Raw genomic sequence first — 115,343 nt, 5'->3', positions numbered from 1 at the left:
CCGGTTATCTCGGAGTGCGGTTCATGCCGTTGTTGCTTGAACGGGGCCATCATGTCACTGCCCTGGCTCGGATGGCATCCGTCCGCAAGGTTCCGACCGGATGCCAGATTGTCGGCGATCCGTGCCGCACGTGAAGCATGCAGGACTACATTGCTGTGCGCCATGAATGCGAAGCGGCGATTGCGGCGGCGGGGTTGGTCGCGACGATTCTCCGGCCCTGGTATAGTCTCAGTCCGGGCCATTGGTGGCCGTTGGCGCTGCAGCCGGTCTATCGCCTGATGGAGCAGGTCCCCGCAACGAGAGATGCCGCTCGGAGGCTTGGTTTGGTTACCATTCAGGAGATGCTCGTCACAATGTTGTGGGTGATTGAACGACCACCGTCCGGTCGTCGAGTGATTGAAGTGCCGGAGATCCGTCGCCTCGGCCGGAGTCCCGCATGACAGCCACCGTCTTGATTACCGGAGCCGGCGGTCTGATTGGTGGATACCTCGTCAGGACTGCCGCTCGGTGGGCCCCGCAATGGAACGTGCACGGAGTCACCAGGGCCGAGGCAGATCTGACTGACCCGGCGCAAGTGCAGGAACTCTGGCGTCGTCACCGGCCCCGTCTCCTGATTCACTGCGCGGCCTTGAGCCGAACCGGCGCCTGTGAGCAGGATCCAGTGCTCGCCAGGCGCATCAATGTCGAGGCGACTCGCGCCCTGGCTGCCGCCGCCCGGGACATTCCCTTTATCTTTCTGTCCACCGATCAGGTCTTCGACGGCTCGAAGGGCTGGTATGTCGAAACGGATGCCGTGCATCCCTTGAATGTGTACGGACAGACGAAGGGAGAGGCCGAGCAGGTCGTCCTCGAAAACCCGGCCCATTCGGTCGTTCGTCTCGCTCTGACAGCCGGCACCTCGCCGACGCACGACCGAAGTTTCGTCGAAGACATGGTGCGGACTGCGGCCAAGGGGAGGAAACTGACGCTTTTTACGGACGAGTTTCGCTGCCCCATTCCGGCGGGACCATTGGTACGCGCCCTGTGGGAGTTTGCCGCCCGGCCGCAGCCGGGTCTCTTTCACCTGGGTGGGAGCGAACGGTTGTCTCGATGGGAAATCGGTGAGTTGCTGGCGAGACGGTATCCGGAACTCCGGCCTTGGATTGAGCCTGGTTCAGTCGCCGACTATCATGGCCCGCCTCGTCCTCCGGACCTCTCGATGCGAAGCGACAAGATGCAGGCGCTGCTGTCGTTCCCCCTGCCAGGTTTTGGCCAGTGGCTCAGCCATGATGCTTCGATCAGCGACGATCCCTGGGACACAGGTCAGTGAGGCAAGGTTCGAATGTAGGCTAGCACGTTTTGGATGTCGCGTTCGGAGAGAAGACCTTTCCAGGACGGCATATTCGGTTTGCCCTCGTGGATGGTTGTCAGCAGGGCACTGTCGGATTTCTTTCTGGTCGCCGGGGCCGTGAGATTGGCCGGATCGGGCCCAAGTAGTTTGTATCCATCCCCTTTGCCCTGAGTTCCGTGACATCCGGCGCAGTGTTTGATGAAGAGTGTCTTCCCCTTTGCCGGGTCAGCAGCTTTCTGCACAGCATTCTCACTGGCCCCGGATTGGGCCGGTGCCGCAGCCACCATAGTTATCGCGACGATCAGCGCTCCGATGAACCCCACGTTCATAACAGTCCCTCCGACGTGATGCGACGGTACTTGCCACAGTCCTCTTGGTGAATCTTACCTGTCTCTGCAGTCGAATGCCATTCGACTGGGCGGCGCTGTCCTGAGGCAGGCCGTCATAGTACAATTGCGCGAATCTGTGCGGTGAGTCTGGTTCGTATGCGGTTCATGTCCGGTAGCTGATCGCATGACAGCGAGAGATCCCCTATCCCTCCTCATCACCGTCTGGGCCGCTTCCGCAGCCTTGATGGTCCTGCTCTGGTTGATCGAGCGCCGCATACGTAACGCGTCCATCGCCGATGTGGGTTGGTGTTATGGGCTGGCACTGGTGGGGTGGTGGTACGCAGGCTCCGTCGCGGGAGAACCGGCCCGGCGCTTGCTGGTGGCGTTGATGATCTTCCTCTATGCCGTCCGCCTCGGCACCCATGTACTCATCGACCGGGTATGGCGCAAGCAAGAGGACGGCCGATACCGCGCGCTACGCCGTCGATGGGGCGTGCACGAGTCCTCGCGCCTGTTCTGGTATTTCCAGCTCCAGGCCGCCGCCATCGCGATGTTTTCGCTTCCTCCCCTCATCGTCATGCAGAATCCCCATCCACCGTTTCATTTTTGGGACCTGATCGGATTTCTCTGGTGGGCTGTAGCCGTCACGGGCGAAGCGGTGGCCGATTGGCAGCTGGCTGCGTTTCGCAGCAAGCTGTGGAATGCAGATCGTGTGTGCCGGATCGGTCTATGGCGCTATTCGCGCCATCCCAACTACTTCTTCGAATGGCTGCACTGGTGGAGTTATGTGTGGATGGCGCTGGCGCTTCCTACGGGAGGCTGGGGCGTAACCCTGATTGGCCCGATAGCCATGGGCGTGGCTTTGCTGAAGGTGACCGGCATTCCCTGGACGGAAGCGCAGAGCATGACGAGCCGTGGGGAGGACTATGCCGAGTACCGGCGCACGACCAACGCCTTCTTCCCCTGGTTTCCGCGCCGGCATTCATGAATAGTCCGGATTAACAGAACGCGGACACACAAGGGGATACATGGCTGTCGTTATGGTTTGGGGTCGAGTTCAGCCAGACGTGTCCGGGCGATCTTGGCGGCGGGGCTGTCGGGGTAGTGACGGAGAATTTCTTCGTAGAGTTCCCTGGCGTGGGTTTTGTTGGTTTGGCGCTCTTCGAACTGGGCCGTCTCCAGCAGCTGCGCAGCCTGGTCGGGACCACAGGCGTACAGGGTCAGGAGTAGAGTCGGAATGATCCACGCAGGTGCTCTGTTCATGCGGTTACCCTCCGGGATGACTTGTCGCAGAACGGTGTCGTGAGCTGAGGCATGTGCGTAGTCTGGCTCAAGGCATCGGCAGTTGCAAGCCGGCGGTCTGGCTCGGACTATGTGGGATTGTGCTCGCGGATACCGTATCGCGGGGAGGTAATGGCTTCACTACGGCAGCGCGGGCAGCGGCTGGGACGAGTGAGTCTGGTCCGTTCGCGGAAGGCGTATGTGCAATCCTGGCATTCCGACGGTTCGAGCAGGAATGTCCGCGCGGGATCGCGAGACAGGGTTTTCACGATATGCGTTAAATGGTCTTCCACCTGGCGCTCCGGCATGCCGAGCAGTTGCGCCAGTTGGTGAGAAGACAACAGGGTACCGGTCAGCAGCTCAATGATCCGCCGTCGTGGTGTCAGTCCGGGTGACAACATCAGCGGGTATCTTAGGGAAACAGCCTGCTGATGAAAAGGCAGGAATCGGCCTCCTCGATCTTGGTATACTACGCAAGACTTCCTGAGCCTCCTTCCGCAACGGGAGATGCTGCGATGAGTGGACCGCTGTGGGACGAGTTGGCCGAGCTGGCGTTGTCCCGTGTCCGCGCGGCCGGGGTCGAGTATGCGGACATCCGTCTGCTCGATACGACGACGCGAACGATCAGCGGTGAAGACCGGCGCATCGCCCACATTCGCGAGAGCACCGATCGCGGGTTCGGCATTCGGGTGTTGCATCGCGGTGCCTGGGGATTTGCGGCCAGCTCCATCATTTCCCTCGAAGAAATCCCACGTGTGGCGGACCTCGCCATAGAAATCGCCAAAGGATCGGCCTCGCTCGCTATCACGAAGGTGCATCTGGCACCTGAGCCTGTGCATCGCGATCGTATCGTCACTCCCTGTCGGCTGGATCCATTCGCAGTTCCCCTGGAAGAACAAACGTCGTTGCTGTTGAACACGATGGATGTGATTCAGCGACATCCGGGCATCGCCAGAAGCCATGCCAGTTTCTGGGCACAACGTGACCGCAAACTGTTCGCCTCCACGGAAGGCTCTCATCTCGAGTTTACTCTGCTGGCGGTGCAGGGCGAGTGCAGCGCCACGGCGGTTCAGGACGGACGTTTTGCGACACGGTCGTTCAATACTCCGCATTTGCGCATGGGGTATGAGTTGATCCGCGATACCGACTTTGCCCGTGAAGGGGCGCGTCTCGCTGAACAGGCGGTGGAGAAGGTGCAGGCGCCGGTGATTGAGGCTGGGCGATACGATCTGGTGCTCGATCCGGAGCATCTGTCCTTGACCATGCATGAGTCCTGTGGACATCCCAGTGAGTTGGATCGCGCGCTCGGCTACGAGGCGAATTATGCCGGCACGAGTTTCCTGACACCGGATAAACGCGGTACCTACCGCTATGGTTCGTCTCACGTGAATCTAGTGGCCGACAACACCGAACCGCAGACGCTGGCGGCGACGGGATATGACGACGATGGAGTGAGTTGCCAGAAGTGGGACATCGTGCGGGAGGGGCTCTTCGTCGGGTACTGCACGAACCGCGAGGTCGCGCCGCGTATCCACGAGGAGCGTTCACGCGGATCGAACCGGGCCGATAGTTGGGGGAGCGTGCCGATGGTGCGTATCGCGAACATCGGGTTGGAGCCGGGCACCGCGACGCTTGATGAACTCTTGGCCGATGTGAAGCGAGGCATCTACATCGAGGGCCACGGGTCCTACAGCATCGATCAACGACGGTACAATTTTCAGTTCGGGGGCGATGCGTTCTGGCTGATTGAAAACGGTCGCCGCACGCACATGGTGCGGGACGTGATCTATCACGGCATTACTCCAGAGTTTTGGGGGCGGTGCGACGGTGTGGCCGATCGCAGCCATCGACGACGATATGGATTTATTACGTGCGGCAAGGGCCAGCCGGGTCAATCCGGCTGGATGACTCATGCCGCGTCCCATGCCCGGTTCAGGCGCGTGGATGTCATTGCCGGAGAAGCGAAGGTCAACGCATGACGGCGTCGATCACTCCATCGTGGCCGAAGTTGACGGGCCGGCAGGAATTCGAGTTCCTGGCTGAGCTGGTGATGAGTCACTCGACGGGTGACCACACCTTTCTGTCGTTGCGCGATGTGCATGGCGGCACGACTCGTTTCGCGAACAATCAGGTCATTCAGAATGTGAACCAGCGGCGCGGAACGTTGTCGATTACGGTGGCCTTCGGGCGACAACATGGCACGGCCAGCACGACGGATTTTACCGCCGGCGCGGTGCGTGAAACCCTCAAGCAGGCCGAGTGTATTGCCCGCATCTCTCCCGAAGATCCCGAATATCTGCCTCCCGTCGGGCCACAGACCTATCTGTCGCTGCCGACCTCGCGTCCCGAAACGTGTGCAGCCGGACCGGCGCGGCGGCTCGACTATGCGCGTGAGGCCATCGGCCAATGCAAGATGGAGAATCTGAACGCGGCCGGAACGGTGTCGTCCGGCACGACGATCGTGGGGCTGGCGGCTGACACGGGATTGCGGGCCTACGAGGAACGCACCGAGGCTCGCTTCAGTCTGACGGTGCAGGCGGGCGAAGCCACCGGCTGGTCGGCGGCGGCCCATCGATCCATCGATCGTTTGCATGTGCAGGAGCGCACGCTGGCGGCCATCATCAAAGCCAAACGAGGAGCGGACGAACCGCAGGAATTGCCGCCGGGTCGGTACACGGTCATTCTGGAGCCGGCGGCCGTCGCCGGGTTGCTGAGCTGGATGATCTGGATGTTGGACGCGAAATCGTTCTTCAAGGGGACGAGCCCGTTCAGCAGAAAACTGCACAGCCGGATCATCGACCGCCGGTTGTCCCTGTGGAACCAGCCCGCCCATGCCGACCTGCTCGGCCATGGATTTACGAGTGAAGGGCTCCCGGTCATCGAATCCGGCTGGATCGAGTCGGGGGTGTTGAACCAGTTATTGCACGACCGGTATACCGCGCAGGAGCATGGGATCGATCCACTGACGACGCTGGAGTCTCCCTACTTATCCGGTGAACGTCCCGTCGGCACAAGGGTGGACGACCTCATCCGTACGACGCAGCGAGGCATTCTAGTCACGAATTTCTGGTACATCCGTCCGGTCAATCCGTCCGATCTGACACTCACCGGCATGACGAGGGACGGCACCTTCCTGATTGAAAACGGCGAGATCACCTCGGCGATTCGCAACTTCCGATTTCATGAGAGTCCCTTGCGCGCATTCAACCAGGTGGATGTCTACACCGCTCCGGTCGAAGCAGTCACGTCAGAAACGGGGAAGGCCTTGGTCCCTGCCATGCGGATCCACGACTTTAATTTTTCAAGCGTCACTCGATTCTAGCCGGACTTTTCCCTGGAAGTCGGGTCGATTCTGCTCGGGTCGGGGCTGCGGGATTCCGGGCGCCGGACGGCAAAAAACCTGTCTCGGCCATTGACTCGGCCTGGTGGAAAGAGTAATGAATGAACGAGGCCTGACTGATACGATGCCGGTGTCATTATGAAGCGTAAACAACAGCGATTGGCTGACAAACCGATTCATCTCCTCACCTTTGCCCCGGACAAGTCCGAGAAGGGCGGTGTGAATCCGTTTGCGCCTTCGCCGTTACGCGCGGGCATTAGTAAAGTCTTTGTGAAATTGGAAGATATGACCGAACGGTTCGAGGATTGGTGCCAGTACGGCCGGTCCGAAGAACGGGCGGTACAACCACTGGGGCAGCGTGTGTCCAAGTGGTTGGGGGCTCCCGTCGCCAGGCATGCCGAGCAGGAAGCCGAAGCTGAAACCGGGTTAGTTCCGGCTCGACGGTGGGATGGTTCGGTCGGCGACGTGATCTTCCGGCTTCGTGACCGGGCGGGCTTTGTGCAACGCGCATTGACCGCACAGGCTCGGGAGCTCAAGGAGTGGGTGATTGAACATACCCGGTCCACCCAGGCGGAAGTCGATCAATTGCGGGAACAGGTGTCGACCCAACAGGCTCAGGTCGAGGAGCTATCGGCGCAACTCCAAGACTTGCGGGCCCTGGTGACCTCCCAGCAGCAAGTGTTGATGTATATGGGCAAGGACATGGAGCTGGCGCAACCTGCCGAGCTGCAACTCTCCCTCATGCCGTCACGCGCGATTTCGTATCGTGAACGCGATCAATCATCTTCGAGAGACCGGCGGGAGGCTTCTGCCGAAGCGTCCCAGTCACCCTACCTCAACGCCTGATTCTTGCCGATCCAGCAGGACGCTGAAAACGACCGCCAGCTTTGTTCTCGCATCGTTCAGAACCTCAACGTACCAAATTGGGAAAAGGTCTGTCCTGGACGGTGCGGTCGGATACGCACATAACGCCGCAGCTATGACACGGCCGGCTCACCGTCTCGCCGGCGTCCACAAACGTGGCGATCATTATTCTTCGCGCCGTGGACCTCGCTGCGGCCTCGCTGGACGACCGTTTTGAGCGTCATGCAGTCGAGCTATTTCAACCGATCTTCTCCCGTCGACGCGTTCCGGCTGGCAACTTCTCGGCGAGGCTGCTAGTTTGTGCTGTTTTGTGCGGTGATGTCGTTCTTGGACGGCGGCATCGTCCATCTCACATACGAAGATACGAGCAGGAGCGGGGGTGATGGTACAGAGGCGATATGCGAGGGCGGTATGTCGCGGCTTGGTGATTGCGGGCCTGGCACTGCCTGTGTGGGGTGGAGTTGCTCGGGCGGAGGTGACGCTGTTCGAGAATCTCGGCACCTGGCATCATGAGATCACGACGACCTCCGACCTTGCGCAAAAATTTTTCGATCAAGGCCTCCGGTTGGTCTACGCCTTCAATCACGAAGAAGCCATCGCAGCCTTTATGGAGGCTTCCCGCCTCGATCCCGATGCCCCCATGCCCTATTGGGGTGTGGCGTTGAGCTTGGGGCCGAACATTAACGCAGCCATGGATCCCAAACTGGAAGCCCGTGCCGTGGAGGCGATTCAGAAGGCGTCCGCGCGTGTGTCGCAGGCCACCGCCAGGGAACGAGCCTACGTGGACGCCCTCGCGTTACGGTACTCGACCAAGAAGTCTGTCGCCCGGAAAGCGAAGGATGAGGCCTATGCCAAAGCCATGCGTCACATCGCACGGGAGGCTCCCGATGATGTTGATGCCGCGACTCTGGCGGCTGAGGCGATGATGGTGCTAAGACCGTGGGACTATTGGCGCGCGGATGGACGGCCTCAACCGGGGACGGAAGAGATCGTCGCCATGTTGGACGCAGCGGTGCGGCAACGGCCGGAGCACCCCGGCGCGTGCCACTATTACATTCATGCGGTCGAGGCATCGCCCGAGCCTCAACGCGCGCTGGACTGTGCGAAGCGGCTGCCGTCGCTCATGCCGGGTGCCGGACATCTGGTGCATATGCCGGCGCATATCTACATGCGGCTGGGACGTTATCGGGAGGCATCGGAACGGAATGCGAACGCCGCGATGGTGGATCACGAGTATTTGTCTCACCACCCCCTTGAGGGCAATTACGCATCAGGCTACTATGCGCACAATCTCCATTTCCTGAATGCCTCTTTGATGATGGAAGGGCGGAGCGCGGAAGCGGTGCAAGTTGCGCGGGAACTCCTAACGAAGGTTCCGGCTGACGCGATCGTCAGGGAGCCGTCGCTGGAATGGTATGCGCCGACCCTGCTGCTGACCATGGCTCGATTCGGCCAATGGGGCGACTTGATCAGGCACCCGCCGCCGTCCAAGAGTTTACGGCTCACCACGGGCCTCTGGCACTTTGCCCGCGGGTTGGCCTTCGCCGCCACCACGCGATTCGGGAGTGCCGAGGGAGAATTGTCGAATCTTCGGAAAGCGATGAAGCCATTTGCCAGAACGAAGACCCCGGAAGGCAAGATCAGTCGCACGTTGTTGAAGGTGGCTGAACGGGTGCTGGTCGGCGAAATGGCGGCGCGGCGCGGGCAGTACGATGTCGGGATTCAGGCGCTCCGGGAGGCGGTGCAATTGGAGGCGTCCTTGCCGTACAGCGAACCGCCTTTCTGGCTGCAGCCGGTTCGTCACAACTTGGGGGCCGTCCTACTGCTGGCAGGGCGTCCGGCCGAGGCGGAAGCGGTGTATCTGGAGGATTTGCGCATCAACCCCGAAAACGGATGGGCCTTACACGGACTGACGCAAAGTCTGCGGTCTCAAAACAAGGGCGCGACTCAGGAAGAAACCAGGTTTCGGGCTGCATGGGCGCAGGCCGATGTGACATTGACGGGATCGCGATTTTAGCCTGTCGTGCCGGGATCGGTTCCGAACGCTCACAGGGGTGTCAGGTAAAGGACAACAGATGATCAAGACAGACTACGTGTTTCATGCCAGTGAAGAGGCTCGTGAATTGGAACGGTTGCAGATGCTGGAACGAATCTTCGATCCGGGCACGCACCGCCGGATGCTGGCGACCGGTCTGACCACCGGGTGGCATTGCCTGGAAGTGGGAGCGGGAGCCGGCTCCATCGTACGATGGTTGGAACAGCGGGTCGGGCCATCGGGCAAGGTCGTGGCCATCGACACGAACCCGCGTTTCTTGCGGGGAAGCGGGAGCTCGACCATCGAAATCCTGCAGGGCGATATCTGCGACATGGAGCTTCCGCCTGCCACCTTCGATCTGGTGCATGCGCGGTATGTGATGATTCATGTCGCGGGCTATCAGGCGGCGTTTGAGCGGATGCTGCGATGCGTCAAACCGGGCGGCTGGGTCATGATCGAAGAGCCTGATTTTCAAGCGGCTCGTGCCGTAGCCGGATCGGAAGCGGCCCGGGCGGCATTCGGGCGAGTGACGGATGCGATCGAACGGATGTTTACGGCGCGCGGTATGGACTATGCCCTTGGGGCGAAGTTGCCCGTCTTGTTCCAGCGCCATCATCTGGACCAAGTGACCGTGGAGCACGAGGGGCATTTGTCCGCGGGGGGCGGGATGATTCCGCAGTTGATGAAATTGTCGGCCGAGCAGCTTCGTGCGAAGTACGTGGCGACCGGGATGGTCACGGAGGCCGACATCGAGGAGTATGGACGGTTGGCCGACGATCCCGACTCCTGGGCCGTCTATTATGCGACGGTGGCGGTGACCGGCTGGTGGCAGCCGCAATGCGGCGGGCGAACCTAAGGATAGGGTATGCGATACATCGTAGGAGTTATGGGTCCGGCGAAGGCCAGGAAGAAGGACGTCGACAATGCTCGTGTGCTGGGCGAATTGATCGCGCGCCGCGAGTGGGTGGTGCTGACCGGCGGTCGTGACGTCGGGGTGATGGATGCGGCCTGCCAGGGAGCCAAGAAGGTTCCCGGCAGTTTGACGATCGGGGTCTTGCCCTCGAGTCGCGAACGTGTGTCCAAGTATGTCGATCTGGCGATCATCACCGAAATGGGCAACGCCCGAAACAATGTGAACGTCATGTCTAGCAACGTCGTGGTGGTTTGCGGACTGATGGGAGCCGGTACCGTGTCGGAGGTGGCCCTTGCCCTCAAGGCGGGGAAACCGGTGATTCTGGTCGGGGCCACGCCGGCCGAAGAAAAATTCTTCAAGAAGCTGGGCGGGCGACTCATCGCGGCGGTGGAAAACCCCGAAGAAGCCATTGGGCTCATGATGAAGCAGTTCGAACAGCAACAGCCGGATTTGGTGCAGGGGGCGCGCTCCTGGGGCGGAGTCTAGCCCGGACTCTACATGCAGACCTGCTGCGTCGTCCGATCCTCTCGCCCGCCGGGGCCGTTCTCGCTCGGCCTCCTCGACGGACTACAAGTACGCCTGCGTCGTCCTCACTTGCGAGCAGCCCCATCGGGCTTCGATCTCGAACGCCTCGCGACGGTCTGCATGAAGCGTCCGGGCTAGCAAGCGGCTGAAAAAGCCTGCCAGCTTTGTTCGCGATGTCCGTGAAACGTGAATCGTGAAGCGTATCTCGTTGGGGGGGGAGGAAGGGCTTAGGGCTATTAGCTATACACCATAGGCTCTTTTTTTTCGGACGAGAGACGAACGACGCTTCACGAACCACGACGGAAGCGGCGACCTTTTAGGGGGCGGCGGGGGAGCCGGAGAGCGCGCCTTTTTCCAGCAGCACGCCGGAGTTGTCGAAGGGGAGGCGGCCCTCCTTCGTATGCAGCACGCCTGTGACATGGTAGGCAAGGGGCTGATCGCCGGAGAAAGACAGGAGTTGACGGACGACTTGTAAGGTGGACGTACTAGTTTCCACCGATGTGACGGAGTCGCTCAGTCGCGGGATAACCAGTTCCTTGTTGCCGAGGCCGCGCGCCAGCCGATTTCCATTCAGATCGAGCTTGAAGTCGATTCCGGTGACGGCGAGCTCGAAATCGTTGGGGTTGCGAATACGCAGGTCCACCTGCAGCCGCTGCTCGAAGGCAGTCGTTTCCAGCGGCGTGACGTTGGTGACCAAGACTTCGGGGGCTTCCCCGTTCATGAACCAGGAGGCGCATCCGAAACACGTCAGCGCCGCCATCAATCCCGCAAACGAAATCAGCCGTTTCATCCCGCCCATCATACAGAAACATCTGTTCGATTACGATGCTCGTAGATACCAGCAGGAGATCGGGCAGGTCCGCCGCCGGCGTTCACAGAAGAGCTGTTTTGCAGCGTCACGGGAGACGAGTCCGAAGCCTCGATCGCGGTGCGTCGAGTGCTTTGGTAAGATAACCAGCGAAGGGTAGACTCAGGCGTAGGGAGGACTGATCCAATGAACAGCATGACACGCAAGATAAGGTGTGCGTTGCTGGTTGTGGCGATGGTGCTGGCAGGGTCTCTGGGATCGGCCGGGCAGGCTGCCGGGCTATCCGATCCGGCGAAAGCGTATTTCGCCGGAGGGTGCTTCTGGTGCATGGAGGAAGTATTCGAGAAGGTTCCCGGCGTCACAGCAGTGACCAGTGGCTACATGGGCGGGCGGGGTGAAAACCCCAGTTACGAACAAGTCTCCGCCGGTGGGACGGGTCATGCCGAGTCGATTGAAGTGGTCTACGATCAGGCTCAAGTGAGTTACGCCGCATTGCTCGAAACCTTCTGGCGTAACGTGGATCCGGTCACACCGAATGCACAGTTCTGCGACCATGGCAGCCAATACCGTGCCGTGATTTTCTATCAGACTGAGGAACAGAACCGTCTGGCCGAGGAGTCGAAACGCAAGATCGAACAGTCCGGGCGAATTCATGGGCCGATTGTCACGGAACTCACCCTGGCATCGCCGTTTTATCCGGCCGAGGACTCTCACCAGGATTATTATAAGAAAAATCCGGTGCGGTATAAATTTTACAAATATAGCTGCGGGCGGGCGCAGCGGTTGGAAGATCTCTGGGGGACTCCATGACCGGTTCAGGCTCGCAGGAGTGGTTGGCGCGGCTTATCCAGGATTGCCGAATCATTGCCGTGGTGGGGTTGTCGTCGAATCCGTCGCGCCCCTCCTACCGGGTGGCAGCCTACATGCAACAGCAGGGGAAGGTGGTGGTGCCGGTGAATCCACGAGAGACCGAGGTGTTAGGGGAGCCGGCCTATCCTGAACTCTCGTCTCTGCCCGGTCCGATCGATCTGGTGACGATTTTTCGACGATCGGAAGAGGCGGGTGTGGTCGTCGACGAAGCGATCCGGATCAAGGCCAAGGCTGTCTGGCTGCAGGAGGGCGTGATTGATGAGGCGGCGGCTGAGCGTGCGCGCCGGGCCGGATTGCAGGTGGTGATGGATCGGTGTTGGCTGAAAGAGCATCTGCGTTGTTTGGGCGAGCATTGACCGCGTATTCTACTTATCGCTGATAGTACCAGCGATAAGTCATCGCCCCAGACCTGGTTTCTCGATAGTCGCGTTTCAAGACCTCCCATCCACTCTCCGCTCCCGCCGATTTGTTTCATTTTCTTGAGCATTCCGTATCTCCATGGAATAGTGATGCGACGGGGCTCCGCGCCTCTCTTGCACCGATGTTCCTACCATTTATCTCTGGAGGTTACAGCCATGATGCCTTCGCTCACGGTATGCGCTCGTGCGTTGCTCATTCTTCCCATGGGACTCTTTGCAATGGGTTGTTCGCAGTCGGCCCTGCAGGGCCCCTCGCCACAGGAAAGTCTGGGCGTGGGGATCGTCACCGGTACGCTGGGGGCGCAAAGTCGGGCTACGGTGAGAGCCGGTGACCAGGCGGGCGGATCGCTGGTCGGCCAAGTGCAAGCGGTAGAGGGTGGAGCGTATCTGGTTCGGGATGGCGGCGGGCAGGAACATCGTATTCCCCACGATGAGAACACGAGGATCGATCGACCGGCCCACGTGGGTGATCGCATCCAATCCTGGTTCGATCGACAGGGCCGGGCCGTGCTCATCAGAAGCCTCGATGAGGATGTCCGGTAGGACGGGGCCGGGCTGCGCCGTTCGAGTCCCTGCACCATCATGCAACAGCCGGAATGGAATTCTCGCTGGGAGCGTCTGGCCCGCGTGCTCTGCCCCTTCGTGGTGGCCGGGTGCCTGATGGCGATGATGCCCCCGGCGAGCCGGGTCGCACTTGATCCGGGCATGAAAGACGTCCAGTTTCCTCGCGCTCCCGAGTCAATCATCGCACTCATTGCTGCCTCTGCCGCACAATATGGGCTCGACCCGGCTCTTTTGCAGGCGGTGATCAAGGTGGAGTCGAACTTCAATTCGGACGCCGTGTCATCGAAGGGTGCTATCGGGTTGATGCAGCTCATGCCCCTGACCGCTACGGCGCTCCATGTGCTGGACCCGTTTGATCCGAAGGACAACATTCGGGCAGGCGCGGCGCTGCTTCGACGACTTCTGAACCGGTTCGACGGGGATCTTACGTTAGCGCTGGCGGCGTACCACGTCGGTGAGGCACGAGTCAGGCAGGCGATCGGTGTTCCGGCGCTCCCTGCGACCCAACTCTATGTCGAACGTGTGCTGGGTCATTACAATCGATTCCGCGCGGAGGCTCACGGGGCGGCCACGGAATCGGGATCGCGAGACCCGGCTGGCCGGCCCTTCTTCTTCTCCCCTTCGCACAGATGAATGAAGCCGGCCCATGAATCGGTCCGCATCTGGGCGTAGGTATGGGGTGCCGCCCGCTCGCCGGTTGCATTTTTCTCCAGAACCGGGTACGGAATTCTGGCTCGCGCGACGGAGGCGAAACAGCAGCCGGCCGGCGGAGACCTGGTTATATTGTCGAGGATGGTGATGAAGAAAAGCGATCGCACTGCTCGGTTGGCCCAATCGGATATTCGTGCCATGACCCTCGCCTGTGCAAAGGTGAACGGGATCAATATGTCCCAAGGCGTCTGCGACACCCCTGTTCCTCCGGTCGTGGTGCAAGGCGCACAACAGGCGATGGCTCAAGGCCACAATATCTATTCACGTTTTGACGGCATTGTGGAACTGCGGCAGGCGATTGCCGACAAGCTGGCTGCATACAATCGAATCGCGGCCGACCCGGACGTCAACGTGACCGTCAGTGCCGGCGCCACAGGGTCTTTTCAGGCCACCTGCATGGCGTTGCTCAATCCAGGCGACGAAGTGATTCTCTTTGAACCGTTCTACGCGTACCACATCCAGGCGATCCACGCCGTGGAGGCGGTTCCTCGTTATGTGGCCATGCGGCCTCCGGAATGGTCGGTCGATTTTCAGGGGCTGGAGCAGGCCATCACGCCCAAGACCAAAGCGATCGTCGTGAATACTCCGGGAAACCCGTCTGGAAAGGTCTTCGCACGATGGGAGTTGGAACAGATTGCGGAGATCGCCTGTCGCCATGACGTGATGGTGATCACGGACGAGATCTATGAATATTTCGTGTTCGACGGGCGGGAGCATGTCAGCATGGCATCCCTTCCCGGGATGGCCGACCGGACCATTACCATCGGAGGATACTCCAAAACGTTCAGTATCACCGGGTGGCGCATCGGCTACAGTGTGGCTGAGGCCACGTGGGCCAAGGCCATCGGTGCGATGAGCGATGTCTTGTATGTCTGTGCGCCCACGCCGCTGCAGTATGGTGTCGCCGCCGGGATTCGCGCGCTCGGCTCCTCGTTTTACAGTGACCTGACGAAGGAGCATCAGCAGAAGCGGGATCGATTCTGCGGGGCCTTGGCTAAAGCGGGATTGCCCCCTGCCGTACCGCAGGGGGCCTATTACGTGCTGGCGGATGTGTCCCGACTACCGGGAAAGACAAGTCGCGAACGTGCGATGTATTTGTTGGACAAGACCGGCGTGGCGGGCGTGCCGGGCGAAGCGTTCTTCGAAGGGCAAGAGGGGCGTCGTTTCATGCGGTTTTGTATGGCCAAGACCGACAAGGATCTGGAGCAGGCCAGTCAGGCCATCGAACGATTCACGGCATGATCTCGTGGAGATATGCTCCCCGCTATCGTGTCTGCCAGGACGCGGTTCTCGTCATGGTGCCCCAGGTGGCCTTCTTGCCGCGCACCCATCGATACAAGCCGATCAGCTTCCACACGGTGTTTAGTTGGCGATACCCGAGATTTTCCAGTACGGCGGCCAGGAGCAGTTTGAATATGTCGCGCTGATCGGGGTAGACGTGGAACGACATCTCTTCCAGCAACAGGGCGCTTACCGAGAGTAGGACGCCCATTCCGATGCCCGCAGTGAGCAGAATCAACCACGTCTGGAACGAGACGACGCCCAGGACGAATCCGAGCGCCAGGAAACAGTAGCTGAACACTTCGACTACCGGGCCGACCCATTCAAAGATCGCCATGAATGGAAACGCCAGCCATCCGATCGTGCCGCTTTTGCGGTGGCAGAGCAGATCGAGATTCTTGGTCAGGCTCTCGCACAATCCGCGCTGCCAGCGAATCCGTTGATTCTTGAGCGTTCCCAAATCCTCAGGGGCTTCGGTCCAACACACCGAGTCGGGCACGAAGGTAATGCGATAGGGCTTGTCGTTGAAGCGCAGATACCGGTGCAGGCGGACGACGAGTTCCATATCTTCACCGATGGTGTCCGACCGGTACCCGCCTACGGTGACCACCGCTTCCTTGCGAAAGATGCCGAACGCGCCGGAAATAATCAGCATGGCATTCATCGGGGACCAGCCCAATCGCCCAAAGAGAAACGCACGAAGGTATTCGACGATTTGGAACAATGCCAGGAGATTCGTGGGGAGTCCGATCTTCGTCAGAAACCCGTTCTCCACGCGACAGCCGTTGGCGATACGGACGGTGCCGCCGCTGGCGACCGTGCGATGATCGTCGAGGAACGGCTGCACGGCACGACGCAGGCTGTCTGGTTGGAGAATCGAATCCGCGTCGATACAGCAGAACAGTGGGTAGACCGACAGGTTGATCCCGGCATTTAAGGAGTCGGCTTTCCCGCCGTTTTCTTTGTCGATCACGCGCAGGTTGGCGTGCAGAGAAGAATGGTAGATGGTCCGAATTTCTGCGGTCGGGAGTTGCGTATTGTAGGCCTCCGGAAACGGAAACAGGTCGAACTCCTTTCGCAGCACGTCGATGGTCTCGTCTTTCGAGCCATCGTTGACCACGACAATTTCGTACTCGGAGTAACTGAGCTGCAGTAACGAGCGGATCGACCCGGCGATCGTGGCGGCTTCGTTATAGGCGGGGACCAGTACGCTGATCTGCGGCTCGAAGCCCGTATAACTTTGCGGCAAACTTTCCAGCACCCGTTCCTGCAGGTATTGCCGTAGGTGAAAGATCGCGATGATGTCCAGCATCAAGTATCCGGCGGTCAGGCCGAGAAGGTACAGCAAGAACAGCCATTCGGAGATTGACATGAATGTTGTGAGCGACATCGATCAGGGCCTCTCCACCCGAGGAGCTGTCGTTGCGAACCGGAGTGAACACAAGTCGGTGAGGTGGGCAGTACAGGGTCGGGTGCTGCAGGTCGCCGCCTGCTTGGTCGGGGTACTCGGATGTCTCACCATGCCGTCCGTGGCCTCTTCTGCTGATGTGCCCGTCATGGGGCTCTTCCCGGCGACGATCTATGAGATTGACCTCACCTATGTCGGTGAGCAGACCACTCCAACCGTGGCCCTCCAGGGCCCACCGCGAGATGCCGCCCCTCTTCCTTATCGACCGTTTCAGCCCATTCTTGAACTCCAATCGGTGTTGGGGGAGTCCACGTCGTTCGGACCCTGCCAGGGGCAGGTTCACAAAGAGGAGCAGGGGATCGACCTGCAGTGGAGCGCGGAAGGCCAGGGGCGCTGTGGACAACGTATTGCGATACATCAAGCCGGAGCGCCGGTTGATCTCATGTCCTACCATTGGTTGCGGCTACGTGGCTTTGCGACCGGCTCTGTAGTGGTGGCGCTGGATGATCAGGCCGGTCACCGGCGAGAGGACAACGTACCGCTGGCGACGGTGACCGGCTCGTTCGATATCACCATTGCTTTAAAGGAGGCCGGTCGCCGGTTGGACCTTCGGTATGTGACGGCGATCGTGGTTTCCACTGAGGCGGAGAGTGCACATATTCACTTCGACCGGATGGAGGTGATCCGGGCGCCGTCAGGGAGCAAGCAGCCTCTCGGAATTGGTTTCTGGGTATGGAATTATCGTTCGGCGATGGAGAATCCGGAAGGCATATTGGCGACGTGCCGGATCCAAGCCTGCTCCCGTCTTCTGATCCAGATGCCGTCTCAATCCGACGACGAGGCCATTTGGCGCGGCTATGTCCGTTTGATGGCGCAAGTGCAGCACAGTGGCCTCGAAGCGTTGGCATTGGATGGATATCCTGAAGCCATTCAGGAACCTCATATGTTGGCCGATAAGATACGGAGGGTCCTTCAACTCGCGGAGCCAGGTGTGTTGTCCGGGGTGCAGCTCGATCTCGAGCCCTATCTCCTACCCGGGTTTCTTGAGGATGAGGTCCAACTTCGTCGGTATGTCGATACCATCGAGATCTTGAAGCGTGCGATCGACGGACGTACCAGGCTGTCGATCGTGCTGCCTTTTTGGTTGGCCGGTCCGACGATCGGCGGGCGACCCCTCGCCTATGCAGTGATGGACCGAGCCGACGAAGTCGCGGTGATGAGTTATCGCACCAATCTCGATGACGTGCAGGACATCGCTGATGACATCCTTCGATATGGCGCCGTGATGGAGATACCAGTGTGGTTGGCCGTTGAGACGACGACGCTACCGGTAGAACGGCATGTCGTCTTACGGCGTGAAACGGACCCTGCTCGGATAGAGGCGGTTTTGGACCGTGACCGGCGACTCCTTCAGTGGGTGCCGAAGCCTGCGCAGCAGAGTGTGGCGACTCAGCAGGAGGGCTTTCGCATTCACCATCGATACACGGTCAACTCGGAGCGGCTGAGTTTTGCGGGTCGATCGCGGGCCGACGTGTCTCTGGTCGTACAAGGCATGCTGGATACCACCTCGTCTCGCAGTTTTGCAGGAGTCCTTATTCACGATCTCGACGGATTCAGAGCCCTCCCTCAATAGGGTTGAGCAGATCGGTCAGCAGGGTCGACACGGATGCGGGACATCAGAAAACAAATCAGTCGGCGCCGTTCCGTCGGGAACGTTTTCCTGGTGAGCCTGCTCGCCACGGCGTCCTTGTGGGCGTGGTCTTCCACGCTCTCCGCACAGCCTGCGGACTCGTCTCCGCGACAGGTGTTGGAGAGGGCCACGGCCTTGGAGGTCCAGCAGCAGTATGGGGAGGCTGTTGCGGCCTACCGTCAGTATCTCGTTGCACGACCGGAGAACGACGAGGTGCGCGCGAAGGTGGCCAGATTGCTTTCTTGGCAGGGACACTGGGATGAGGCTGCGGCCTTGTACCGCGACGTCTTGACCCGCCATCCCCTCGACCACGAGAGTCGGGTTGGCCTCGCTCGTGTGCTCTCTTGGCATAAGCACCTTGATGAGGCTCGCCAAGAGTATGAACGAATCCTCCAAGAAGAGCCGAACCATCCGGAGGCGTTGACCGGACTCGGCGATGTCTTGTTGTGGGGCGGCCATCCGGATCAGGCCATGTCGTATTATGAGCGCGTGGTGGCGGCAACCGGCGATGCAGAGGTGGCGGCGCGGCTGCGTACGTTGAAAGCGGACTCTATGGCACCGACTGTCGCAGGACCCACTACGCCGTCGTCTGTGTCCTCGTCGGATCAGGTCGCGGCGATGGAGCGGGGGCGGCGATTAGAATTGATGCGGCAGTACACGGAGGCCGCAGTGGTGTATCGCGAGGAGTTGCAACGGGCTCCGGAGAACGACGAGCTCCGCGCCTCCCTGGCGAGGACGTTGTCCAGGCAAGGCGCACATGCGGAAGCCACGGGGCTGTACCGAGAGGTGCTGGTTCGTCATCCGGACGATCAGGATGTTCGGATCGCCTTGGCGCAAATACTTGCTTGGCAACAGGAGTTTGCGGAAGCCCGGGTGTTGTATGGCCAGGTATTGCAGGCGGACCCGACGCAGATGGAGGCCCGGCGAGGGCTGGCGGAGGTGGCTCATTGGCAGGGTCATCGCTCGGAGGCGGTGGAACGTTACGAGGCACTCTTCGCCGAGACTCACGATCCCGAGATTGAAGCGCAGCTGAAAGCCCTGAAGATCGAATTACTGGCCGACGCGAAGCCGGCTCATCCGGCTGAAGCGGAGGCGACCGTTGCTGCGCGGGACACCGACGCGCACGCCATCAGCAGCGCAATGGAGCGGGCAACAAGGTTTGAGATCGCCAAACAGTATCGAGAGGCCGAGACGGTCTATCGCGAAGTGCTCCAGCAGCATCCAGACAACGACGAAGTGCGTAGCGCCTTGGCGCGAGTGCTCTCGTGGCAGGGATCCCATGCTGAAGCGGCGACGTTGTACAGGGACGTCTTGGCGGATCATCCTGAGGATCAGGATATTCGTCTCGCACTTGCGCAAGTGCTCTCCTGGCAGAAACAGTTCGACGAGGCTCATGGGCTGTATGAGGAGGTGCTGCAGGCTGACGCGACGCGTGTGGAGGCCCGGCGAGGGTTGGCGGAGGTGGCCCATTGGCGGGGACATCGTTCGGAAGCCCTGAACCGCTACGAGGCCTTACTTGCGGAGACCCACGATCCGGCCATTGAGCAACAACTGCGCGCCGTGAAGTCCGAACTGCTGGTGTCGCCCCGGGCGGCAGTGGGGCAAGGTCTGACCGGGTTGCGCCTTCCATATCGGGACTACGCCAAGATCGGGTACAGCCACTATTCCTATACGAAGAATCAACCGGACGAGCGTGATGTTCTGTTTGAGATCGCCAAACCCTGGGGCAACCAGACCGTGGTGCTTCGAGTGGAACCGATGAACCGGTTCGGGTTCCACGACACGCCGGTGTCTGCGGAGCTGTACAGTCCGCTGTGGCAGAGAGCCTGGGGCTACATTGCGGCGCAAGGGACGATCAATCCGAACTTCTCGCCCAACTATTCAGTGGTCGGCGAGGTGGCGCAAGGGCTGGGGGGATTGCATGCGTCGCTCGCGCCGATCGAACTGTCCTTCGGATATCGCCGCCTCAATTACAAACAGGATGATATCGATCTGTTGATGCCGGGCCTGACGATTTTCCTGCCGTTCAATCTATGGTTGACCGAGAAGGTCTATTTTATTCCGAACACCGGCGCCATCACCCTCGCTTCACAGCTCACCTGGCGACCGACTGATCGCGTGCAGTTGTTCGCGTCCGGCTCGTTTGGGACATCCGGGGAACGAATTGTGGCCGCACAAGATTTTACTCGAGTGGGGAGCCGCACCATTCAGGCCGGCGCGACGTTTCCTCTCACGGAACGCTTCTCGGCGGAAGTCTCCGGCTATTACGAGGACCGGGGATTCCTCTATGTCCGTCGCGGAGGCAGTCTCAATCTGATCTATCACTGGTAATCGATGGAACCGTCGGCACGTGCCTGCCTCACAGCCGTCGCCGTGGTGATTGTTCTGCTCGTGATCCGGAGCTGAGTCCTGCCGAGATCGAACCCTGATCAACGCATCGAGATCTCAGCGCAGGGCTCTTCACGCGTTCCAGGACTCACCGGCCCCCACGATACCAGTGGTCGACAGCGAGCAGATCGGTGTGCGGCGGACTCGCCGGAGAACCAAGGGATCGTGTAGGTGGACTTAGGCGGCTCGGGGTTCTTGGGAAGAGGGGGGGATCGGGCGGGTTTTTCCCACGTTCGTTTGGGCCATGAAGGGAAGCATATGTTCGTGTGACTCAACCGTCGAGAGGCCGCTACACAATTCCGTCAGTTTCTCCGGCGTCATCCAGGGCAGTTTGGAGAGGGCTTCAGCCGCCCGATAGCGTACCCACCAGTGTTCGTCATCCAGCAGTTTGATCAGAAGCGCTTCATCTTCCTCGACACCGACCTTGCCGAGCGCCGAGGCCGCTTGAAGACGCACATACCAGGTTGGATGAAAGATGTGCGCACGAATGGTCGCGACATCCCGCGGGTCACTACATTCTCCGAAGAGAAACAGGCACGCGGCCAGTATATCGTCCGGTGGCGTGCCTCGTTGTAGGAGTGCCCGGAGGGGGGGCAGTCCCTGTGGACTCTGAGTCGCGGCGAGGTGGCGTATCAAGCGGGCGGCGATTTGCGGATGGGCCTGACTTGCGGCTATGGCAATGGTTTCCGCGGCAAGACCCGGGTCTACGGCGTCGAACATGGCAACGACTTTGAGTGGGGACCAGTCGTGCCGTCGGCTGATCACAGGAATCAGCAGGGGGATGGCCGCTTGCGCATCGATATTGAGTAGGGCCTTGGCCGTGACGAGAGAGAGAAACGCGTTGTCAGACTCCAAGATGACGGCCAGCTCGTCCCAGGCGGATCGTTCTTGTAGATGGCCCAGGGTGACGATCGCCAGCAGCCGCCGGCGCAGTCGCCTGTTGTGCAGGAGCTGCTTGGCGACCTGGTCGGTGTCCATCCGCCGGGCCAGCTCAATCAATTGCGCGCGTGCCTCACCTTGAATGGATTCATAACAGTGATTCCACAGATAGAGAAAGACAATATGGTCGCGAGGTTTCAGCGGCGGCACCGTCTCAGGTACTTCGACAACGCATTGAGCAAGCAGTGGCCTCCAGGTCTCGGTGACGGCCTGGCGGCGCCGTTCTTTGGCGAGACGAAGCACGCGTAGCAGCAGGATGCTCAGCAAGAGGAGGATGACGGCGGAATAGATGCCGAGCGCGGTCAGGGTACCCACTTTGAGTGCTGCATCAGCATGGTCGAGGGCAAGCACGCGGGCGTCCTCTTCGAAATGGCCTACGCCGATGGGCCCAGGAAACGCTTCAGCCGACTGGTGAGCTCACGAGGGTTAAACGGCTTGAGCATATAATCGTTGGCCCCGCTCTCAAGTGCTCGTTTGATGTCGTGTTCACTGCCGTCGGCGGTCAACATCACGATCGGCACCTTTTCCCATGCGGCCTTGCTGCGGATGTACGTGAGGACTTGCAGTCCGCTCAGAAACGGAAGCATCACGTCCAGCAAGATGATGTCCGGCTGCTCCATCGTGTCGACCAATTCCTGGGCGCTGCGTCCGTCCTTCGCGTGGACGACGCGGTAACTTGCCCGCTCCAGTAGAAACTTCAGCAAGCTCGCCGTATCTTCTTCGTCTTCGACCATCAGGACCATAGGCTTATGGGGCGTGGTGGTTTCCATGGGAGGACTCCTCAGTTGCGGGATCGCGGGGCATGCCCTATGCGACCCGGTTCTGTCTTGTGTGTGAACCCCTCAGTAGTCGGTTGAGTCGCGTGGCCAACTGGGTTGGGCTGACAGGTTTGATAATATAATCGTTCGCACCGAGAAGGGCAGCCCGTCGCATATCAAGGCTATCAGTATCGGCGGTCAACATGGCCACCGGGATGTTTTTCCACTGCTCCTGTTCGCGCAGGTGCACAAGTAGATCGAGTCCGCTTATATCGGGTAGGTGGACATCCAGTAAGACCGCATCCGGTGGTGCCATCGTGGTGATCAGACGTCTGGCATGTTCGCCGGTGTTGGAGTGAATGACCCGGTACCCATTCTTTTGTAGCACGAATTCGAGCAAACAGGCGGTATCTTCTTGATCTTCGACCAGCAGAATGATCCGTCCAGAGGCGTTGGTACGCCCGGTCATGCGGTTCGTCCGTTCCGTTTCGTTGCGGACGGACGCCGCGCGCGCGGTTCTCCGTCGCGGACGTGTCGGCATTGGGCGCACCGGCGCCTCAGTGACCGCAGGGGGAGCGTCCACGACGACGGAGGACAGCGCGCGCCGGACCTTGCGCATCACTTCCTCTATGCCGGCCGTTTTCACCACATAGTCGGTGGCCCCGTGAGCCAATGCGCGCTCGATGTCCGCCGCGCAGGAATCGGCACTGACCATGATGATCGGCACATGCTTCCAATCGGGATTCAACCGAAGTGCGATCAAGAGCTCGAATCCGTTCACATAGGGAAGAATGACATCGAGCAGAATCAGGGCCGGAGGAAGCATGGTCTCGATCAGGCAAATCGCCTGCCGGCCGTCCGCGGCGTGAACGACGTGATAGCCGTCGCGCTCCAGCACGCTTTTCAGCAGTGCCGAGGTGTCCTGCTCATCTTCGATACTGAGGATTGTAGGAGTCATGTGCTCTTCCTCTCGATGTCCGCTCGGAGCCGTCCCATCAGGCTCGTCAACCGGTCGTTATTCTTCGTACACGATTTCGACACGTTCCAAGTATGACCCCAAGACCGGGAGGTCGGTACGAATGGATTGTTCGTCCGTGGTCTTGGCGGCTTGTTCAAGTCGAGTGGCGATGACGGTCATGGCCTGAAAGCCATAACTGCCGCTGACCCCCTTCATGCCGTGGGCCACCTTTCGGACCGTTTCGAAATCGCCTTGGTCCACGGCCGCCGTCATCGTTGTGAGCTCTTTCTTCCGGTTGGCCATGAATTTGGGGATCAATGGTTCAAAGGATGCATCCACATGAACGATAATCGGTCCGGACCCGAGGTCCGAAGATGCAGGCGTGCTGTCACTCATCAGGCTGCGTCCTTTCGTGATCTGAGGATTCCATACCGGTGAATGGCTTCGAGCAAGGTACGCTTCTTGATCGGTTTGGTCAGATGTGCGGTACAGCCGGCAGCCAAGCTCTTTTCGAGCTCCTCCTGAAAGGCATTGGCCGTAAGAGCGACGATCGGTGTCGGCACTCGATGCGCATCGGTTTCCCACTGCCGAATCGCGGTGGTGGCCTCATATCCGTCCATCTCCGGCATTTGAATATCCATCAGGATCAAATCGTAGTGGCTCAGCTTGAATTTCTCTACGGCTTGCAGGCCATTTTCTGCCGTCTCGAGAATGTAGGGCAGATCTTTGAGGAACAACGCCATCAGGTTACGGTTATCTTCGAGGTCCTCTACGAGCAGGATGCGTAAGGGGCTGGCCAGTGAGGTGTCCGGCGCATCCGGTGCTGGGAGCTTCATCGGAAGATCAGTGACGCCCTCCTGCTCGATGGTACGCAGGGCTACTTTGAGAAGCGGGGTGCGTCGGATTGGTTTCGCTATAAAAGCTCGGACCCCGACGGTGTTCAACTGGAGTGTGTCGGGAAGTCGCACCTCGGAGGTGAGCAAAATGACCGGTATGGACCTGAGTTGGGCGTCGGTTTGGAGCGCCGCCGCGAGCTGGAGGCCGGTGAGGCCGGGCATATGGCTATCGAGCAGCACGAGGTCGTACTGTCCCCCCTGCGTGGCGGCCTGCCGAAGCCTGTCCAATGCCGAGGTGCCGTCGGATGCTTCATCCACCTCGGCCCCGAACTCCGACAAATGCTCTCGCACGACCAGACGGTTGATCTCGTGGTCGTCCGCGATGAGAATACGCCGTCCGGCCAATGCGAAACTTGGGAGAGGCGAACTGTCTGGACAGGACTCCTGTGGCAGACAGGTAGGCAGTTGTGCCGTAAAGTGGAATGTGCTGCCGGCTCCGAGTGCACTGTCGACCCAGATGGTGCCACCCATCATGCCGACAAGTCGTTTGCTGATGCCAAGCCCCAAGCCGGTTCCCCCATACTTGCGTGTGGTCGACGAGTCGACTTGAGTAAAGTTTTCGAAGATCGCCTGGATCTTGTCTTCGGGGATGCCGATGCCGGTATCCGTCACGGTGAAGTGAAGGCTGCCGGAATCAACTAGGGTGGGAAATGACTGCACCGTCACCGTGATGCTACCAGACTCGGTGAACTTGATGGCGTTGCCGAGGAGATTGATCAGGATCTGTCGGAGCCGTGTGGGGTCTCCCGAAACCCAGGGTGGCACATTCGGGCCAATGTAGGCGATCAGCTCCAATCCCTTGGCATGTGCGCGTCCGGCGAGGAGTTCAGCGGTACTCTCGATGACGTCGCGGAGGTCAAGCGGGATCGTCTCCAGATTCAGGTGGCCGGCCTCAATCTTGGAGAGATCGAGGATATCGTTGATGAGTTCCAGCAAGGCATCGGCGGCGTGAGAAAACCGGTCAACATAGTGGCGTTGATCGACGGTCAGCGTGGTTTCTTTCAACAAGTCTGCCATCCCGATGATCGCATTCATCGGCGTGCGGATTTCATGACTCATGGAGGCGAGAAATTCGCTCTTTGCTTTCGTGGCGGCCCAGGCCTGGTCGCGGGCGTCCAACAGCTCTGCGTTCCGCTCCTTCAGAATGGCGGCTGCGGTCGCGAGTGCCAGTTCCGTGTGTTTCCGTTCAGAAATATCGGTAAAGGCGATGACGGCGCCCGACAGGAGGCCGGCCTCATACACCGGGCGGGCGTCGATTTCCGCCGAGAACAGAGACCGATCCTTGCGCCATAACCCGTCATCGTCCAATCGGCAGCCTTTTCCGGTCCGGTAGACTTGGGTCAATGCACAGCGCTCTTCAGGACAGGGTGAACCATCCGTATGGGAATGGTGGATGAGAGCATGCAGAGGCTGACCTAGCAGTTCGTCCGGGGTGTGACCCAACAATTCTGCTCCTGCCGGATTCACAAAGGTGCAGCGACCGTGAAGGTCCATGCCGCAGAGGCCTTCAGCCGTGGAGTCGAGCAGCAGTCTGATGTTACGACCCAGCCGTTCGCGCTCTTCTTGCGCCTGCTTCAACAGGGAGATATCACGGATCGCCGACAGCGCGTAGCAACCGTCTTCCATGTCAACGGAGCTGAGGCTGATTAAGATGGGGAATTCGTGCCCATCCTTGTGTTGCCCGATCAGGTCGTCGTTGTCACTCGTGGGTCGGGTGTAGGGGGCCGCTGTGTCCTGGCGGGGTTGAGTCGGATGGGCGCGCTGATATCGTTCCGGCATCAGGGTCTCCACCGGCCAGCCGACCAGTTCGTCGGGCCGGTAGCCGAAGGTGGATTCGACGACGCGATTGACGTAGACGATGCGTCCGGCATCATCCGCCATGACAAACGCGTCCGGAGACGCGTCGAGTACTTTGAGGAATCGCGCTTCGGCCGCCAAGGTCCGGCGGTGTTCGTGTTGAGTTTGAAGCCAGGCGCGTTTCAGGCTGATGGTGCTCCAGAGGAGTACGGCGATCAGCGAGGCAATGACGAGAGCACCGGCGAGCCCAATAATGAGAATGCTGGTGAGGATCGGTGCGAGGATGTCGTGACGGTCCGCTCGTACCAGAATGCTCCAGTACAGCCGCCCTTCGTCATCGTACCCCTGCGTGCGAGCATAACCGGTAATCACCTGCGTCTTGCGGCGAGGATACCACTCCTCGACAAAGCCGGAGGAGCTGATATCGGTCAGTTGTGCTGAAGGGACCCCCATCTGTCTCAGGTTATGCTGCCCCTCCTCGCGCAGGAACGAATCCGCGATCAGGTCGCCACGATGGTTGATAAGCTGGTACTCCAGGTGTACGGCATTTCCCCACAAGGTTTGCAGTGCCATCACGCTTTGGGTGAGCACGTCTTCGAGGGTGGGCACACCGATCCGGGCGATCACTCCGCCTTTCCACTCGCCAGCCGGGCCGTTGACGCGCGCCATCATCGTCATTGCGAACTGGCCGTGATCGTCAGGGCTCATGACGGCATCCTCGACGGCGGTTTGGGCGCCGTTGCGTAGCGAGAGGAAGGCCGCATTGCGACCAAAATCCTTCCCGATCAGGGAGTCTTCGGTGGCTGCAATCACGCGTCCCGTCGCATCGGTGAGGGCGACCCAACTGAACTCCGGTGCGAGATCTAGCAACGCTCGAAGAATCGGTTGGATTTTTTTGCGGTTTTGCGTAGAGAGGACGGGCGCATGCGAGAGTAACGTGATGCTATTGATCCGTTCGTGCACGATCATATCAAGCTTGTTGGCGCTCTCGGCCGCCACGGTGGCCACGTTCTGCCCTGCATCGGCGACCAGACGTGTTTCAACGTGCCAGAGCACGATTCCTCCGACGAGCAATGGAAGCAACGCCACGACCAGGATCAGTCGGGTGAACCATTTACTCGAGGCGAGGGCTCCATGTTGCCAGATCTGTTTCATCAGTGGGGCTGTGTGCTCCTATGCGTCATGCTGCCCGGGTGCGACGGTCGGTGTTTTCGCCTGAACGAGTGCTGTCAACAAGGTCTGTTTTTTGATGGGTTTGGTCAGGTGTGCATCACATCCTGCCAAGAGGCTTTTTTCGATTTCTTCCCCAAATGCATTGGCCGTCAATGCCACAATCGGTCTTCGAGCCCGCTGCCCGTCTACTTCCCAGGTCCGAATGATGGTTGTGGCCTGGTCCCCGCCTATCATGGAGGGGGCGAGGAAAAACGTGAGGATTGCGATGACGGTGCCCTGGGTCATTGTCAGGAAGGGGATGCCGAGCGTCGTTGCTCCCTTGAAGGCACGTGTGATTGAGGCGGGATCGTACCGTTGAACATCCGGTCCACCGATGAGACTCACTCGCATTTGCGTGTCGATGGTTCCGAGCATCAGCCAGACGATCAGCGCGATCGGGATGAGTCCAAGCCACAGCCGAAAGTCTTTCTTCTGGCCTTCCATCTGATTGCGTGTCTTCTCCACTCGAAATGACCTCCGTCCAGGGCCCCTATGCCGCGCGGGGCTCACGCCGTCGGGCGTGCTGTCGAATGGCCTCCAGGAACGTCTTCTTCCTAATGGGTTTCGTGAGGTGCGCGTTACAGCCGGCGTCTTGGCTTTTGTCGATATCTTCTTTGAACGCGTGGGCTGTCAGGGCAATGATCGGCGTGGCGTCCCGCTTCTGACTCTGTTCCCAGGCTCGAATGGCGCTCGTGGCCTGATATCCGTCCATGACCGGCATCTGAATATCCATCAACACCAGGTCATATCGGCCCGCTTGAAACTTTTCGACCGCGATGGCCCCGTTCTCCGCGATGTCTAATTGATACGGCGTTCCCTGCAGGAACAAGGCGATCAACTTGCGGTTGTCTTCCAGGTCTTCGACTAGGAGGATGGACAGCGGAGCGTGGTCGGCTGGCTCGGGGTGAACAGGCGTCGTTGCAGGAGGCGGAGGGGTGGTTGGCTGCTGTTCCAGCGCAAGGGTGACCGAGTCGAGTAAACGTGCGCGGCTGAGTGGCTTATACAGATACATGACGTTCTCCAATTCGTCGCTCCGGCGCACGGCATTCCGCTGCACTTCCGCGGTGTGAATCACCAACGGCAGCGCGGCGCCGTCAGGTCTGGCGCGGATGGCTTTTGCGAGTTCCACCCCATGCTGGTCCAGGAGGCGATCGTCGATGATGACCAGGTCGATCGGTTGGGCCCGTTGTCCGGCCGCATCAAGGGCGATCAACGCCGTGGCTCCATCCGGTGATTCGACAATCAGCGCGCCGAGTCTGGATAAATGCTCTCGCATCATCGTTCGCTGGGTGTGATTGCCGTCCACCACGAGAATCCGATGTCCTTGGAGCGACGTCGAGGGCGGTGCCGCCATGGGTTCGGACAGCGGTGTTTCGCAGCGCAGCACGAAGGAGAAGGTGCTCCCCTTCCCGAGCTGGCTCTCGACCGTGAGCCGTCCCCCCATCAACGCCACGATGCGTTTTGAAATGCTCAGCCCGAGACCGGTTCCGCCATACTTGCGGGTGGTGGAGGAGTCGACCTGCGTAAAGCTCTCGAAAATGGAGCCGATCTTTTCGCTCGGGATGCCGATGCCGGTATCCGAAATGGAGAAGCGAAGGGACTTCGACAGCGTCTGATCAAGGATGGGTTCCACCCGGACCACGACTTCTCCGTGTTCTGTAAATTTGATCGCGTTGCCGACTAGGTTGATCAGGACCTGCCTCAGGCGGGTGGGATCGCCGATGAGTGAGATGGGAGCGTCTGGGTGGACGAACGCAATCAAGTGGATGCCCTTGGCATGGGCGCGGACGGCCATCGACTCCGCGGTTCTGTCGATCAGATCATGCAGGTCGAACGGAATCGATTCCAGTTCCAAGTGCCCGGCTTCGATTTTTGACAAGTCCAGGATGTCGTTAATCAGTTCCAATAGACTGCTGGTCGCGCGGCTGAATCGATTGACATATTCCTGTTGCACCGCTGAGAGGGAGGTTTCTTGAAGCAGGTCGGCCATCCCGACAATCGCATTCATCGGTGTTCGGATCTCGTGGCTCATGGAGGCCAGAAACTCACTCTTGGCTTTCGTGGCCGCCAGGGCATGGTCCCGCGCCTGTTGCAGTTCTGTGTTTCGACGCGCCAGCTCTGAGGCGGCATCCGCCAGGGCGGTTTCCGCGGCCTTGCGGTCGGTGATATCGGTGATTGATCCCGCCATGCGGACCGCTTGCCCCTGGGCGTTCCACATCGCCTGTCCCCGCGCGCGAAACCAGCGGTACTCATTCGACTTTGTGCGCAACCGGTACTCCGCGTCGTAGGGCGTCCGTTCGCTCAGATGCGCGGCCACTGCAGCCGCGATGCTACGCTCGTCGTCCGGATGCCGGCGGGACGACAGGCTGCTGAAGACGTGGTCGGTATCGTGGTCGTCGTACCCGAGGAGTTCTTTGTAGCGCGGTGAGACATACAGCTCGTTCGTCAGGATGTTCCAATCCCAAATGCCGTCGCTCGACCCGCGGACGGCGACCTGATAGCGTTCCTCGCTCCTGCGCAGGGCGGCTTCCGCCTGTTTGGTTTGGGTCAGATCCCTGGCAATTGCGAGATAGCCGGTGATGTTACCAAAGGCATCCCACATGGCGGTGATCAAGAGGGTGACGGGAATCGGCTGGCCGTCCTTCCGGACGTAGGTCCATTCCCGTTCCTCATATGCGTCACGCCGGACTTCTTCGACTAAAATGTCGAATCCTTCGATGGGACAGCCGAACCGGCTCGACAACTCCTGTGCGCGGGACTCCAGTTCGGAGGGACGATGCAGCACGAGTGGCGATTGTTTTCCCACCATCTCGTACGCTTCATAGGCAAGCATCCATTCCGCCCCGCGGTTGAATACGGTAATAAGGCCTTCAGGGTTCATTGCGATGATGGCGATTTCTGTGGCGGAATCGAGTACTGCCTGGAGCCGCGCTTGGGTGTCGAGAATCTTATCCCGAGCCGCCTTCTGTATTGTTTGATCTCGGCAGGTGCAGAGGAGCCACACCTCTTGATTGTCTTGGGTAGGGAGGAGGACGAAGGAGACTTCAGTGGAGATACTGTCTCCCAGCTTCTTCATGCCGGTCGTTTCCCCATGCCAATGCCCCGATTTCATGAGGAGAGGGAAGAATACGGTCTCGATCTTCGCGGTCCATTCGGGTGCGTAGAGATGTTTCCACGATTTCCCGATCAGTTCGGCGGTGTCGTAGCCGTAGATGTTCGCATGCGCTCGGTTCATGTAGGCGTAGCGCCCGGATTGATCCAGGAGGGCGATCCCCTCCATGGCGTGGTCAAAGGCGAAGAGTATCCGTGTGTGGAGCGCTTCGAATTGTTTTTGGGCGGCCAGGGTTCTCGCCAGTTGAAGATTCCGCAAGCGTAACTCAAGCTGACTGAGGACTTGCCGTCCGAGGATGGCCAGGGTCTGCCGCTGGTTCGTCGTCAGATGACGAGGTGTCCGATCGATCACGCACAGCGTGCCGAGGCTATACCCTTCCGTGCTGATGAGTGGCGCGCCGGCGTAAAACCGAATGAAGGGCTCTCCTGTCACGAGGGGGTTGGTTGCAAACCGTTCGTCTTCGAGTGCATCCGGGACTTCCAGGATATCGCGCTGGAGGATGGCATGGGCGCAGAATGCCAGATCGCGCGAGGTCTCACAGGTCGCGATTCCCACCTTCGCCTTGAACCATTGCCGCAGTGGATCAACCAGGCTGATCAGCGCGATCGGCGTTTCGCAGAGCCCCGCGGCCAGCTGCACGAGATCATCAAAGTTCGTTTCCGGATCGGTATCGAGGATCTCATACCGCATGAGGGCTTCGATCCGTTGGGGTTCGTTGTCGGGGAACGGAGCGGTACTCATCGTGCGATCAATTTCGTCTGCGGTCAGATGGTTCGTGGGTGCTCTTGGGCATCGGTCTACAGAACCCGTTTGTGCCGGCGCAGTGTGCCAGGCAAGCCTTTCCTACCTTCTCTTTATCGGTCAACGGGATTCGACCTTGAGGCCCCTAGGATTCATACATACGTTCTACGTCAGGGAGGGCTGGGGCGAGATCTGCCGACGACCAGCTCGACGTCCGTATTGCCGTGCTGTCTGTTGCAAGTTTGGACGCGACCGATGAGTGGTTGAAATGAGCCAAAATGCGTCAGAGACTTGAGGCAAGTGAGTTTGCGTGATATGTTTTTTGTTCCGAGAAAGCACCGAAGGAAGAGCGTATATGGACAGACCTGGGATTCACGCGATCAAGTCTACAAATTTGGCATTCATGTCGATCGGTCTTGTGGCGCTGGCGCTGCAAGGGTGTGGTCATGCGTCACGGCCACCAGAAGCGACCTGGCCGGAGCCCTCGTCGGGGGAAATCTCCTTGCATCGGGCGGAGCATGCGGTTCTTGCAGGAGAATGGGAATACGAAGAAAGCGGGATGGTGGTGCCGTTGAGGTTGGACCAATTCGGCAATGGCTTTTACGATTTTAAGGATGGGCGGTTTCGAACTGACATCTTGTCCGACCGCCACTGGACGGGGGCCTGGGCTCAACGAGAGAATAATCGGGAAGGGGGATTTGAGATCACCTTATCGTCCGACTATTCAGAAGGCGAAGGTCGCTGGTGGTATACACGCATCGAGGGTGATACTGCTCCAACCAATCCCGGAGGGCGGTTTCACGTGCTGAAGGTGCAATCGATCGTTGAGAACCAAGGATCACGCTCCGCGCCTTCCTCTCCCTAGCAGTGCAGTGACCTACTGTCCTAGGTTATCCGGTGACCCACTCGTTGCAGGATCTACCCGTTCATAGAGCGCTGAGTAGTCCACATCGCCTAGCCCCATGGCAATGGTGTCGAGGAGCAGTGATCGGACCCCCGGGAGTCCGCCTGGGGAGAGCTGTGCGGTGTCTGCGGCGGCAAGGGTTAACTCCACATCTTTCAACAGGTGTCGGGTCGAAAAGTTTGGCCGGGCATAGTTGCGTTCCGCGAGTCGAGGCAACTTCTTCTCGAACGTCGGCGCATAGAGGGCGCTTTTTCGCAACACGGCCATAAAGGTATCCACCTCCACCCCGCCTCGACGAACCAGTCCAAGACTCAGGGCGAAGGCCGCCGTTTCTGCGGCAATGAGTTGATTCAGCGCGAGCTTCATCACGGCGGCTTTTCCCACCGGGCCGATCAGGCGCACGTCCGAACTGAGGGCATGCAGGAGCGGTGACCAGGTGACAAACTGCTCCGGAGTCGCTCCGACCATGATCAGGAGGGTGCCCGATTTGGCTTCGGCGATGCTTCCTAGCACCGGCGCTTCCAGGTATTGTCCCCCCAAGCGCTCGATGTCTTCTCCGATCGAACCACTTTCCGACGGACCGATTGTCCCCATTTGAATGATCGTGCGATTGCGAAGTGCCTGGCTGGTTGAGGGATCGAGCAGCACGGCACGAATGGCCGTCGCGTCTGCCAGCATGAGGACGACCACGTCTGTAGCGGCGATCGCTTCTCCCGCCGTTAAGGCGATGTGAATACCCTGTTGCTGCAGCGCCAGGGTTTTTTCAGGAGTACGATTATAGGCCGATAGGTGATGACCGGTAGCATGCAGCCGTTCCGCCACCGCCTGCCCCAGCAACCCTGTGCCTAACAAGGCCACGTTCATGGGAAACCTCCATGGTGTCTGCCAGGCGGACATCGTACAGAGAAGCGATCGCGGTTGAAAGGGTCAAGGGAGGGGGGTGCGAAGAGCGGTACGCTCGGCACTGAGTTGCATCAGGTGTGTGCGCGCCGGCGAGGTCAGGGCTGTACCGATGGCCAACGTGCCTGTCACCCTGGGATCGGCGCGGTTAAACGTAAACGGATGGCCTGTGGCCGTGGTGGCGCGCCCTCCGCTTTCTTCGATCAACAGAACGCCGGCGGCGATGTCCCACTCATTGCCCCCGTCCAACGTCACGGCGGCATCGGCCTGCCCGGCGGCGACTAACGCGAGGGCATAGGCAATCGATCCGATCGGACGGCAATGTAGATGGGGCTCAAGGGTCCGGAAGCGGCCGACCCGGTGTTCCCATGGATTCACAAGGGCAAGTGGCCGCTCAGGGGGAGTAAACGGAGGCTGGCCGGCATCGGACTGGCGGTCGATGCGAATGCCGCGTCCGCGAATGGCCGAAAAACACTCACCGGTGGCCGGATTGAAGATCGCTGCGACGACCGGCACGCCATGCTCAACCAGGGCCACTGACAGGCAAAACTCAGGCAGGCCCCGCACAAATGAGCGCGTTCCGTCGATCGGATCGACAATCCAGACGCGGTCCCTGCTGAGTCGCTCCTCGGTATCCTCTGTTTCCTCGGACAACCATCCGTCTTCAGGAAACGCCGACGACAAGCTGTCTCGCAGGATCTGATTGACCGCCAGGTCGGCAGAGGTGACGGGTGACCGATCCGGCTTGGTGTAGGTGTCGAATCCGATGGCCGCGAATCGGAGTGCTTCACGCCCGGCTTGCCTCAGGGCTTCCGACAAGATGCTGAGTTCACGATCCATCGTCATGCGAGCTCCCGGTTCCTAGGGAAAGGTGGTGGTTGTATGTCTTTACCGTACCAGGTCTTGGTTCGGGAGCAAAGTCCGGAGTGGCTTGGCGCCGAGTCCGCTCTTGACCCTCTTGCCTGTTCCGCGTACAAGCTGGCAGAGCGATGAAGCTGAAGCACAAACATTCCCGCAAGGCGGGCTTGCCGCCCGGCACACTGGTCCATATCGGTGAAAAAAAGTCCGAGACGGTCACGATCTCGGTGTACGAATACGGCGAGGGACAGTTCCAAGAGCGGACGGTGTCGAAGCCGGACGAGATCGTGATGACCGGGGAGCCGACGGTTCGATGGGTGGACGTCGGTGGCATCCACAAGATGGATGTGCTGGAGACCTTCGGGAAAATGTTCGGCCTCCATCCCTTGCTGCTGGAAGATATCGCGAATACCGACCAACGCCCGAAACTCGACGACTATGGCTCATACGGGTATGTCGTGCTCAAGATGCTGTATGAAGGGGACCGGGAGGGAGACATCAACGTCGAGCAGGTCAGTCTGGTATTCAGTGAGAACTTTCTCCTGTCCTTTCAAGAGAACGGCGGGGATGTCTTTCAAGGTGTGAAAGAGCGGTTGCGGAACGGAAAAGGCCGGTTACGTCATGCCGGCGCGGATTATCTCTTGTACGCGCTGATGGATTCGATTGTGGACCGGTATTTCGTCATTCTGGAGACGCTGGGTGAACGAATTGAGGCGCTCCAGGATTTGTGCGTCACAAACCCCGGCCCAGAGACATTGCGCGATATCCACGGCCTCAAGCGGCAACTGCTGTTTCTGCGTCGCTCCGTCTGGCCGCTCCGGGATGTTATGAACAATTTGTCGCGTTCGGACGGGCAATTTCTGCAGGGGTCGACGAAGGTCTTTTTCCGCGATGTCTATGACCACATCATTCAGATCGGCGATACGATCGAGACGTTGCGTGAAATGGTGTCGTCCATGATGGAAGTGTATTTATCCAGCGTGAGTTATCGCTTGAACGGCGTCATGAAAGTGCTGACGATCATCACGACGATTTTCATGCCGCTCAGTTTTATCGCGAGTATCTACGGGATGAATTTCGAGCACATGCCGGAATTGAAATCACCCTGGGGATATCCGGCCGTACTCGGCGTCATGGCGACCACCGGAATGGCCATGCTGTATTTTTTCAAGCAGAAGAAGTGGCTCTAGCGACTCGCGAACGGCCACGGTTAGTCCAAGATCTCGACGCGATCCACGAAGTAGGTCGTCTCTCCGAAACAGGTGGTGGGAAGATACCGGTACTCTTTGTAATGGAGGACCACTCGTTTACCCATTTGCCCATCGAGTTTCTTGGCTACGCCCTCATCCCACACCGTAAACGTCCATAAGAGCGGGGCCACGCCAGGCACGGTTGTCATGGCCAGCTCGCCCTCCTGCGTTTTGCACACCCATCCCTTTCGAGACAGCTTTTGGAGATAGCCCGCGCGATCTCCGTCGGAGTAGCTCCAATTGAAGATGACCAAGAGATAGGCGGCGCCGCCGAAAAAGAGCAACGTGAAGAGAAGTTTCGGTCTCCACAGCCAGGCCACAGGAAACAGAATGGTTTCCCACCACGTCATAGGGCGCTCCTTTCCCGATGGTTAGCGCACGTCTTGAAACAGCCAGGGGGCTTGTGTACGACGGCGTTGTTCATATTCCGTGATGTGACCGGCCTGTTGGAGCGTGAGGCCGATCGCGTCCAATCCTCGGTACAGACAATCTTTTCGGAACGGATCGATCTCGAAATGGTAGGTCGCGCCGTCCGGCGCCGTGACTTGTTGCGCCGCCAGGTCGACCGTCAGCTGATAGCCTTCGCGGTCTGTGACGCCTTCGAACAGGGTTTGGATTTGAGGTCCTGTCAGCACCACGGGGAGAATACCGTTTTGAAAGCAGTTGTTGTAGAAAATATCCGCGAAGCTCGGGGCGAGGACGCAACGAAACCCTTGGTCGAGCAGCGCCCATGGCGCGTGTTCGCGTGATGATCCGCAGCCGAAGTTGTCGCGCGCCAGCAGCATCGTGGCGTTGTGATAGCGGGGCTGGTTGAGGAAGAAGGCGGGATCCTGCGAGCCATCCTTCCGCCGCCGCCAATCGTAAAACAGTCCTTCCCGCAGGCCGGTTCGCTTGATGGTCTTTAAAAACTGTTTCGGAATGATCTGATCGGTGTCGACATTGAGCCGGTCCAACGGAGCGACCAGGCCTGTCAAAGTTGTGAATGCGTCCATAGGTGTCCTCTTCTGCTTCGCGGCTGACGGGGGCCGACGCTATCGTGCCGTTGTCAGTTGCGGAATGTGTGCTGGCTTATGACCAGTGACGGATATCGACGAAATGTCCTTCGACGGCGGCGGCCACGGCCATCGCCGGCGAGACCAGATGAGTCCGTCCACCGGCCCCCTGGCGCCCTTCGAAGTTCCGGTTGCTGGTCGAGGCGCATCGTTCTCCCGGTTGCAGGACGTCGGCGTTCATCGCCAGGCACATGCTGCAGCCCGCTTCCCGCCATTCGAATCCCGATTCCTTGAAGATACGATCCAGTCCTTCTTGTTCCGCCTGTTGCTTCACCAGCCCCGATCCCGGGACCACCATGGCGTGCACGGTACTGGCGACTTTTTTGCCCTTGGCGAAGGAAGCGGCCAGGCGGAGGTCTTCAATCCTGGAGTTGGTACAGGATCCGATGAACACCTTGTCGATCTTGATGTCGCGGATCGGCATGCCGGGCAGCAACGCCATGTATTCGAGGGCTCGTTCCGTCGCCTGGCGGAGTTTGTCGTCTCCCATGGTGCGAGGGTCCGGCACGTTCCCGTCCACTCCGGTGACCATCCCCGGGCTGGTGCCCCAGGTAACTTGTGGTGCGATCGTTTCCGCCTGCAACTCCACGACGGCGTCATACTTCGCGCCGGGATCGGTGACGAGGTGTCGCCACGCCGTCACGGCTTGATCCCAGAGGGCACCCTTCGGAGCCATCGGGCGGCCGTTGATATAGGCAAAGGTCGTCTCGTCAGGTGCCACCATGCCGGCGCGGGCTCCGCCCTCGATGGACATGTTGCAGAGGGTCATACGGCCTTCCATGCTGAGCGCGCGAATAGCCGATCCAGTGTACTCGATCACGTACCCGGTTCCGCCGGCCGTGCCGATTTTTCCGATGATGGCCAGAATGACATCCTTGGCGGAGCAGCGGGGCGACAGCTGCCCGTCGACGCGGACTTCCATGGTTTTGGGGCGTTTCTGAACCAGGCATTGCGTGGCCAGCACATGTTCGACCTCGCTGGTGCCGATACCGAACGCCAGCGCTCCGAAGGCTCCATGGGTCGAGGTGTGTGAATCGCCGCAGACGATCGTCATGCCCGGCAGCGTGAACCCCTGCTCAGGGCCGATGACATGGACCACACCCTGTCGAATATCGTTCATGCCGAACATCGTGATGCCGAATGTGTGGCAATTATCGTCCAACGTCTGAATTTGTTTTGCGCTGATCGGGTCGGCGATGGCCACGCGGCGATCGGTCGTCGGGACGTTATGGTCGGGGACGGCCAGCGCGGCGCCCGGTCTGCGTGGGGTCCGGCCTGCCACGGCCAACCCTTCAAACGCCTGCGGAGAGGTCACTTCATGCACTAAGTGGCGGTCGATATAGAGCAACGTGGTTCCGTCTGGTTCCGCTCGAACCACGTGGTCGTTCCAGATTTTTTCGAATAATGTCTGTGCAGCCATGGCGATACTCCTTGTAAACCTGCGCGCTTGCAGTGATGGAAGGCGCAGTACCGATGCGGGCCTATTATATATGCGAGCAGGCCTGTGGCATCAAGGGCAAAGGGGGGCCGGAAGAAATTGCCTCTTTAGATTTTAAAACGGCGGACCGATAGAGCCTGCATGGAACAGGAACCGGTCGACGCCGAACGCATCACGATTCCCCGCTGGACGATCAAGCGTGATCCCCGGGCGCTGGGGTGCACGATCTGCGGATCGGCGATCGTGAAAATTACTGCCGAATGGCGGCAGGTTTCGTTCTGTACTTGCCGGTTGATCGAGTATCGTGTGCTGCCACGCGCACCCAAAGCGCTTCCCGCCCCATCCCCGGCGGCAGACGGACAAAAAGAACCCTAATACCGCTAAATTTCTGACGAACTCCGATCCTCTGCTAGGCTTGTCTTACGGCAGGTCGCGGGCATGGGTTCGGAGAGATCATTCCTGAGACGGAGGAGCCTATGGCACGATGGATCGGAGTGTGTATTGTGGCGGGTTGTCTGGGTGTGATGAGTTGGTGTCCGGTCGAGGCCAAAGACCATGCTGTGGCAAAGTCGCTGCCACGAATCGGGCTCGCCGGTCACGGGCCGTCTTCTCGGGCCTGCGCGGCAGAGGATCTGCTCGGAAATTGGCAACTGGTCGCCTTCGACTCATCGTATCGGTTCCGAAACCCACAAGCCCCGTATTTATTTCCTTATCAGGTCTTTCACTACTCCCAGCAGGGCGGGGCCAAGTCGGCCCACTCTCTCCGGCCCATCTCGGGCGATCCGGACCAGCTGTTTGAGGCTGTGCCGTCGGACATGATGTATCGAGTTGAGGGAAAAGGCCGCGTTCTCCTCAAGGCAAAGGCGCACGATGAGACGGTAGAGACCTGGGCTTGCAAGGTCATCACACAACAGGCTGAGGCGATGGCGGACGGGACCGTCCTGCAACGCGGCGATTTGGTCATGACTTTGATGGGAAGTACCGGGCAGGCGTTGTTTGTTCGTCATTTGAGAAAACGCGCTGCATAACCTGCTTGGCATGGAACGGGGCGGCGTGCTAGTACCGGCAAGTCAGTCATACGTGAAATATATCGCGTCGACCTATTCCGTTGAGGGGGCCATGGACGATCCGAGTCAGGTGTGGAGTCAGCCGTCGGTCGTCGAATGGTCCCAACTGCTCTTGAACAGTTATCGCCACTGGGTCGGGCGGGAGTTGATGCCACGGACCGGAGGGCCTGAGGAGCAGGCGCATGCGTTGTTCATGGCGCCTGTTGTGGTGGTCTCACACGGCACGCAGGAGGATCCGATCCTGAATTACGGATCGCATCTCGCGCTGACCTTGTGGGAGACCACGTGGGAGTTGTTGTTGCAAACTCCGTCCCGCCTGACGGCAGAAGCTGTGAATCGTGCCGAGCGAGAGTGGATGCTCGAACGTGCGCGCGCGAAGGGGTATGTGGACAATTACCGCGGGGTCAGAATTTCACACAGCGGGCGACGGTTCCTGATCGAAAGCGCGATTGTATGGAGCGTCATCGACGCAGCCGGGCGTCGCCAGGGACAGGCCGCGACGTTCTCACGCTGGACCTTCCTCTAACCGCCGGAATCGAGGGACAACGGTCTCGCCGACGGTCACAGACTCGAGAAACATGCCCAGCGGTCTGATCCACAGTTCGCCTGCTCCGTAGAGCTGCCGATAGACGACATATTTCTCCTCGGTTTCGGAATGCCGAGCCACGCCCAGCACCTCATAGTCATTCCCTTTGTAGTGACGATAGCGACCCGGTTTCATCATAGTGTATCCTTACAAATTCGTGCCTGCGAGATAGTCTATCGGACCGGGAATGTCATCACAACTCTCTCACATGCCTGAACGGCGACACGATGTCGTAGTCATCGGGGGCGGATCGGCCGGTTATGCTGCTGCTCGGACGGCTCGCGATGCGGGCGCCGATGTGGCCATCGTGGATCAGGGTCCGCTCGGGGGACTGTGCATTCTGCGGGGGTGCATGCCGACCAAAACGATTCTGCGCTCGGCTGAGATCATGGCTCTGATGAAGCGTGCGCGTGAGTTCGGACTGAATCCGGTCACTGCCCAAGCAGATCTCTCCGCCATCGTCGATCGCAAGAACCGATTGGTTCAAGAGTTTGCGGACTATCGCATCGCCGCGCTACGAGACCCGCGGTTCACCTTATATGAGTCCCGCGCCGAGTTCCTCTCCCCGCACGATATTCGTGCCGGAGAGGTTCAAATTCGAGGCGGCACATTCGTTATTGCCACTGGGTCGAGCGCGGCCAACGTGGCTATTCCAGGGTTGGACGAGGCCGGCTACCTGACCAGCGATGAGATGCTCGATGTTCGTCGCCCGCCGGTGTCGCTCCTGGTGTTGGGTGGAGGCCTGGTCGCCGTCGAGTTTGCGCAATTTTTTGCGCGTATTGGAACGAAGGTCACCATGTTGCAACGTGGCACGACGTTGTTGTCCGATATGGATGAAGATATCGGTCAGGCGCTGGCGGAGGCTTTTCGGGGCGAGGGGATTGATGTCATTACCGGCGTGTCATTCCAACGTGTGACCTCCACCCCATCTGAGAGGACCGTGCATTTTCTGCAAGGTGGTGTTGTCCACACGCGATCGGCCGAGACTATTTTGCAAGCCCTCGGTCGTCGCCCCAACCTGAAAGGGCTCAATCTGGAGGCCGCCGGAGTACGTATGGTTGATGGCCGGCTGGTGGTTGGCGGGGATATGCGGACGTCACAGCCGCACATCTTTGCCGTAGGTGATGTCAACGATCTCACTCCCATCGTGCATCTGGCGATTCAGCAAGGCGAAACGGCAGCATTCAACGCGACGCATCCGAATGAGCCCGCGCGGGTGATCGATCACCGGTTGGACACGGAAGTCGTCTTCACCGAACCGCAGGTTGCGGTGGCGGGAATGAGCGAACGGCAGTGCCACGACGAGGCGATTCCGTATCTGACGGCGTCCTATCCGTTTGCCGACCATGGGAAAGCCATGTGTATGGGCGCGGCGCATGGATTTGTGAAGCTGCTCTGTTGCCCGGACGACGGCGCGTTGCTGGGCGCTCAGATTGTGGGGCCGGAGGCGGGCGAACTGATCCATGAGCTGATCGCGGTGATGTATTTTCATGGAACCGCACAGGATCTGCTGCGCATTCCCCACTATCATCCGACGCTCGCGGAGATCGTGACGTATCCCGCTGAGTCCATTGTCGAGCAGATGGGGCGAGCATGAAGCGACCCGTTGCCGCCGGCGCATGGTCGCTTCTGCTGCTGGTGACTCTGGCCTGCGGGCAACAGACGTGGGATGCGGCGATGCAGGCCGGCGAATCGGCCTTGCAACGAGGTGAGTATGAGCAGGCGGAAAAGATTTTTTCTGCCGCCGTTCAGAAGGCAGAAGAGTTCGGTTTGCATGATCGGCGGGTGGCAGTGACCTTGGCTCATTTGGCACAAGCGTATAGCGCGCAGGGGAAGTTCGTCGAGGCTGAACCCGTGTATCTGGAGGCGCTCAAGATTTACCAGGATGTGTACGGTGAGACCCATCTTGATGTGGCGGCCATGTTGAATAATCTTGGCGTTTTGCATCGGAAGCACGGACAATACGCTGATGCCCAAAGACTCTTAACGCGCGCACTTGCGATCAAAGAGAAGCTCCTGGGCCGGGACCATCTTGAGGTAGCGCTCGCGCTGAGCAATTTGGCCGCGATGTACCTGGCTCAAGGTGACGGAGCACAGGCGGGGGACTTGTTTGCGCGGGCCTTGGCCATTCGGGAGACACAGTTGGGGTCGGACCATGCTGATGTGGCCAAGAATCTTGAGGACTATGCCGGCGCGCTGCGTAAATCGGGGCGAGCCGCAGAGGCAGAGCGGTTGGAGGCGAGAGCCGGCGCCATTCGGGCCAAAACGAAGTCGTGACGGCGAAGCGGCAAAGAGTTGAACCGATGGGATATGTCGGTGTAGCGTATTGATTCGTAGGGGCTTAGGGATGATTGATGTCTGATTTGCCAACGAACGCATTGATTGCTCGCGGGATGGGCATTGTGTTTATTGCCGCGGGGTTCATGCTTGGCATTTACGGGTTGGAATTTCCCCATACCATCTGGCTGCAAACGGCGTTGGGCCTACTCGTCACCGGAATGATGGCTCAGGGGTACGCGATGTATTGCTCCATTCGGTGGGGTCGGGAACAGCGTGATGTGGAACGGTAGCCCGGTGATACGTAGCACAGACAAGACGATGACGTGCCTAGGTCGTGGACAGACTCTCGTGCTCCTTCTCTGTGTAGTCGCACTGTCCGGCTGCGGTGGACCCTGGCGGGATCGATATTTGGATAAGGGAGTAAAGAAGCTCACCCAAGACGATATCTCAGAGAAGTTCGGACCTCCGAGTACTACGAAGACACCGGTGCTGGGTGGTGATACGGTGTGGACCTACCGCGTACCCATGGGGGATCGAGAGGTGCACCCGTGGGATCCCGGCAACCTCGCGGCCGGCAAGAAGACCAAGGCTCCTCCCTCGCCCTCCCCATTCGGAAAGAGTCTGGCCGGCAGTGATGAACCGTACCGTGAGCCGCTCTATTGCTACCGATATACGCTTTCGTTCGATGAGGCCAAGCAGCTCAAAGATTGGAAGCGAGAAGAATGTGTCCCGCGTGCCAGTGAGGATGAGACCGCGTCGCAATAACGTGGTTCGAACAACACGATGCGAGAATTGTTGCCGGTTATCGGGTCCAGCGTCTTCTTCGACCTGCTGAAGTCGATTCTTCTCCTCCTTATTCTCCTCATTGTACGGACGGTTCTGGTCCGTTGGATCAAAGGTAATCACACGCTCACCATCGACGCCAAGCGACGGTGGATCGTCACGACTCGCAACAGCATGGTTCTGGGACTGTTTGTTGGACTTGTGGTGATCTGGGCCCACGAGTTGGATGCCTTCGCCGTTTCTCTGGTCGCCTTGGCGGCGACGGTGGTCTTGGCGACCAAGGAATTGATTCTGTGTTGGAGCGGCGCGGCGTTGCGTATCGGCGGAGGGGTCTACGGCGTCGGGGATCGTATCCAGTTGGGAATCTATCGAGGCGTCGTGTTGGAGTACGATGTGTTTGCGACGAAGCTGTTGGAAATCGGGCCGGGTCAGACGTCGCATCTCTATACCGGCCGAATCGTGGTGTTCCCCAACAGTCTTTTGTTTGGAAGTCCCTTGATCAAGGAAAGTCCCTCGCAGGAATATGGCCTCTACGTGTTGTCGGTTCCCCTTCAGAGCACGGATGATTGGCGAGCGGCCGAGCAAGCATTGCTCAATGCCGCCAAGGCCGAATGTGCTTCCTTCATGGATCAAATGGGTCGACAGATGAAATTGCTGGAGCAAACAAACCTCCTGGAAGCGCCCTCCCCAGAGCCACGCATTACGATTCAACTCCCTGAGCCCGGGCGTATTCATCTTGTGCTGCGGTTTCCGGCACCTGATCGCGGGCGGTCGCGGGTCGAACAGGCGATTCTCCGACGCTATCTCAATGCGGTGCGGCAGTAACGTCCTGCCGATCCTTATCCGCATCTTCAGTGAGCCACCGATCTGCTGAACGTGTGAGTTGCCGAACGCCGGCGCGAATGCTCAGCTGCGTAAAAATAGGAAACAATTGGCAAACGTCTCCCTTCAGGGTATTGATAAATCCTGCACGCTGGTCGCTTCGACGTGGAGCCGGGCAGTATATTTCAACCAAGGGGGGCAGTCGATGAGAAGGTCAATCGCTGTAATAGTTGCCGCTGCGTTTGTCGGGATGAGTTCGCTTGCCATGGCTGATGAGTCGGGGTTGGGAAAGATGTCCGAGGGGATGAAGCAGGATATGAGCGGGCTGTCGAATGATCTGAATGCAGAAAAGCAGGATCTGTCGAGTGATCTCAAGGCCAAGAGAGAGTCCATGAAGAGCGAGATGAAATCAAAGCGGGATGAGGCCAAAGCTAAGAAAAAACAGGCCAAAGCCGACATGAAGGCGAAGAAGGAGCAGCTCAAGGCCAAAGGGAAAGCAAAGCGAGATGCGGCTCATGCGAAGGCGAGCGAGATGAGGGGAGCCGCTGACGATATGGCCCACGAGGCCGGTGGGGTGAAGAATGACCTGGCGGATGCTGTGCGGAACTGATGTCGATCGGACGCTGAATCGCGCTGAGACTCGATAAGAACGGCCTGTGATCGGGAAGTGTCCGATCACAGGCCGTGTTGTTCTGTGGGGCTCAGTTGTTGCGACGAGTTGGCTCTGCTAGAATCAGCCCCGCCGCATGAAAGTCGCAACCTTCAACGTCAACTCGCTCCGCAAGCGACTCCCCATTGTGCTGCAATGGATTGAACGCCATCAGCCCGATGTGCTCTGTCTGCAGGAAACGAAGGTTCAGGACAGCGAATTCCCGCTAACAGCGCTTGCCGCCTCCGGTTACGAAATCACCTTCCGCGGCATGAAAGCATACAATGGGGTTGCGATTCTCAGTCGTACAAAGCCGGAAGGCGTCTGGTACGGGTTCGACGACGGGGGAGACGTGGAGGATGCGCGTCTCTTGCGAGTGGTGATTCAGGGCATACCCATTATCAACACGTACGTTCCCCAAGGTTTCGAGATCGACTCACCCAAGTATCAATACAAACTTGGATGGTATGAGCGCTTGCGCAAGCATTTCGAAGCTCATTTGTCCCCGAAGGAGCCGGCGATCTGGTGTGGAGACATGAATGTGGCCCCAAGACCCATTGATGTCCACAGCCCGGAGAAACATCTGAAACATGTTTGCTACCACGAAGACGCGCGCAAGGCCTATGGGAAGACGGTTGCGTGGGGCTTCGAAGATGTCTTCTGCAAACTGTATCCAGATCGCCAGCAGTTCACGTTTTTTGACTACCGTGCGCCCAGTGCTCTTGCCGCCAATAAAGGGTGGCGGATCGACCATATTCTTGCGACCTCGCCCTTGGCTCAAAGGTGTCAGCAGGTCGATGTCGATTTAGAACCGCGTCGCGCGACGGATCCTTCTGACCACACCGTGCTCTGGGCTGACTTCTCACTCTAGCAGGCCGTTCATCGAGCCCTCAGGACGGCCTCTCCTTTCAGAGAGCGGTTCAGTGTGCTGTACTGAACCTATTGCCTTGTCTTCCCTGCGGGCACGGCCCGCAGGGAAGGTTTGACTCGTATGTCGAGTGCCGCGGTCGTCACTTTGACCCTGCCGCCGGCGTATTACCGCAACACTTCGACTGGCTCCAGTAATAATTGTTCAGCAAGCCGAGTCCGGCGATTTTGTTCGATGAGGGGATCGACGATCGATCCGCAATTAATGCAGCGCCACACAAACGTTTCCGGTGAAAAGTCCGGTCGCCACTCATCGACCATTAATCCTTTGCATCGTCCGCATGTCATGGTTGCCACCTCCTTAGGATTGTGCCCTTACTGATGGTGTAAAGGCCGTGCCCATGTGAGTGAGAGAGTAGCAACGCCAGATTAAAGAGGTGTTAGTGAGATGTTAAAACCATTTAATCCTGATTTCCCAGCAATATCAGGGCCTTCACTTTTTGGTTTAGACAAATTCGGAATGGAAGTGAAGTATTCTGTCCAAATTTTGGGCTGTGATGAGAGGCGTGATGGTCAGGTACGTCTCATACGAGTGGGAGATGATCACGAAGCGAGCAGGCCGTCGCATTTGATCTGCCCGAACGAATCTACCGTTGCACCGAAAAAGAGAACGGCCTACTGAGCGTTCCCTCAGTAGGCCGTTCCTTCATTACTCAATCTTTAATCCGTAGTTCGGAGCAGTTCCTATGACCGCGGGAGATCAGTCCCATAAGAGCACAGGGACAAAGGCTTAATCTTTCTTGACGATTCTCGGATAGGCCATGGCCTCCATAAGTGTGGGGAAGAGATGGGGTCGTTGCTTGACGTTGCACCTCGCTCACACAACTAGCCTGCTGTTGAAAAGTCATCCAGCGCAATGCCCAGCCCAAACCTTTTGTGTGCACCAAAATGGCACAAGAGATCCTGCGAAAGCACACCGAGCCAGGCTCGCCCTGGATAAGACAAGAACAGCATGAATTACGACTCTAGTAATATTTATTAGATTGAGGTATTTCTTTGAACATTATTCAGGTCGGCCTCTCCTAGGGACAAGTCTTCAACCGGAGGCTTCATCATCACGACACATCCTGAGAAAGAGTTGTCGCCTGCTGCGCTCTTGCGCACCGTGCGCCGGATGATCGCCTGGACAACCGCGCTCCGACAGCATCACCTGGCGACGAGGGAGCGCGGAGGCTTGCATCCTCAGTGTTTCCAGGAAGATCACCAAGGTGCCGTCACGATCGTGATGGTACCAGCCTCGACCCCGCTGCTCGAATCGATGCGGTATCTGTCGCCGGAACAGATCGGCAAGTTGCCCGATATCGATGCCCGGAGCGATCTCTATTCGCTCGGTGTGATCCTGTACGAGATACTGGGCGGGCATCCGCCCTTCCGCCAAGATAATCCCCTCGATCTCGCATACCAGCATCTGGCCATGATGCCCAAGCCGCTGTCGCTCTGGGCGCCGGTTCCTCAACCGCTGAGCGACATGGTCCTGCGGCTGCTGGCGAAGGCTCCGGAAGCACGGTACGCCTCAGCCGCCAGCCTCCTGCATGATTTGACTCACTGTGAGCGAATGCTGCTGGCCGCTGAGACACTCGCTCCGTTTGAATTGGGACAATTCGAACGGGGTTCTCAATTTTTGATCAGCCCAAAACTCTATGGGCGCGAGTCCGACATCGCTGCCCTGAAAGACATCTATGCGCGCGCAGTTCAGGGGACAGTCGTGCTCGGGCTGGTATCAGGCTATTCCGGAATCGGAAAATCAGCACTCGTGTGGGCCATCCTCCCGCATGTGACCGCGGTGGGCGGCACGATCGTTGAGGGCAAGTACGATCAATACCATCATGAGACGCCCTACTCCGCAATCGTCGAAGCCTTTCGAGGCTTGCTGCGCCGAATCCTCTCCGGCACACAGACCGACATCGCGGTCTGGCGCGAACGAATCACGGAGATTCTAGGCGGCGACGGAGTCGTCCTGACCAATGTGCTGCCGGAACTGGTCCAGCTGATCGGCCCCCAGCCGCCAGTGCCAGAACTCACTGACGCCGCGGCCAAGTCCAGGTTCAATACGTTATTCACCGCCTTGCTCAAGGTGTTCGCCAGCGCCTCGCATCCGCTGGTGCTCTTTCTCGATGACCTTCAATGGGCCGATCTGTCCTCCCTGGCGCTCATCCGCACGTTCGTCCATGACGCCGTAGGGGCCCATTTGTTACTCATCGGAGCCTATCGGGACAATGAAGTCGATCAGCACCATCCGCTCGCCCAGCTGATTGCGGACATTCGTCCCAACCAGTCGCTCGTTGCTGAATTGACCCTGCGGCCATTGAAAGAAGAGGATCTCTCCCAACTGATCACGGATTCGCTGCATCGCCTTGAGGAACCGGACAATCTGGCCCGATATGTGAGAACGCACACACAGGGGAATCCTTTCTTTGTCCGGCAGTTCATTACCCACATGGTTCGTAAGCGAGAACTCGTGTACGACCTGTCGCGCAATCGATGGCAGTGGCGATGGCAGTGGCGGCACGGCGCCACAGGAACAGAAGATAACCAGCGCGGTGTTGTGGCGCTCTTGCGAGAGCGTCTGGATGCGTATCCAGCCCTCACACGCGACACGATGGCGGCCGCGGCCTGCATCGGCAAACGCTTCTCCCTGGCGCTGCTCGCACAGGTGCTGAGCCTCCCTGCGGATCAGGTCTTGGTGACACTGGCTCCGGCACTCCAGGATGAACTCGTGCTCCCCATCGCCGATACGGATCAGGCGCATGAGTTTCGGTTTGCCCATGACCGCGTCCGCCAAACCGCCTACGCCCTCTGTGATCGCGACAGCGCACAGCAACTGCATCACACCATCGGTCTCAGCATCTGGCGGATGCTCCCCCCTGACGCGGTGCGCGATGCCGTCTTCAGCATCGTGGACCAGCTCAACCTGGCCCTCCCCTTGGTGACGGATCCCGCACTGCGGCTGGACGTAGCCCACCTCAATCTGCTCGCCGCGAAGCGGGCTCGCGCATCCTTAGCCTACGATGCCAAACTCTTGTACCTGCGGGCTGGAGAAACCTGCCTGCCGGAGCACGTCTGGACGACGCACGCTGCGCTGGCCTACCAGCTCCACCTCTCGCTCGCCGAAACCTGTTCGGTCTTAAGTCTGGAAGAGCCATTCCAGCACGAAGTCCGGACGCTGCTGGCCCACGCGCAGACGCCATTCGACCGGATTCGCATCCGCATTCGGCAGACGATCCATCTGTGCCAATCAAGCCAGATGACGGAAGGCCTGACGGTTGGATGCCACGCCTTGGCAGAAGTCGGCATCCTCGTGCCGGCTCTGGATGATACCGACCATATCCACAGTATGTTCGACCGCGAAGTCTCACGATTCTATGCCCACGTCGGTGAAACGGACCGTCACCAGTTTTTGCTCAACCTGCCACCGGCACAGGACCCCATCGCTGAGCAGATCCACCGACTAATCGGCGCCATGGGTGATGCCACGACGATTACCAACTCTCCGCTTCTGGGTCTCTTGGGTATCATCGGCACCAATATCAGCCTGACACATGGCCGCACCTCCCTGTCGCCATTGATGTATACCCTGCTCGGCCAAGGGTTGATTCGACGGCGGGCAGCCTATGCCGAGGCCACAGCACTGGCGACCATCGCGCTGAATCTGTGGGAGCAGCACGGGCAAGATGGATGGGCGTTCGGTCGCATGCGCGTCCATCACGCCTGGTTCATCCTGCATTGGAGTGCCCATATCGAGGATATCCTGACGGTGGCAGAGGACGCCCTCATCCTGACACGCCGTGCGCACGATCCCATTTATGGCGGGTATCTGCTCAATATTATCACCATCGCCCTCTATGCCATGGGGCGTGGCACACACCAGGTGCTGGCGGCCCATGCGCGTGTCGTCGCGCATTGCAAACCCTTCCCGGCCATGGAGGTCATCGTGGGGTTTACCCAATGCTATGCCGGCGCTGCCGCCGCCTTACGCGGCGAGACAACGTCCCTCACGTCGCTCGATGGCGCATTTGTCGACGAGGGCGAGTTTACCGCGCGTTATCGGGACATGCCGATGGTCTTAGGATTGTGGCAGGGCGCCCGTGTGCCATTGCTGGGGTTGGCCGGATGCTGGCAAGAGGTGCTGGACGCCGCCGATTCCGACGAACTTGCCGCGTCGCCCCCTTTTATCCCGCATCGGGCCATCCGCTTCTGGCGCGGGGTGGCCTGTGCCGGCTTGGCGACTCTCCCCGGCCGGCCTGCGCAGTACCGGACGGAATTAGCGCACGCCATCGAAGAGATGAACACGTTTTTAGCGGCGGCCGAGGAGAACGTCGCGCACTACGCGTGCTTTTTGCGCGGCGAAGCGGCGCGTGTAGACGGACAGGCTCACGCCGCCACCCAGGCCTATCGCGAGGCGGTGACCGCGGCGGGACGCGGCGGGTTTCTCATCGAGGAAGCGTATTTCAACGAACGTTTGGCCGACTGGCTGGAACAGCAACAGGCGCCCGTCTCGCAATACGTGCAGCCGCTCCTCGACGCGCATGACGGGTATGCCCTGGCACAAGCCTATGCGCTTCAGCACCGAGTCGCTCTTCGGCTGCTCGCGCTGGGCGTGGATCCGCTCACGCGCGAGGAAGACCGCATCCTTGACGCGGTGAATGCCCAAGCCGTGGTCCGCGCCATGCGGGCCATCAGTTACCATGTGGATCTGGCAACCTTGCTGCCCAACTTGCTCAAGTTGATTCTGGAATTGTCCGGCGCCGACCGCGGGGCCATCGTGCAGTATTCCAATGATCTCCTCACCATCGAACATGCCCGTGGGATCCATACCTCCAGCCGGCTCCCAGAGGAGTTGGTTCGCTATGTGCTGAACAGTGGGAACAGCATCGCACTGGATCGTCCGTCGAGCCAACCCGTCTCCGACGCGGACCAGAACAGATGGCAATTCGACGATGCGACGCATTTCAAACGCGCGCGGGCCGCGTCGCTCCTCTGCCAGACGATCGACCGCCGCACACCGGCACGGCGCGCGCTCTATCTGGAATATACCCACCTATCCAAAGCCTCCTGGCCCGCCCGACAGGAAGTGCTCACCTGGCTGGGCATCCAAGCCGCCAATGCCATTGAAAACGCAGAGCTGTATACGCATCTCGAACAACGGGTGCAGGAACGGACCGTCGCCCTCTTGGAGGCCAACGACCAGCTGCATAAACGGGAACAGGCCTTACTGGCGGCGCGAGACGCCACGGAAAAAATTGCACAGGCCAAGATGGACTTTCTCGCTCATATGAGCCATGAGATTCGTACGCCCATGAGCGCCATCATCGGCATGGTCGATCTGGCCGCCTGTGAAAATACCCCGGACCGGTTGCGTAGCAGCCTCAAAAAGATTCAGCATTCCAGTCATCATCTGATGAAAATCCTGGATGAGATTCTCAACTTTTCCCAGCTCGAATCGGGGAAAATCCCCGCCGAGCGGACAGAGTTTCTTCTCGACCAAGTTTTCCGGATTCTCGTCGACCAGACGATCGACCGCGCGACCATGAAACAGCTCGCACTCCTCTGGCGGATCGACCAGGCGGTACCACGCGGTCTCGTGGGAGATGCCCTGCGTATCAGCCAGGTGCTGCTGAACTACCTCACGAATGCCTTGCGCCATACAGACCGGGGCGAAATCGAAGTCTCCGTGTCGGTCGACAGCCGCGAGGACCATCGCGTCCTCATGCGATTTGCCGTGCGCGATACCGGATCAGGCATCGACCCCGCCCTGCACAGCACGCTGTTCCAAGACTACCAACAACTCAACGTCGACCTGCCCCGTCGTATGGGCACCACCGGCTTAGGCTTAGCCATTAGCAAGCGCTATGCGACACTCATGGGCGGCAGCTGTGGCGTCCACAGCGTGCCTGGGCAAGGATCCACCTTCTGGCTGACGGTCCCCTGTGAGGTGGGACCCGACGCCACCAGAAGCGCATTAACCGATGCCGTGCGCGGCCACTCGGTGCTGTTGGTAGAGCCGCATGACGCAGTTCGCGAGTCCCTGGCCAACAACCTGAGTGAATGGGGCATGGCGGTCACGGCTCTGCGATCGGATCAAGAGGCGCTCGCGATCCTGGACGCGCAGGGCCCACCGCCAGATGTGCTGATCATCTCCTACCCCTCATCAGGACCGGTCACGTATGAGCTGTTACGCTGGGAACGGCACATGAAACGCGTGGGGGCGGACCGAACACTGCTGCTGCTCCCGCATCGTAATACGGCTGTCGCCGGCCTGGCAGCAGATTTCCCACACCGCATGACAAAGCCGGTGCTGTCCTTTCAATTGCTGGAGGCGGTCGCGGCTCGTCTCGGACATGTGCAACACGAGGACTATGCGCCGCAGGCCCTCGAGGATGCCGAAGCACTCGCCCAACTGACGCCATTTCGCGGAGCGCGAATCTTGGTCGTGGACGATGCGCCGCTGATCCGCGAAGTCGCCGTTGGATTGCTCGAGCATGCCGGCTTGAGAGTCGATACGGCGGAGAACGGCGAAAAAGCGCTCGTCCGGCTTGAACTGGCGGCCAGCGAACAGGACCCGTACGCCGTAGTGTTAATGGATTGGCAAATGCCCATCATGGATGGGTTCACCGCGACGACACAGATCCGCAGCCGCCCCGAGTGGGCGCAGTTGCCCATCATTGCCATCACGGCCTATGCGCTGCCGGACACACGACGGCAGTGTCTCCAGACCGGCATGAACGATCTCGTGACCAAACCGTTTCAGCCAGCCGGCTTATGGAACATCATGGTCCAGTGGCTCACACCCCAGCACGCGCCCCAGCAGCCGCAACCCACGAGCCTTGCATCCGGAGCAGCACCTGAAGGGGAGCAGAGTCGGGCGAAGAGAGCGGCGGCTTTCGTGGCAGCCCTCGGCAACGTGCCCGGCCTGAACCTCGCGGAGGCGATGGGATTGATTCCCGGCAAAGAGGAGAAGTACATCTCGTACCTCAATGCCCTGCTTCAGGACTCCCTCAAATGCTCCCGCTTGCTGGAACAAGCCGTCGCCGAGTCGTGCTGGTCGGCCGCCGCAAAGCAGTTACATGTGCTCGGCGGAAACTGCGCGATGCTCGGAGCATCGACCCCGCGGGCACTCGCGCTGATGCTCGAACAAGCCGCGTTGAAGTTTGAGCACCGCGATCCAGTCCCTGATCTAGCGCTCTCGATTCGCCACCTGCTCAACGAATTGGCCGCCCTGCGGCAATCGATTACAGACCGGCTCGCCGCCGCCGATTTGTTAGAGGCAGACGAGCGTTCCCTTTGAGCCTTTTCTGCTGAGCGCTTTCCGGAACGCCGGGCAGAGAGGCTCCGCGATGAAGAAATCCACCGGGCTGCCCCCAATTGCTGTGGCTGGCTCTGCGCAACATTACTGCCGGCTGGAGCCGGGCGACGCGGGACTGGAAGGCGGCGATGAATCAATTCCCCATCCTGTATGCAGAGCGGTTCAATCCAAGTGTGGCGTGAAGCGAACCCGCCTCACACACAGAAAATCTGACAAGCCCCCTGCATTCCGGACGGAACCGCCGAGTTTCTTGACAGAATGCCACCCATCCTTTATCGATTGAAGTGACGTTGTGCATCCGCTAGTCCACGGCATGACTGTGGGTCTGTGTGGTGTCAGTCATGAGTATAAGTGTTGTCTGAACAGTCCGGCACAGGCGTACAGACGATGGTGCATCAACGTAAGCAACGGTGAGAGGCGCCGATCATTCACATGGCTCTGCCCCTAATTTGCCCGCAGTGTGGCGAACACAATGTATTTCGGTCGCGCTGCACTACGTTGAGAGAACGGGTGCAGGCGCTCGCCTGCATTGCCCCGTTTCATTGTCAGTCCTGTAGTTTCCGTTTTCAGGCCTTTCGGCTAGGACGCAGCTATCCGGCGCAGATGCTTGATCGCCGTCAGCACCTGCGGATTCCTGTTCACCTCTTCTTGTCGTTTTCAGGCGGAAAGGTGCGGGGCGAAGGAACGGTGTTGGATATTTCGATGGGCGGGTGCATTATCGAGAGCCAGACGCCGGTGCATGTGGACGATATTTTTTATCTTCAGATCGCGATTGAGAATGAGCAGACTCCGCTCGAAGTCGCCGCGATGGTGCGTTCCGTGAGCTCGCGCGGTATTGTGTTCAAGTTTCTCCGATCGGCACAAGACAACAAACGCCTCCTTACATTCGTACACGCCAAGACCGAATCTGTCGACGTGAGTCCCTCCACCTAATTTCTTTGGCAGTCGCACCAGCTCGCGCGCGAGCCACTGCAGGTCGCGTCGCACGAATCACCGCATGTCGGCCTTGGCCTGAGCGAATAAAGGCCCTCGTGCGGAGGCGGCGTTTTGTTCGGCGTTTCTGTTAGAGTGGTGTTTCCCAGGCGGAAGCCTGGGGATACTCGATCAGGAGGCGGTCGTGTTCGGAATGGTCGAAGGGTTCCACGAGGAGGTCTTCAGGGTTCAAGGGTTCAGTGCAGGCGGGTGAGGACAGGAAATCGACATACTCTTGGGCGTTGGCTTCGGTAGCAAATCGACAAAGGCCGTACTCGGGCATATGTGATGATGGATGCCAAAAGGCTAGGCCGATGGAACTGCCCTGAAACACTCCCAGAGAGCGGTGTCGGACCTGGAATCCTCCAGGGGTATTGGTGGAACGATCGAGTGCCATGCCGGTTTCCATTGAGCCGTAATGAGCGATACGAGGTGAGTATAGCAAGCTTGTGCAGCGATCGATACCCGCAATTTACGTCAACGATTGACTTCTCGGGTGAAAGCCTTAGGTCTTGAAGATGCATGGCCTGTGAAAGCCAGCGCGAAGGAGGAAAGTATGGTGATGTCACTGATGCGTTCAATGAGCGGAGTCGTGCTGTTTGCTGCAATCCTTATCCTCTCCGGCTGCGGCTATAACGACTTGCAAGGTCTTGATGAGGATACCAAGGCGGCTTGGAGCGAGGTGATCAACCAGTACCAGAGGCGGGCTGATTTGATTCCGAATCTGGTGAATACGGTGAAGGGATATGCCGCGCACGAGAAAGATACGCTGGAAAGCGTTGTGGCGGCTCGTGCGAAGGCCACCAGCATTCAAGTGACGCCGGAGTTGCTCAAGGACGAAGCCGCGTTCAAAAAATTCCAAGAGGCGCAACAGGGGCTGTCGAGTGCGTTGGGGCGGTTGCTTGCCTTGGCCGAGAATTATCCCAACCTCAAGGCGGATCAGGGCTTCCGTGATCTGCAGAGCCAACTCGAAGGCACGGAGAATCGCATCACCGTGGCCCGCAAGCGGTATATCGACAAGGTTGCGGAATTCAATAAGATGGTTCGTTTTTTCCCCACGAATCTCACGGCCAAGTTCCTTCTGCATCTGGATGAGAAGGCTAATTTTACCGTGGCCGACGAAAAGGCGGTTGCCAAGCCACCGGAAGTGAAGTTCTAACGTCGATCTCGTGAGGCAGGGAACGATTGCGATGCGGATGATGGGCCGAGCAGGGTGGGGGCTCCTCGTCGGATGGCTGTGGCTCACAGGGGTGGCCAGCCTTCCAGCCGTAGCGCTGGATGTGCCGCCGCTCAGTGGTCGCATCGTGGATCAGGCGCATGTCCTCCCGCCGGCCGTAGTCGAGCGACTCACCGCCGATCTGGCGGCGCACGAAGCCAAGACGTCCAATCAGGTGGCGGTCCTCATCATTCCATCGTTGGAGGGCGAGCCGCTGTTTGACTTTTCCCATCGAGTGGCCACTGCGTGGAAGTTGGGCCGCAAGGGGTCCGACAACGGCGTCTTGCTTCTCGTGTCGATCAAGGATCGACACATTCGTCTGGAAGTCGGCTACGGGCTTGAAGGGATGCTGACCGATGCGCGGTCGGCCCAGATTATCCGAAACGAGATTGTCCCCCGATTTCGAGCCGGCGATGTTCCGGCCGGCGTCACTGCCGGGGTCCAAGCCATCTTGCGTACGATTGAAGGGACCTACAGTGCACCCGAACATCCGGCCGCTACTCCTTCTTCGAGTGATACCTTTGCCAATGTTGCCTTCGCGGTGATCCTGGGAATCGTCGTCGGTCTCTTCTTCTCGCGCGCCAATCGGGTGGTGGGGCCTGTTGTCGGGGGAGGCCTTTCGTTTCTCGCTGCCCCATGGGTGACACCGGCTTTGATTGCCGGGGCCGTGAGCCTAGTTCTGGTCGGTCTGCTGAGTGGGGTGGGGCAGGGACCTGGGCCGGGACGGCGGAGAAATGGCAGTCCATTCGATGGCACCTGGTTCAGCACACAACAAGGCGGCTGGGGCGGTGGCGGTTTCGGCGGATCGTTCGGAGGATCAGGCGGCTTTTCCGGCGGTGGCGGCGATTTCGGAGGAGGAGGCGCCAGTGGCGACTGGTAGAGGGCCGGTGCTGACGGATGAGGAGCGAGCGCGGGTCGAGGCGGCCGTGCAGGCGGCCGAGCAACGAACCAGTGCTGAAATTGTGCCGATGATCGTCGGGCGATCCGGTGTGTATCGCGAGGCACAGCATCGGGCCGGATTATTGAGCGCGGTCCTTGTTCTGACGGCGCTGCTGACGATTGAAACCGCCTGGCTTCCTTGGGGGTGGCATGCCGCGAATGCCTTCTGGTTGCTTGGGGGGACCATGGTGGCCTATGTCCTCGGATCCTTGGCCGGGACATGGCCTCCGGTGTTGCGACTTTTTACATCCCGCGAGCGGATGTATCAGAAGGTGCAGTTGCGGGCGAAATTGGCGTTTGCTCAGCATGGTCTCGCGCAGACCCGCGAGCACACAGGAGTTCTACTGCTGGTGTCCTTACTCGAACGGCAGGTCTCTGTGTTGGTAGACCAATCCTTGCGTGATCGGATCACCAGCGAGCAGTGGCAGGAAGTTGTTGCGGTGGTGGTCGAACGACTGAAGGTCGGCGATCTCGCAGGCGGTCTCTGCTGCGGCATCGACGCCAGCGGAAGGTTGCTCGCTCAGGCCTGTCCTGCACGTGCCGGCGACAACCCCAATGAGCTGTCGGATCGGGTGATCCAAGATACCTGACTGTCGGGTATTACCGGACAATAGACGGCTTCCTCCAGTTTCGCTACAATCCCCAGTAATGTCGGATCCCGCCGTGTCCGTTGAACCATCTCGACCAGTTCCGGATGAAACCCGTTCCGTCGTCAAGGCGGCGGGCCTTATCGGCGTGGCGACCTTGTCCAGTCGCATCCTCGGTTTTGTCCGCGACATGGTGTTGGCGCGACTCTTTGGCGCCACGCCGGCAGCCGACGCATTCTTTGTCGCGTACCGCGTCCCCAATTTATTGAGAGAGCTGTTTGCCGAAGGGTCGATGTCCGCCGCCTTTATTCCGGTCTTTACCGAATACCACACCCTCAAGACTAAGCGGGATGCCTGGGAGCTGGCCAGCGCTACCTTCACGACGCTGCTGACGATCGTCACTGCAGTGACCCTGGTGGGTATTCTAGCGGCGCCCGGGATTGTCTGGCTTCTTGCCCCGGGTTTCCACGGGAGTCCGGACAAGCTGGCGCTGACGACGCTGCTGACGCAGATGATGTTTCCCTATCTGATCTTTATCAGCCTGGCCGCCTTGGCGATGGGGATTCTGAATTCGCTGCGCGCTTTTGCGGCGCCGGCCTTCTCGCCGGTCTTTTTCAATATTTTCACCATTGCCTGCATGGTGTTCCTTGCGCCCTGGTTGTCGGAGCCCATCATCGGCGTGGCCATCGGCATCGTGGTCGGAGGGGTGGCGCAATTTGCGATGCAGCTGCCGGGCTTAAAAGGCCGCGGGATGTTGTTCGGCTTCCGGTTCCAGCCCGGCCATCCGGGCGTAAGACGTATCGGGTGGCTGATGGTGCCATCGTTGCTCGGGTTGTCGGTGACGCAGATCAATATCACCGTGAGCACGATTTTGGCGTCGTATTTTGCCGGCGGACCGACCTATTTGTTTTACGGCATGCGGCTCATTCAATTTCCACTCGGCATTTTCGGTGTGGCGCTCGCGACGGCGATTCTTCCGACGCTCTCCGCGCAGGCCTCCCGTGGGGCGTTGGATGAGTTGCGGACGACGATCGGATTTGGGCTCAGAATGATTTTTTTCATCATTCTGCCGGCGATGGTGGGACTGATTCTCTTACGGCATCCGATTGTGCATCTGGTATTCGAGCATGGGTCGTTTACCAAGGCCGATACGCTGGCGACGGCGACGGCGCTCCTCTGTTATGCCGTCGGGTTGTGGGCCTTCGCCGGAGTGCGTATCATCGTGTCGGCATTTTATTCTCTCCAGGATACGCGAACACCGGCGATCACTGCAGGGATTGCGGTCGGGGCGAATATTCTGTTGTCTTTGTGGCTGATGACGCTGCTGGATGCCGCGGGGCTGGCGCTGGCCACGGCGCTGGCGTCCATGCTGAACGGGAGTATTCTGGTGGCCGTGTTGCACCGGCGTCTGGGGCGTGTCGATTGGGGCTCGATTGTACGGTCGGCGTGTCGCGTGCTGGGAGCCTGTATTCCGGTGACGGCGATGTGCCTCTGGGTGGCAAGTGCCTCTCTATGGGATCAGGATGGTGCGTGGGTTCTGAAATCCGCAGTCTTGTTTGGTGGAATCGGAGCCAGCGTGATCGGATATCTTGGGGTACATATCATGCTTGGATCAGAGGAATTGGATGTGGTGTTAGGAATGGTAAAACGGAAATTCGGACGTGTCGCTAAGAAGTTTGGAGCGGCCTGATATGACATACACGAGCACATTTGAGACGCCTTGGGGGCAGGTGACGATCACGGCCTCCGAGAAGGGCGTCACCTCCATTAATTTGTCCTCCCAGGATCGTGCTGTCCGGCAGCAACCGGCAGAAAACAATGACGAAGCCGCATCTATCGTGGAAGAGGCGCGAGCGCAGCTCCTGGCTTATATTGCGGGCACGCGTCGCGAGTTTTCTTTTCCTATCGATTGTTCGGCCGGCACACCGTTTCAAAGGAAAGTTTGGAGGGCGATCACGCGGATTCCCTACGGTCGGGTACGGTCCTATCAATGGGTGGCCATGCGTGTGGGCGGGAAGCAGTATGCCAGGGCGGTGGGGATGGCGCTCGGGGCCAACCCGGTCCCCATCGTGGTGCCCTGCCACCGGATCATCTCGCATGATGGTTCGCTCGGTGGGTTTTCTTGCGGACTGCCATTGAAGCGTCGCCTGCTAAGTTTGGAAGGCACCCTGGCTCAGTTGCGGAATGCGCAATAAGTTGTCGCTGGTTGTTGGGCTGGAAGGATGATACATGAAGGCCGTCATTCAACGAGTTCTCCGCGCGTCAGTTGCGGTGGAGGGGCAGGTTGTGGGCCGGATCGGGGCTGGACTACTGGTATTGGTGGGTGTCGCGAAAGGTGATGACGAACGTGACCTGTCCTATCTCGTTGAGAAGCTCCCGAGCCTGCGGATCTTCGGTGACGATCACGGCAGGATGAATCGTACACTCACCGAGGTTGGCGGGGCGTTACTCATCGTTTCGCAGTTTACGCTGCTCGGCGATACCAGCAAGGGACGACGGCCAGGGTTCGACCTAGCTGCGCCACCGGAGGATGCGCGAGTATTGTACGAGGAGATGGTCAGTCGGCTCCGGGCGGGTGGCCTGACAGTGGAAACCGGGATGTTCGGGGCGCACATGCACGTGGAATTGCTCAACGACGGTCCGGTGACGTTCCTGTTAGACAGCCGACGGGGAGCGTCGACGCTCCCTCTCAAGTCTTGAAGGGAGATGCCGATAAGGAGTCAGGGAGAAAGTCCGCTTGGGTTGAGCATGGTCTGCTATACTATTTTAAAAGGGCAGGGATTGCCCGGGAGGTCGAGATGGGAAGTCCCGTTTCTCGCAGCCATCCACTCCGTCAGCTCTTCGGAGCGTTGACGGAAAAAAGCTTCACTGAACACCTCGGGTGGCCCGATCTGAATGTCACCGAGTACGTCTCCAACCTGCTCGTCGAATTCGCTCACACCGACCAACTCTACAAAATTCAGAATACGCAGGGCCGCGCCGTCGATTCCGTCGTCGAGATGCTGTTCGAATCCGAAGTGCTGTTGGAAGCGCAATCCTTTGAGCGGGAGCGCGAAGTGCACCGGCATATCGGCGACTTCACACTCTTCATGACCGGCCTGTTTCCCGAGTATCTCCGTCGCCTCAAGAGCGTGGGCCGCATCTACCATAAAGATTTTCTGGTGGATTACGTGAAGACGGGCAAACGCTCGTACGGGTTGGTCGCCGAGTACGGCAGCTACGACCCTGAGCAGGATTCTCCGTTATTCCGGAAGCTGTCGGAAAATTTCGAGCTCTGTGTGACCGGACTGGGGTTTGTCCGGTCAGACTTGGATCGTATGCAAGACCCTGCCTGCCGACGAGTGAAAGATATCCTGCTGAATTGAAACCATCACGACCGATCCTGCTCATTCACGGTGGCGCGGGACGCCGCGCCATGACCGTCGCTCAAGCGGCTTGTGCCGAGGCTGCCCTGAAGGAAGGCCACCGGCTGCTCATGGCCGGTACCCCGGCGCTATCTGTGGTGGAAGAAGCCATTCGCCTGCTGGAGGAGTCAGGGTTGTTCAATGCGGGGCGAGGCTCGAACCGTCAGCTTGACGGGGTGCGGCGTATGGATGCCTCGATTATGGAAGGGCGCGGCCTGCGGGCGGGGGCTGTGGCCTCCATCGAGGGCATCGTCCACCCCATTACCGCCGCGCGGCTGGTGATGGAAAAGACGGCGCATGTATTGCTGGTCGGGCAACCAGCGTCCCGCTTTGCGGACTATTTCGGGTTGGAGCGTGTGCCCCGTGCAAAGCGAACGGCGCGGCCACAGCCGAAGGAGTTGCGGCCTCGTGCCGGGTTGAAGCACACGTTGCGCTTGCATCAGGCAATCATGCAGACGGGCCGCCTCCGCGCACGGAGCTTGGGAAAGGAAACCGTGGGCGCAGTGGCCTTGGATCTCGCCGGCACGGTCGCCGCTGGCGCATCAACCGGCGGGGTGGATGTGATGTTGCCTGGCCGGGTCGGCGATACGCCGTTGATCGGGTGCGGGGTCTATGCCGATAATGAGGCCGGGGCGGTCTCCATGACGGGATTAGGGGAGAGCATCATTCGAGTGGCGGTTGCGAAGGAGATCACCGATTTACTGGCCAGTGGCTTGAGTCCGCTGGTCTCGGCGAACCGGGTGCTTCGGAAAGTGGTAGAACGTATTCAGGGTGCGGCCGGGGTGCTGGTACTCTCAGCGGATGGTCGGTTTGCCATTCGACACAGTACACCCAATATGGTGGCCGGGGTGATCGGGCGTGATGGCCGCCCGCACGTGAAGGGTCGGTTTGCCTAGTCTCGTAGAAGGCTGATACAGTGATCAGAGGTATCAGTCTATGCCCGCACTCTTTCACCTCGCCTTTCCTGTCCACGATCTGGCCGTCGCCAAGCAATTTTACATCGATGGTCTCGGTTGTGTGCTAGGTCGGGAATCCTCCACCGCCGTCACGTTCGGGCTGGCTGGGCATCAGCTCGTTGCGCATCTCTCGACCGATCCAATCATTCCCCAGAAGGGTGTCTATCCTCGTCACTTCGGCCTTGTCCTGACGCTGGAAGAGGAGTGGCAGGCGTTGGCCGATCGCGCCAAGACGAAGGGCCTGACGTTTTACCAACAGCCCCGGCAGCGGTTTGCCGGTACGCGCATCGAACATCACACCTTCTTTCTCCAAGATCCTTCCCGGAATCTTCTCGAATTCAAATACTATCGGCACGAGTCCGCGATTTTCGGGGAACGAGATGTGTCGGCGGTCGGGGATTCCGAGTAGCGAGGACCCTCCCCCGCAACGTGAAGACGGGGTTGATGCACGTGTGGCTCAGTCTTCAGGAGGCGCGACGTCGTGCGGGTCGGGCGTCTGTCGATTCGTCGTGAGTGAGCTGGCCCTGCGTCCGTTGCCCCGTTCCAGCCATCGGACGATGTGGTGTTGGCGGCGATTTAAGTAGGCGGTATGGCGGATCGGGTCATAACGGCGCGGGGAGGGCAGAATCGCCGCCAACAGAGCGGCTTCGTCGATTGTCAGTTCCTTGGCTGATTTTCCGAAATGGTGTCGCGCCGCCGCTTCTGCGCCAAACACGCCCTGCCCCCATTCGGCGACATTCAGATACAATTCGAGAATCCGTTCTTTCGTCAAATGGTGCTCCAAGGATCGAGTGATGAGTGCTTCGCGGGCTTTGCGCAGTAGGGAGCGTTCCGACGAGAGGTAGAGATTCTTTGCCAGCTGTTGGGTGATGGTACTGCCGCCGCGTTTGAATTCACCGACCTCCAGGTTATACAGCGCGGCATCTTTGATGCCTTCCCAATCGAACCCCTCGTGAGCGAAGAACGAGGCGTCCTCTGCCGCCACCACGGCTCGTTGGAGTGCGGGGGCGATTCGTGACAACGGCACCCAGACCAATTGCGGATGTAGCGCACGACCTTGCTCCTTGGCCTGGGCCCGCCGTGCCTCCATCAAGGCCGTTTCCGCGGGGTGATGTTTGGCCAGGTGGGAGACATCCGGCAGTGTCACCAGCCAATACAATCCCAAGGCCGCCGCGGGAAGCCCGACCAGGATGGTTCCCCACAACAGGATGCGGCCGAACAGACTGCCAGTTGACTTGCTCATTCCCAACACTCTATCTATGAGGACACGAGGTGTTCCGCCGGTCCGGCTCGTGTTTCCGGAGGTGAACGTACATCCCGCATGACGGTACGCGGTTGACCACCATGAAACTACTCAGCGCTGAGTTTATCAAAAGTTCGGTGTCTCCAGAACAGTTTCCTCCCGACCGGTTGCCGGAGATCGCGTTCGTCGGGCGATCGAATGTCGGCAAGTCGTCGTTGATCAATTCTTTGCTCCATCGCAAGAAGCTGGCGAAGGTCAGTAAGACGCCGGGGAAAACACGCGCCGTGAATTTTTTCACGGTCCGCACATCGGATCCGAAGCTCTCCCTGCTGTCGCTGGTGGATTTGCCGGGATACGGGTACGCCAAGGTGTCCAAGACCATGCGGGCGCAGTGGGGCCCGATGATCGAGCAGTATCTCGAGCAGCGACAGTCCCTCGGCGCCGTGATCCTGTTGATCGAGGCGCGAGTGTGGATGCCGCAGGATGTGCTGACGGTACAGTGGGTCCAGTCCCTCGGGTGTGGAATGATCATCGTCCTGACGAAAGCCGATAAATTGCGGCAGAGTGAGCGGGCGCCCAGCCTCGCCACCGTGCGAACGGCCTGCGGACTGGGGCCGGAAGTCCCGATTGTGCTGTACTCGGCTGAAACCCATGAGGGGCGGGACGCCTTGTGGGGGGAGATTCGTACGCAGTTTAGAACTTGATCTCGATGTAGGCTTTGTTTTTCAACTCGGCCATCCAGATCTGGTACTGATCCTCGGTTTTTTGTTGAAACACGAGTGATTGGATTTCGGTCTTCACCTGTTCAAAGGGGCGAAACTGCCGCGGCTTTTTATCGTCGACCCGCACAATGTGAAGTCCCTCCGCCGTTTCTACAATGCCCGTGATCTTTCCCACGTCCACCGAGGTCAGCGCCTGCTCCAGCGCGGGGATCAACTCCCCTTGTCGAACCAGGCCTAACCGTCCTCCACGTGAGGCATCTACTCCATCGGAAAAGCGCAAGGCCAGATCCTCGAACGATTCTCCCTGCTTGAGGGTCGCCAGGAGCGCTTCGGCTCGTCCGTGGGCGGCAGATAGGCCGTCCGGTGTGCGCGGCTTGATCAGAATCTGGCTCAGTTGGTATTCCTCGGGGTAGGCAAACCGATCCTGGTGCTCCTGGTAATACCGTTTCATTTCTGAGACGGCCACCATAATCAGGCCGCGGACTTCCCGGTCGACGACCCGCATCAAGGTCAACTGCTCACGGACGTTCTTCGCGGTGTTCGGGTCGGCGCTGTCGATGGCCTCCCCCTGCTTTTTCATCTCTTCGACCGCCTGCACGACTTCCTGATCCGATACATCCACACCTTTGTTTTTCGCAGCCTGCAATTGCAGTTTGCGTTCGATCATTTTCGTCACGCCCATGGCCTCAGCCGTGCTGAGGCGGCGCTCCAGGTCATCGCCCTTGTAAAGCTTGCGCAGCCGGTCCTGCTCAGGCAGGAGGTCGCGTTTCAATTCCGAGAGCATGATCAGGTCGGAATTGACGACTGCTACAATGCGATCTTCCAGTTTGGCGGCATCCGCCTTGGAGGTTGGGCTGAAGAGTACGCAGAGGCAGAAACAGAGCGCGCCGGTTGTGACACCGGTTGCGCTACGAACGGGTGCGGCGAAGGACGTTCCTTTCAAGGTCGAGAAGAGCCGACGGGCGTGGAGGCACGTGTAGGCGAACAGCGATTGATCGTTCATAGGGTTGCTGGATTGTACACAATCGGAGCTTCAGAAGGGGAGCGTTCCGGAGCTGAAAAACGCGAACAGCTGAAGACGGAAGGTTTGCGGGAGGCGAGTGCGCGGGTCGTTACGGGTTCGGTGGTTCATCGGTCACGTAACGAGCGGCGTCGGCTAGGCGGATGGTGGCACCAGTACGAAGTTCCGCAAACACATCATCCAGACGTTTCCGGCGTTTCTCGGCCAACAGTTCCTGCCGGAGTCGTTCGCGGGTGGCCTGGTCTGCCTGAAGAATTTCGGGTTCCAGAGGGCTGACCTTCATGAGGTAATAGCCCTTGTCGGTCTTGATCGGATCACTGATGACTCCGGGGTGGAGCGACGGGATCAGTGCATCGAGTTCCGGTTCCAGCAGGCCTCTCTTATAGGGGCCCAGGTCGCCGCCTTTGGCACGGCTCCGTTCGTCGATGGAGTACCGGAGGGCGAATCGCGTGAAGTTGCCGCCGGCTTCGACCTGCCGTTTCAAATCTTTGGCCGCGTAGACGTTCGGGAGCAGCATGATCGATACTTGCACCTTGGGATTGGCCAGGAGTTGATTGGCATGTTTCCCGAGGTAGGCGTCCAATTCTTCTTTGCTGACTTCGACCTTGGTCTTGATGCGGTCTTTGAGCAACTCATCCAGAATCAACTGTTCGCGGTAGCGCAGGGTCTTTTCGCGAATCTCATCGGACTGATCCAGCCCCTGCTTGCGCGCTTCCTGCATCAGCAACTCGCGCATAATCAATTCGTCTAGAAAGCGGCGTTTTCCGCCGTCCTTTTCGTAACGCGTGCGTGTGGCTTGCGAAAGGTCTTCCCAGCGGATGTCGAATTCGGATTGGGTGATGGATCGGCCGTTGATCATGGCGATTACCGGCTCTTCCTGCGGTCGTTCAGTGCAGGCGGCCAACGATCCGAGGGCGCAGAAACCCAGCGTGGCACTGATCAATCGTGTCTGCCAGGATGCAATGTGTCGTGTGCGCGGTAGCGTCATGCGGTCGGGGCGGAACATCCTCTGCGTAGGTCAGGTCGAGGCCGTGCGTGGCCCTTGACTGTTGGTACCACAGACGTGGAGGGTTTGCAAGATTGCGTTGAGTTCCGGGAAGACCAAACTCCAGTCTTCATGCGGGATCTGGAGTTCAAAAGACAGCGGCGACAGAAACCGCAGCCGTTTCTTGTATCGGTCCATCAGAGCCTGCACGGCTGTTTCGGAGACCGTGGCCTTCGGATCGAAGGTGATTACGACCGCATGTGGTTGCTCGACCACAGAGCTCAGCCGGAGCTGTTTGGCCAGCAGACGGATTTGCATCAGTTCGAACAGGCGTTCGACTGGATCGGGCGGATGTCCATAGCGGTCTTCGATTTCTCCGTGCATCAGTGCGAGGTCGCCGAGTTGTCCGCAGGAAGACAGTCGTTTGTAGAGCGACAGGCGCTGGTGGCTGTCGGCCACGTAGTCTTCGGGAATATAGGCGGAGACGCTGAGACGCAGCGTGGGATCCGGCTCTTCTTCCACCACCTGGCCCTTCAGGCGCTGGACGGCCTGTTCTACCATTTGCAGGTAGAGATCGAGTCCGACCGCTGCGATGTGGCCCGATTGTTGTTTGCCGAGCAGATTCCCGGCCCCGCGGATTTCAAGATCCGCCGCAGCAATGCGGAAGCCCGATCCGAGCTCGGTAAACTGCTGGATGGCGGTCAGTCGCTTCTGGGCGTCGTCCGAGAGCGTGCCTTCATCCGGTACCAGGAAGTAGGCGTAGGCCTGTTCGCCGCTTCGCCCGACCCGGCCACGGAGTTGATAGAGCTGAGCCAAGCCGAAGGTGTCGGCGCGATTCACGATAATGGTGTTGGCGGTCGGCACGTCGATGCCTGATTGAATAATAGCGGAGGCAATCAGGATATCCGCCTCCCGGTGAAAGAATTTCAGCATCACGGCTTCGAGCGGTTTCGAGTCCATCTGGCCATGCGCCATCACGATCCGCGCTTCCGGTACCAGTTCCTGCAGCCAGGCGCCCATCCGCTCCATGGTTTCCACCCGATTGTGGACAAAGTAGGTTTGTCCCCCCCGGCCGAGTTCGCGAAGAATCGCCTCACGAATCGCTTTTTCACTGAAACGAATAACCTGGGTGCGGATTGCCAGCCGTCCCGACGGGGGCGTATCGATGATCGAGAGGTCGCGTACGCTCGCCATGGTCATTTGTAATGTGCGTGGGATCGGCGTCGCCGTCAGGGTCAACACATCGACCTGGGTGCGCAGCTGTTTCAGCCGTTCTTTGTGCTTTACACCAAACCATTGCTCCTCGTCGATGATGACCAAGCCGAGGTTGCGGAACGTCACGTCTTTTTGGAGCAACCGGTGCGTGCCGATGAGGACATCGACCAGGCCGGCTGCCGTATCCTTGATAATCGCTTTTGTATCCTTCGGAGATTGAAACCGTGACAGCAAGGCGACGCGAGTTGGAAAAGGGGCAAACCGTTCGGCGAAGTTATCGTAATGCTGGTGGGCGAGCAGCGTGGTCGGCACCAGCACGGCGACTTGTCTATTTTCCTCCACGGCCTTGAAGGCGGCTCGCATTGCGACTTCGGTCTTGCCGTAGCCCACGTCGCCGCACACGAGGCGATCCATCGGTTTGGTCGAGGCCAGGTCGTTGGCGATGTCTTCGATCGCCTTGCGCTGATCGGGCGTCTCTTCATACTCGAAGGCCGCTTCGAACTCGTGGTAGAGCATGCTGTCTTTACCGTACGAGGTGCGATGGACCAGCTCACGGTTGGCGTAAAGATCGACGAGTTCGTGCGCCATTTCTTCAATGTCTTTTTTGACCCGCGCGGTCGTCTTGGCCCAACTGGTGCCGCCCAGGCGGTCCAGGCGGGGCACGTGGGCATCCGCTCCCGCGTAACGCTGGACCTGGCTGAGCCGGTCGAGCGGCACATAGAGCTTGTCGGTCCCGGCGAATTCCAGCACCAGAAAGTCGCTATCGAAGTCCTGCACCGAGAGTCGACGCAGCCCCTGATACTTCGCGATGCCGTACTGCATGTGAACGACGTAATCGCCGATGTTCAGGTCTTCCAGCGAGGAGAGGAAGGTGGCGGCTTTGCTCTTGGGCTGCGGCTTGTGTCGGGCGCCCTTCGCGAAGAGTTCCTCTTCGGTCAGGACCACCAACCGCAGATCGGGCGAAAGAAAACCAGCCGAGACCTCGCCGTTCAAGACCGAAAACGGGGCCTTCTGCGCGCCACCGGCGGACAGGGCCGAAGGCTTCCACTCCATCGCGGGTCGATCATGCTCGCCAAACAACGCCAGCAGGCGCCCGACCTGTCCCTGGCTACGGGCGACCAGCACAACGGGCCCGCTTTCTCGTAAACGATCCAGCACCTCCAGCGTATGGCTGAATGCCGTGCCGCGTTGGCCGAGTCCCACACTGGCCGGTGTTTGAGCCGGGCAGGTGAGCACCGGCTCCCAACTTGCGTCCGGTGCGGTGATCGGCTCCAGCGCGAGTGTGGCGTAGCCGTGGGTGGCGGCCAGAATCTGATCCCACGTGAGGTACAGGTGGTCCGGTGTCGGGTAGGGATTCGGATCCGTGCGATCTTCGTGGCGCAGGAATCCCTCTTCGATGGCCTGCCAACATTCCTCCGTGTGGGCCTTCAGCGTGTTGGGCTGATCCAGGACGAGCACCGGCGGTTGCGGAAAATAATCCAGGAGGCTGTCCATGGTTCCATACACGGACGGCGCATGCCATTCGGCGTCGGCAGCCAGAGGCGCGAGGGCATCGGGTGCGTCCTCGGCGCGAATCAATTCGCGGGCCGGCAGCACCCAGGCTTGCTTGATCTTGTCGGTCGATTTTTGTGTGGCCGGATCGAAGAAGCGGATCGATTCGATCGTGTCGCCGAGAAACTCCACCCGCAGCGGGTCGGCATACGCGGTCGAATAGATATCGACGATCCCGCCGCGAATGCTGAACTCGCCGGGAATTTCCACCACCGATCCCTTCCGGTAGCCCAGCCGCAAGAGGCTGGAGACAAGCACCTCACGCTCCAGGGACCCATTCGGTTGAAATTGCAGAATCGCGTCGGTGAAGACCAGAGCCGGGAGCACTCGTTGTGTTAAGGCCGGAATGGAAGTGAACAGAACGGTGCGTCCAGTGGTGCAGAGACGGTTGAGCGTCTGCATGCGGCGGGCCACCAGATCGATGTGGGGAACCGCCGATTCGTAGGGCAGCGTTTCCCATTTCGGGAACAATGCCAGGTCGTCGCAGGACTGTCCGCAGAGCGTTCTGAAGAATAGCGTGTCGCGATAGAGGCGTTCTGCCTCGTCATCGGTTTTGGCGACAATCAGCCAGGAACGGTCGGCCAGCGGCTGAGACGGCAGACTGTGTGTGAGGAGAGCCAAGCCGAAGCCGGCAGTCGAACCATGCAGCCCCATGAGGCAGGGTTTACCCGAGCCGCTCCGAAGGGCTTCTCGCGCCGGTGCGAGCCATTGAGTCAGATGTAGGGGGATCAGGGGCGGCACAGTATCCTTAGGCTGTCGTGGAGCGAATACGTTGCACCAGAGTGGTCGTCGAGACTCCGGGGACAAGAGGAATGGTTTGGACATGGCCGCCGCGAGCCTCGACCGTCTCGCGTCCCACAATGCGGTCGACGGACCAGTCTCCGCCTTTGACGAGAATATCCGGCTGAAGGGTTGCGATGAGAGAGCCTGGGTCCGGCTCAGGGAAGATCACCACATAGTCCACGCAGGCTAACGCAGCCAGAACCTCGGCTCGTTGGGCATCGGGCACAATAGGACGATCCGCGCCCTTGTGCAGGGCGCGAACGGAGTCGTCGGAATTCACGCCGACCACCAGCACATCACCCAGATCGCGGGCGGCTTGCAGATACCGGGTATGACCGACGTGCATCAGGTCGAAGCACCCGTTCGTGAAGACGATCCGCTGTCCCTGCCGACGGCACTCATCGAGCTGTGCGGCAAGCTCCTGCTGCGTGGTGATTTTTTTGCCCATGGGATTCACTGCCGATCCGAGAAAATCCCATCTTAGGGGGAGGCCGCCTCGCGAATCAATGCCCGTCTTATCCTATTAGCAGAGTCAGGTGGCAACGATGTCAAAGCTCTAGTTTTAGAAAAATGGTACCGGGCACTGGATTGAAACGGTATTCGGTTATCGGTTCGAATCCAAGTGACCTATACAGCGCCTGCGCGTCCGTCATTGAGGGGAGCGTATCGAGTAATATGTGTTTATATCCAAGGTTTCTCGCCTGATTGATCAAGGCGTCGGCGATCATGCGCCCAATTCCTCGATGTTGGTGTGCGGGCAAGACATAGAGCCGTTTCATTTCACAGGCAGATTGCGAAAAGCGTCGAAGCCCCCCACATCCCGCAAATGCGCCTCCCTGCCCTGCCAGGAGAAAAGCGCCGTCAGGCGGACCATATTCACTTGCTAGGTGATCAAGCTCCTGGTCGAAGCCTTGGAAGCCTAGGTCGATACCTAGAGACGCGGCATATTCCTCCACGAGACGACGGGATATGTCCCAGAGTTCAGCTGAATCCGGCTGCACCAGAGTGAGCATGTTGGTCTCTTGTAAGATCAGGCGGCGTTTCGTCTCACGTGTGCCGCTAGGCTCGCCTTTGATCCTGCCATGTGATCTTCATCACATCGATCTTCATGGTTTCTTGCGTCCTCTGTCCTTTCGCGAGTTATCCCCGTCGTGTGGAAGCCCTCCCAGTCGAACGACTCCCGCGCCATGTTGCTCGATCAACCGGTCAAGAATCGCAACCGCGTCACGCTGTCGTCGGTCGAACAGGGGTTCAGGAGCGGGAACCAGATCCGACAGGCCCAGGCCCAGCAGCCGATAGCGAGACGGCGGCTGCAGTAGGTCGGCGAGGGCGAGGCGGATGTCCGGCCACATGTCCGGATCGTAGTTCGCCGGCGACGAGAATGTGCGTTGTCGTGTGGTGATGCGAAAGTGCGAATCCTTCAGTTTCACCGTGAACGACCCGGCGGCCAGTCCCTCCAGCCGGAGATCGTGGGCCAAGGTTTCAAGAAATCCATGGATGATCGGTTCCAGCAGGGCCGGATCATTGGTGTCTTCGTCGAAGGTGGTTTCGTGACTCACGCTTTTAGCTTCGCGATCGGCCACCACAGGATCGGAGTCGTGGCCGCGCGCCAGTGATTGAAACGCCGCTAGGCGCGTACCGAGCAGGCGGATGAGGGATTGTTCGAAGCGGGGTTGGAGCAGATCGCCGATGGTGTGAAGGCCCAGACGTTCGATGGCTTCGGTGGATTTCGGGCCCATGCCCGGCAATGAGCGAATGGGGAGCGGGGCGAGAAACGCGGCCTCTGTGCCCGGTTCAATCACGGCGAGGCCATCGGGTTTATGTGCATCGGCAGCGATCTTAGCGACGGTCTTCCCGGACGCCAGCGCAATGGTACAGGTCAGGCCGGTGGTGCAGGTAATGTCGGTTTTGAGCGCCTGCCCCAATTCGCGCGGATCGGGATGACGGGTTTGTAATCTGGTCGTATCGGTATAAAACTCGTCGATGCTCGTCCACTCGGTTTCCGGGAAAAACCGGCTGGTGATGTCCTGAAGCCGGCGGTGGAGGTGTTGATACAACGGACGGTCTGGCGGCACCAGGATGAGTTGAGGGCAAAGCCGCATGGCCTGAATCGTCGGCATGGCCGATCGTACTCCGAATCGGCGAACTTCATAACTCGCTGCGGCGATAATGCCGCGCGGCGGAGGCCCGCCGACGGCCACCGGCTTTCCTTTCAACGATGGGTCAGCCAGCACGGCTGCCGAGGCAAACATGGCGTCGATGTCGCCGAAAAGAATCTGTCGGGGCCAACGTTCGGACATTGATGTCCTAGCCAGGGGTGAAGCACAAGCCGAGTTGAAGGCTTGCGGCGGTCGCGTGGACCGGTTCCGCGATCGTGATGGGTGCCACGGCTGGAAGCTCGCGGAGTGGCCCTCGACAGGAGCCGCAGAAATGGCGTCGTGGTTGAATGCTCCGGCGCTGTCGTTGGTAAATGTACCCGCAGTGCTGGCAGCGCCAGGCATACTTTGCCAGCGCGGCGACTTCTTTGCCCAGCGAGTGGTAGATCGTGATCCTCAGCCCGTCTTGATTCATCCGGGCCATCATGCGACGAAAATCGGCGCCATGATTCGGGCGGCGTTTCAGGATATCGTATTGCCATTGGTGAATCATTTCGTGCGCCAGGGTCATGACGGTCTCGTGGCTGGGCTCCGGGTTGTTGGCGGCGAGCAACACTGCCGACAGTCTGATGCGCCGCTGCCTGGTTGGGTCCTCGGCGGTGCGCACGAGCGGTTGCCGTGGTCCAAGCCGGCAAGTAAACATTCCGGCTGAGGAGGTCAGTCGACGGCTCCACTCGATGGGAATTGGAGGTAAGGCGCCTTGAAAGTAGCGGCGGTTGAGATCGGACCAGACGGCGAGCAGCGGTTCGTGAGAGGGTGACATGGTCTTCACGGGATGATTCAGCTGCCGAATGAGCGACAGGGCTCAGCACTCCGGGTCAGCGGCCAGACAGTTCCTCAATGACCGCGGCGGCCAACAGCGGCACCATGATCTCGTGATGGCCCGTGAGGGCGTATCCCTTGCCGCCTTTCTGGGTGGGGCGGCGGACGACGTTGGTCATGGGACGATAGTGTGTGAGGAAATCCATGTTCACCGTGGTGATGTTGGTCAATGGATGGCCGAGGTTGCGCCCAAGCGAGACGGCTTTCAGGAACACCTCTGGCAAAATCACGGCAGATCCCAGATTGAGATAGACCCCGCCTTCCATCTCGGAAACCACGGCTGCCAGGCGGCGAAAATCGAGCAGCGAACCCGCCCCGATCGCGGCCCCGTCGGCTGACGGATGCATGTGAATGATGTCGGTCCCCACAGCCACGTGCACGGTGACGGGAAGGCCCAGCCGGAAGCCGGTGGCCAGCAGGCTGGTGGCGCGATGAGGAAACTGTTGTTTTCGTCGATGGATGTAAGAGCCGAGCGATTCGCCAAGCCCCTGACCTTCTTTCATGCCCAGGGTGATGGCTTCATTCAGCATGCGGCCGGTTTCTTCCGCCATGCCGAATCGACCGGAGTCGATCTCAGCATCCACTTCTTCGGACGTATGCCCCATGAACGCCAATTCAAAGTCATGGATGATGACGGCGCCGTTCATAGCCAGGGCGGTCACGACGCCGCGTTCCATCAGATCCACCAGGAGCGGGCCCAGCCCCACTTTCACCACATGGGCACCCATGCCGACAATCACCGGCTTGCCGTTGCGATGGGCTTTGGCAATGGCCTGCGCCACTTCGCGCAAGGTTTTGACCGCCAGGATATCGGGGAGCGAATCGAGAAAGCGCGCGAACGAGCGCCCCTTGGTCCAGACCTTGGCGAAGTTCGACACTTGTACCTTGCTGTGCCGACGCTGGAGCGGATAGGTCTTGAGTCGCGACGCATCGATCGGCCGGATGATCGCAGGAGGCGCGGAGACTGCAGTGGGACGCTTACGCCGGGTTGGCAAGAACGTGATCCTCAATGAGTTCGCAGAGTACATGGCCCAGCGTGATGTGACTTTCCTGAATGCGGGCGGTCAGCGCGGAGGGCACGACGAAGGCGTGGTCCACCATGCCGGCTAGTTTGCCGCCCGATCCGCCGGTCCACGCGATTGTGGTGAGGCCCAGGGACTTGGCCGCCTCAACGCCTTTCAGCACATTGGGGGAGTTGCCGCTGGTGCTGATGGCGAGGGCCACGTCCCCCCGCTGTCCGTGTGCACGAACCTGACGAGCGAAGAGCTCCTCGAAGCCGTAGTCGTTGGAGATACAGGTGATGGCCGCGATGTCGGTGGCGAGGGCAATGGCCGGCAACGGAGCGCGTTCGCGCTTATACCGGCCGACAAACTCGGCGGCGATGTGTGCGGCATCGGTGGCGCTGCCGCCGTTACCGAAGAGCAGGACTTTATGCCCAGCCTGAAATGCGCGGCCCATGAGTTGCGCGACCTGCACGATCTTATCGGCATGGTCTCGTACGAAGCGCCGCTTGATCTCGGCGCTGTCGTCGAAGGCCTTGATGACAAATTCTTTCATCGTGCGGAATTGTAGGGAAGCCCCGAGTCACTGTCAAACGACCGTAGGCATCGCTTACTTTCCAGGAGGCGTGGGGGAAGACCGTTTCGTGATCATGTTCATCGCCAGCGTCAGCATCGAGCCGACATCCGAGACGTTGGCGGGGAGTACGAGGGTGTTACTGGCTTTCGCCAGTTCCCCGAACTTGGTGATGTACTGCTCGGCGACGCGCAGTTGCACGGCTTCGTAGCCGCCGGGGATTTGCGTGGATTCGGCGACTTTGCGCAGTCCATCGGCCGTGGCACTGGCGATGGCCATGATCGCGGAGGCGGCACCCTCAGCCTCGTTGATCTGTTGTTGTTTCTTCGCCTCGGAGGCCTTGATGACCTGTTGCTTCTCGCCTTCCGCCTGGTTGATGGCGGCGTCACGTTCGCCTTCGGAGGTCAGAATCACGGCGCGCTTTTCCCGTTCGGCCCGCATTTGTTTTTCCATCGCCGCCAGTACGTCTTTCGGCGGCGTGATGTTCTTGATCTCATATCGCAGCACCTTCACGCCCCAGGGTTCCGTGGCTTTGTCCAGCTCATTCACAACCTGGCTGTTGATGTTGGTGCGTTCTTCAAACGTGCGGTCGAGTTCGATTTTTCCGATCTCGCTGCGGAGTGCGGTCTGGGCGAGCTGGGTGATGGCGAAACGATAGTCGCTGATGCCGTAAGAGGCTCGCTGCGGGTCCAGCACCTTGGAATATAAAATGCCATCGACGCCGACTTGCACGTTATCGCGTGTGATGCAGATCTGTTCGGGAATATCGATGGCGGTTTCTTTCAGCGAATGTTTGTACTGCACAGTGTCGAGGAATGGCCACAGGATGTGGAATCCCGCGCCGAGCGTCCGCGAATACCGGCCCAGTCGCTCGACGACGTAGGCGCTCTGTTGCGGCACGACGCGCGCGGTTTTTGAGATGACGAGCAGGACGAGGCCTGCAAGGAAAATGACAACCCAGAGTCCGCCTGGCATTCCGCTATCCTCCATGATGGTGCGACCTCATTCAGGTTTGATCCACAGGGTGATGCCGTCTACACGATCCACGAGGCTGCGTTGTCCTTTGAGCAGCGGCTTGTCGCCGGCGTTGTGCGCATTCCAGGTGCTGCCCCGGCATTCCGCTTTGCCCATGGCGCCGGGTTGAAGGTCCTCCAGAACAATGGCGGTTTCGCCGCTCATAGTGTCGACCGATGAGGCGTTGCCCCGATCGGCTGTCATGAGACGGCGGAGCGGAGGACGAAGGATGACCAGGGAGGCGACGGAGAAGACCGAAAACAGGAGCCAGGACATCCATTCAGTCTGAATCATGCCCAGGCCGACGAGCGCCCCCACGACCAGCGCCCCGATGCCGAAGAACAACATGTAAAACCCGCCGGGCGTGACGATCTCGCTGCCGAGCAGAAACAGTCCCAGAAAGGCCCAGAGCCACCAGGTCATCGCACCTCCTCAGCCGTCGCGAGCAGCGGGGTTGTCTCGTGATTCACGCGAAAGTCTAAGCGTCTTTCCCAGGACCGTCAAGGATTGTGCGAGAAGGCGCTATGTATGTTCACGGGTACACTCAGGGCGTGTTGATCGATAGGCGGCAGAACATAGGCTTGAGGCATTACTTTGTTCTCCAGAGAGTTAATGTGAATTGCCGCCACGATACTCGCTTCCTGCTCAGCTGTGTATTGGAATCTCGGTCGAATTGCATAAGCGATGAAAATTCTGCACCCCGTGACCCGTGCCGATGTATCACGAAATAGAGCAATCAAATCCAGATTAACCACCATACCTTTCCGAATGCTAGATGCCGAGGATGTCCGTGGACCGTCTTGTCACGGAACAGGAGTGCGCCACTTGCCAGTGAAGAGTCCGGATGATTCGCTACGCATGCCCGAACCGATCCTAAGTCCACAATGATGGAAAGGGACGGAGGGCAATGAGTCGACCTACATTCGGCAGAATCATCATTTATCCCAATATACATGCGAGCCTCTGATTTGGCGTTAGCCATCATGTAAATACACGTAATTAATGCTCTTGACCGATCCATGAGATTCGGGCACGGTGTGGAGCACTGTTGACCGAAACTCGAGGCATGCGAATGGTTGCGGGCAAGCAGGATAACGGTGACGGCCGCTCCTCAGAAAAATCTGGCCAAACCTCTCCGCCTGCTATCAACTTGCCCAAGGGCGGCGGGGCCATCCGTAGCATGGGCGAGAAATTTGCCGCCAATCCAGTGACCGGCACTGGTTCGATGACGGTACCGATCGCGACCTCGCCGGGCCGTTCAGGCTTCGGTCCACAACTGTCCCTGTCATACGATTCTGGCGCCGGCAACGGCCCGTTTGGGTTCGGCTGGAGTCTTTCCCTTCCTTCAATCACTCGCAAGACCGATAAGGGGCTGCCGCAGTATCTCGACACAACTGATTCGGATGTCTTCATCCTCTCCGGCGCGGAAGACTCGGTGCCGGTGTATCGGCAAGACCCTGACGGCACCTGGGTCGCTGGCCACGCGGGATTTCAGCGAGACGCGGACGGGTTCTGGGTTCGAGATCCGTCCGGCCGCCTCGTCGTGCAGGAAGATGAACGCGACGGGTATCGTGTACGCCGCTACCGGCCACGCATCGAAGGGCTCTTCGCCCGCATCGAGCGCTGGACGAACACCACCGACGCGACCGATGTGTTCTGGCGTTCGATCTCCAAGGACAACATCCTCACGCTCTACGGCCATGACGCGAATTCGCGCATTGCCGACCCGCTCGATGCAAGCCGCATCTTCTCCTGGTTGATCTGCGAATCGCGCGACGACAAGGGCAACGGTATTCGGTATCTCTACAAGAAAGAGGACGGGGCCTACCAACCCCGGCCAGATCAAGCCGATCCGTTCACGCAGGCCCATCAACTCAACCGCGGCCTTGCCTCCGATGCGCGCCGCACCGCCCAGCGTTACTTGCAGCGGGTGCTGTACGGCAACCTCAAACCCCTGCTGGATGCTCAGGGCCAGCGACCCCGGTACCTGGGCGATCTACCCCATCCGCCGACGGACACCGACGCGGACTGGCTATTCGAAGTGCGATTTGACTATGGGGAACTGGATGAGGGCGACCCCACGGGCCAGCCAGAGAAGTCCTGGCTCTACCGCCCCGATGCCAGTTCCAGCTACCGCTCGGGCTTCGATGTGCGCACCTGCCGCCGCTGTGAGAGGGTGCTAATGCTGCACCACATCCCGGATCTGCCGGCGGGTCCTGACAGGGCGGCTCAACCAGGCTACCACGGGGTAGTGCGCAGCACCGACTTCACCTACGACGACGAGCTCGACACCAGTCTCGCCACCAAGCCTGTCTACAGCTTCCTGAAGCAGGTCGTGCAGACGGGGTGGAAGCAGGAAGATGGCTCCTCCACACGCCGCAGTCTGCCGCCCGTCGAATTCGAATACACCGAGCCCATCGTGCAGGACACCGTAGAGGAAGTGGACTCTGAAAGCCTGGAAAACCTGCCCATCGGCGTGGACGGCAGGGTCTATCAATGGACTGATCTGCACGGGGAAGGCATTCCCGGTATTCTGAGCGAGCAGAGCGGCACCTGGTTCTACAAGCGCAATTGGAGCCCCCTCCCCGACAAGTTGCCGGGCGGCAGCGAAGTCGTGAGGGCGAAATTCTCGGCGCTCGAAACCGTCGCCCTCAAACCCAATCTAACCCTCAGTGGTGGCGCGCAGTTCATGGATCTCGCCGGCGATGGCCAGCCCGACCTTGTGATGTTGGATGGGCCCATGCCAGGCCTCCATGAACATGACGAAGCGGAGGGATGGGATCAGTTCCGGCCATTCACATCGCGGCTCACCCGCGACATGCGCGATCCCAATCTCAAGTTCGTGGATCTCGATGGCGACGGCCATGCCGATGTGCTGATCACCGAGAACGAGGCGCTGGTCTGGCATTCGTCGCTCGGAGAGGACGGGTTTGGTCCTGCCAAGCGAGTCGCCCAGGAGTTGGATGAGGAAAAAGGGCCGCGCATCGTCTTTGCCGACGGCACGCAATCCATTTACTTGGCCGACCTTTCCGGCGACGGCCTCACCGACATCGTCCGCATCCGTAATGGTGAAGTCTGCTACTGGCCCAATCTCGGGTATGGCCGGTTCGGCGCGAAGGTGACGATGGACAATGCGCCCTGGTTCGACAACCCGGACCAGTTCGACCATAAGCGCATCCGCCTGGCCGACATCGATGGCAGCGGGACCACCGACATCATCTACCTGCACCGTGACGGCGTGCGGCTGTTCTTCAACCAGTCGGGTAATGGCTGGAGCCAGCCACAACGGCTGAATGTATTTCCTCGCGTTGATGATCTCGTAAGCATCGTGCCCACGGACCTCCTCGGCAACGGCACCGCCTGCCTGGTCTGGTCGTCGCCCCTGCCAGGCGATGCGCGACGACCGATGCGCTATGTCAACCTGATGGGCGGGCAGAAGCCTCATCTGCTGATCAAGACGAGCAACAACCTCGGCGCCGAGACTCGCGTTGATTACGCTCCCTCCACCAAGTCCTATCTGCAGGATAAGCGCGACGGCAAACCATGGATCACGCGACTGCCGTTTCCGGTGCATGTGGTCGAGCGCGTTGAAACCTACGATCGCATCAGCCGCAATCGCTTCGTCACGCGCTACGCCTATCACCACGGCTACTTCGATGGTGAAGAGCGCGAGTTCCGCGGGTTTGGCATGGTCGAGCAGTGGGATACCGAGCAGATCGGCGCACTTACCGCCAGCGGAACATTCCCGCAGGGCGACAACATCGCCGCCGCCTCGCACGTACCGCCGGTTCACACTAAGACCTGGTTCCACACGGGGGTCTATGACGAGACCGACGAGGTCAGTCGGCATTTTGCGACCGAATACTACGGTGCCCCTGAGAAGAGCGACCCGAACCACGATGTTCTTTTCGAGGCGTACGTCCAAACGCTGCTGCCTGACACGGTCATTCCCTCCGGCCTGACCTTCGAAGAGGAGCGCGAAGCCTGCCGCGCCCTCAAGGGTTCCATGCTGCGCCAGGAAGTCTACGCGGATGACGCAGATCAGCCAGGTGCCACGCCGCAACAGATCCAACGCGCCCGGACGCCCTACACCGTCACCGAGCAGAACTTCACTATCCAGACCTTGCAGTCCAGGGGCGGCAACCGCCACGCCGTTTTCTTCACCCATGCGCGCGAAGCGCTCAGCTACCACTACGAGCGCAATCCCACCGATCCGCGCATCCAGCACGCACTGACGTTGGAGGCCGACGACTATGGCAACGTGCTCAAGCAGGCGGCCATCGGCTATGGCAGACGCACTTCACCGCTGGCAGAGGACTGGGATCGCAAACGACAGACGACGGCGCTGCTCACCTACACCGCAAACCACGTCACCAACGCGATCGAATCGATTGACACGCACCGCAACCCGTTGCCTTGCGAGGCAATCACCTTCGAGTTGACGGGCTACACACCCACCGGGGCGGCTGGCCGGTTCCAAGCCTCGGATCTGGTCGAGTCAGACGCTGCCGCGCCAAGCCGTCTGCGGCACAAGTTCACCGCCCCTGAAGTCGCGTACGAGGCTACAGCCTCCGGCAACCAACGCCGCCGCCCCATCGAGTGCCTGCGCACGCTCTACCGACGAGATGACTTGAGCGGCTTTCTGCCGCTTGGTGAAATTGAACCGCTGGCGTTGTCAGGCGAGAGCTACAAGTTGGCCTTCACTCCAGGCTTGCTTGCCCAGGTCTTTCAGCGCCCGCGTCAAGGACAGGCGGCTGAACCCTTACTGCCTGATTGGCCAGGGGTGCTTGGCGGACAGGGCGGCAACCGGGGCGGGTACCTCCCAAGCCAGACAATGAAAGCCGACGGGCGATTTCCCGCGACCGATGCCGATGATCACTGGTGGATTCCGTCCGGCCAGTCCTTCTTCTCTGCCAATCCCGCTGACAACGCCGCTACAGAACTAGCGCAGGCTCGGCAGCATTTCTTCTTGCCGCGACGCTACCGCGATCCCTTCGGTCAAGATGCCTTCGTGGACTTCGACGCCCATGACCTGTTGATGGTCGAAACCCGCGATGCGCTCGGCAACCGCATGACGGTGAACGTCAACGACTACCGCGTCTTGCAGCCGCGCCTCGTCAGCGACCCGAACCGCAATCAGACGGAAGTCGCGTTCGACACGCTCGGCATGGTGGTGGGTACGGCGGTGATGGGGAAGCCGTCTCCGGCAGGGGTGGAGGGTGACCGGCTCACTGGATTTGTTATAGACCTCACGCAAACCCAACTCGACGCCTTCTTTGACGTGGCTGACCCGCACGCCACTGCAGCCGCGCTGTTGAGGGATGCCACCACCCGCATTGCCTACGACCTGGACCGCTTCCGTCGCACTCAGCAGGCAAACCCGAACGACCCGACCAAGTGGCAACCAGCCTGTGCTGCCACGCTCGCCCGTGAAACCCACGCGAGCAGCCCGTTGCCGCCACAAGGCCTGAAGATCCAGATCAGCTTCAGCTATTCGGACGGCTTTGGCCGCGAGATCCAGAAAAAGATCCAGGCGGAGCCCGGGCCGGTCGTCAATGGCGGCCTATCGGTCAACCCGCGCTGGGTAGGGAGCGGCTGGACCATCTTCAATAATAAAGGCAAGCCCGTCCGGCAGTACGAGCCCTTCTTCAGTGCCACACACCGCTTTGAGTTTGGAGTCACGGTCGGCGTCAGTCCGGTCCTGTTCTACGACCCTGCCGAGCGGGTCGTCGCCACCCTGCACCCGAACCACACGTACGAGAAAGTCGTCTTCGACCCCTGGCAGCAGGCGACCTACGACGTCAACGACACCAGCGCGCTGCGCAATCAACAGACTGGCGACCCGCGAACCGATCCCGACATCGGCGGCTATGTTGCCGAATACTTTAAGGCATTGCCGGCCAATCCGGCTCAACCTTGGCAGACCTGGCATGCGCAGCGCACCGGTATCGGTGTTGCCTTTGGGCAAGACGAGCGCAACGCCGCCCTGCGCGCCGAAGCCCATGCCGATACGCCGACCACGGCCCATTTGGACGCGTTGGGTCGCCCATTCCTGACCGTTGCGCGCAACCGCGTAGTCTGCGTCGGCCACGACCTCGACGGTACTGAAGAGAGCTTCGCCACCCGCATCGAACTGGACATCGAAGGCAACCAGCGCGCCGTGCGCGATGCCGTCACACATACCGAGGCTCGTGATGCAGCCGGGAATCCGGTTGTCGTGGACGACCCGCTCGGCCGCGTCGTCATGCGTTATGCCTACGACATGCTCGGCAACCGCATCCACCAGCTCAGCATGGAAGCCGGCGCGCGTTGGATGGCGAACGACGTGTCCGGCAAGCCCATCCGTGCATGGGACAGCCGCGGCCACAACTTCACGACGAAGTACGACGCGCTACGCCGGCCGATAGAACAGACGGTGCGAGGCACCTTCAGCGACGCCGATCCGCTCAAGCCCAACTCAGACTCACGCACGCTAGGCCGCGATATCTTGGTCGACAAAATCGAATACGGTGAGCCGCCCCTCAACGCCACGCCGGCCCAGGAAACAGAGGCGCAGCACCTTAACCTGCGCACCCGCATCTACCGGCACTTTGATTCCGCAGGCGTCGCCACTAACGCACGGCTAGCTGCCAACGGCAGCCCTATCGAAGCCTACGACTTCAAGGGCAATCTACTGCGCAGTACACGGCGTCTGATCAGCAAGCACAACGAAATTCCCGATTGGCTGCTGAACCCTCAACTCGACGCCGAAACCTTCCAGGGCAGCACCCGCTACGACGCGCTCAATCGCCCCATTCAGTCAATTGCGCCGCACAGTAGCCTGACCCGGCCCGGGCACCCCAACAAGTTCAACGTCATCCAGCCGTGGTTCAATGATGCCAATCTGCTGGAGCGGGTGGACGTGTGGTTGGAACGTACCGCCGAGCCGGCCGGCTTGCTGGACCCCAACAACGTCGCCCCATCGCCGGTCGGCGTGGCCGATATCGACTACGATGCGAAGGGCCAGCGCACCCTTATCGACTACAAGACAGGCGACGCCACGGTTATTCGCACCACCTACGGCTACGACCGCGAGACCTTCCGTCTGATGCACCGTTACACGCGCCGGGGCGTGGATCCCGCGACGGCCCAGGGCGTGGCCTTCACCGACGACTGCGAGAACCTGAGTCCACCTCCAGCCACCATCGCCGCACCCGAGCAGCCGCCCGCAGGCAAGGGCTGCGGCTTGCAGAACCTGCACTACACCTATGACCCTGCGGGCAACATCACCCACATCCGAGACGACGCGCAGCAGACCATATATTTCCGCAACCAGCGCGTCGAGCCGAGCAACGACTACATCTACGACGCCCTCTACCGGCTGATTCAGGCCCAAGGACGGGAGCATCTTGGACAACTGGGACAAGCTGCCGATAGTCCACGCAAGCCGCCAACCGCTCCGGATGCATTCAACGCCTTTCACGTCCGCCAAGACCACCCGAACGTGCTCAAGGCCATGGGCATCTACATCGAGCGCTATGTGTACGACGCCGTCGGCAACTTTCTGCAGATGCAGCATCGCGGCAGCGACCCGGCGCATGCGGGCTGGACGCGGCGCTACACCTATAACGAAACCAGCTTGATCGAAGATGGGACTCCAGGCATGTTGCTCAAGACCAGCAATCGCTTGAGCCACACCACAGTGAACCCGGCGGGCAGCACTCCGCAGCCGGAAGCCTACCTGCACGACGCCCACGGCGACATCCTGCGCATGCCGCATCTGGGTGGTGGGCTGCCCGGGCCGAACATGCACTGGGACTACAAGGATCAGTTGCGTCAGACCGACCTGGGTGGCGGTGGCGCAGCCTTCTACGTCTACGACGCCTCAGGCCAGCGAATACGCAAAGTGTGGGAGAAATCGCCTGGCCTCACCGAAGAACGTATCTACCTCGGCGGCTTTGAGATCTTCCGCACACACGGCGGCCCCATCGGTGCCAACACCGCCACGCTGGAGCGCGAGACGCTGCACGTGATGGACGACAAGCAGCGAATCGCCCTGGTGGAGACGCGCACGCTGGACACGGCAGGCTCCGACCAGGCGCCACGACAGCTCATTCGCTATCAGTTCGGCAACCACCTCGGCTCAGCCAGCCTGGAATTGGACGACGAGGCGCAAATCATTTCCTACGAAGAATACGCGCCATATGGAAGCTCGACCTATCAGGCGGTGCGCAGCCAGACGGAGACGGCGAAGCGGTATCGATATACGGGCAAGGAGCGCGATGAGGAAAGTGGCCTGTACTACAACGGGGCAAGATACTACGCGTCGTGGGTAGCCCGTTGGATATCCCCTGATCCGGGAGGTCTCGTGGATGCTGCCAACCTATACCTGTTTACCAGGTGCAATCCTGTGTGTCTTATGGATGGCACGGGTCTTAAACCGACTTCGGGTGATGATCTTGTTAATCCTGTAATTGTCAAGCCCGGTGAGATGACGGGCAAGGAATCGCAGGAAGCGATAAGGGAGCAGTATGGTGAACTCGGGCTGCACTACCGAGGAGACGCAAGATGGGACGCGCAGAACAAGACTTGGTGGGTTGATAGAAGTCAGTTGATTGAACCTGACGTGGTTACCTTTGACGACGACGTCATCGTGGTCGATCCGCCAGGAAAAACGAGGGAGGCATCCGGTGAGGAACAACCGAAAGAAGCACCGCCAAGTGACCTAGAACGGTTTGGTAAGGGCCTCGCCAAGGGTTTAGTGTTCGGGCTGGTCGCGGGACTCGTCGTCGGCGCAATGATTGCCTCAGGAGGAACGCTGGCCCTCGTCGGTGGAGCCATTGCGGTCGGTGGCGCCGGCATGGGGGGTCTGACTCTAGGAGAGATAATCACTGGGGAAGATCTGTCAGGTAGAAAGCTTACGAGCGGCGACCGAGCCGAGATGGGAGGAGAGTTACTTGGTGGGGTAATAGGCGGAGGGCTGGGTGGCCGCGCAGCCGGAAGCATTGCGGGACCACGCACAGGAACAGTAGAGGTACCGGGTTCAACAGGTCCTGAACCTATAGAGCCGGTAATGCCCCCGCGTGCTTTACCACCTGGCGAGCCAGTCAGAATACCCACACCCCGCGGCCCTGGGCAAACCGTTGATCCAGCGACTGGTTATCCAGTTGGCCGCTTTGTGGTGGATCCTAGAGGAAATGCGATGATTGAACCGGCCGGCGGCGACACGGTGCCGGCCGGGAAAGGTGGCGTAGATACACATACGCGCTACCCGAACGGTTCAAATTACCAGCGGCTTAATCCACAAGGGCATGCAGGCAATCCTACGCCTCACGGGCACGGACACCTTCCGGGTAGTGGTCCCGGAATGAAGGGGCAAGGCCCATCAATTGACCCGAGTGGTCGAGTTGTTCCATGGAACAGTAAAGACGCGCATTGGCCGATTTATTAGAGAAGGGGGCGCTATTCAATATGACTCCAATTGACTTTGCTAGGAGTGTCTATTTGGGTGACAGAGCTTGCAAAGCAATCAATATCGATTGCTGGAATTCCCGGGTCCGAGTGCAAGTGGACTGCATTTCCCGAATACGTGATGAAAGCGGGCAGTGGAATTTCTATACCAAGGAAGACATCACGGACGGATATCTCGTCTTTGACGGCATTCGTAGTGTTGAACTGCACAACGAGGGGCATATCCCGAACGATACCATAAACAGCTTTCTTGTCACGGAAGCGAGTGCAGACAGCATTGCCATTGAAATGTCAATTGGCGCAGTCAGTGAGAGTGTTCCTTACTTCGAGACGATTCTTCGTTTGACGTGCCGCTCAATACACATTGAAGACCCGTCGCGGCCGGGAGAAGAAATCTATTCGTAAGGGAAGAAAAATGTGCCACGAACCATTTGTTTGACTCAGCCGGAGCGCGGTGAGGCGCGCTGATGGGGAGACCGTTGCGGCCGACGGCGGGGGACGTGGTGTTTCACGTGCTCAATCGGGCCAACGCCCGCCGGACACTGTTTGAGGACGAGGGGGACTATGCCGCGTTTATACGTGTGTTGGAACAGGCCTGTGCGCGTGTGGCCATGCGGCTCCTCGCCTATTGCGTGATGCCCAACCACTGGCATCTCATCGTCTGGCCGCGCAAGGACGGCGATCTATCACGATTTATGAACTGGCTCACGCTGACCCACACGCAACGGTGGCATCAGCATCGCCACACGGTCGGAGAGGGGCATGTGTACCAAGGTTGCTTCAAATCGTTCCCGGTCGAAACGAGCGAGTATCTGCTGATGGTCTGTCGCTATGCGGAACGGAACCCCGTGCGGGCGGGCCTCGTGGATCGAGCGGAGCAGTGGGGCTGGAGTAGCGCGGGGGCGTGTCGGCGGCATGAGGGTGCTGTCCCGCTGAGCGCCTGGCCGATGGCGCGTCCTGCTCATTGGCTCGATTGGGTGAACGAAGGCTAGACGGATGCGCAATTGAGTGCGGTGCGGAGAAGCGTGACGAAAGGACAGCCCTGTGGCAGCCCCGCGTGCGTGGAGCAGATGGTCGCACAGTGGAATTTAGGTCCGACTGTGCGAGGGCGCGGGCGTCCGAAGCAGACGCTGTCTGAGCTGGACAGGGTGTCAGGCACCGGGAGGAAGGGTGCCTGACACCCTGTCGGAATCCCGAGATCACTCGCGCGAACATGCGCTGGATGCTGTACGAGGATGGCAGAAAGCAAGTGCTCGAGGTCAGTTATTGAACGGTCGAACAACGGGAGAAATACGATGCAACCTAAATCGCAGCAACGAAATACGTTCCCCGTCAGCGACAAGGTCTTCAAAGCCGTCTATGACTCGCCGCAATCCCTTCCAGGGAAGCACAAGTGGCTCACGGCTGAAGCGGACGTGCGGAAAATCGAAGCGGTACTCGGAATGGCGCCGAACACCATTGGGGCCCCTCTTTGGGTGAGTGGCGACCGCAAACGCTGTTCGAAATGCCGGCGCGAGATCAACTGGTTCGATATTGTCTCGTCTGCCTTGGGAACGGTTCACAACCAGGAGATGATTGCGCAGGTGATTCTCGGTGAACAGAAATTCGTCAACACGGAAGCGCCGCGCGCAATTGCTGGACTGAAGTGCTCCCAGTGCAAGGCCTCCATCGACAACCTCCGCAGCTTCAAGTGCCACAACTGGGCCTATGCAAAAGGCGCCCTGCGGAAGGTGATAGAGCACATGCACAAGAGCTAGAAGGGGGACGGAACGGTGTCAGCATAACCGCATTCTTCGAAAATGTGGATACGCAGCGGTATGGGGTCACTCATTAACTTCAGGAGCTTGTCATGCAATTGATTCTCGCCCCCATCAACGTCGGAGATACCGGCGCCCCCGTTGCCAATCTGCAAGACGCGCTGCTGGTGGTGTTTCCCAAACAATTGATGGCGTCATCCTTGGCGGGGGCAGAGGCCAGAGGCAGTGAGTCATAAGATCTTATGAATTTCGACCCTCAAAAATTCTTCATCGGCCTGATGGACTTCTTCTCCATCCTGCTGCCGGGCGCACGTCTCATCTCTCTGCTCAGAGGCGAGATGAAAGACTTGGAGCAATTCAATTTATGTAACTTATGACGAGCCGGGTTACCAAATAGGTGGAGGTCATCATGCCAGCCGACACGAATCGGGCACCGATTCAGATTGCATGGATTAACTTTGTGAAGAGTGTCACACTTCTGCTTGTCCCTCAGACTGATGATCGTCCTCTGGATCAGTACCTTCCTTTTCGGGATGCCGTTCTCAATCTTGTGCAAAGCGAGAAGTTCCTGATGGAGTTCAATAAGGGATGGACACCTCCGGGAGAATCGTCTGAACAAGCAGAAATCAAACAGGTCTTTCTGCTCGAACTTGAGGCGTTTCCGCGAGCGGTGGAAGTCGTCCAAGCCACGACGGGGCCGGAGGAATCAAAGGCGTCGTTGAAGCATTGGTTGGGCCGGGCATCAACGGTGTGTGGTAGTGCGAAGGATCTCAAGGAAGACCTCCCATGGTATGCAAAGGGGGGTCTCACTGCGTTTAAAGAATTACTGGATGTCTTTAAGGGCTAGACTAATGCCTTCTGATTGAAAACGGAGCGAGCCTATCACCTAGATGTGATGAATCACTCAACGACTAAACAGCTATGAATTTCGAGCCACAGAAATTTTTCATCGGCCTGATGGACTTCTTCTCCATCCTGTTGCCAGGCGCGCTGCTCACCTATTTATTGATGGACGAGGTGGGACCAGTGATTTTGGGATGCAACCGGTACCAGGACCTGAGCGACGCGAAAGGCGTAGCCGCATTTCTTGTTGCCGGCTACTTGGTCGGTCATCTGGTGTTTCTATTGGGCTCCTGGTTAGACCTCCCGTATGACTGGTTGAGGGGCAGGTCGTTGAACAAGCAGATCATCCGGCTGGCACATAGAGGGATGCTTTCACCCTGGTTTGTGCGGGCATTTAGCTGGATCGTCTTCAAACAGGAACAGGATCTCGCTGTGATCTGTGTGGGTAAGATCAAAGCGCAGGCGCTCAAACCCCTGCAGGCTCAATACGCGATCAATACCTTCCAATGGTCCAAGGCACTTCTGGCTAAGGAGCACCCTGACAGTTTAGCCGCCGTTCAGCGCTTTGAGGCCGACTCCAAGTTCTTCCGTTGTTTCGTCGTCGTGTTGGCAGTCCTGGCGATGACATGGCCTTTTGACGACACACAGCGATTGATAGGCACAGGTATCCTCTTCGGCCTCCTGTTGCTGGCATTCTGGCGCTACATGGAGCAACGCTACAAGGCCACCAACCAAGCCTATTGGGCTGTGATCACGCTCACAGGCAACCAAGGCAAGGTTGCCTTCGACAAGGCCTTGCCCGCCGCGGACAGCCCCACCCATGCCGGCGGGGTGGTGTATCGCATGTGCAGTGGGGGAGCCGAGTATTTGCTTGTCGAAGCCAAGGACGATCCCAATCAATGGGTTCTACCGAAAGGTCATATCGAACCGGAAGAGAATCCCCGGGTAACAGCCGTGCGCGAGGTGTACGAGGAGACCGGCGTATGGGCGCGTATTATCAGCACCCTGAGCGATACGACTTGGACGGTCGATGGTTCCGTAGCCACGACGCGCTTCTATTTGATGGAAGCCGTCGGGCGTGGACTCAGAAAAGAGAAGGACCGCCGGCACGATTGGCTGACATTGCAGCAAGCCGTCGCCAAGGCCAGCTACGTCGAAACCCGCGAGTTGCTTCAGGCGGCAGACGCGCAACGCCCGCGCCCATGAGGGAGCCGTCAATGCCTCGAATCGCGACACCCTCGCGGTGGGCACCGCCAGCAGCGAATCGGATCTCACGCAAGGAGGATTGTCGATGAACCCCATCATCTTTCCCTTGGCCCCAGGCGCTGACCGCGCAGCCGTCGCGGACCTTCAAGATGCGTTGCTGGAATGCCTGAATCGAGGAGTTCTGCTGGCCAACGATGCTCCGTCGCGAGACCAGGCCGTCGCGCTACTTCGACGAGAGCGTGCAGCGGGCAAATTCGCTGACATGACGCAGAAGCTTTTGCGACAGTTTCAGGAACTGAATCGCCTGCAAGGCAATGGAGAGGTGGACGAGGGCACCGCCAACGCGCTGAACAGGTTGCTGCGTGAGTGGGGGGTACTCGATGCGAAACCCCCGGATACAACCGTGCGCATCGTGGCGGGGATGCTGAAGCCCGCAACGAGAGGCACGAAGGTCGAGATTGCCGGCCTTCTCGTCCGGGCCTTCCACGAAGGTGGTGCGGCCGCCATTCGCCTTGGCCAGGATCATACCGACAGTGATGGCCGATTTACGATCCGCTACGAGTTGTTGCCGGGGGTTCCCGCCGTCAATTTGAAGGTGACCGTGGAGAGCCGCGACGGCAAGGCGCTCGCAAGCTCACCGGTGATCCCGCGGGCCAAGCCGCTGGAGACGATAGAACTGAGCCTTCCCGATGTGGTGGAACCACCGGCCGTGCCGCAACAGCTTGCAGGCATCGTGCGCTGGCCTTCTCGCCAACCGGCTCCGGGTATCACCTTGCGTCTGTATCGCCTCGCGTTCGGCGGAACGGGCACCCAATTGTCGGAGGCGGTGTCTGCGAGCGACGGGCGCTTTACGCTGGACTATCCGCCGCAAGCCGCGTCGGCCAATTTCGAGATACGCCAGTTGAAGGCCGATCACAGTGAAGTGGTGCTGACCAAGCCGCTGGGCGCAGTCACTGCCGAACAGCGCCGACGCCTCGAACTCATTGTATCTGCCGATGGCGTGAAGGTCGCCGGGGAGTATCAGCGCATGAGCGACGCCGTGGTGGCTGAGATTGAGGCCATCGGGAAGTTGGCAGACGCGGTGGAGAATGCCGAGCGACAAGACATCACCTTGTTGGCACGCAGCACCGGCTGGGATGCACGGTTACTCGCGTTAAATTGCTGGGCACAGCGCCTAGCTTCTGCAGATGAGGTCGGCATGTCCGCCGAGGCGCTGTACGGCCTACTGCGCGTGGGCCTGCCCGCTGACAAGCGGTTGCTGGCTGCGGTCAATTTCGAACTCATTGAACCAGGGCTGAAGAAGGCGCGAGAGTCGGGTGTTATCGATCTCGATGACGCCACCATCACGGCACAGGCCAAGGTGTTCGCGGCCTTTGCGGCCAAGGCCAACCTGGCCGACGCGGCGCCGGGATCGCAATCGAGCTATGCCGAGCTGATGGCCAGCACCGGCTTGAGCGAGGTCGAGCAAAAGAAGTTTGCCGCGCTGTTCTTCGCGCATAGCGGCGACGCTGACAGTTTGTGGAAGAAGGCGTCGGCGACTGGATTCACCGATGCCCAGGTGAAGACACTGCAACTGCACGGCAAGCTCGCCTTCCTGGCCGGCAACAGTGCTGCAATGACGGATCGCTTGATGAAGATGGGGCTGAATGACCCGGCGGTCCTGGCTGCCAAAGGGCTCTACACTGCCGGGGCTTGGGCCAACGAGTTGTTTGAGGAAGCCGGAATTGCACAGCAAGACCGGGCCAACCCGAGTGAGGCAGGGCTGAAGAAGTTGGCGGCCTTGATTCCGTCAGCCTACGAAGGAGCCGACGTACTGGCCAGGGCCAACGCCTTTGCCGCAGACACGGCGCGCAAGGTGCATCGCGCCTATCCTACTCACGTGTTGACGGCACGATTGTCCAGCGACCCCCGCTTTGCCCTCGCCGAAGCCCATGATGAAACAGTGAAGCTGCTGGAGCGCTCCGCGGCCAGAGGCTATCGATTGGGGCAGACGCCGGTTTCCACCTTCCTCGAGCAGCAAGGACTTACCGACACCGAATTGCACGCCACGGCGACGAGAAACCTCAAGGCCTTGCATGCCACCTACTCGATCTCCCCCAGTGACGAAGTCCAGATCACGCTGATAAAGATGGGCCTTCCGTCCGCCCATGACGTGACCGGCTTGAAGCAAGAGCACTTCGAGAAGACCTTCAATGCCGAGTATTACGAGATCTTCAAGGTCGATCCGGCCGATGGCATTGCGCGCAAAGTATACGAGCGGGCGGTGCAGGTCAGCAGCGTGGTCTACAGCCTGTTCGGCGCGGCACAAAGTGCCTCTGGGGGGGCGGGCACGACGGTGATTCCGAATCCGCTGCCAATTGGTGATGTCGATCGCGTCAGCCTGATCCGTCGCGTGCCGACGATGGAGTCACTGTTCGGCTCCATGGACTACTGCGAGTGTCAGGACTGCCAATCGGTGCTGAGCCCGGCTGCCTACTTGGTGGACCTTCTGCAGTACGTCGACATCGACGCTCAGACCTGGGCGAACACGCAGGCCCTGTGGAAGCTCACCCATGGCGGCAACGCCTATCCACACACCTTTGCCAGCGGGCCACAGGTTGGTCAGGCAATGAAGCCCTACGACGTGCTGGTGCAGCGTCGCCCCGACCTGCCGCACCTTGCGCTGACATGTGAGAACACGCATACCGCGCTGCCTTACATCGACCTCGTCAACGAGATCCTTGAGTACCACGCGGCGCATGGGCAACTGGCCGCTACGGCGGCGCGCGATACAGGTGACGCCAAGACGACCGAATTGCTGGCCGAGCCGCAGAACGTGATTGCTGCCGCCTACGAGGCCTTGCGCGAGGCGAAGTATCCGCTGTCGCTGCCGTTCGACCGGTCGCTGGAGATGGCACGCCAGTTCTGCACGCATGCCGATACGCTGCTGCACGAGGTGCTGCAGGCACTGCGCCGCCAGGATGATTTGTGGATCAACGGCGGAGTCGGCCGCGCCGAGATATTTGTGGAGTCGTTGGGGCTTTCGCCAGCCGAGACGGCGCTGTTCACTCGGACTGCGCCGTTGCTCAACGACGCCTGGCACGATCTCTTCGGCTGGCCTGCCTTGCGCGCAGCCATTCAACCGCCCATCAATGCCCCAGAAGCGTCAGTGAGTCTGGCAGATGCTGATGTTTCCGGCCTCTCACCGGGCATGTCTTGCGGCTACTTTGACGTCAGCGCCAATGCCGAGGCGGGCGAAGTTAACACACTCACCGCTATCGGAGCCGCGGGGTCTGGTGGTGCGGGCCGAACCAAAGTGGTCTTTGCCAAGGCGTGGACTGCGCCTCCGGCTGCTGGAGACCTACTCGTGCTGGACGCACCAGCCATGCTCCGATCGGCCAAGGCCCTATCGCGCAGGCTCGGGGTGAGCTACCGCGAGATTGCCCAAGTGGTGATGACCGGCTTCGTTAACCCGGGACTGAGCAAGCTCACCGTGCTGTATCGGGCGAGGCTCAACGTAGGTGATGCCTATCGCTACAAGGTTGACGTGACAGCGCTGACCCCTCCGCCTGCGGTGCCCACGCCCGAGCAACGGAAGAAGCTGGACGGTATTGCGGCCTTCGAGCGGCGGTTGACAGAGTTCGCTACCGAGTCGGGCAGCAACCTTGCGACGCTGAAGGCCAAGGTCTTGGCGATCGACTTTAGCAAGGTGTTGGTCCTAGCCGACCCCGACGCCGGTTGCAATTTTGACCTGACGACCTTGCAGCATGCCGACGAGAGCAGCGTCATGCCAATCGAACTGGTTCGCATCAACCTGTTCGTGCGGCTGTGGCGTCGTCTCGGATGGTCGGTTGAAGAGACTGATCGCGCTCTGCAGGTGCTGGTGCCCAGGAACGCCCCTTTCGACGGCTTGGATGCCAATCTGCAGAAGAAGCCGTTAGCCAGCGCGCTGGTGTACCTCGCGCACGTGAAGGCGTTGGATGAACGTCTGAAGCCTGGCGCCAATGGGCGACAGAAGTTGTTGACACTCTGGGCGGATATACCGACCACCGGGGACAAGCCACTGTACGCACAGCTCTTCCTTGGTCGCGGCGCAGCCAAAGCACCGGCGGCGTTCGAGAATGCGCTTGGGGAATACTTGACTGCGCTGAATGTGCCGTTGATCGACCACATGGTCACACTGCAAGGGGCCATGGGCCTGACGGCGACGGACATCGAACAGGTGCTCAGCGATGCCGGTATGCAGCTTCGCGCAGGCGCGGGCAACGCGCCGCCTCAGGCGATGTTGACACTGTCCAATGTCTCACTATTGTACCGTCACGCGCTGCTGGCCACAGCACTGAAGCTCTCCGTGGCCGACCTCCTCACGCTGCGCAAGCTGAGTGGGCTGGACCCGTTCAAGGCCTTACATGCCGATCCGCCGGCAACCCTGGCCGAGGATCACCCGTTCTCGCAGACGCTGGCATTTGTGGACCTGGCCGATTTGCTGGGGGCAGCCAGCCTGAAGGTCGGAGACGTCGACGCTCTGATACGCCACCGCCTGGGCAACACCAAACTCTTGGCCGATGACGATGGTGAGATGCTGGTATTGCTGAAAGGGCTAGCGGACGGTGTGCAAGCCATCCGGGCTGAACATGCCGTGCCGGCCGACCCCGGGGGTATCAGCGAAGAAGTATTGCTGTCCAAACTCGGTTTGGTATTGGCACCTGAAGTGGCTAGTACCTTCATGTCGATGCTCAATGGCACCATCACCTACCTGGCCACCGAGAGGCTGGGCGCCGGCGAAAACCCCTTTGTCGTCAGTTCGTTAGCTGGTGCTGAGGGCATCGTCGAGACGAAGAGCGATTCCGTGCGCAACGCGCAGTATCTGCGTGTTCGAGGTGTCTTGCTTGATGCCCAGAAAGCGGCTCTGATGAACCGATATCCGCTGCCGGCGGCTGGGACTGCGCACGTGCCATCGCCGCTGCTTGCCAGGCTACTGCAACAGGTGCAGCAACAGTCGCGTGACTTCTTCAACCAGCACCTAGGCAGGTCTGCAGCGGGCGTCGTACCGGCAGCCGGATTTCTCGACGGCGCGGATTTCGACGCACTCTTCATGCCGTTGCCGGCGAACGACGTCAAGGCTGCTGACTTGCAACTCAAGGCTCGCCGGGCGCGACTGGCGCAGGCGTTCCTGCCCTACCTCCAGCAGCGCCTCGTCCGTCAATTCATCGTGCAAACGATGGCGGCGCGCAGCGGGGACGAGACCAGCGTGGTCGAAAGCCTGTTGACCGACAAGGTGGTGCTGAATTCCGCGAGTCCGCTGCTCGATCCGTTGGCCGCTCTTGCAAGCCAGGGGCTGACGGTGCGCTACTTGGCGGCCAACGGCCAGGTGCTCGGCAGCCAGCCGACCAGACACGCTGACACCGCCGCGGTCCCCGCGGCACCCGCCGGCACCACCGCGTGGCTGATCGAAGGCAGCCTGGAGGTTCCGGCCAGCGGGGCCTGGCGCTTCCATATCGAACTCGACAAGGCGAACGCCACGGCCGAGTTGCGGTTTCCCCATCGCACCGATGCCGTCTTGCTCGCGGGCACCGCAGCAGCAGATGGTGCAGTGTTGCAGGAGTTTGTCGAACTTAAAGCCGGTGTTCCCTACCGCTTCGAATTGCGCCTGGGCGCGTTGGCGGGTGGCCATGCCCGTCTGTTGCTGCAGGGGGAGAGTCTTCCAAAAGGCATACTGTCGCGACTGACGCTGCGTGCCGCAGATGATCTGCATGCTGCGGCCCACGCCGTAGCACTGCTCGACAAGATGCTCGTGGTGATGCGCACGCTTGGCCTCGATGAGGTGGAACTGCGCCACCTGAGCACTCACGCCGCGGAATTCGGCAACCTAGACCTCAACACCTGGCCTACCAGCAAGGTGAACGATGGCGCTGCTGAAACCACGGCGGCAGTGCAACGTTTTGCCGGTCTTCGGCACCTGCTGCAGCTCAGCCGACTCAAGCGCGATCTGCGTCTCTCCGGGAATGACCTTGTCGCTGTTTTCGAAGCCAACGCTTTGGGCTCTGCCGACAAACTGACTCGGGAAGTCTATCCACGCCTGGCAAGGCTGACCGGCCGGACTGAGGCCAATGTCCAAACTGTGGCGGAGACGTTGTGGGCCGCCCCCTCCTTTGTCGCAGACCCTGCGGTGCGCAGGCTGTGGGAGGCGCTGCGCCTTGTCGATCGTTTCGGCGTTGCCGTAGCAACCTTGGCGTCTTGCACGGACCTGCTGAAGCCAGGCGTGGCAGAGTCCCGCCGTGCGGAGATCGCTCGCGACCTGAAAGATGCCGTAAGGGCTCGCGCCGGTGAGTTGAACTGGCCTCGCGTCGCACAACCCATCTTCGACCGCCTTCGCCAGCGCCAGCGCGATGCTCTGGTCGGGCATGCGCTGCAGAAGCTTGGTTACGAACGCCTGGAGCAGTTGTACGAACACTTCCTCATCGACCCCGGCATGGAGCCCGTGGTGCAAACATCGCGCGTGCGCCTAGCGATCGCGTCGGTGCAGTTGTTCGTTCAACGCTGCTTCCTCAACCTAGAGCCACAGGTCCATCCCTCTGTTCTGGACGCCAAGCGTTGGGAATGGATGCGCCGTAATCCAGTCTGGGCCGGTAATCGCAATCTCTGGCTGTTTCCGGAAAATGTGCTCGAGCCCGAGTTCCGCGATGACAAGACGCCCTTGTTCGAGACCCTGGAAGGTGCCTTGCTACAGGGTGATGTGTCCAACGACCTTGTCGAGGACGCCTTCCTGGAGTATGTGCGCCAGCTGGACAAGATCGCACGACTGGATATGGTGGCCATGCACCTGGAAGACCACGCCGACGCGTCACAGCGTGTCCTTCATGTCTTCGGCCGCACCTACGGCCAGCCACACGAGTACTTCTATCGCCGCTGCCGCAACGGCAGCTGGACGACCTGGGAACCGGTGGGCGTAAGCATCCAGGGCGATCACCTAGCGCCGGTAGTCTGGCGCGAGCGTCTGTTCCTGTTCTGGGTGACGTTCCTGGAGAAGGCTGACCCAAAACCTTCGATGGACGCCACGACCTCCGGTTCGACCATCGCTGGCGCCACCCTCGGCAACTTGATGACTGGTCTCACCAGTCTGAGCGCGAACAAAGTGGTTGAGTTGCAACTGCATTGGGCGCAATACCAGTCTGGTTCCTGGACCACTGCCGAGTCGGGTGGCTTTGTACCTGTGATAAGTAAGATGAAGCCTGTGACGTTCCAGCCGCGCGAGGCCTATATCCACGTCAGCAAGGAGTCCAAGGATGAAGTGGAAGGTGGTGTCTTCATTCATCTGAGTGGCTTCGACCACGCTTTCTACCTGGCCGGGCGTAACGCGGCGCCGGAGCCAGGCGCTCTCGAAACCCCACCGCAGCATGTCATCGTCAGCGCCAGTACCGTGCAAGCCACCCGTCGCGCCGGCGCGAAGGGCGCGCTCAACGTCCAGTACACGAAACAGAAGAGTACGGACGCCACGAAGGCTGCGGATGTTCCAACCGAGCCAATCCTGCAACAGGTTCCAGCTAACACAGTACTCGCCTGCAACAACGCCTTGGCAGCGCTGGGTATTTCGCTGGATGAGGTGAAGTCCGCTTCGGATCCAGTCGCCGCGAAGGCCGCATTGGATAGTGGTCTGACTGAGGTTGTCGCACTGATTCAACCCTTCTTCTACCAGGACAATAGGCACACCTTCTTTGTGCAGCCGGAGGTTCGCGAGACCCTGTTGGAAGACGTGGAGACCTGGGTGACGCGCACCACCGTGACCGACGACACCGGGATCCTCGAATTCGACCCCTACGACAAGGTGAAGATCATTCCGCAGTTCCAGAAGAAATGGCCACTGCCAGTACCACCAGTCGATGAGGTGCCATTCGCAATGCCGAAGACCCAAGGCGACCCAATGCCAGAATTGGACTGGTTGGTGAATCCGAAGGTGTTACTCACGTTCGATCAGAATGCGGTGCTGGGCAACACGGGGCAACTGGGCGTGAAACTGATGGATCGCGGTGTTGGAGGACCGAACAAGGCAAGGTTTGGCGATGTGCTCCCACTGGACCCGGCGAGCGAGACTGACACCAACCAGGTCGAGCTTGTGGTTGCAAGTGATACCGAACTGGCGCAGTCACAATCGGCGCTGGACAGGACACAAGTAGTGATGATGGGTAAGAGCGGGCTGAATGCCCAGCTTCGCGACACCCTGTCGCGTCAGGAGATGCGAGCTGGGTCTGGCCCTGGATCGGTTGCAATTCCTGGCAGGCGCTGAATCAAAGGAGAGCACAGCTATGAACCCTCAACTCTTCATTAAGGACCGCGTGTTCCACGGCCAAGCCTACTCGGAGTTTGAGCATGTGAAATCCCGCATCGTAGAGACGCGCGAAACGCGTCACTACTCCCGCCGCAACCGCGAGCTCTCGTACAACTTTTTCCTGCACCAGCATCCCTACGTGCAGACCATGCTGCAACGCCTGCTGCGCCATGGGACGGCTGGCCTTCAGGCCCTGGACACCGAGTTCGTCGTGCGAGTGGAACTGGCCGGCAAGCTTGCCTTCCTTCTGCCCGAGAACACCATGACGGTGAAGTCCAGTGGTGTCGTCTTGCGCTTCGCCGGCCGCCACCTGTTGACGCTGAGTGATGGATCAATCCTCAAGCCAGCGCCGGCGGCCAATACCGACGTGGCCCTGCCCAATGGGGCGCGGCTGCGAGAGCCCAATGGACGACTGACGAAGCTCAACGCCGATACTGACGCAAAACTCGTCGATGGCGCGCCGCGCCCGGCGCTGTTCGAGGAGATCTTTAGCGCCACCGCTTACCAGCCAACAGGTAAGGTTAAGTCGCCGTACCCGGTTAAGGAGTTGGATTTTAGCCCACACGGGGCCTACTCGGTCTACAACTGGGAGCTGTTCTTTCATGTGCCGCTGACCCTGGCCATGCACCTCAGCAAGAACGGGCGTTTCGTCGAGGCGCAACGGTGGCTTCATATCCTGTTCGACCCCACCGACAACAGCGATGGCCCGGCCCCCGAGCGCTTCTGGAAGGTGTTGCCGTTCCTGAGCCTGGAGACCCACTCAGTCGAACAGCTGCTGGTCAACCTCGCCAAGGGTGCAAACGGTGACGTGACCATTGCGGACGCCACACGGCGCAGCATTGAGGACTGGATGAATACGCCGTTCCGGCCTCACGCCGTGGCGCGGCAGCGCCAGCAGGCCTATATGGTCAAGACGGTGATGGCCTACCTGGACAACCTGATTGATTGGGGTGACTCGCTGTACCGCCAGGACACGGGTGAGGCAATCGACGAGGCGATGATGTTGTACGTGCTGGCGGCCAACATCCTTGGCCCACGCCCGCAAGCCGTACCGCGCAAGGGCAGGGTGAAGCCGCAGACCTACGATAACCTGCGCGGCGATCTCGAACTGTTCGGTTCGGTCTTGCGCGATCTGGAACCCGAACTGCCATTCGACCTATTGCCCACGATGCCTCCGCCGCCACCCAACAGCAGTCAGGGCGTTGCCTCGCTGCGCAGCATGGGTCAGGCGCTGTACTTCTGCGTGCCGCGCAACGACAAGCTGCTGACCTATTGGGACACGGTCGCAGATCGGCTGTTCAAGATCCGCAACAGCCTGAACCTCCAAGGGGTGTTCCGGCAACTCGCCTTGTTCGAACCTCCAATCGATCCCGCCTTGTTGGCCCGTGCTGCAGCGTCTGGGCTGGACGTGGGAGCCATCGTCAATGGGGTAAACCAGCCGCTCCCCCTGGTGCGATGCGCGGTTTTGCTGCAGAAGGCCACAGAGCTGGCGCAGCAAGTCATGGTTATCGGCAATGGGCAGCTCGCAGCAATGGAGAAGGAGGAAGGCGAGGTGTTGGCCTTGATGCGTGCACGGCACGAGCAGGTGCTGATGAAAATGGTGGAGCAGGTGCGGTATGCCCAGTGGCAGGAAGCAGTCAAGGCGAAGGAGGGCCTTGTCCAGTCGCTGGCACTGGCCGTGCAGCGTTACAGCTACTACGAGCAGCAGCTAGGCGCGAAGGCGGAAGACATCACCAAGTCGCTGCCGGTACTTGAGGAGTTGGATCGAGAGAGTCTGCAGAAGTTGAGTCTGGTGACGCAGGAGCCCCTGCTGTCTGTTCGAGACTTGAATATGGACATTGTCCAGAATTTTGGTGAGTCCGGTGGGCGATTCATCAGCAGCTACGAGAGTGAGGAATTGATTCGCCTGAAGACAGCCCAATCGTTACAGGAAGAAGGCGCTTCGCTCAGCATGATTGCGAAATTCTTGAGCTTGATACCCGAGCTTGGGGCTCAGGCCCAACCGATGGGTGTGGGTGCAGCCATTCAGTTTGGTGGGCGTGCTCTTTCGACTCAGCTGTCTATGGCGGCTGATGGAGCGACATCTTCCGCGGGACGGAACTCATATGAGGCTGGAAAGGCTGCCCGTATCGGCAGCTATGCCCGCCGTGAGCAGGACTGGGCATTTCAGAGCAACCTCGCTGTCGGCGAGATCAATCAGGTCTTTAAGCAGATCCGTGCCGCGCAGATCCGCGAGGCCGTTGCCGAGATGGAACTGCGCAACCACCGCAAGCAGATGGAGCATGCCGACGAGATCGAACGGTTCCTCAATAGCGAGGGTATGAGCAGCGATGGCAAGAAGACCAACAAGCCCTTGTATGCCTGGATGAAGCGAGAGCTCAGGGGCTTGCACGCACGAGCTTTCCAGTTTGCCTTCGACGTTGCGCGAAAGGCCGAGCGGGCGCTTCAGCATGAACTCGGCCAACCCGGCCTGAGTTATCTGAAGTTCGATTACCAGGCCGGCAAAGAGGGGTTGCTGGCTGGCGAGCGCCTGCTGCTGGACATCAAGCGCATGGAGATGGCCTACCATGAGCAGAACCAGCGTGAGTATGAGCTGACCAAGCATGTGAGTCTGCTGCAACTGGACCCACGCGCGCTGGTCGAGCTGCGCAGCACGGGCTCATGCACAATCCAATTGCCTGAATCGCTATTTGATCTGGATGGACCCGGGCACTACTTCCGGCGCCTGAAATCGGTTTCGCTGAGCATTCCTTGCGTGAGTGGGCCCTACGCCAGCCTCGCTTGCACACTGACGTTGCTTCGTAGCTCTACGCGCGTATCGTCTTTAGTGGGCGATGGATATGAGCGAGCCGATACCACCGACCCCCGTTTTAGCGACCACCTGGGTAGCGTACAATCCATCGTCACCAGCTCGGCGCAGAACGACAGCGGATTGTTCGAGCCCAACCTTCGTGACGAGCGCTATCTGCCTTTTGAGTACAGCGGGGCCATCAGCACGTGGCAGGTGAGGTTGTCGGCCGATCCGCGCAAAAAAGATCCCCAGTCCTCTGATTACGCCACAATTGCCGACGTCGTCTTGCATGTGCGTTTTACAGCCCGTGAAGGCGGCAAGCCGTTGCGCGACGCCGCGATGGAGGCGCTGAAGGCTCGTATTGACGTCGGCACATCATTCGGCTCGGTGCGATTGTTCTCGATGCGCGAAGAATTCCCTGCCGAATGGGCGAAGTTTCTCGGGGCCCCCGCCCGGGCCAATGGCAAGTTCGCGCTCAGTCTGTCACTGCACAAGGAACACTTCCCGCTCTGGAGCAAGGACCGCTTGGGTCCGATGAAGGCCATGCAACTGTGGGCACGCCGAAGCGACGGGGCGCCAGGCGCGCCACTCCAGGCACGTCTAGCAGCGGGAACGAATAAGGAGTTCCCGCTCACGGGTGCTGCCACTGATCTGCTGGTATCGGGGGCGGTGGCCACCGGCGAACTGCCGGCCAGCGCAATCGGCGAGCACACGTTCGAGTTCAGCGACAAAGCCATTCGGGACTTCTGGATAGCCGTGCATTGGGCAAAGCAGTAGTCGACAACGAACCTGGCCTCAAGTTTTCGCCCTGTCGCCATTTCGTCATGCAGGAGGCTGCTGAAAGCTCGTAGTCTGCCAAACAGGTCACAATAAATTTTCAAAACAGTCCAGTTCAGTGTGCCCCTTCGCGAACGAGTTATTGCCCCCAGCGAACATATCAACGCCCTAAGTAACAAACCATTTGGCCCTGACCACACTACCGGCAAACCCCCGTTCATTGAAGCAGCAGGAGTGCAGTGGTATAGTTCGCCGTCATGCCTGCGGATACTCCTGTCAAAGCGCTCATCCTCGCCTTCACCGACGCACCGGCGCTCGCCGCCTATGTCATCAATCGACTGCAGCCGGAATTGCTCTGCTTTTTTGTGCCGGAATCTGCGAAAACGCAGGTCGAGGAGGCGGTGCAACCGCTGGTGCAACAGATGCCGAAGCGCTGGGACTGGGTGGTGACACCCGATCCGGCCGACGTGATGGTCTGTCATCAGGCCTTGTCACGAACCATTCACGACCTGTTTCGCAATTGGGCTGTGCAGGTGGGTGAGGTCGTGGTCGATTTGACGGGAGCGACCCCCGCCATGGCCGCGGCGCTGGCGACGGTCAGTCAACCTTGGACATCGCGAGTCATCAGTCTGGTTGATGCGGTGGGTCGCGAAGAGGGTGAAGCGATCGCGATCGGCGGCCTGACCAAGTATTGGCTGCAAGGCAATCCCTGGGATGAGTCGGCAGTGGTGGTGCGCCGGGAGGCCAGCGAGGCGTTCAATCACGGTTCGTTCAGGGCCGCCGCGACCTTGTTTCATACGCTGGAAGCTCGCGTGAGCGGTGGGCAGAAACCCCTCTATCGAGCCTTGGGGGAATTGTCGTCGGGGTATGGGTTGTGGGAGCAGTTTCATTACCGCCAGGCCTGGGACAAACTGAAGACCTCGCTGAAGGCGCTGGACATGGCGTCGCTCTGGGGTGGGCCGCCCGGGTTAAAGGCGCTTCTGCCGTTCATTAAAGCCAATAACGGATTTTTGGAAAAGCTGGTACTGGATCCCGCCGACGTGAAGGAAGGGGTCGTGCTCGATCTGCTCGCACATGCCCATCGTCGCGCCCACGTGGACCATGATTATGAGCGGGCCATGGTGGCACTCATGCGCGCGATGGAAGCCTGCGCTCAGCGGCAACTCTTCAAGCAGTACAAGATCAAGACCTGGGATGTGCAGCCGGAGCAATTGCCCGAGGCGATGCGGGACACCTGCCGCACCTGTTACCTGGACGATGTGGACGGGAAGTATAAGCTCCCGTTGCAGAGCCAGTTCCGGGCATTGGCCGGCCTGGGTGATCAGATGGGGCAGGCGTTTCTCCGCGATTGGCCCAAGATGAAGCCGCTCCTCGATGCCGCCAACCATGCCGTGCTGGGCCACGGGTTTGAGGCGATCAAAGCCGAACGCGTACAGCAGTTCTCCGATGTGGTGATGAAACTCACCAGCGTGAGTGAGTCCTCGCTGCCGAAGTTTCCGAATCTTAACCTCTAAAGAGCATATGGCTTATAGCTTATGGCTAGGAGGGGGGAGATCGGGGCGGTTAAGGGAACGGATGACTGCGCTGAATTGTCGCGCACCGAAGTCGAAAGGTTGAGTGCAAGAAGTGTCATTCAGGTTTGAAACGCTCAATATATGGAAGAAGGCAAAAAATTACGCTTCGAAAGTATATTTGGCGACGGCGAAATTCCCTCGCCACGAGGACTATGGATTAAGATCTCAGATGAACAGAGCCGTGAATTCCATTTGCCTCAATATTGCCGAAGGTTCGGCCAAGAGCTCTAAAAAGGCTTTTGACTATCATCTGGAAATTGCCCTAGGTTCGACGGTCGAAGTCGTGGCTGCGTCCTGTCTCGCGGCGGAGCAAGCATATATTGCCGACCTTGAACACAAGGCGTTGTACGATGAAGGTCAGAAGCTGGCAAAGAGCATCAATGCATTCCGGAACGCACTGGAGTGAAGAAAGCGCTTTTGCGATAAGGCATTTGCCATCTACTCCGGTCGTTCCGGCCATACGCCATAAGCTCTTGTCTACACCATTCGCTCCCATGGAAATTAGAATCTACTACGAAGACACCGACTGCGGCGGGGTGGTGTACTACGCCAACTATCTGAAGTATTTCGAGCGGGCGCGTACCCACTATCTCGAAGAGCGGGGCCTGTCGGTTGCAGAGTTACGAGACGTGGGGACGCAGTTTATGGTGGTCCATGCCGAACTCGACTATCGATCGCCGGCGCGGTATGGTGAGACGCTGGTCATCGAGACGACGATGGCGGCGGTGAGTCAAGCCTCCTTTACCTTCGCGCATGTCCTGCGGGAACGGAGTAGCGGGCGTCTCGTAGTCGAAGGGTCGGCCAAGTTAGTGGCAGTGGATGAGCAGTTGAAAATAAAGCGGCTCGACAAACCCACTCTGGCTGCGCTACAAGGACTTCCACAGACGAGGAGCTAATGGATAAACTCGGTACATGGCTGGCTGTAACTGGGGTGGCGATTGGTTTCGTCGTCCTTGCCTGGTTGCTTTTCTCCGACAATCCGTCCGACAAGAAAAAGAAGAAACCGTAGCTCCTCCTCGCCTCTCTTCCCGCAAGGGGATGTCTCCTCCGTTGTTGCAGCGTCTAGTCCCCACCTCTAGCTCGCAATATGACGGCGTGTCGCGTCACGAACGGTATTTCTCAGCAACATTGGGAAGATGAGTTCACCAACCGGTGCCCTTGACTCTGAGCTGCGACCTGAGGCGGGCGCAGGGCGGGTGATTGATCCGGATTCGAGCGGAGGCCTTCGCCATGGAGGCTCGAACGGAAGCAAGGGCTCGCGATTTCCGTTATGGCGGCGCGGTGAGGTCTGTCCTAATCCAGGTGATGTAGAACAGGGCTGTGTATTGATCGTAGTGGGTGCGTCCGATGATCGTGGCAGAGGATCCCTTGTAAGCGCCGGTGAGGTTCTCGAAGACATCGAGGTGGAATCTCGCGTAGCCGCTTTGGGCCTGAAGCTTATACAGCGTCAGCTCAGGAAGGGCAAAGGGTATGATGACGCTTTGGATGGGCGGCATGCCGACAAACGTCAGGCCTTGCATGGTGCCGAGCGATTCAATGGCTACACGGACGAGGTAGGCAGGATGATCGTCGCGATGTCGAATACGATAACCCATCCGGCCGAGCGCCACCGCGACCGTATTTTGAACGAAGAAGGAATCCGGGGTGGGATCCTGCACCGTACCCGAGGTTTGGTCCCGCATCGTCAATCGCCCGCGATCGATGTAAAACCCGCTGACTTCCAGGTGCAGATCGGCCTGCGGCGGGAGCGTCAGCGTGAGATTCGTCAAGGCTTGATCGACGGCTCCCGTCAGCAGCAGTTGTTCGACCGCCGTCCGCGGCGTACGCGAGATCTCCTGTTGGAGGGCACAGCCGCCAACGAACAGTGAGAGGCCCATCAACGCACACGTGGTTCGCCATCGGCGGCAACCAGTCCGGTTTGTGATGAATCGAACAATCATGTGATGAGGTCCAACGCGTCGCGGCTCTTCCGGCCGGATAAGGTGTGGCCCTTGCACCGGTCCGTTCTCATTCGCGCAGTAAAGGTTTGACCAGGTGTTCCATGCCCTCGGCCCATAGGCGGTAGCCTCGCTCGCTGGGGTGCAGGGCATCCGGCATGACCTCCTCGGAGAGTCGTCCTGCCTTGTCGAGAAAACGTGGGCCTAGATCGAGGAACAATACCTGGCGCTGATCGGCGTAGGCCCGTAGTCGTTCGTTGAGGGCCTGATTCACAAGCCGCAGCGGCTCGTCGGCTGACCAGCCTCTGGGAAACACCGCCAACAGCAAGATTTTAGTCTGTGGCAGACGCGTGTGCAACGTGGTCAGAATCGCGTGGATGCCGGCAGCGGTCTGTTCCGGAGGATCTTTCCGTACTGACGTGTTGTTGGTGCCGATCATCACGATCGCCAGTTTGGGCGCGATCCCATCAAGCTCCCCATGCTGGAGCCGCCAGAGTACGTTGTTGGTCTGGTCGCCGTTGAATCCCAGGTTTGCTGCACGACGCCGTCCATAAAAGGTTTCCCATACCCGGCGTCCAGCTTCTTCCCATCCTTGCGTAATGGAATCCCCAATGAACAGGAGATCGACCGGGCTCTGCTGCAGACGGGCCACGGCGCGTTCATGCCGTTCCGTCCACCAGGCTTGAGTCTGAGGGGCTGGAACCACTGCTGTGATTTGGTCGGCGGCGGCAACCGTGCAGCCTATGGGCGACAGCGTCGATCCAAGCCACAGTGTCAGACAAAAGAGAGCAGGACCAAACCGTGCGTACATCGGGCGCCTCGCGAAATGGGGGCAACGTTCGATGGGTGCAACTTTCAATGATTGGTACGGGGGACGTCAAGGGTATCCTTGACCGAGGAGCTGGGACGGAGTGACGCAAGAAGCAGTTGTTGTGGCCTCATGGATGAATCGGTGATGGCGTCGACTGATGCGCTGGTATATCGGATGGGATACAGGTGTTCTTCCGTCTGCGTCGGCTCTACGCCGTACGGACAGATCCCGGGTGTGACGCAGTAGGCCGTCTGCGTCGTGACGATTGCGAGTCTGAGTTTGGACTGGATGGGTTCGAATGCCTGTCAACCTTGGCAACAACCCTTGTGATCGATCACAGATTCAATGGAGGCCGCCGATGTCGCTTCCGCAGCCACGCGCGGCACTCCATCCTCTGCATCCGGTGCGAGGACGAGTTTCTTGAGACGTGCCCAGGGAAAGGCAGCGCCCGGATCACTACGCCGCGCCGGGTCCAGCTTCGCGTGGGAGACGACATGTTTCAGGTTGGGGTATTTGGCCCAGCAGTAACGCACGATCTGTGCGGTGGTTTGGATCTGCCAATCGGAAAAGGAGTCGCGGGTCGTCTGCCCATTCACCACCTCGATACCAAGCGACCAGTGGTTGACCTTGTCGGCGCCGTCGTTCACGCTCGGGTGTGAACAGGAATTTCTGACATGCCACGCGGCTCTGGCTTCCGGCGCACAGGCCCACACGAGTTGCCCATGTTGCGGCTCATCTTCATCCGGCAGCAGCCAGTGAAACGACGCCTTCCCCTCCTTCATTACCGAGATGGCGCCTGCCGAACTCGAACCGGCGGTCGCGTGAACGACCAGCGCTTTGATGCCTAAGATGGCGTCGAAGATGCGACTCGACGTGCTACCCTCCCAATAGGCTTGAATGCCGGGGTACCACACTTCGTTGAGCATCACGTCGGACGGGCGGCCTCGTCGTGGCAGATTGAATTGGTAGGTGGCGGGACTCGGCATGGGGCTCCTCCGTGAACGTCTTCCTGTCGCCACCAGCGCCTGTCTGAGCACTAAACCGTAACTCGGGCGGAGTGCGGCGTGGTGGCGACGGGGTTTCGATTCGGTTTTATTGCGCCGCATTCTCTTTTCGTGGCGGTTGTCCGACCACAAAACTTCCCCACATCCCACTGGCCCACATGTGTGTTGGGCCGTCTCGATAGAGCCAGTATCCCGGATTGGCATGGCGAATGTTGACCGTCAGACCCTTTCCGATAGAGATCAGCGGGCTGTGAGGCGATCCGAATTGCGGCAGGAGATCCGGAAAGTCGTGACCGTATACGAGGAACGCATGCTGCCGGTTCCGTCCGTGTGGCTGGAGTACCCGGAAGCGGACTTCTTCGCCCGGGACGGCACGATAGGTCGTCGTCGGGATTGATCGATAGGCGGGGGTAAAGAAGTCAGGTGGGTACCATGCGCCGTTCAAATTCGCCGACGGGTGCTGTCCCAGCCTGGCTTGGAACGGCGCTGAGTGATAGTTGAACCCCTTCTCTCCCAGGTCGTAGGAGTCGTCACAGACGCGACAATCGGGCATCGGTTCCGTCGTCCCGGCGGCAATTCTATGATGCAAATTCAAGCCGTCCCGGTAGAGCACCACATGTTCCCGGAATGAATGAGATGCCGGAGTGTTCGGATCGGGATAGGTGATCTGTGCCGAGGTCCCACCGTTCTCCGTCCGGGCGCCGGATAGCGGGTCGTGATAGGTCGCGCCAGCCGGTTCGATGATCAGTGCGCCGACCAGGCCGTGTGAACCGTGGTTGATGATATCGCCCCATGAGGTCAGATTTGCAGGCAGCAATTCTGCCGCCGTATGGACAAGGCGATCGCCTTCCAGCGACACCGTGCCCGCGTACCAGTAGTAGAGCTTCCTCTGTCCGGGGCCGACCGGCTCTTCACCGTTAAAACCGATGGCGGCGCCGTTGTAGCTGGCCACGTTGTAAGACACGAGTTGCGGATGCAGCGTGACGTAGGACGAGGGCCGAACATCTGCGGCACGCTGTGCGCCTTCGGATGCGTGCTGGTCCACATTCAGCGGAACGATTTTCGGCATCAACGCATCACCGGCTGCATCCCGGAGTGATTGGGGGAGCCGGTTGGCAAGGTCGATCTTGATACAATCACCTGCGTTGGCCCGCAGGACCAGCGGCTCGATCGGGTCGGTGATCGCAGGGTCCGAGAGGCGGGCTTGATAGTGGGCACGGAGTTGCTCGCGCCGCTGGTCCAATTCCTGCGGGCTGAGCGGGCTGTCGCCGGGTGCGAGGCGCGTGAGCAAGACAAACGTCAGGGCGTCGGGGTCGGTGATGCCGGCGTTACGATCGTAGGGCAGATCGCTCCCCAGCCAGTCTCGAATGCTCACGGCATCGACGTAGAACGTGACTTCCGTTGCCTTGCCTTGCGCGCTGAGTTGCGCGAAGTGTTCAGGAATCGGACAGGTTCCATCGTACAAACTCTGTTGTCCCGCCAGCCGGATCTTGCCTGACGGATTCGCCGGCAGGGGGTTCAGCCTGTTGCCGATGGGAGTATAGAGTGGATCGCCGGGTTTCAGCGATTGAGGCGAGCGGTTGCCCAATATGGTTCGGGACAGCTGCTGCGGGTCTGCCGCGTCGACACCGTTGTACGTGCGGATATAGCCCCAGGCGCCGTTCCAGAGATCGTCGACTGCGCCGAAGTCGTATTGATAGTCGGCGAAGTGCAGGCCGCGGAAGACGTTGGAGAGCGGGAGCTTCAGTTCGAAATGTTCGGAGATGCCGATCTCCTGCGCCGCCACCAAGGGACTCTTGGCGTTGTCGATTTCACGCGGCCAGCGCATGCCGTGGAGATTGATCATGTGCTGCACTTCCTGCGCGCCCTGAATCACCCGCAACTGGGCCAACTCTCCTTCATATCCTTCGAAAACTTCTGTGAACGGGTCCCCGTGGATATCGGAGCTAAAGGCCCAGGCCATGTCGCCCGGTAATCCAGGGTTCTGCCGTCGGATGCTGCCGTCACTGTCACGGAGTCCGATCCGCAATGGAATCGGCTCGTGGCGATAATTCACGAGATAGGGGTTGTGATGGTCTTTGGAAATGGCTTCTGGCAGCATCGGCGGATCCACCGGCCGTCCATGACGGGTCCAGTAGTCTGTCGCATGGGTCTGGAGCTGCCGGACGACCGCCGGGTCTGTCACCTCCCTTTTCGCCCGCGCGATTTGATGCTCCATTCCCTGATGTTCGCCTTCGCCCTGCTTTCGGTGCGGATCGTACAGGAGGGCGAAGTCCGCCACCGCGAGCGCAAACTCCCGATGATCCGGGTGAAGAGCAGAATCCTGCGCGCCAACAATCCTGGCCTGTGTTCCCACACCGCCCTTGAGTGGGTCGCCGTTCGGTGTGGTCCAGACGGACCTGAAAGGCTCGATCAGCAATGCGCTGTAGAAGCCATGGTGCTGGATGGAAGAAGGTCCGAAATGGTCATGGGTAAATACCGTCCGAATCGTCCGATCTTCGCAAGCCTTCGGCGCCTGGGCCGGCTTACCCCGGACGCCGCCTTCCGCTTCACATACTCGATGGTCTTTCATTAACGGATCGGCAAACCAGCGTTGCACCGTGGTTTGATACTCGTTCGCGCGAGGCAGGGCCAGCGTGATGGATCGGCCTCCTTCATCGCGCGCGCCGCCGCCCGGGCGATGGGTGGCTTCGATTCGTTCTCGTATCGCCCCTTGCGCGAAGGTGCCGTCTTCATAGTTCCAGCCGTTGCCGGACCCGTCCGATGACATCACGTCGAACTTCACCAAATGGATATGCTGACCGATCGTGTCCGTGGGGGTCCGCACCTGAAAGTCGTCCAGCTCCAGTTCATGGGACGTGCGATTGGTGTGTTCGAAGCGGATGCATTCTCCGGAATTCGCGCGAAAGAAAAACGGTTTGGCTTGGTCGGTTTTCACCGTGGTCCGTCCGTTGCGACCGGTATAGGCAGGCACATCGTCATCCAAGACGTTGATGCGCCCTTGTGGGTCGTGCCATCCGTCTTTGTTGACGACCAGATCGACATCGATCGCCGAAACTTTGTACGTGCGCTCGTAGAGCCGGCCTTGCTCGTCGACTTCGCCGGCCAGCTTGGCCACTTGGGCGTCGCACGGATCGGCGAAGGGGGCGCCCGGTTGTGGTGCGCGACCATTCACGCGATAGGTGGACGGGAGGCCTTCCGGTGTCATGCTGGCATGACCGTTGGGATCGGCGTGGAAGGCCATGGCGGCGCGCTCGAGCGTCGTGCCGTCATTGGGGAGGAGGGTGAGCTGCGCTGTTTCCAGGGCCGTCGACATGTCTCCCGTGGCCAGGGCACGCCGGACTAATTCCCGTGGCGCCAAGGTGGCTGCCTGGGTGTGAGGCACATGCGAGACGGTTCTGGTCCCGTCCTTGACGACGTGGCGCCGGAGTCCTCCGTCCCGCACCAGATCCATCGGCGGTTGAGGGGCGCGATGTCCCGCAGTACCGGGAATGAAGAAGGGGAATCCAGGATTCTTGTCGGGGCCATAGGCCGGCGCGGGTGGCATAGCTTGTCCGGGCAGCGGAATGATCGCGGGAATCGGTGTACCGCTGGCAGGATTGGTCGCGCCAGTCAGGGGATCGGTGCCGTGGCCCAGTTCGCCGTCGGGAAGGCGGCGGGTGCCGTCTTCCAGCACATCGTGGACCCGCCACAGTTCCCACATCCCCTGTGCGAAGTGTGGATAGAGGTGACAATGGAAAATGGAGTCACCCGGCGCCCTGTTCCGGTTCCCGCTTCCGCCGTAATGAATCGGGTAGACGAACCCCTGCTGAGGAGCAATCGTCTGAGAGTCGAGATAGGTGCCGGTTTCACTTTCTTTCTGGGCGAGCCACTGGTGGGCATGCAGATGGAACACGTGGGTTTCTTTAGGGCCGGCATGGAGATTGCGGAACTCCACGCGGTCGTTCAGATAGCTATGGTGGACGTTGGACGGGTCATCTGCATAGGCGGCCAGCAAGGCCGGATCGCCGTTGGCCCATGATTCCAGGAAGAATTCTTCGTAGGCACATTCCACGCATCGCTTAGCGGGTCCCATGCCGAGGCGATTCGCCAACAGAATGGTGCCCATGCCGCTTGCTCCGTAGTTGATTCCGAAGCCGTCGCGGACGCCTGACAATGTGAACTCTGTTTCCAGCGCCGTGAATTCGTCCCGGTAAAAGGTTTTCAGCTCGTCGTGAAAAATGGCGGTGAATTCACGGAAGGCCGGCGATTCCGGCAGCTTGTGATCGACGATGATCGCGTTAAGGTTGCCATAGATGAGTTCATAGTCTGTGGGCCCCTGCTGCTTCAGCATGTTCAGGATGGGAGTCCCATCTTGGCGCACGGCCTCATAGTTGAGAAAAGCGGAGTCGCGGTGCTGGGTGCGGGCCAACGCCAGGTCTGCCGGTGTGGTCTCGCTGCGGTACCAGTGGCTGTTGCGCGCTTCTACGTGGAGCGCACCGAACAGTCCGTGAACGAGACTCCCACCGTCGCCTTCACCGCCGGCCGGCGCGGCGTTGCTGAAGAACAGATGCGTCGAGGGTTCGGCCGCACCCGGAATGTTCCATTGATAGGTAAACGTGTGCCCCGGGGGGATGCCGGCGAGTCCCGTCACGGCAGGATCGAATCCATTGCCGGCCGGAGTGAGGCCGGAGATGGTGATGGTGGCGCAGCGCGTACGTGGCCAGTCGGTGCGTCGATCCACAGGCGTCGGAACTGGCTTTACGGCCTGCTCTGATCCGCAGCCCTGACGAGCCGCGTCACCGACAATCGACGGGGCCGGCGCTTCGGGTTCTTCTGCGCCCGGGGCCTCCTTTTCATTCAGGTTCGTGTACGGCACCGGCCAATGGGTGGAACTGAGGTCCGGCTGTTCCGGCGAGAGCATGTTGGAAAAATGTACGATCAGCCGATCTCCGGGACTGGCTCGCAGTACCAGCGGCCGTGGTCGTTTGCCGTCGGCCAGACGAACCTGGCCCGGTCGAGAGTGCTCGTCCATCGGTAAGCCATCGGCCTTGTTCACTACATCGTGCTTCAGGGCATAGACCATGCCGTACGGGTTCATGGAGCCAAATCGATTGTAAACAAGCGGCTGTTCCAACGCGACGACGTGGGCATGGATGGTGCGCGGTGGTTGGGGCAAGGCGGTGCAGCCTGTCTGCGCATACAGTGCCGTTGCCGTCAGCAGCACGGACAGGACGAAGGTCCTGCATTTCCCGCCATCTTCTATCTCATGTACGCCGGTTGAATTCCTGAACCGCATGTCTGCCTCCTCACTGTGTCGGTCAAAAGTTGAAGTTACACGGCTTGGCCGAGTTCCACGCAATCGAGCAAGAGTGCCGATGGCCGGGCGTTTCCGCCGGGGCGTGGAACGGGCAGCGTCGTCGAGATGCCGTTGGAGACGATCCATTGCAGCGTGCCGTTGAACGGAGTGGCCGGGCGCCAGGAAAAAGCCTGCCAGTCGGTGAACCATCGGTTCTGGCGTTCGAGAATCAGGGATTCCGCGAGCATGCACGTGTAGGCCGGAGGACCGTCTGTCCGACCGCCTTCATACGCCACGAACAGGGCAAAATCGTTCGCCGGGGACCAGTCGAATCGCGCGAACGCCCAATGAAACCAGAGTGTCTGGCCTGGTTGAATGAGGACGTTTCGACATTCGAGGATGGCTCCGTCGACTCCGAGCGTCGTCTTGTTGTCGGCATCGGGGGTAAACGTGAACCGCGTCGTATCCGCAGGCGTTGGGTCGCCGGGGGCGGGCTTTCGCGCGCCGTCCCCATCGATTTTGGATGGGTCGTCGAGCACGATGAAGTGCGCGCCCCGGACGGGACAGAAGTGGTGTGCGCCGTGGATCGCGTCAAATGACTCGACGATACGCACGGTTCCCTCTGTGGTAAAACCCTGCAGGGTGCCATCCTGAAAATACGAATTGGTTGTGGGCAACGGCATGGATCGTTCCTCCCGATGAATTTGTCGAGGTGTCCCCGGATCGTGGAGCTATTGACTGACTCACTTCCGGCCCGGGCGAGGACTCGTCGTTGCCGGTGGCCGCATCTCGATCGGCCCTGAAGAGGCGGCGCGAAAGTCTAAGACGCGTTCCAGTGAAATCGGCTACAGGACCGGATCCTGCGACGCCGGTACTGAGTGCAAGAGGCAATGGCCACAAGTCGCTCTGGTCTACGGGAAAAGCAAAGCACGTGCCAATGGTGGTGCGTAGGGGTATGTGGCTGATAGAAGCGATTCGGTGAGGATTCGGACGCAGCAGTCTCGGCTGGGAGCGGAACTGTATCTAAGTAGTGAGGAAATAGTTATCTCAAAAGATACACCGCACAGGATGAGGACGGACGGTTCGTCTGATGGAACCTCTGATTCGGCGAGGCCGCTGGATCGACCTTCCGTCCGATCCCCAACCGCTCAGTCACCCATCCTCGTCGGTCGATGAGACGCGCTGAGTCATGACCGGCGGTGCGACGACGTGACAGCATGACCATCAATTTGGCAACCAGTTCCATCAGGCTTATGTATAAGCCCAAGGTGAGCCACAGTGTGATGGTTGTTGCACAGCCTGAGATCTCAATCCAGAGGTTCCGAGCGCGGCTTTTGTTTGAGGAGACGGAGTGGCTGAGCTGCGCCAGTTGAAGGAGGTGCTCCGTCCAGTCGGCCGTCAGTATCATCGCCAACGGTGCGACGATCCAGGCGGGATAGAACGGGTGCCCCAACGTCTCCCAGACCCACCACAGATTGAGAGCGAGTGTGCCTCCATAGACGAATGGAAACAGTACGTCTATGGTCGGGAATTTTTCTGCGGCCTGCCGCGCCGCCTCATTGAGCCAGGACCAGCATCTCTTCCCTGCGTCCAACCCACTCCCGAGCCAGCACGGATTCAGCGCCTTGAGTAGTGCTTGCGTCTTGGCGCGTGGCGGATTGATGGCGGCAGCGCGATCACTCGCGTGAGGCAGTATTTGTCTGCCGCCACACTGGAGCGCGAGGGGGAAGCCAAACGCGACGAGAACTTTGAAGGTTATCAGGGCCATGATGTGAAGCTCCGGTCTCACTCCATAGGGTGAGCAAAACCGATGCCGGGGCGAGGAGAAGCACAATCGTGAAAAGGCAGGTCGATTCTGAGTAGATAAGCAAAGTCGCCTAGTGGAAGCAATTGTGCGGAATGCTCAGATCAGTATCAGAAGCGATACGCTGTCGTATCGAAAGGGATAGGGCGTCGGAGAAAAGAGGTGGGAGAGTGAATCAATTCGGGTCCGAATTGGCAGGAGAGCTCGAAAGTTTCTGATCAGTCCAGGGGGCGACGGTAAAACTCCAAGGGCGGAGCGATGTCGCTTTCGAATGACAAGCTTTCACCGTCCAGGCGATAACGGGTCGAGGCTTCAAACGCCCGGATAAACGATGTTTCAAACTCCATGTGCCGGGGCTCACAGGCCATGCGGGTGGTGATGCCTTGGGAGACTTTCAGCTCTCCCCTGGCTGGTCCGAAGACGATGGCCGCACGATAACGATTGCAACCGGCATGACCTGACACTCTCCCCTCCTTGAACGAGAGGATCACGGGGTCTCCATCGTCGCCATAAGGAATCGAACGATCACCCCAATGCGACAGCTCCCATCGGTTCTGCTCGGCGCGCCGGTTCATCTCCTCCGGCGAAGGGGAGGTGACGCAAGATGTGAGCATCAACGCGGTACATATTGGGAGAGCAAGATGAAGCAAGGGTGTTCGCATGGGATGGTCCTTCTATCGGCGATTTCGTGGTGACGTATCCGGTTGAGAATGCCGACGATTGTACGCTGGATTTGAATCGATTGTCAGAATCAAGGTAAGAGGGTGGAGCCTGCTGCCGGAGGACATCAATTGAAGAAAGATGAACGGCAATACTCGAAACTCAAGAGAATGACAGGCTTATTCAGGCGAGCGAAGACGATACAACACATGCCGATGCAGCACGGATTCGATGGGCACCTGGGGGTGGTCGAATTCGGAGTCGAGCCGCATCCCGAGGCGTTCCATCACCGCGCTCGATTTCAGGTTGGTGATGGCGGTGAATGCCACGAGTTCCTCCAGATGGAGTTGCTCGAATCCGAACGCAATGGCCGATTGCGCGGCCTCCGTGGCATAGCCCAGACCCCAGTATGGTCTGGCCAGGCGCCAACCGACTTCCACGCAGGGCGAGAACGGCAGTTCCTGGGATGGGACATGTAAGCCGACAAAGCCGATGAATCGCCCTGACGCCCGTTCCTCAACCGCCCAGAAGCCCCAACCACGTTCGTCGATCAGTCCCATCACCCGTTGAGCAAACGCATCGCTCTGCTCTCTGGCCCAAGGCGCCGGATAATAACGCATGACATCGGGGTCGGAATTCATTGCTGCGAGCGGTTCAAGGTCCGATAGTCGCCACTGTCGGAGACGAAGGCGGGGTGTGAGGAGGTTGGCCTGATGAATCATGTCGAACAGATGCATCACAATCGACCGAAGGACCGGCTAGCCGCAAGCCGACCTTTGAGGAAGGATTAGGGCACATTGAGAAGTTTCCGGGTTCGATGAATGCATTCCTCGTCAGAGTCGCCACTCAGTGCGTGGACCAGGGCGGACCTCGCCTGCTCGGACAAGGGAGATGTCGGTGATGAAACCAACACAATGGGATCTCGCCAGGTGAGAAACCAGGGGTGTCCGACTTCCTGGACGAACCGAGCTGCGCTGCTCGCGCATCGGTCCAGTGTTTCCTCCGTGTCCTCAAAGTGCAGATCGTATCTATTGCCCCCCTCTGATGTTGTTCCCCGATAGTCGTCAGATGTAGGGCCGTTGAGTGCGATGGCCTCAAAGGGATCATTCATTACGCGAAGGCCTATGTGAACTCTGAAGGCAGCGCTGAAACTGAACTTGTGCAAGTGAATGAATTCGACAAATTGTGAGTTGATCCTTGTGTAGAAGGTCGGCTTTGTGTGGACGAAGCCCACTGGTTGCAGAAGTTTCGCCAGCTTGCGAAGAACTTTTTCCTTATTGGCACGCTGAGTCTTGGAGTCCATGATGCTCTCTTACGCTCTAACTATGTATTATCCGGCTCCGTATAAGCTGCCAATTGCCTTGTGACCTTGGATAAGATCCGTGCGCCATCGTGCCAGGAATGAAGCCGAAGGCCAAGGGGTTTTTCTACTATGTTCCCATGCGTTTCATCAGCAAGGAGTCGTTTCCCGGTGCATCCATTTGGCTTCGCCTACTACGTGTACTCGCTGTGAGTTTTTCATTCGTGACAGCCCCATCGCTTCCTGGGGCTCGGCTGGAACGGATGTGCGACGAGGTGGGCGCCATGGCGAATGATGACGTTTCTCGGGTTAGAAGAGGTCGAGGTGCGACGGCATTGCGCCGCTACGGCGCAGCTTCAGAGGAGCACCGGGAGAAAGGAGTGATTCAACTGCTCATGAGGGCTTAGCGCATGATGGCCCCACTGAGGTCGTGCGCAGTTAGTCAGCCAAGCCTTCTTTTCTCTCACCCCCTCCTTCCAAATCCCTCCCCCGTCATCACCTCCGCTACGTTCTGGCCGTTCACGAACACATCCGCCAGTGTCCGGCCGTAGACATCGTGGCCGTGGGGGACGATATTGATCGTTCCTTCCTGCATCAGTTGCTCCAGTCGGAATGCCGCTTCTCGCCCACCCGGTTCCGACATCTCCGGCGCGTTGTAGCCGCGAATGCGGATGCGGTCGGTGCCGTAGCGAATCGTGTCGCCGTCAACGGTGCGGACTTGCCAGGGTTCCACGGTCCGCTCGAAACTTCCCATCGACAGCGCGTGGTGCGGGAGGGAGCGAAGACCATGGCTGTGCGAACGAGACTTTTTTGCGAAGGGATTCTTGTGCGGTCTAGGGCCTCGCTCATGGTGCCCACGCCGATACCGTGGGGCTTGATGTTGGGGCAGCGGCTGACGTTCCTCTGGTTTCAATCCCCAACAGTCGTTGCAGTGGAATGGTCCCGGATCCTGTGTCGTTGCCGGTGTGTAGGTATGCAGGGTGGAACGGCTTTCCTCTACGGCACTGGCGGCTTGCGAGGTGGGGGCGGTGATTAAAACCAGCAAGGTGAATCGGCTGAGCAGGCGGGAAATACGTTCGTTTCTGTGCAGCATGGAAAGGCGTCCTCCGAATGTTCATGGCCGGAAGAAGCACGCTCTATGCCATGCGCCGATCATTGATGCCAGCGGTTGACATGATGAAAAACCGCGTGCTCAAATGCCCTCCGTTGAAGCGCGTATGGCTAATGGACAATAGCGAATAGTTGAGACTTTGGATTTTTCCGGAGCTCGTACCATAAGCCATATGCTATGTGCTCTTAATCTTTAAGACCGTACGAACTACTACAGGAGAGCCGCTCATGGATATGTTTGGAAAAGTGGGGCTGGTCGAGGTGCCGATCTTGATCGCCCCGGATCAGAAGGCCTGGATGGATCGCATGATCAAGGAAGGCAAGATTGCGATTCCTCCCGGCGGGACACTGGAAAAAGGCTCGCTCTATTCGATGTTTGTCCGCATGCTCCTGCACAACGCGATGGAAGAACAGAAGCGGCAAGAAGCGTTGGAGATGGATGACGAGGACGACGACGAATAGCTCAGGATGGCGGCTAGGCGCTGTATCTTCGCGGATACGCCTGTATCTGGTTGGTGCATCTCAGGGAGCAAATGGCTTGTGGCGTATGGCTTATAGCCAGAAGCCGAGAGGATGAGCGTAAGGGGCGTAGCCTTCTGCTAGCGCTCTATGCCATTGGCCATATGCTCTTGAGCGCCGGGCAACGCCCGGCGCTTCATGGCGGGTTAGAGGTTCTTGAACGCGGCTTGAGCGACGCTGATCGTGCGGTCGATGTCTTTTGGTGTATGGGCCACTGACATAAACGCGGCTTCGAACTGTGACGGGGCCAGGTAAATCCCGGCGTCCAGCATCTGATGAAAGAACTTCGCGTAGGCCTTCGTGTCGGCTTTCTTGGCTGATGCCCAATCCGTGACCGGGCCCTGGGAAAAGAACGCACACATCATCGAACTCACACGGGTTTGCGTGAGAGCAACCCCGGCTTTTCGCGCGGCATGTCCCAGTCCCTCGGCCAGCGCAACCGACCGTTGCTCGAGCTGCTCGTAGGTGCCCGGTTTCTTGAGGCGCTTCAGTGTTTCGATGCCGGCCGTGACGGCCAGCGGATTCCCTGACAACGTGCCCGCCTGATAGACCGGTCCGGACGGGGCAATCATCTTCATAATGTCCTTCGTGCCCCCGTAGGCCCCGACCGGAAGTCCTCCGCCGATAATTTTCCCCAGGATCGTCAGATCAGGCTTGATGTCGTAGAGCGTTTGCGCGCCGCCGTATTGCACACGGAATCCCGAGATGACTTCGTCGAAAATCAGCAACATGCCGTGGGCGTCGGTCAACTTACGCAAGCCGTACAGGAATTCCGGGGAGGGAGGAATCACTCCCATGTTGCCGGCGATCGGCTCAACGATGACGCAGGCGAGCTGGCGGTAATGCTTCTTGATCAGCTTTTCCGTGGTGGCGAGATCGTTATAGGGGACGGTCAATGTGTGTTTGGTGAAGTCTTCCGGCACACCGGGGCAGTCGGGAATTCCGAGTGTCGTGAGACCTGACCCTGCCTTGGCCAGGAGGTAGTCGCTGTGGCCGTGATAACACCCTTCGAATTTGAGGATGCCGTCGCGTTTCGTATAGGCACGGGCGACGCGAATGGCGCTCATG

General features: G+C 59.5%; 95 protein-coding genes (1 of these 95 cut by a window edge). 53 read left to right on the top strand and 42 right to left on the bottom strand.

The window, feature by feature from the left end; genetic code table 11:
- The first annotated feature begins 137 nt into the window (after positions 1-137).
- Entirely contained in the window at positions 138-440 is a 303-nt protein-coding gene (locus V9G17_09860; protein ID MEI2752899.1) for a hypothetical protein, read from the top strand.
- Positions 437-1,309: an SDR family oxidoreductase gene (locus V9G17_09855; GenBank protein ID MEI2752898.1), complete on the top strand. Its 873-nt coding sequence runs from the start codon at positions 437-439 to the stop codon at positions 1,307-1,309. The genes V9G17_09860 and V9G17_09855 overlap by 4 nt, the downstream gene beginning before the upstream one ends.
- Here the strand turns inward: V9G17_09855 and V9G17_09850 are convergent.
- Positions 1,303-1,659, bottom strand: coding sequence for a cytochrome c (locus V9G17_09850; GenBank protein ID MEI2752897.1), 357 nt, complete (start codon positions 1,657-1,659; stop codon positions 1,303-1,305). The genes V9G17_09855 and V9G17_09850 overlap by 7 nt on opposite strands.
- 184 nt (positions 1,660-1,843) lie before the next feature.
- Here V9G17_09850 and V9G17_09845 point away from each other — a divergent pair, with 184 nt between their 5' ends.
- Complete coding sequence (locus V9G17_09845) at positions 1,844-2,647, top strand: DUF1295 domain-containing protein (GenBank protein MEI2752896.1); 804 nt, start codon at positions 1,844-1,846, stop codon at positions 2,645-2,647.
- 50 nt (positions 2,648-2,697) lie between these two features.
- Here the strand turns inward: V9G17_09845 and V9G17_09840 are convergent, their stop codons facing one another.
- Positions 2,698-2,922, bottom strand: a complete 225-nt coding sequence (locus V9G17_09840) for a hypothetical protein (protein ID MEI2752895.1) — start codon at positions 2,920-2,922, stop codon at positions 2,698-2,700.
- 107 nt (positions 2,923-3,029) lie between these two features.
- Positions 3,030-3,341, bottom strand: a complete 312-nt coding sequence (locus V9G17_09835) for a hypothetical protein (protein MEI2752894.1) — start codon at positions 3,339-3,341, stop codon at positions 3,030-3,032.
- A 114-nt stretch (positions 3,342-3,455) separates the two neighbouring features.
- On the opposite strand from V9G17_09835, the gene V9G17_09830 reads away from it, so the two are divergent.
- The 6 genes from V9G17_09830 to V9G17_09805 all read left to right on the top strand — a co-directional run bounded on the left by V9G17_09830 (position 3,456) and on the right by V9G17_09805 (position 10,578).
- On the top strand, positions 3,456-4,919 hold the full coding sequence (locus V9G17_09830; protein MEI2752893.1) for a TldD/PmbA family protein: 1,464 nt from the start codon (positions 3,456-3,458) through the stop codon (positions 4,917-4,919).
- Complete coding sequence (locus V9G17_09825; protein ID MEI2752892.1) at positions 4,916-6,262, top strand: TldD/PmbA family protein; 1,347 nt, start codon at positions 4,916-4,918, stop codon at positions 6,260-6,262. Before V9G17_09830 ends, V9G17_09825 begins: the two co-directional genes overlap by 4 nt.
- Before the next feature lie 156 nt (positions 6,263-6,418).
- Entirely contained in the window at positions 6,419-7,126 is a 708-nt protein-coding gene (locus tag V9G17_09820; protein MEI2752891.1) for a hypothetical protein, read from the top strand.
- A 400-nt stretch (positions 7,127-7,526) separates the two neighbouring features.
- Positions 7,527-9,161 carry a hypothetical protein gene (locus V9G17_09815; protein MEI2752890.1) on the top strand — a complete coding sequence of 545 codons (1,635 nt, stop codon included), beginning with the start codon at positions 7,527-7,529 and terminating at the stop codon, positions 9,159-9,161.
- Between the two features lie 58 nt (positions 9,162-9,219).
- Complete coding sequence (locus V9G17_09810) at positions 9,220-10,035, top strand: methyltransferase domain-containing protein (protein ID MEI2752889.1); 816 nt, start codon at positions 9,220-9,222, stop codon at positions 10,033-10,035.
- Positions 10,036-10,044: 9 nt separating this feature from the next.
- Positions 10,045-10,578 carry a hypothetical protein gene (locus tag V9G17_09805; GenBank protein ID MEI2752888.1) on the top strand — a complete coding sequence of 178 codons (534 nt, stop codon included), beginning with the start codon at positions 10,045-10,047 and terminating at the stop codon, positions 10,576-10,578.
- Between the two features lie 355 nt (positions 10,579-10,933).
- Here the strand turns inward: V9G17_09805 and V9G17_09800 are convergent, their stop codons facing one another.
- The gene (locus tag V9G17_09800; GenBank protein ID MEI2752887.1) at positions 10,934-11,407 is read right to left on the bottom strand and encodes an LEA type 2 family protein; all 474 of its coding nucleotides are present in this window, start codon (positions 11,405-11,407) and stop codon (positions 10,934-10,936) included.
- Between the two features lie 204 nt (positions 11,408-11,611).
- On the opposite strand from V9G17_09800, the gene msrA reads away from it, so the two are divergent.
- The 5 genes from msrA to V9G17_09775 all read left to right on the top strand — a co-directional run bounded on the left by msrA (position 11,612) and on the right by V9G17_09775 (position 15,231).
- Complete coding sequence (msrA, locus tag V9G17_09795; GenBank protein MEI2752886.1) at positions 11,612-12,235, top strand: peptide-methionine (S)-S-oxide reductase MsrA; 624 nt, start codon at positions 11,612-11,614, stop codon at positions 12,233-12,235.
- A complete protein-coding gene (locus V9G17_09790; GenBank protein ID MEI2752885.1) occupies positions 12,232-12,651 on the top strand; it encodes a CoA-binding protein in 420 nt (139 codons plus the stop codon). Before msrA ends, V9G17_09790 begins: the two co-directional genes overlap by 4 nt.
- A 219-nt stretch (positions 12,652-12,870) precedes the next feature.
- Positions 12,871-13,257 (top strand): hypothetical protein, encoded by a 387-nt coding sequence (locus V9G17_09785; protein ID MEI2752884.1) that lies wholly within the window; start codon positions 12,871-12,873, stop codon positions 13,255-13,257.
- A 39-nt stretch (positions 13,258-13,296) separates the two neighbouring features.
- Positions 13,297-13,911, top strand: a complete 615-nt coding sequence (locus tag V9G17_09780; protein MEI2752883.1) for a lytic transglycosylase domain-containing protein — start codon at positions 13,297-13,299, stop codon at positions 13,909-13,911.
- A gap of 165 nt (positions 13,912-14,076) precedes the next feature.
- The gene (locus tag V9G17_09775; GenBank protein MEI2752882.1) at positions 14,077-15,231 is read left to right on the top strand and encodes a pyridoxal phosphate-dependent aminotransferase; all 1,155 of its coding nucleotides are present in this window, start codon (positions 14,077-14,079) and stop codon (positions 15,229-15,231) included.
- Positions 15,232-15,253: 22 nt separating this feature from the next.
- Here V9G17_09775 and V9G17_09770 read toward each other — a convergent pair whose 3' ends face one another.
- Positions 15,254-16,660: a glycosyltransferase gene (locus V9G17_09770; GenBank protein MEI2752881.1), complete on the bottom strand. Its 1,407-nt coding sequence runs from the start codon at positions 16,658-16,660 to the stop codon at positions 15,254-15,256.
- Here V9G17_09770 and V9G17_09765 point away from each other — a divergent pair.
- Both V9G17_09765 and V9G17_09760 read left to right on the top strand, forming a co-directional pair.
- Entirely contained in the window at positions 16,641-18,311 is a 1,671-nt protein-coding gene (locus tag V9G17_09765) for a hypothetical protein (GenBank protein ID MEI2752880.1), read from the top strand. The genes V9G17_09770 and V9G17_09765 overlap by 20 nt on opposite strands.
- A gap of 33 nt (positions 18,312-18,344) precedes the next feature.
- The gene (locus V9G17_09760; GenBank protein MEI2752879.1) at positions 18,345-20,699 is read left to right on the top strand and encodes a tetratricopeptide repeat protein; all 2,355 of its coding nucleotides are present in this window, start codon (positions 18,345-18,347) and stop codon (positions 20,697-20,699) included.
- Between the two features lie 234 nt (positions 20,700-20,933).
- Here V9G17_09760 and V9G17_09755 read toward each other — a convergent pair whose 3' ends face one another.
- Genes V9G17_09755 through V9G17_09725 form a run of 7 tightly spaced genes read right to left on the bottom strand, consistent with a single transcriptional unit; the run spans position 20,934 to position 31,169 of the window.
- Entirely contained in the window at positions 20,934-22,046 is a 1,113-nt protein-coding gene (locus V9G17_09755) for a HEAT repeat domain-containing protein (protein MEI2752878.1), read from the bottom strand.
- 23 nt (positions 22,047-22,069) lie between these two features.
- Positions 22,070-22,465, bottom strand: coding sequence for a response regulator transcription factor (locus tag V9G17_09750; GenBank protein ID MEI2752877.1), 396 nt, complete (start codon positions 22,463-22,465; stop codon positions 22,070-22,072).
- Positions 22,466-22,502: 37 nt separating this feature from the next.
- Positions 22,503-23,411 (bottom strand): response regulator, encoded by a 909-nt coding sequence (locus V9G17_09745; protein MEI2752876.1) that lies wholly within the window; start codon positions 23,409-23,411, stop codon positions 22,503-22,505.
- Between the two features lie 57 nt (positions 23,412-23,468).
- Positions 23,469-23,807, bottom strand: coding sequence for an Hpt domain-containing protein (locus V9G17_09740; GenBank protein ID MEI2752875.1), 339 nt, complete (start codon positions 23,805-23,807; stop codon positions 23,469-23,471).
- On the bottom strand, positions 23,807-27,259 hold the full coding sequence (locus tag V9G17_09735; GenBank protein ID MEI2752874.1) for a response regulator: 3,453 nt from the start codon (positions 27,257-27,259) through the stop codon (positions 23,807-23,809). Before V9G17_09735 ends, V9G17_09740 begins: the two co-directional genes overlap by 1 nt.
- Before the next feature lie 18 nt (positions 27,260-27,277).
- The gene (locus tag V9G17_09730) at positions 27,278-27,781 is read right to left on the bottom strand and encodes a hypothetical protein (GenBank protein MEI2752873.1); all 504 of its coding nucleotides are present in this window, start codon (positions 27,779-27,781) and stop codon (positions 27,278-27,280) included.
- Positions 27,782-27,806: 25 nt separating this feature from the next.
- A complete protein-coding gene (locus tag V9G17_09725) occupies positions 27,807-31,169 on the bottom strand; it encodes a PAS domain S-box protein (protein MEI2752872.1) in 3,363 nt (1,120 codons plus the stop codon).
- A 355-nt stretch (positions 31,170-31,524) separates the two neighbouring features.
- On the opposite strand from V9G17_09725, the gene V9G17_09720 reads away from it, so the two are divergent.
- Positions 31,525-32,034 (top strand): hypothetical protein, encoded by a 510-nt coding sequence (locus V9G17_09720; protein MEI2752871.1) that lies wholly within the window; start codon positions 31,525-31,527, stop codon positions 32,032-32,034.
- Positions 32,035-32,046: 12 nt separating this feature from the next.
- Here V9G17_09720 and V9G17_09715 read toward each other — a convergent pair whose 3' ends face one another.
- Positions 32,047-32,937, bottom strand: coding sequence for an NAD(P)-dependent oxidoreductase (locus tag V9G17_09715; protein ID MEI2752870.1), 891 nt, complete (start codon positions 32,935-32,937; stop codon positions 32,047-32,049).
- 63 nt (positions 32,938-33,000) lie between these two features.
- Entirely contained in the window at positions 33,001-33,819 is an 819-nt protein-coding gene (locus V9G17_09710) for a 3'(2'),5'-bisphosphate nucleotidase CysQ (GenBank protein ID MEI2752869.1), read from the bottom strand.
- Between the two features lie 143 nt (positions 33,820-33,962).
- Here V9G17_09710 and corA point away from each other — a divergent pair, with 143 nt between their 5' ends.
- The gene (gene corA / locus V9G17_09705) at positions 33,963-35,021 is read left to right on the top strand and encodes a magnesium/cobalt transporter CorA (GenBank protein MEI2752868.1); all 1,059 of its coding nucleotides are present in this window, start codon (positions 33,963-33,965) and stop codon (positions 35,019-35,021) included.
- Positions 35,022-35,041: 20 nt separating this feature from the next.
- On the opposite strand, the gene V9G17_09700 is transcribed toward corA, so the two are convergent.
- From V9G17_09700 to leuC, 3 genes are all read right to left on the bottom strand, one after another.
- Positions 35,042-35,431, bottom strand: a complete 390-nt coding sequence (locus tag V9G17_09700) for a hypothetical protein (protein ID MEI2752867.1) — start codon at positions 35,429-35,431, stop codon at positions 35,042-35,044.
- Between the two features lie 21 nt (positions 35,432-35,452).
- Positions 35,453-36,073 carry a 3-isopropylmalate dehydratase small subunit gene (gene leuD / locus V9G17_09695; protein MEI2752866.1) on the bottom strand — a complete coding sequence of 207 codons (621 nt, stop codon included), beginning with the start codon at positions 36,071-36,073 and terminating at the stop codon, positions 35,453-35,455.
- 76 nt (positions 36,074-36,149) lie between these two features.
- The gene (gene leuC, locus V9G17_09690) at positions 36,150-37,553 is read right to left on the bottom strand and encodes a 3-isopropylmalate dehydratase large subunit (GenBank protein ID MEI2752865.1); all 1,404 of its coding nucleotides are present in this window, start codon (positions 37,551-37,553) and stop codon (positions 36,150-36,152) included.
- A gap of 159 nt (positions 37,554-37,712) precedes the next feature.
- Between leuC and V9G17_09685 the strand changes: the two genes are divergently transcribed.
- The 3 genes from V9G17_09685 to V9G17_09675 all read left to right on the top strand — a co-directional run bounded on the left by V9G17_09685 (position 37,713) and on the right by V9G17_09675 (position 39,164).
- Positions 37,713-37,946 (top strand): hypothetical protein, encoded by a 234-nt coding sequence (locus V9G17_09685; protein ID MEI2752864.1) that lies wholly within the window; start codon positions 37,713-37,715, stop codon positions 37,944-37,946.
- Between the two features lie 101 nt (positions 37,947-38,047).
- Positions 38,048-38,599 (top strand): hypothetical protein, encoded by a 552-nt coding sequence (locus tag V9G17_09680; protein ID MEI2752863.1) that lies wholly within the window; start codon positions 38,048-38,050, stop codon positions 38,597-38,599.
- 91 nt (positions 38,600-38,690) lie between these two features.
- A complete protein-coding gene (locus V9G17_09675) occupies positions 38,691-39,164 on the top strand; it encodes an MEKHLA domain-containing protein (GenBank protein MEI2752862.1) in 474 nt (157 codons plus the stop codon).
- Here the strand turns inward: V9G17_09675 and V9G17_09670 are convergent.
- Positions 39,144-39,362, bottom strand: a complete 219-nt coding sequence (locus V9G17_09670) for a DUF1653 domain-containing protein (protein MEI2752861.1) — start codon at positions 39,360-39,362, stop codon at positions 39,144-39,146. The genes V9G17_09675 and V9G17_09670 overlap by 21 nt on opposite strands.
- Before the next feature lie 49 nt (positions 39,363-39,411).
- On the opposite strand from V9G17_09670, the gene V9G17_09665 reads away from it, so the two are divergent.
- From V9G17_09665 to xth, 7 genes are all read left to right on the top strand, one after another.
- Positions 39,412-40,821 (top strand): FAD-dependent oxidoreductase, encoded by a 1,410-nt coding sequence (locus tag V9G17_09665; protein MEI2752860.1) that lies wholly within the window; start codon positions 39,412-39,414, stop codon positions 40,819-40,821.
- Entirely contained in the window at positions 40,818-41,501 is a 684-nt protein-coding gene (locus V9G17_09660; GenBank protein ID MEI2752859.1) for a tetratricopeptide repeat protein, read from the top strand. Before V9G17_09665 ends, V9G17_09660 begins: the two co-directional genes overlap by 4 nt.
- Before the next feature lie 77 nt (positions 41,502-41,578).
- Positions 41,579-41,794: a hypothetical protein gene (locus tag V9G17_09655; protein ID MEI2752858.1), complete on the top strand. Its 216-nt coding sequence runs from the start codon at positions 41,579-41,581 to the stop codon at positions 41,792-41,794.
- Positions 41,795-41,912: 118 nt separating this feature from the next.
- Positions 41,913-42,269: a hypothetical protein gene (locus V9G17_09650; protein ID MEI2752857.1), complete on the top strand. Its 357-nt coding sequence runs from the start codon at positions 41,913-41,915 to the stop codon at positions 42,267-42,269.
- A gap of 18 nt (positions 42,270-42,287) precedes the next feature.
- Positions 42,288-43,112: a hypothetical protein gene (locus V9G17_09645; GenBank protein ID MEI2752856.1), complete on the top strand. Its 825-nt coding sequence runs from the start codon at positions 42,288-42,290 to the stop codon at positions 43,110-43,112.
- A 58-nt stretch (positions 43,113-43,170) separates the two neighbouring features.
- Positions 43,171-43,719 carry a hypothetical protein gene (locus tag V9G17_09640; protein MEI2752855.1) on the top strand — a complete coding sequence of 183 codons (549 nt, stop codon included), beginning with the start codon at positions 43,171-43,173 and terminating at the stop codon, positions 43,717-43,719.
- A gap of 136 nt (positions 43,720-43,855) precedes the next feature.
- Positions 43,856-44,629: an exodeoxyribonuclease III gene (gene xth / locus V9G17_09635; GenBank protein MEI2752854.1), complete on the top strand. Its 774-nt coding sequence runs from the start codon at positions 43,856-43,858 to the stop codon at positions 44,627-44,629.
- A gap of 164 nt (positions 44,630-44,793) precedes the next feature.
- Here xth and V9G17_09630 read toward each other — a convergent pair whose 3' ends face one another.
- On the bottom strand, positions 44,794-44,973 hold the full coding sequence (locus V9G17_09630; GenBank protein MEI2752853.1) for a hypothetical protein: 180 nt from the start codon (positions 44,971-44,973) through the stop codon (positions 44,794-44,796).
- Positions 44,974-45,799: 826 nt separating this feature from the next.
- Between V9G17_09630 and V9G17_09625 the strand changes: the two genes are divergently transcribed.
- Together V9G17_09625 and V9G17_09620 are read left to right on the top strand one after the other, a co-directional pair.
- Positions 45,800-51,970, top strand: coding sequence for an AAA family ATPase (locus V9G17_09625; GenBank protein ID MEI2752852.1), 6,171 nt, complete (start codon positions 45,800-45,802; stop codon positions 51,968-51,970).
- A gap of 450 nt (positions 51,971-52,420) precedes the next feature.
- Positions 52,421-52,921, top strand: a complete 501-nt coding sequence (locus tag V9G17_09620; GenBank protein ID MEI2752851.1) for a PilZ domain-containing protein — start codon at positions 52,421-52,423, stop codon at positions 52,919-52,921.
- A gap of 130 nt (positions 52,922-53,051) precedes the next feature.
- On the opposite strand, the gene V9G17_09615 is transcribed toward V9G17_09620, so the two are convergent.
- Positions 53,052-53,357, bottom strand: a complete 306-nt coding sequence (locus tag V9G17_09615; GenBank protein MEI2752850.1) for a hypothetical protein — start codon at positions 53,355-53,357, stop codon at positions 53,052-53,054.
- A 159-nt stretch (positions 53,358-53,516) separates the two neighbouring features.
- On the opposite strand from V9G17_09615, the gene V9G17_09610 reads away from it, so the two are divergent.
- The 9 genes from V9G17_09610 to V9G17_09570 all read left to right on the top strand — a co-directional run bounded on the left by V9G17_09610 (position 53,517) and on the right by V9G17_09570 (position 60,471).
- Complete coding sequence (locus tag V9G17_09610) at positions 53,517-54,119, top strand: LemA family protein (GenBank protein MEI2752849.1); 603 nt, start codon at positions 53,517-53,519, stop codon at positions 54,117-54,119.
- A gap of 31 nt (positions 54,120-54,150) precedes the next feature.
- On the top strand, positions 54,151-55,056 hold the full coding sequence (locus tag V9G17_09605) for a TPM domain-containing protein (GenBank protein MEI2752848.1): 906 nt from the start codon (positions 54,151-54,153) through the stop codon (positions 55,054-55,056).
- Positions 55,043-55,705 (top strand): TPM domain-containing protein, encoded by a 663-nt coding sequence (locus V9G17_09600; protein ID MEI2752847.1) that lies wholly within the window; start codon positions 55,043-55,045, stop codon positions 55,703-55,705. The genes V9G17_09605 and V9G17_09600 overlap by 14 nt, the downstream gene beginning before the upstream one ends.
- Before the next feature lie 73 nt (positions 55,706-55,778).
- Positions 55,779-57,392: a murein biosynthesis integral membrane protein MurJ gene (gene murJ / locus V9G17_09595; GenBank protein MEI2752846.1), complete on the top strand. Its 1,614-nt coding sequence runs from the start codon at positions 55,779-55,781 to the stop codon at positions 57,390-57,392.
- 1 nt (position 57,393) lies between these two features.
- The gene (locus V9G17_09590; protein MEI2752845.1) at positions 57,394-57,897 is read left to right on the top strand and encodes a methylated-DNA--[protein]-cysteine S-methyltransferase; all 504 of its coding nucleotides are present in this window, start codon (positions 57,394-57,396) and stop codon (positions 57,895-57,897) included.
- A gap of 34 nt (positions 57,898-57,931) precedes the next feature.
- Complete coding sequence (gene dtd, locus V9G17_09585) at positions 57,932-58,402, top strand: D-aminoacyl-tRNA deacylase (GenBank protein ID MEI2752844.1); 471 nt, start codon at positions 57,932-57,934, stop codon at positions 58,400-58,402.
- 98 nt (positions 58,403-58,500) lie between these two features.
- Positions 58,501-59,067, top strand: a complete 567-nt coding sequence (locus tag V9G17_09580) for a hypothetical protein (protein ID MEI2752843.1) — start codon at positions 58,501-58,503, stop codon at positions 59,065-59,067.
- The gene (locus tag V9G17_09575; protein MEI2752842.1) at positions 59,064-60,002 is read left to right on the top strand and encodes an isoaspartyl peptidase/L-asparaginase family protein; all 939 of its coding nucleotides are present in this window, start codon (positions 59,064-59,066) and stop codon (positions 60,000-60,002) included. Before V9G17_09580 ends, V9G17_09575 begins: the two co-directional genes overlap by 4 nt.
- A gap of 40 nt (positions 60,003-60,042) precedes the next feature.
- On the top strand, positions 60,043-60,471 hold the full coding sequence (locus V9G17_09570) for a VOC family protein (protein MEI2752841.1): 429 nt from the start codon (positions 60,043-60,045) through the stop codon (positions 60,469-60,471).
- Positions 60,472-60,519: 48 nt separating this feature from the next.
- On the opposite strand, the gene mtgA is transcribed toward V9G17_09570, so the two are convergent.
- Positions 60,520-61,305, bottom strand: coding sequence for a monofunctional biosynthetic peptidoglycan transglycosylase (gene mtgA / locus V9G17_09565; protein ID MEI2752840.1), 786 nt, complete (start codon positions 61,303-61,305; stop codon positions 60,520-60,522).
- A 101-nt stretch (positions 61,306-61,406) separates the two neighbouring features.
- Between mtgA and yihA the strand changes: the two genes are divergently transcribed.
- Positions 61,407-62,009 carry a ribosome biogenesis GTP-binding protein YihA/YsxC gene (yihA, locus tag V9G17_09560; GenBank protein ID MEI2752839.1) on the top strand — a complete coding sequence of 201 codons (603 nt, stop codon included), beginning with the start codon at positions 61,407-61,409 and terminating at the stop codon, positions 62,007-62,009.
- Here yihA and V9G17_09555 read toward each other — a convergent pair.
- From V9G17_09555 to V9G17_09505, 11 genes are all read right to left on the bottom strand, one after another.
- On the bottom strand, positions 61,999-63,030 hold the full coding sequence (locus V9G17_09555) for a peptidyl-prolyl cis-trans isomerase (protein MEI2752838.1): 1,032 nt from the start codon (positions 63,028-63,030) through the stop codon (positions 61,999-62,001). The genes yihA and V9G17_09555 overlap by 11 nt on opposite strands.
- 109 nt (positions 63,031-63,139) lie before the next feature.
- A complete protein-coding gene (locus V9G17_09550) occupies positions 63,140-64,036 on the bottom strand; it encodes a peptidylprolyl isomerase (GenBank protein MEI2752837.1) in 897 nt (298 codons plus the stop codon).
- Between the two features lie 30 nt (positions 64,037-64,066).
- A complete protein-coding gene (gene mfd, locus V9G17_09545) occupies positions 64,067-67,540 on the bottom strand; it encodes a transcription-repair coupling factor (GenBank protein ID MEI2752836.1) in 3,474 nt (1,157 codons plus the stop codon).
- 7 nt (positions 67,541-67,547) lie between these two features.
- Positions 67,548-68,030, bottom strand: a complete 483-nt coding sequence (rfaE2, locus tag V9G17_09540) for a D-glycero-beta-D-manno-heptose 1-phosphate adenylyltransferase (protein ID MEI2752835.1) — start codon at positions 68,028-68,030, stop codon at positions 67,548-67,550.
- 100 nt (positions 68,031-68,130) lie between these two features.
- Entirely contained in the window at positions 68,131-68,595 is a 465-nt protein-coding gene (locus V9G17_09535; protein ID MEI2752834.1) for a GNAT family N-acetyltransferase, read from the bottom strand.
- 93 nt (positions 68,596-68,688) lie between these two features.
- Positions 68,689-69,882: a DNA polymerase IV gene (dinB, locus tag V9G17_09530; protein MEI2752833.1), complete on the bottom strand. Its 1,194-nt coding sequence runs from the start codon at positions 69,880-69,882 to the stop codon at positions 68,689-68,691.
- A gap of 7 nt (positions 69,883-69,889) precedes the next feature.
- Positions 69,890-70,501: a SprT-like domain-containing protein gene (locus tag V9G17_09525; protein ID MEI2752832.1), complete on the bottom strand. Its 612-nt coding sequence runs from the start codon at positions 70,499-70,501 to the stop codon at positions 69,890-69,892.
- A gap of 55 nt (positions 70,502-70,556) precedes the next feature.
- A complete protein-coding gene (locus V9G17_09520; protein MEI2752831.1) occupies positions 70,557-71,555 on the bottom strand; it encodes a hypothetical protein in 999 nt (332 codons plus the stop codon).
- Complete coding sequence (locus tag V9G17_09515) at positions 71,539-72,117, bottom strand: D-sedoheptulose 7-phosphate isomerase (protein ID MEI2752830.1); 579 nt, start codon at positions 72,115-72,117, stop codon at positions 71,539-71,541. The genes V9G17_09520 and V9G17_09515 overlap by 17 nt, the downstream gene beginning before the upstream one ends.
- A gap of 54 nt (positions 72,118-72,171) precedes the next feature.
- Positions 72,172-73,110 carry an SPFH domain-containing protein gene (locus V9G17_09510; GenBank protein MEI2752829.1) on the bottom strand — a complete coding sequence of 313 codons (939 nt, stop codon included), beginning with the start codon at positions 73,108-73,110 and terminating at the stop codon, positions 72,172-72,174.
- Between the two features lie 27 nt (positions 73,111-73,137).
- Entirely contained in the window at positions 73,138-73,572 is a 435-nt protein-coding gene (locus V9G17_09505) for an NfeD family protein (GenBank protein ID MEI2752828.1), read from the bottom strand.
- A gap of 625 nt (positions 73,573-74,197) precedes the next feature.
- Here V9G17_09505 and V9G17_09500 point away from each other — a divergent pair.
- The 12 genes from V9G17_09500 to V9G17_09445 all read left to right on the top strand — a co-directional run bounded on the left by V9G17_09500 (position 74,198) and on the right by V9G17_09445 (position 100,748).
- Complete coding sequence (locus V9G17_09500; GenBank protein ID MEI2752827.1) at positions 74,198-82,579, top strand: SpvB/TcaC N-terminal domain-containing protein; 8,382 nt, start codon at positions 74,198-74,200, stop codon at positions 82,577-82,579.
- Entirely contained in the window at positions 82,564-83,004 is a 441-nt protein-coding gene (locus V9G17_09495; GenBank protein ID MEI2752826.1) for a DUF6258 family protein, read from the top strand. The genes V9G17_09500 and V9G17_09495 overlap by 16 nt, the downstream gene beginning before the upstream one ends.
- A gap of 62 nt (positions 83,005-83,066) precedes the next feature.
- A complete protein-coding gene (locus V9G17_09490; GenBank protein ID MEI2752825.1) occupies positions 83,067-83,591 on the top strand; it encodes a transposase in 525 nt (174 codons plus the stop codon).
- A gap of 303 nt (positions 83,592-83,894) precedes the next feature.
- Positions 83,895-84,356: a hypothetical protein gene (locus tag V9G17_09485; protein MEI2752824.1), complete on the top strand. Its 462-nt coding sequence runs from the start codon at positions 83,895-83,897 to the stop codon at positions 84,354-84,356.
- 92 nt (positions 84,357-84,448) lie between these two features.
- Entirely contained in the window at positions 84,449-84,592 is a 144-nt protein-coding gene (locus V9G17_09480) for a hypothetical protein (GenBank protein MEI2752823.1), read from the top strand.
- A gap of 173 nt (positions 84,593-84,765) precedes the next feature.
- Entirely contained in the window at positions 84,766-85,203 is a 438-nt protein-coding gene (locus V9G17_09475) for a hypothetical protein (GenBank protein ID MEI2752822.1), read from the top strand.
- 74 nt (positions 85,204-85,277) lie between these two features.
- The gene (locus V9G17_09470) at positions 85,278-86,405 is read left to right on the top strand and encodes an NUDIX domain-containing protein (protein MEI2752821.1); all 1,128 of its coding nucleotides are present in this window, start codon (positions 85,278-85,280) and stop codon (positions 86,403-86,405) included.
- Positions 86,406-86,490: 85 nt separating this feature from the next.
- A complete protein-coding gene (locus tag V9G17_09465; GenBank protein ID MEI2752820.1) occupies positions 86,491-94,668 on the top strand; it encodes a neuraminidase-like domain-containing protein in 8,178 nt (2,725 codons plus the stop codon).
- Between the two features lie 19 nt (positions 94,669-94,687).
- On the top strand, positions 94,688-98,278 hold the full coding sequence (locus V9G17_09460) for a hypothetical protein (GenBank protein ID MEI2752819.1): 3,591 nt from the start codon (positions 94,688-94,690) through the stop codon (positions 98,276-98,278).
- A 257-nt stretch (positions 98,279-98,535) separates the two neighbouring features.
- Positions 98,536-99,792: a TIGR02710 family CRISPR-associated CARF protein gene (locus V9G17_09455; protein MEI2752818.1), complete on the top strand. Its 1,257-nt coding sequence runs from the start codon at positions 98,536-98,538 to the stop codon at positions 99,790-99,792.
- Positions 99,793-99,895: 103 nt separating this feature from the next.
- Complete coding sequence (locus V9G17_09450; GenBank protein MEI2752817.1) at positions 99,896-100,258, top strand: four helix bundle protein; 363 nt, start codon at positions 99,896-99,898, stop codon at positions 100,256-100,258.
- A gap of 88 nt (positions 100,259-100,346) precedes the next feature.
- The gene (locus tag V9G17_09445; protein MEI2752816.1) at positions 100,347-100,748 is read left to right on the top strand and encodes a thioesterase family protein; all 402 of its coding nucleotides are present in this window, start codon (positions 100,347-100,349) and stop codon (positions 100,746-100,748) included.
- 372 nt (positions 100,749-101,120) lie between these two features.
- Here V9G17_09445 and V9G17_09440 read toward each other — a convergent pair whose 3' ends face one another.
- From V9G17_09440 to V9G17_09400, 9 genes are all read right to left on the bottom strand, one after another.
- On the bottom strand, positions 101,121-101,792 hold the full coding sequence (locus tag V9G17_09440) for a hypothetical protein (protein ID MEI2752815.1): 672 nt from the start codon (positions 101,790-101,792) through the stop codon (positions 101,121-101,123).
- A 67-nt stretch (positions 101,793-101,859) separates the two neighbouring features.
- Entirely contained in the window at positions 101,860-102,600 is a 741-nt protein-coding gene (locus V9G17_09435; GenBank protein ID MEI2752814.1) for a GDSL-type esterase/lipase family protein, read from the bottom strand.
- Between the two features lie 305 nt (positions 102,601-102,905).
- Complete coding sequence (locus tag V9G17_09430; GenBank protein MEI2752813.1) at positions 102,906-103,586, bottom strand: N-acetylmuramoyl-L-alanine amidase; 681 nt, start codon at positions 103,584-103,586, stop codon at positions 102,906-102,908.
- 106 nt (positions 103,587-103,692) lie between these two features.
- Positions 103,693-108,882: a hypothetical protein gene (locus tag V9G17_09425; protein MEI2752812.1), complete on the bottom strand. Its 5,190-nt coding sequence runs from the start codon at positions 108,880-108,882 to the stop codon at positions 103,693-103,695.
- 35 nt (positions 108,883-108,917) lie between these two features.
- Complete coding sequence (locus V9G17_09420; GenBank protein ID MEI2752811.1) at positions 108,918-109,565, bottom strand: hypothetical protein; 648 nt, start codon at positions 109,563-109,565, stop codon at positions 108,918-108,920.
- A 359-nt stretch (positions 109,566-109,924) separates the two neighbouring features.
- Positions 109,925-110,650 carry a hypothetical protein gene (locus V9G17_09415; GenBank protein MEI2752810.1) on the bottom strand — a complete coding sequence of 242 codons (726 nt, stop codon included), beginning with the start codon at positions 110,648-110,650 and terminating at the stop codon, positions 109,925-109,927.
- 254 nt (positions 110,651-110,904) lie between these two features.
- Complete coding sequence (locus V9G17_09410; protein MEI2752809.1) at positions 110,905-111,261, bottom strand: META domain-containing protein; 357 nt, start codon at positions 111,259-111,261, stop codon at positions 110,905-110,907.
- Positions 111,262-111,525: 264 nt separating this feature from the next.
- Positions 111,526-112,083 (bottom strand): GNAT family N-acetyltransferase, encoded by a 558-nt coding sequence (locus V9G17_09405; protein MEI2752808.1) that lies wholly within the window; start codon positions 112,081-112,083, stop codon positions 111,526-111,528.
- Between the two features lie 1,026 nt (positions 112,084-113,109).
- Entirely contained in the window at positions 113,110-113,739 is a 630-nt protein-coding gene (locus tag V9G17_09400) for a thermonuclease family protein (protein ID MEI2752807.1), read from the bottom strand.
- Between the two features lie 245 nt (positions 113,740-113,984).
- Between V9G17_09400 and V9G17_09395 the strand changes: the two genes are divergently transcribed.
- Entirely contained in the window at positions 113,985-114,218 is a 234-nt protein-coding gene (locus V9G17_09395; GenBank protein ID MEI2752806.1) for a hypothetical protein, read from the top strand.
- A 203-nt stretch (positions 114,219-114,421) separates the two neighbouring features.
- Here V9G17_09395 and hemL read toward each other — a convergent pair whose 3' ends face one another.
- Positions 114,422-115,343 carry the 3' portion of a glutamate-1-semialdehyde 2,1-aminomutase gene (hemL, locus tag V9G17_09390; GenBank protein MEI2752805.1) on the bottom strand. The gene runs 362 nt beyond the window's last position, so 922 of the gene's 1,284 nt are visible here — the last part of the coding sequence; the start codon falls outside the window, past its right edge; the stop codon is at positions 114,422-114,424.

This window comes from Nitrospira sp. (genome assembly GCA_037045225.1).
Classification (GTDB): Bacteria; Nitrospirota; Nitrospiria; order Nitrospirales; family Nitrospiraceae; genus Nitrospira_A.
Note: the sequence above shows the minus strand (reverse complement) of the source record. Positions and strands in the feature narration are given on the sequence as shown.

Coding starts and splice junctions, on each gene's coding strand:
- V9G17_09860 (MEI2752899.1), top strand. CDS start 138: ATGCAGGACTACATTGCTGTGCGCCATGAATGCGAAGCGGCGATTGCG.
- V9G17_09855 (MEI2752898.1), top strand. CDS start 437: ATGACAGCCACCGTCTTGATTACCGGAGCCGGCGGTCTGATTGGTGGA.
- V9G17_09850 (MEI2752897.1), bottom strand. CDS start 1,659: ATGAACGTGGGGTTCATCGGAGCGCTGATCGTCGCGATAACTATGGTG.
- V9G17_09845 (MEI2752896.1), top strand. CDS start 1,844: ATGACAGCGAGAGATCCCCTATCCCTCCTCATCACCGTCTGGGCCGCT.
- V9G17_09840 (MEI2752895.1), bottom strand. CDS start 2,922: ATGAACAGAGCACCTGCGTGGATCATTCCGACTCTACTCCTGACCCTG.
- V9G17_09835 (MEI2752894.1), bottom strand. CDS start 3,341: ATGTTGTCACCCGGACTGACACCACGACGGCGGATCATTGAGCTGCTG.
- V9G17_09830 (MEI2752893.1), top strand. CDS start 3,456: ATGAGTGGACCGCTGTGGGACGAGTTGGCCGAGCTGGCGTTGTCCCGT.
- V9G17_09825 (MEI2752892.1), top strand. CDS start 4,916: ATGACGGCGTCGATCACTCCATCGTGGCCGAAGTTGACGGGCCGGCAG.
- V9G17_09820 (MEI2752891.1), top strand. CDS start 6,419: ATGAAGCGTAAACAACAGCGATTGGCTGACAAACCGATTCATCTCCTC.
- V9G17_09815 (MEI2752890.1), top strand. CDS start 7,527: ATGGTACAGAGGCGATATGCGAGGGCGGTATGTCGCGGCTTGGTGATT.
- V9G17_09810 (MEI2752889.1), top strand. CDS start 9,220: ATGATCAAGACAGACTACGTGTTTCATGCCAGTGAAGAGGCTCGTGAA.
- V9G17_09805 (MEI2752888.1), top strand. CDS start 10,045: ATGCGATACATCGTAGGAGTTATGGGTCCGGCGAAGGCCAGGAAGAAG.
- V9G17_09800 (MEI2752887.1), bottom strand. CDS start 11,407: ATGAAACGGCTGATTTCGTTTGCGGGATTGATGGCGGCGCTGACGTGT.
- msrA (MEI2752886.1), top strand. CDS start 11,612: ATGAACAGCATGACACGCAAGATAAGGTGTGCGTTGCTGGTTGTGGCG.
- V9G17_09790 (MEI2752885.1), top strand. CDS start 12,232: ATGACCGGTTCAGGCTCGCAGGAGTGGTTGGCGCGGCTTATCCAGGAT.
- V9G17_09785 (MEI2752884.1), top strand. CDS start 12,871: ATGATGCCTTCGCTCACGGTATGCGCTCGTGCGTTGCTCATTCTTCCC.
- V9G17_09780 (MEI2752883.1), top strand. CDS start 13,297: ATGCAACAGCCGGAATGGAATTCTCGCTGGGAGCGTCTGGCCCGCGTG.
- V9G17_09775 (MEI2752882.1), top strand. CDS start 14,077: ATGAAGAAAAGCGATCGCACTGCTCGGTTGGCCCAATCGGATATTCGT.
- V9G17_09765 (MEI2752880.1), top strand. CDS start 16,641: ATGAATGTTGTGAGCGACATCGATCAGGGCCTCTCCACCCGAGGAGCT.
- V9G17_09770 (MEI2752881.1), bottom strand. CDS start 16,660: ATGTCGCTCACAACATTCATGTCAATCTCCGAATGGCTGTTCTTGCTG.
- V9G17_09760 (MEI2752879.1), top strand. CDS start 18,345: ATGCGGGACATCAGAAAACAAATCAGTCGGCGCCGTTCCGTCGGGAAC.
- V9G17_09750 (MEI2752877.1), bottom strand. CDS start 22,465: ATGGAAACCACCACGCCCCATAAGCCTATGGTCCTGATGGTCGAAGAC.
- V9G17_09745 (MEI2752876.1), bottom strand. CDS start 23,411: ATGACTCCTACAATCCTCAGTATCGAAGATGAGCAGGACACCTCGGCA.
- V9G17_09740 (MEI2752875.1), bottom strand. CDS start 23,807: ATGAGTGACAGCACGCCTGCATCTTCGGACCTCGGGTCCGGACCGATT.
- V9G17_09735 (MEI2752874.1), bottom strand. CDS start 27,259: ATGAAACAGATCTGGCAACATGGAGCCCTCGCCTCGAGTAAATGGTTC.
- V9G17_09725 (MEI2752872.1), bottom strand. CDS start 31,169: ATGAGTACCGCTCCGTTCCCCGACAACGAACCCCAACGGATCGAAGCC.
- V9G17_09720 (MEI2752871.1), top strand. CDS start 31,525: ATGGACAGACCTGGGATTCACGCGATCAAGTCTACAAATTTGGCATTC.
- V9G17_09715 (MEI2752870.1), bottom strand. CDS start 32,937: ATGAACGTGGCCTTGTTAGGCACAGGGTTGCTGGGGCAGGCGGTGGCG.
- V9G17_09710 (MEI2752869.1), bottom strand. CDS start 33,819: ATGACGATGGATCGTGAACTCAGCATCTTGTCGGAAGCCCTGAGGCAA.
- corA (MEI2752868.1), top strand. CDS start 33,963: ATGAAGCTGAAGCACAAACATTCCCGCAAGGCGGGCTTGCCGCCCGGC.
- V9G17_09700 (MEI2752867.1), bottom strand. CDS start 35,431: ATGACGTGGTGGGAAACCATTCTGTTTCCTGTGGCCTGGCTGTGGAGA.
- leuD (MEI2752866.1), bottom strand. CDS start 36,073: ATGGACGCATTCACAACTTTGACAGGCCTGGTCGCTCCGTTGGACCGG.
- leuC (MEI2752865.1), bottom strand. CDS start 37,553: ATGGCTGCACAGACATTATTCGAAAAAATCTGGAACGACCACGTGGTT.
- V9G17_09685 (MEI2752864.1), top strand. CDS start 37,713: ATGGAACAGGAACCGGTCGACGCCGAACGCATCACGATTCCCCGCTGG.
- V9G17_09680 (MEI2752863.1), top strand. CDS start 38,048: ATGGCACGATGGATCGGAGTGTGTATTGTGGCGGGTTGTCTGGGTGTG.
- V9G17_09675 (MEI2752862.1), top strand. CDS start 38,691: ATGGACGATCCGAGTCAGGTGTGGAGTCAGCCGTCGGTCGTCGAATGG.
- V9G17_09670 (MEI2752861.1), bottom strand. CDS start 39,362: ATGATGAAACCGGGTCGCTATCGTCACTACAAAGGGAATGACTATGAG.
- V9G17_09665 (MEI2752860.1), top strand. CDS start 39,412: ATGTCATCACAACTCTCTCACATGCCTGAACGGCGACACGATGTCGTA.
- V9G17_09660 (MEI2752859.1), top strand. CDS start 40,818: ATGAAGCGACCCGTTGCCGCCGGCGCATGGTCGCTTCTGCTGCTGGTG.
- V9G17_09655 (MEI2752858.1), top strand. CDS start 41,579: ATGTCTGATTTGCCAACGAACGCATTGATTGCTCGCGGGATGGGCATT.
- V9G17_09645 (MEI2752856.1), top strand. CDS start 42,288: ATGCGAGAATTGTTGCCGGTTATCGGGTCCAGCGTCTTCTTCGACCTG.
- xth (MEI2752854.1), top strand. CDS start 43,856: ATGAAAGTCGCAACCTTCAACGTCAACTCGCTCCGCAAGCGACTCCCC.
- V9G17_09630 (MEI2752853.1), bottom strand. CDS start 44,973: ATGACATGCGGACGATGCAAAGGATTAATGGTCGATGAGTGGCGACCG.
- V9G17_09625 (MEI2752852.1), top strand. CDS start 45,800: ATGATCGCCTGGACAACCGCGCTCCGACAGCATCACCTGGCGACGAGG.
- V9G17_09620 (MEI2752851.1), top strand. CDS start 52,421: ATGGCTCTGCCCCTAATTTGCCCGCAGTGTGGCGAACACAATGTATTT.
- V9G17_09615 (MEI2752850.1), bottom strand. CDS start 53,357: ATGGCACTCGATCGTTCCACCAATACCCCTGGAGGATTCCAGGTCCGA.
- V9G17_09610 (MEI2752849.1), top strand. CDS start 53,517: ATGGTGATGTCACTGATGCGTTCAATGAGCGGAGTCGTGCTGTTTGCT.
- V9G17_09605 (MEI2752848.1), top strand. CDS start 54,151: ATGCGGATGATGGGCCGAGCAGGGTGGGGGCTCCTCGTCGGATGGCTG.
- V9G17_09590 (MEI2752845.1), top strand. CDS start 57,394: ATGACATACACGAGCACATTTGAGACGCCTTGGGGGCAGGTGACGATC.
- dtd (MEI2752844.1), top strand. CDS start 57,932: ATGAAGGCCGTCATTCAACGAGTTCTCCGCGCGTCAGTTGCGGTGGAG.
- V9G17_09580 (MEI2752843.1), top strand. CDS start 58,501: ATGGGAAGTCCCGTTTCTCGCAGCCATCCACTCCGTCAGCTCTTCGGA.
- V9G17_09570 (MEI2752841.1), top strand. CDS start 60,043: ATGCCCGCACTCTTTCACCTCGCCTTTCCTGTCCACGATCTGGCCGTC.
- mtgA (MEI2752840.1), bottom strand. CDS start 61,305: ATGAGCAAGTCAACTGGCAGTCTGTTCGGCCGCATCCTGTTGTGGGGA.
- yihA (MEI2752839.1), top strand. CDS start 61,407: ATGAAACTACTCAGCGCTGAGTTTATCAAAAGTTCGGTGTCTCCAGAA.
- V9G17_09555 (MEI2752838.1), bottom strand. CDS start 63,030: ATGAACGATCAATCGCTGTTCGCCTACACGTGCCTCCACGCCCGTCGG.
- V9G17_09550 (MEI2752837.1), bottom strand. CDS start 64,036: ATGACGCTACCGCGCACACGACACATTGCATCCTGGCAGACACGATTG.
- rfaE2 (MEI2752835.1), bottom strand. CDS start 68,030: ATGGGCAAAAAAATCACCACGCAGCAGGAGCTTGCCGCACAGCTCGAT.
- V9G17_09535 (MEI2752834.1), bottom strand. CDS start 68,595: ATGCTCACTCTGGTGCAGCCGGATTCAGCTGAACTCTGGGACATATCC.
- dinB (MEI2752833.1), bottom strand. CDS start 69,882: ATGTCCGAACGTTGGCCCCGACAGATTCTTTTCGGCGACATCGACGCC.
- V9G17_09525 (MEI2752832.1), bottom strand. CDS start 70,501: ATGTCACCCTCTCACGAACCGCTGCTCGCCGTCTGGTCCGATCTCAAC.
- V9G17_09515 (MEI2752830.1), bottom strand. CDS start 72,117: ATGAAAGAATTTGTCATCAAGGCCTTCGACGACAGCGCCGAGATCAAG.
- V9G17_09510 (MEI2752829.1), bottom strand. CDS start 73,110: ATGCCAGGCGGACTCTGGGTTGTCATTTTCCTTGCAGGCCTCGTCCTG.
- V9G17_09505 (MEI2752828.1), bottom strand. CDS start 73,572: ATGACCTGGTGGCTCTGGGCCTTTCTGGGACTGTTTCTGCTCGGCAGC.
- V9G17_09490 (MEI2752825.1), top strand. CDS start 83,067: ATGGGGAGACCGTTGCGGCCGACGGCGGGGGACGTGGTGTTTCACGTG.
- V9G17_09485 (MEI2752824.1), top strand. CDS start 83,895: ATGCAACCTAAATCGCAGCAACGAAATACGTTCCCCGTCAGCGACAAG.
- V9G17_09480 (MEI2752823.1), top strand. CDS start 84,449: ATGCAATTGATTCTCGCCCCCATCAACGTCGGAGATACCGGCGCCCCC.
- V9G17_09475 (MEI2752822.1), top strand. CDS start 84,766: ATGCCAGCCGACACGAATCGGGCACCGATTCAGATTGCATGGATTAAC.
- V9G17_09470 (MEI2752821.1), top strand. CDS start 85,278: ATGAATTTCGAGCCACAGAAATTTTTCATCGGCCTGATGGACTTCTTC.
- V9G17_09465 (MEI2752820.1), top strand. CDS start 86,491: ATGAACCCCATCATCTTTCCCTTGGCCCCAGGCGCTGACCGCGCAGCC.
- V9G17_09460 (MEI2752819.1), top strand. CDS start 94,688: ATGAACCCTCAACTCTTCATTAAGGACCGCGTGTTCCACGGCCAAGCC.
- V9G17_09455 (MEI2752818.1), top strand. CDS start 98,536: ATGCCTGCGGATACTCCTGTCAAAGCGCTCATCCTCGCCTTCACCGAC.
- V9G17_09445 (MEI2752816.1), top strand. CDS start 100,347: ATGGAAATTAGAATCTACTACGAAGACACCGACTGCGGCGGGGTGGTG.
- V9G17_09440 (MEI2752815.1), bottom strand. CDS start 101,792: ATGATTGTTCGATTCATCACAAACCGGACTGGTTGCCGCCGATGGCGA.
- V9G17_09435 (MEI2752814.1), bottom strand. CDS start 102,600: ATGTACGCACGGTTTGGTCCTGCTCTCTTTTGTCTGACACTGTGGCTT.
- V9G17_09430 (MEI2752813.1), bottom strand. CDS start 103,586: ATGCCGAGTCCCGCCACCTACCAATTCAATCTGCCACGACGAGGCCGC.
- V9G17_09425 (MEI2752812.1), bottom strand. CDS start 108,882: ATGCGGTTCAGGAATTCAACCGGCGTACATGAGATAGAAGATGGCGGG.
- V9G17_09420 (MEI2752811.1), bottom strand. CDS start 109,565: ATGCCGTTGCCCACAACCAATTCGTATTTTCAGGATGGCACCCTGCAG.
- V9G17_09415 (MEI2752810.1), bottom strand. CDS start 110,650: ATGGCCCTGATAACCTTCAAAGTTCTCGTCGCGTTTGGCTTCCCCCTC.
- V9G17_09410 (MEI2752809.1), bottom strand. CDS start 111,261: ATGAACCGGCGCGCCGAGCAGAACCGATGGGAGCTGTCGCATTGGGGT.
- V9G17_09405 (MEI2752808.1), bottom strand. CDS start 112,083: ATGCATCTGTTCGACATGATTCATCAGGCCAACCTCCTCACACCCCGC.
- V9G17_09400 (MEI2752807.1), bottom strand. CDS start 113,739: ATGCTGCACAGAAACGAACGTATTTCCCGCCTGCTCAGCCGATTCACC.
- V9G17_09395 (MEI2752806.1), top strand. CDS start 113,985: ATGGATATGTTTGGAAAAGTGGGGCTGGTCGAGGTGCCGATCTTGATC.